Source organism: Mesorhizobium sp. M0659, assembly GCF_040320605.1.
GTDB lineage: Bacteria > Pseudomonadota > Alphaproteobacteria > Rhizobiales > Rhizobiaceae > Mesorhizobium.
The window spans coordinates 57,196-165,172 of record NZ_JAMYPY010000009.1 but is presented as its reverse complement, the minus strand read 5'-3'; the positions used below and the strand labels follow the sequence as shown (position 1 = coordinate 165,172).

General features: G+C 62.3%; 122 protein-coding genes and 5 pseudogenes (2 of these 127 running past the window's edge). 53 read left to right on the top strand and 74 right to left on the bottom strand.

Annotated features, from left to right (window positions below; translation table 11 throughout):
* From NKI31_RS16945 to NKI31_RS16930, 4 genes are all read right to left on the bottom strand, one after another.
* A protein-coding gene (locus tag NKI31_RS16945; RefSeq protein WP_023671527.1) for a DHA2 family efflux MFS transporter permease subunit crosses the window boundary here: on the bottom strand, positions 1-856 show its 5' portion. 680 nt of this gene lie to the left of the window's left edge; the window shows 856 of its 1,536 coding nt (coding positions 1-856); it begins with the start codon at positions 854-856; its stop codon lies beyond the left edge, outside the window.
* A 349-nt stretch (positions 857-1,205) separates the two neighbouring features.
* Positions 1,206-2,399, bottom strand: coding sequence for an HlyD family secretion protein (locus tag NKI31_RS16940; protein WP_023705729.1), 1,194 nt, complete (start codon positions 2,397-2,399; stop codon positions 1,206-1,208).
* Entirely contained in the window at positions 2,396-2,866 is a 471-nt protein-coding gene (locus NKI31_RS16935; RefSeq protein ID WP_023705728.1) for a MarR family winged helix-turn-helix transcriptional regulator, read from the bottom strand. Before NKI31_RS16935 ends, NKI31_RS16940 begins: the two co-directional genes overlap by 4 nt.
* On the bottom strand, positions 2,848-3,276 hold the full coding sequence (locus NKI31_RS16930) for an iron chelate uptake ABC transporter family permease subunit (protein WP_352652135.1): 429 nt from the start codon (positions 3,274-3,276) through the stop codon (positions 2,848-2,850). The genes NKI31_RS16935 and NKI31_RS16930 overlap by 19 nt, the downstream gene beginning before the upstream one ends.
* 51 nt (positions 3,277-3,327) lie before the next feature.
* Between NKI31_RS16930 and NKI31_RS16925 the strand changes: the two genes are divergently transcribed.
* On the top strand, positions 3,328-4,158 hold the full coding sequence (locus NKI31_RS16925; protein WP_023705726.1) for an AraC family transcriptional regulator: 831 nt from the start codon (positions 3,328-3,330) through the stop codon (positions 4,156-4,158).
* Positions 4,159-4,164: 6 nt separating this feature from the next.
* Here the strand turns inward: NKI31_RS16925 and NKI31_RS16920 are convergent, their stop codons facing one another.
* The gene (locus tag NKI31_RS16920) at positions 4,165-5,100 is read right to left on the bottom strand and encodes a bifunctional helix-turn-helix transcriptional regulator/GNAT family N-acetyltransferase (RefSeq protein WP_352652134.1); all 936 of its coding nucleotides are present in this window, start codon (positions 5,098-5,100) and stop codon (positions 4,165-4,167) included.
* A gap of 79 nt (positions 5,101-5,179) precedes the next feature.
* Positions 5,180-6,367 carry an MFS transporter gene (locus tag NKI31_RS16915; RefSeq protein ID WP_023756407.1) on the bottom strand — a complete coding sequence of 396 codons (1,188 nt, stop codon included), beginning with the start codon at positions 6,365-6,367 and terminating at the stop codon, positions 5,180-5,182.
* Positions 6,368-6,537: 170 nt separating this feature from the next.
* On the opposite strand from NKI31_RS16915, the gene NKI31_RS16910 reads away from it, so the two are divergent.
* Entirely contained in the window at positions 6,538-7,164 is a 627-nt protein-coding gene (locus NKI31_RS16910; RefSeq protein ID WP_352652133.1) for a TetR/AcrR family transcriptional regulator, read from the top strand.
* On the opposite strand, the gene NKI31_RS16905 is transcribed toward NKI31_RS16910, so the two are convergent.
* On the bottom strand, positions 7,161-8,030 hold the full coding sequence (locus NKI31_RS16905; protein WP_023715203.1) for a hypothetical protein: 870 nt from the start codon (positions 8,028-8,030) through the stop codon (positions 7,161-7,163). The genes NKI31_RS16910 and NKI31_RS16905 overlap by 4 nt on opposite strands.
* Before the next feature lie 82 nt (positions 8,031-8,112).
* Here NKI31_RS16905 and NKI31_RS16900 point away from each other — a divergent pair, with 82 nt between their 5' ends.
* From NKI31_RS16900 to groL, 3 genes are all read left to right on the top strand, one after another.
* The gene (locus NKI31_RS16900) at positions 8,113-8,910 is read left to right on the top strand and encodes a class I SAM-dependent methyltransferase (protein ID WP_352652132.1); all 798 of its coding nucleotides are present in this window, start codon (positions 8,113-8,115) and stop codon (positions 8,908-8,910) included.
* 185 nt (positions 8,911-9,095) lie between these two features.
* Positions 9,096-9,392, top strand: a complete 297-nt coding sequence (gene groES, locus NKI31_RS16895) for a co-chaperone GroES (RefSeq protein WP_006203049.1) — start codon at positions 9,096-9,098, stop codon at positions 9,390-9,392.
* 63 nt (positions 9,393-9,455) lie between these two features.
* The gene (groL, locus tag NKI31_RS16890) at positions 9,456-11,111 is read left to right on the top strand and encodes a chaperonin GroEL (protein WP_023709705.1); all 1,656 of its coding nucleotides are present in this window, start codon (positions 9,456-9,458) and stop codon (positions 11,109-11,111) included.
* A 146-nt stretch (positions 11,112-11,257) separates the two neighbouring features.
* On the opposite strand, the gene NKI31_RS16885 is transcribed toward groL, so the two are convergent.
* Positions 11,258-11,866 carry a TetR/AcrR family transcriptional regulator gene (locus tag NKI31_RS16885; protein WP_352445839.1) on the bottom strand — a complete coding sequence of 203 codons (609 nt, stop codon included), beginning with the start codon at positions 11,864-11,866 and terminating at the stop codon, positions 11,258-11,260.
* Between the two features lie 104 nt (positions 11,867-11,970).
* Here NKI31_RS16885 and NKI31_RS16880 point away from each other — a divergent pair, with 104 nt between their 5' ends.
* The 5 genes from NKI31_RS16880 to NKI31_RS16860 are packed head-to-tail and all read left to right on the top strand — an operon-like array spanning position 11,971 to position 14,285.
* Positions 11,971-12,981 (top strand): zinc-dependent alcohol dehydrogenase family protein, encoded by a 1,011-nt coding sequence (locus tag NKI31_RS16880; RefSeq protein WP_023808291.1) that lies wholly within the window; start codon positions 11,971-11,973, stop codon positions 12,979-12,981.
* A gap of 41 nt (positions 12,982-13,022) precedes the next feature.
* Entirely contained in the window at positions 13,023-13,469 is a 447-nt protein-coding gene (locus NKI31_RS16875; RefSeq protein ID WP_023689922.1) for an OsmC family peroxiredoxin, read from the top strand.
* A 15-nt stretch (positions 13,470-13,484) separates the two neighbouring features.
* A complete protein-coding gene (locus NKI31_RS16870) occupies positions 13,485-13,871 on the top strand; it encodes a nuclear transport factor 2 family protein (RefSeq protein ID WP_023752084.1) in 387 nt (128 codons plus the stop codon).
* Positions 13,872-13,887: 16 nt separating this feature from the next.
* Positions 13,888-14,046, top strand: coding sequence for a hypothetical protein (locus NKI31_RS16865; protein ID WP_352652130.1), 159 nt, complete (start codon positions 13,888-13,890; stop codon positions 14,044-14,046).
* A complete protein-coding gene (locus tag NKI31_RS16860; protein ID WP_352652129.1) occupies positions 13,998-14,285 on the top strand; it encodes a helix-turn-helix transcriptional regulator in 288 nt (95 codons plus the stop codon). Before NKI31_RS16865 ends, NKI31_RS16860 begins: the two co-directional genes overlap by 49 nt.
* A 57-nt stretch (positions 14,286-14,342) precedes the next feature.
* On the opposite strand, the gene NKI31_RS16855 is transcribed toward NKI31_RS16860, so the two are convergent.
* The 8 genes from NKI31_RS16855 to NKI31_RS16820 all read right to left on the bottom strand — a co-directional run bounded on the left by NKI31_RS16855 (position 14,343) and on the right by NKI31_RS16820 (position 18,187).
* Positions 14,343-14,954 (bottom strand): LysE family translocator, encoded by a 612-nt coding sequence (locus NKI31_RS16855; protein WP_023689918.1) that lies wholly within the window; start codon positions 14,952-14,954, stop codon positions 14,343-14,345.
* A 69-nt stretch (positions 14,955-15,023) separates the two neighbouring features.
* On the bottom strand, positions 15,024-15,404 hold the full coding sequence (locus NKI31_RS16850) for a YkgJ family cysteine cluster protein (RefSeq protein ID WP_023715196.1): 381 nt from the start codon (positions 15,402-15,404) through the stop codon (positions 15,024-15,026).
* Between the two features lie 4 nt (positions 15,405-15,408).
* Complete coding sequence (locus NKI31_RS16845; RefSeq protein WP_352460573.1) at positions 15,409-15,573, bottom strand: hypothetical protein; 165 nt, start codon at positions 15,571-15,573, stop codon at positions 15,409-15,411.
* A 1-nt stretch (position 15,574) separates the two neighbouring features.
* Positions 15,575-15,982, bottom strand: a complete 408-nt coding sequence (locus tag NKI31_RS16840) for a hypothetical protein (RefSeq protein ID WP_023671504.1) — start codon at positions 15,980-15,982, stop codon at positions 15,575-15,577.
* Entirely contained in the window at positions 15,982-16,206 is a 225-nt protein-coding gene (locus NKI31_RS16835; RefSeq protein ID WP_023712741.1) for a hypothetical protein, read from the bottom strand. Before NKI31_RS16835 ends, NKI31_RS16840 begins: the two co-directional genes overlap by 1 nt.
* A 293-nt stretch (positions 16,207-16,499) precedes the next feature.
* On the bottom strand, positions 16,500-16,709 hold the full coding sequence (locus tag NKI31_RS16830) for a cold-shock protein (protein ID WP_023671502.1): 210 nt from the start codon (positions 16,707-16,709) through the stop codon (positions 16,500-16,502).
* 465 nt (positions 16,710-17,174) lie between these two features.
* Positions 17,175-17,504, bottom strand: coding sequence for a YciI family protein (locus NKI31_RS16825; RefSeq protein ID WP_352460572.1), 330 nt, complete (start codon positions 17,502-17,504; stop codon positions 17,175-17,177).
* A gap of 29 nt (positions 17,505-17,533) precedes the next feature.
* Positions 17,534-18,187, bottom strand: a complete 654-nt coding sequence (locus tag NKI31_RS16820; RefSeq protein WP_023689914.1) for a glutathione S-transferase family protein — start codon at positions 18,185-18,187, stop codon at positions 17,534-17,536.
* 172 nt (positions 18,188-18,359) lie between these two features.
* On the opposite strand from NKI31_RS16820, the gene NKI31_RS16815 reads away from it, so the two are divergent.
* Positions 18,360-18,539: a CsbD family protein gene (locus tag NKI31_RS16815; protein WP_352460571.1), complete on the top strand. Its 180-nt coding sequence runs from the start codon at positions 18,360-18,362 to the stop codon at positions 18,537-18,539.
* A 50-nt stretch (positions 18,540-18,589) separates the two neighbouring features.
* Here the strand turns inward: NKI31_RS16815 and NKI31_RS16810 are convergent, their stop codons facing one another.
* The gene (locus tag NKI31_RS16810; protein ID WP_352562287.1) at positions 18,590-19,714 is read right to left on the bottom strand and encodes a metallophosphoesterase; all 1,125 of its coding nucleotides are present in this window, start codon (positions 19,712-19,714) and stop codon (positions 18,590-18,592) included.
* Positions 19,715-19,845: 131 nt separating this feature from the next.
* Here NKI31_RS16810 and NKI31_RS16805 point away from each other — a divergent pair, with 131 nt between their 5' ends.
* Complete coding sequence (locus NKI31_RS16805) at positions 19,846-20,439, top strand: hypothetical protein (protein ID WP_023739202.1); 594 nt, start codon at positions 19,846-19,848, stop codon at positions 20,437-20,439.
* Here NKI31_RS16805 and NKI31_RS16800 read toward each other — a convergent pair.
* Positions 20,436-21,143: a TetR/AcrR family transcriptional regulator gene (locus tag NKI31_RS16800; protein ID WP_352652128.1), complete on the bottom strand. Its 708-nt coding sequence runs from the start codon at positions 21,141-21,143 to the stop codon at positions 20,436-20,438. The genes NKI31_RS16805 and NKI31_RS16800 overlap by 4 nt on opposite strands.
* A gap of 85 nt (positions 21,144-21,228) precedes the next feature.
* Between NKI31_RS16800 and NKI31_RS16795 the strand changes: the two genes are divergently transcribed.
* The 6 genes from NKI31_RS16795 to NKI31_RS16770 all read left to right on the top strand — a co-directional run bounded on the left by NKI31_RS16795 (position 21,229) and on the right by NKI31_RS16770 (position 27,159).
* Positions 21,229-21,990 (top strand): NIPSNAP family protein, encoded by a 762-nt coding sequence (locus tag NKI31_RS16795; protein WP_352652127.1) that lies wholly within the window; start codon positions 21,229-21,231, stop codon positions 21,988-21,990.
* 124 nt (positions 21,991-22,114) lie between these two features.
* Positions 22,115-22,876 (top strand): SDR family NAD(P)-dependent oxidoreductase, encoded by a 762-nt coding sequence (locus NKI31_RS16790; protein WP_023747763.1) that lies wholly within the window; start codon positions 22,115-22,117, stop codon positions 22,874-22,876.
* A 103-nt stretch (positions 22,877-22,979) separates the two neighbouring features.
* Positions 22,980-23,966, top strand: a complete 987-nt coding sequence (locus NKI31_RS16785; RefSeq protein ID WP_352445855.1) for a glycosyltransferase family 10 domain-containing protein — start codon at positions 22,980-22,982, stop codon at positions 23,964-23,966.
* A gap of 578 nt (positions 23,967-24,544) precedes the next feature.
* Positions 24,545-25,942, top strand: a complete 1,398-nt coding sequence (gene fumC, locus NKI31_RS16780) for a class II fumarate hydratase (protein ID WP_023743009.1) — start codon at positions 24,545-24,547, stop codon at positions 25,940-25,942.
* 249 nt (positions 25,943-26,191) lie between these two features.
* Positions 26,192-26,614: a DoxX family protein gene (locus tag NKI31_RS16775; protein WP_023671490.1), complete on the top strand. Its 423-nt coding sequence runs from the start codon at positions 26,192-26,194 to the stop codon at positions 26,612-26,614.
* Positions 26,615-26,751: 137 nt separating this feature from the next.
* Positions 26,752-27,159 carry a DoxX family protein gene (locus NKI31_RS16770; RefSeq protein WP_023712732.1) on the top strand — a complete coding sequence of 136 codons (408 nt, stop codon included), beginning with the start codon at positions 26,752-26,754 and terminating at the stop codon, positions 27,157-27,159.
* Between the two features lie 259 nt (positions 27,160-27,418).
* On the opposite strand, the gene ppx is transcribed toward NKI31_RS16770, so the two are convergent.
* Positions 27,419-28,951 carry an exopolyphosphatase gene (ppx, locus tag NKI31_RS16765; RefSeq protein ID WP_023820015.1) on the bottom strand — a complete coding sequence of 511 codons (1,533 nt, stop codon included), beginning with the start codon at positions 28,949-28,951 and terminating at the stop codon, positions 27,419-27,421.
* Positions 28,948-31,143, bottom strand: a complete 2,196-nt coding sequence (locus NKI31_RS16760) for an RNA degradosome polyphosphate kinase (protein ID WP_352652126.1) — start codon at positions 31,141-31,143, stop codon at positions 28,948-28,950. Before NKI31_RS16760 ends, ppx begins: the two co-directional genes overlap by 4 nt.
* Before the next feature lie 233 nt (positions 31,144-31,376).
* Between NKI31_RS16760 and NKI31_RS16755 the strand changes: the two genes are divergently transcribed.
* On the top strand, positions 31,377-31,622 hold the full coding sequence (locus NKI31_RS16755; RefSeq protein WP_031194066.1) for a zinc-finger domain-containing protein: 246 nt from the start codon (positions 31,377-31,379) through the stop codon (positions 31,620-31,622).
* A gap of 19 nt (positions 31,623-31,641) precedes the next feature.
* Positions 31,642-32,880 (top strand): FAD-dependent monooxygenase, encoded by a 1,239-nt coding sequence (locus NKI31_RS16750; RefSeq protein WP_352652125.1) that lies wholly within the window; start codon positions 31,642-31,644, stop codon positions 32,878-32,880.
* A gap of 193 nt (positions 32,881-33,073) precedes the next feature.
* On the opposite strand, the gene NKI31_RS16745 is transcribed toward NKI31_RS16750, so the two are convergent.
* The 5 genes from NKI31_RS16745 to NKI31_RS16725 form a co-directional block, all read right to left on the bottom strand.
* Positions 33,074-33,739, bottom strand: a complete 666-nt coding sequence (locus NKI31_RS16745) for a TIGR02117 family protein (RefSeq protein WP_352460565.1) — start codon at positions 33,737-33,739, stop codon at positions 33,074-33,076.
* Positions 33,740-33,844: 105 nt separating this feature from the next.
* A complete protein-coding gene (locus NKI31_RS16740) occupies positions 33,845-34,648 on the bottom strand; it encodes an amino acid ABC transporter ATP-binding protein (RefSeq protein ID WP_023671483.1) in 804 nt (267 codons plus the stop codon).
* A gap of 84 nt (positions 34,649-34,732) precedes the next feature.
* Positions 34,733-35,890: an amino acid ABC transporter permease gene (locus NKI31_RS16735; protein WP_023700666.1), complete on the bottom strand. Its 1,158-nt coding sequence runs from the start codon at positions 35,888-35,890 to the stop codon at positions 34,733-34,735.
* A gap of 4 nt (positions 35,891-35,894) precedes the next feature.
* Entirely contained in the window at positions 35,895-37,082 is a 1,188-nt protein-coding gene (locus tag NKI31_RS16730) for an amino acid ABC transporter permease (protein ID WP_023671481.1), read from the bottom strand.
* Positions 37,083-37,144: 62 nt separating this feature from the next.
* On the bottom strand, positions 37,145-38,173 hold the full coding sequence (locus tag NKI31_RS16725) for an amino acid ABC transporter substrate-binding protein (protein WP_023671480.1): 1,029 nt from the start codon (positions 38,171-38,173) through the stop codon (positions 37,145-37,147).
* 458 nt (positions 38,174-38,631) lie between these two features.
* On the opposite strand from NKI31_RS16725, the gene NKI31_RS16720 reads away from it, so the two are divergent.
* The 5 genes from NKI31_RS16720 (at position 38,632) to NKI31_RS16700 (ending at position 42,850) form a co-directional block, all read left to right on the top strand.
* Positions 38,632-39,801 carry a cystathionine beta-lyase gene (locus tag NKI31_RS16720; protein ID WP_023827227.1) on the top strand — a complete coding sequence of 390 codons (1,170 nt, stop codon included), beginning with the start codon at positions 38,632-38,634 and terminating at the stop codon, positions 39,799-39,801.
* 226 nt (positions 39,802-40,027) lie between these two features.
* Positions 40,028-41,116 carry an HPP family protein gene (locus tag NKI31_RS16715; RefSeq protein ID WP_352652123.1) on the top strand — a complete coding sequence of 363 codons (1,089 nt, stop codon included), beginning with the start codon at positions 40,028-40,030 and terminating at the stop codon, positions 41,114-41,116.
* 103 nt (positions 41,117-41,219) lie between these two features.
* A complete protein-coding gene (locus tag NKI31_RS16710) occupies positions 41,220-41,888 on the top strand; it encodes an RNA polymerase sigma factor (RefSeq protein ID WP_023705692.1) in 669 nt (222 codons plus the stop codon).
* 115 nt (positions 41,889-42,003) lie between these two features.
* Positions 42,004-42,528: a DUF4142 domain-containing protein gene (locus NKI31_RS16705; protein WP_023697729.1), complete on the top strand. Its 525-nt coding sequence runs from the start codon at positions 42,004-42,006 to the stop codon at positions 42,526-42,528.
* Between the two features lie 10 nt (positions 42,529-42,538).
* Positions 42,539-42,850: a cupredoxin domain-containing protein gene (locus NKI31_RS16700; protein WP_023814796.1), complete on the top strand. Its 312-nt coding sequence runs from the start codon at positions 42,539-42,541 to the stop codon at positions 42,848-42,850.
* On the opposite strand, the gene NKI31_RS16695 is transcribed toward NKI31_RS16700, so the two are convergent.
* Positions 42,826-43,710 (bottom strand): crotonase/enoyl-CoA hydratase family protein, encoded by an 885-nt coding sequence (locus NKI31_RS16695; RefSeq protein ID WP_352652122.1) that lies wholly within the window; start codon positions 43,708-43,710, stop codon positions 42,826-42,828. The genes NKI31_RS16700 and NKI31_RS16695 overlap by 25 nt on opposite strands.
* 81 nt (positions 43,711-43,791) lie before the next feature.
* Between NKI31_RS16695 and NKI31_RS16690 the strand changes: the two genes are divergently transcribed.
* Positions 43,792-44,382 (top strand): TetR/AcrR family transcriptional regulator, encoded by a 591-nt coding sequence (locus NKI31_RS16690; protein ID WP_027049699.1) that lies wholly within the window; start codon positions 43,792-43,794, stop codon positions 44,380-44,382.
* 93 nt (positions 44,383-44,475) lie between these two features.
* Here NKI31_RS16690 and NKI31_RS16685 read toward each other — a convergent pair whose 3' ends face one another.
* Together NKI31_RS16685 and NKI31_RS16680 are read right to left on the bottom strand one after the other, a co-directional pair.
* Positions 44,476-45,702 carry an anion transporter gene (locus tag NKI31_RS16685; RefSeq protein WP_023709703.1) on the bottom strand — a complete coding sequence of 409 codons (1,227 nt, stop codon included), beginning with the start codon at positions 45,700-45,702 and terminating at the stop codon, positions 44,476-44,478.
* A gap of 762 nt (positions 45,703-46,464) precedes the next feature.
* Positions 46,465-46,701, bottom strand: coding sequence for a hypothetical protein (locus NKI31_RS16680; RefSeq protein ID WP_023671471.1), 237 nt, complete (start codon positions 46,699-46,701; stop codon positions 46,465-46,467).
* 274 nt (positions 46,702-46,975) lie between these two features.
* On the opposite strand from NKI31_RS16680, the gene NKI31_RS16675 reads away from it, so the two are divergent.
* The 5 genes from NKI31_RS16675 (at position 46,976) to NKI31_RS16655 (ending at position 49,945) form a co-directional block, all read left to right on the top strand.
* The gene (locus tag NKI31_RS16675) at positions 46,976-47,302 is read left to right on the top strand and encodes a hypothetical protein (RefSeq protein WP_023727873.1); all 327 of its coding nucleotides are present in this window, start codon (positions 46,976-46,978) and stop codon (positions 47,300-47,302) included.
* A 773-nt stretch (positions 47,303-48,075) separates the two neighbouring features.
* Entirely contained in the window at positions 48,076-48,243 is a 168-nt protein-coding gene (locus NKI31_RS16670; RefSeq protein ID WP_352652121.1) for a Thivi_2564 family membrane protein, read from the top strand.
* Positions 48,244-48,256: 13 nt separating this feature from the next.
* Positions 48,257-48,550 (top strand): hypothetical protein, encoded by a 294-nt coding sequence (locus tag NKI31_RS16665; protein WP_023814798.1) that lies wholly within the window; start codon positions 48,257-48,259, stop codon positions 48,548-48,550.
* Positions 48,551-48,710: 160 nt separating this feature from the next.
* Positions 48,711-49,181 (top strand): GFA family protein, encoded by a 471-nt coding sequence (locus NKI31_RS16660; protein ID WP_352652120.1) that lies wholly within the window; start codon positions 48,711-48,713, stop codon positions 49,179-49,181.
* A gap of 569 nt (positions 49,182-49,750) precedes the next feature.
* On the top strand, positions 49,751-49,945 hold the full coding sequence (locus NKI31_RS16655) for a hypothetical protein (protein WP_023835341.1): 195 nt from the start codon (positions 49,751-49,753) through the stop codon (positions 49,943-49,945).
* A gap of 83 nt (positions 49,946-50,028) precedes the next feature.
* On the opposite strand, the gene waaF is transcribed toward NKI31_RS16655, so the two are convergent.
* On the bottom strand, positions 50,029-51,051 hold the full coding sequence (gene waaF, locus NKI31_RS16650) for a lipopolysaccharide heptosyltransferase II (protein ID WP_023671465.1): 1,023 nt from the start codon (positions 51,049-51,051) through the stop codon (positions 50,029-50,031).
* Complete coding sequence (locus NKI31_RS16645; RefSeq protein WP_352652119.1) at positions 51,048-51,989, bottom strand: glycosyltransferase; 942 nt, start codon at positions 51,987-51,989, stop codon at positions 51,048-51,050. The genes waaF and NKI31_RS16645 overlap by 4 nt, the downstream gene beginning before the upstream one ends.
* 471 nt (positions 51,990-52,460) lie before the next feature.
* Between NKI31_RS16645 and NKI31_RS16640 the strand changes: the two genes are divergently transcribed.
* Entirely contained in the window at positions 52,461-53,318 is an 858-nt protein-coding gene (locus NKI31_RS16640) for a glycosyltransferase family 25 protein (RefSeq protein ID WP_352652117.1), read from the top strand.
* Between the two features lie 19 nt (positions 53,319-53,337).
* Here the strand turns inward: NKI31_RS16640 and msrA are convergent, their stop codons facing one another.
* From msrA to NKI31_RS16590, 10 genes and pseudogenes are all read right to left on the bottom strand, one after another.
* Positions 53,338-53,856 (bottom strand): peptide-methionine (S)-S-oxide reductase MsrA, encoded by a 519-nt coding sequence (gene msrA / locus NKI31_RS16635; protein WP_023671461.1) that lies wholly within the window; start codon positions 53,854-53,856, stop codon positions 53,338-53,340.
* 68 nt (positions 53,857-53,924) lie between these two features.
* Positions 53,925-54,248, bottom strand: coding sequence for a hypothetical protein (locus NKI31_RS16630; RefSeq protein ID WP_023671460.1), 324 nt, complete (start codon positions 54,246-54,248; stop codon positions 53,925-53,927).
* A gap of 3 nt (positions 54,249-54,251) precedes the next feature.
* Positions 54,252-54,443 carry a hypothetical protein gene (locus NKI31_RS16625; RefSeq protein WP_023671459.1) on the bottom strand — a complete coding sequence of 64 codons (192 nt, stop codon included), beginning with the start codon at positions 54,441-54,443 and terminating at the stop codon, positions 54,252-54,254.
* On the bottom strand, positions 54,428-54,667 hold the full coding sequence (locus NKI31_RS16620) for a hypothetical protein (protein ID WP_023684348.1): 240 nt from the start codon (positions 54,665-54,667) through the stop codon (positions 54,428-54,430). The genes NKI31_RS16625 and NKI31_RS16620 overlap by 16 nt, the downstream gene beginning before the upstream one ends.
* A 96-nt stretch (positions 54,668-54,763) precedes the next feature.
* Complete coding sequence (locus NKI31_RS16615; RefSeq protein ID WP_023689878.1) at positions 54,764-54,967, bottom strand: Pam3-gp28 family putative phage holin; 204 nt, start codon at positions 54,965-54,967, stop codon at positions 54,764-54,766.
* Complete coding sequence (locus NKI31_RS16610; RefSeq protein ID WP_352652116.1) at positions 54,964-55,653, bottom strand: glycoside hydrolase family 108 protein; 690 nt, start codon at positions 55,651-55,653, stop codon at positions 54,964-54,966. The genes NKI31_RS16615 and NKI31_RS16610 overlap by 4 nt, the downstream gene beginning before the upstream one ends.
* Before the next feature lie 1,366 nt (positions 55,654-57,019).
* Positions 57,020-57,670, bottom strand: a pseudogene (locus NKI31_RS16605) (phage terminase large subunit family protein); the annotation flags it as partial.
* Between the two features lie 255 nt (positions 57,671-57,925).
* Positions 57,926-58,624: pseudogene (locus NKI31_RS16600) on the bottom strand (terminase large subunit domain-containing protein); the annotation flags it as partial.
* On the bottom strand, positions 58,524-58,913 hold the full coding sequence (locus NKI31_RS16595) for a hypothetical protein (RefSeq protein ID WP_352652115.1): 390 nt from the start codon (positions 58,911-58,913) through the stop codon (positions 58,524-58,526). The pseudogene NKI31_RS16600 and the gene NKI31_RS16595, both read right to left, overlap by 101 nt.
* Entirely contained in the window at positions 58,906-59,331 is a 426-nt protein-coding gene (locus tag NKI31_RS16590; RefSeq protein WP_023730425.1) for a hypothetical protein, read from the bottom strand. Before NKI31_RS16590 ends, NKI31_RS16595 begins: the two co-directional genes overlap by 8 nt.
* A gap of 422 nt (positions 59,332-59,753) precedes the next feature.
* Between NKI31_RS16590 and NKI31_RS16585 the strand changes: the two are divergent.
* Positions 59,754-60,736, top strand: a pseudogene (locus tag NKI31_RS16585) (IS1595 family transposase).
* Between the two features lie 44 nt (positions 60,737-60,780).
* Here the strand turns inward: NKI31_RS16585 and NKI31_RS16580 are convergent.
* Together NKI31_RS16580 and NKI31_RS16575 are read right to left on the bottom strand one after the other, a co-directional pair.
* On the bottom strand, positions 60,781-61,149 hold the full coding sequence (locus tag NKI31_RS16580; RefSeq protein ID WP_023749530.1) for a hypothetical protein: 369 nt from the start codon (positions 61,147-61,149) through the stop codon (positions 60,781-60,783).
* 13 nt (positions 61,150-61,162) lie between these two features.
* Positions 61,163-61,621 carry a Panacea domain-containing protein gene (locus tag NKI31_RS16575; RefSeq protein ID WP_023819037.1) on the bottom strand — a complete coding sequence of 153 codons (459 nt, stop codon included), beginning with the start codon at positions 61,619-61,621 and terminating at the stop codon, positions 61,163-61,165.
* A 155-nt stretch (positions 61,622-61,776) separates the two neighbouring features.
* Between NKI31_RS16575 and NKI31_RS16570 the strand changes: the two genes are divergently transcribed.
* The 6 genes from NKI31_RS16570 to NKI31_RS16545 all read left to right on the top strand — a co-directional run bounded on the left by NKI31_RS16570 (position 61,777) and on the right by NKI31_RS16545 (position 65,073).
* Entirely contained in the window at positions 61,777-62,448 is a 672-nt protein-coding gene (locus tag NKI31_RS16570) for a hypothetical protein (protein WP_352652114.1), read from the top strand.
* A 97-nt stretch (positions 62,449-62,545) separates the two neighbouring features.
* On the top strand, positions 62,546-63,361 hold the full coding sequence (locus tag NKI31_RS16565; RefSeq protein WP_352652113.1) for a class I SAM-dependent methyltransferase: 816 nt from the start codon (positions 62,546-62,548) through the stop codon (positions 63,359-63,361).
* A gap of 247 nt (positions 63,362-63,608) precedes the next feature.
* Positions 63,609-64,052 (top strand): Ros/MucR family transcriptional regulator, encoded by a 444-nt coding sequence (locus NKI31_RS16560; protein WP_023671447.1) that lies wholly within the window; start codon positions 63,609-63,611, stop codon positions 64,050-64,052.
* Positions 64,053-64,094: 42 nt separating this feature from the next.
* Entirely contained in the window at positions 64,095-64,289 is a 195-nt protein-coding gene (locus NKI31_RS16555; RefSeq protein ID WP_023689866.1) for a hypothetical protein, read from the top strand.
* Between the two features lie 114 nt (positions 64,290-64,403).
* Positions 64,404-64,673 carry a hypothetical protein gene (locus NKI31_RS16550; protein ID WP_352652112.1) on the top strand — a complete coding sequence of 90 codons (270 nt, stop codon included), beginning with the start codon at positions 64,404-64,406 and terminating at the stop codon, positions 64,671-64,673.
* A gap of 94 nt (positions 64,674-64,767) precedes the next feature.
* Positions 64,768-65,073 (top strand): hypothetical protein, encoded by a 306-nt coding sequence (locus tag NKI31_RS16545; protein WP_023671444.1) that lies wholly within the window; start codon positions 64,768-64,770, stop codon positions 65,071-65,073.
* A gap of 22 nt (positions 65,074-65,095) precedes the next feature.
* Here NKI31_RS16545 and NKI31_RS16540 read toward each other — a convergent pair whose 3' ends face one another.
* Together NKI31_RS16540 and NKI31_RS16535 are read right to left on the bottom strand one after the other, a co-directional pair.
* Positions 65,096-65,509 carry a DoxX family protein gene (locus NKI31_RS16540; protein WP_352652111.1) on the bottom strand — a complete coding sequence of 138 codons (414 nt, stop codon included), beginning with the start codon at positions 65,507-65,509 and terminating at the stop codon, positions 65,096-65,098.
* 145 nt (positions 65,510-65,654) lie between these two features.
* Positions 65,655-66,128 carry an Lrp/AsnC family transcriptional regulator gene (locus NKI31_RS16535; protein WP_023693744.1) on the bottom strand — a complete coding sequence of 158 codons (474 nt, stop codon included), beginning with the start codon at positions 66,126-66,128 and terminating at the stop codon, positions 65,655-65,657.
* Between the two features lie 114 nt (positions 66,129-66,242).
* On the opposite strand from NKI31_RS16535, the gene NKI31_RS16530 reads away from it, so the two are divergent.
* Together NKI31_RS16530 and NKI31_RS16525 are read left to right on the top strand one after the other, a co-directional pair.
* The gene (locus NKI31_RS16530) at positions 66,243-66,800 is read left to right on the top strand and encodes an RBBP9/YdeN family alpha/beta hydrolase (protein ID WP_352652110.1); all 558 of its coding nucleotides are present in this window, start codon (positions 66,243-66,245) and stop codon (positions 66,798-66,800) included.
* Between the two features lie 83 nt (positions 66,801-66,883).
* Positions 66,884-67,249, top strand: coding sequence for a VOC family protein (locus NKI31_RS16525; protein ID WP_352652109.1), 366 nt, complete (start codon positions 66,884-66,886; stop codon positions 67,247-67,249).
* Here the strand turns inward: NKI31_RS16525 and NKI31_RS16520 are convergent.
* Together NKI31_RS16520 and NKI31_RS16515 are read right to left on the bottom strand one after the other, a co-directional pair.
* Complete coding sequence (locus NKI31_RS16520) at positions 67,246-67,410, bottom strand: hypothetical protein (RefSeq protein WP_023685945.1); 165 nt, start codon at positions 67,408-67,410, stop codon at positions 67,246-67,248. The two genes, NKI31_RS16525 and NKI31_RS16520, sit on opposite strands and share 4 nt — an antisense overlap.
* Before the next feature lie 88 nt (positions 67,411-67,498).
* Positions 67,499-67,654 (bottom strand): annotated as a pseudogene (locus NKI31_RS16515) (SDR family oxidoreductase); the annotation flags it as partial.
* A gap of 142 nt (positions 67,655-67,796) precedes the next feature.
* Between NKI31_RS16515 and NKI31_RS16510 the strand changes: the two are divergent.
* A complete protein-coding gene (locus NKI31_RS16510) occupies positions 67,797-67,973 on the top strand; it encodes a hypothetical protein (protein WP_023671438.1) in 177 nt (58 codons plus the stop codon).
* A gap of 98 nt (positions 67,974-68,071) precedes the next feature.
* Complete coding sequence (locus NKI31_RS16505) at positions 68,072-68,380, top strand: DUF982 domain-containing protein (protein ID WP_352652107.1); 309 nt, start codon at positions 68,072-68,074, stop codon at positions 68,378-68,380.
* A gap of 45 nt (positions 68,381-68,425) precedes the next feature.
* On the opposite strand, the gene NKI31_RS16500 is transcribed toward NKI31_RS16505, so the two are convergent.
* Positions 68,426-69,145, bottom strand: coding sequence for a Crp/Fnr family transcriptional regulator (locus NKI31_RS16500; RefSeq protein WP_023671436.1), 720 nt, complete (start codon positions 69,143-69,145; stop codon positions 68,426-68,428).
* Between the two features lie 281 nt (positions 69,146-69,426).
* On the opposite strand from NKI31_RS16500, the gene NKI31_RS16495 reads away from it, so the two are divergent.
* A complete protein-coding gene (locus tag NKI31_RS16495) occupies positions 69,427-69,657 on the top strand; it encodes a DUF6894 family protein (protein WP_023671435.1) in 231 nt (76 codons plus the stop codon).
* 106 nt (positions 69,658-69,763) lie between these two features.
* Positions 69,764-70,264 carry a hypothetical protein gene (locus NKI31_RS16490; RefSeq protein WP_023685942.1) on the top strand — a complete coding sequence of 167 codons (501 nt, stop codon included), beginning with the start codon at positions 69,764-69,766 and terminating at the stop codon, positions 70,262-70,264.
* Positions 70,265-70,301: 37 nt separating this feature from the next.
* Here the strand turns inward: NKI31_RS16490 and NKI31_RS16485 are convergent, their stop codons facing one another.
* The 3 genes from NKI31_RS16485 to NKI31_RS16475 all read right to left on the bottom strand — a co-directional run bounded on the left by NKI31_RS16485 (position 70,302) and on the right by NKI31_RS16475 (position 73,660).
* Complete coding sequence (locus NKI31_RS16485; protein ID WP_352652105.1) at positions 70,302-72,416, bottom strand: EAL domain-containing protein; 2,115 nt, start codon at positions 72,414-72,416, stop codon at positions 70,302-70,304.
* Between the two features lie 145 nt (positions 72,417-72,561).
* The gene (locus NKI31_RS16480; RefSeq protein ID WP_352652104.1) at positions 72,562-73,119 is read right to left on the bottom strand and encodes an RNA polymerase sigma factor; all 558 of its coding nucleotides are present in this window, start codon (positions 73,117-73,119) and stop codon (positions 72,562-72,564) included.
* 151 nt (positions 73,120-73,270) lie between these two features.
* Positions 73,271-73,660, bottom strand: a complete 390-nt coding sequence (locus NKI31_RS16475) for a DUF427 domain-containing protein (RefSeq protein ID WP_023697761.1) — start codon at positions 73,658-73,660, stop codon at positions 73,271-73,273.
* An 819-nt stretch (positions 73,661-74,479) separates the two neighbouring features.
* On the opposite strand from NKI31_RS16475, the gene NKI31_RS16470 reads away from it, so the two are divergent.
* Genes NKI31_RS16470 through NKI31_RS16455 form a run of 4 tightly spaced genes read left to right on the top strand, consistent with a single transcriptional unit; the run spans position 74,480 to position 79,062 of the window.
* Positions 74,480-74,971: a Csu type fimbrial protein gene (locus NKI31_RS16470; protein ID WP_023685937.1), complete on the top strand. Its 492-nt coding sequence runs from the start codon at positions 74,480-74,482 to the stop codon at positions 74,969-74,971.
* 26 nt (positions 74,972-74,997) lie between these two features.
* Positions 74,998-75,720 (top strand): fimbrial biogenesis chaperone, encoded by a 723-nt coding sequence (locus tag NKI31_RS16465; protein WP_023819045.1) that lies wholly within the window; start codon positions 74,998-75,000, stop codon positions 75,718-75,720.
* Entirely contained in the window at positions 75,692-78,103 is a 2,412-nt protein-coding gene (locus NKI31_RS16460; RefSeq protein ID WP_352652103.1) for a fimbria/pilus outer membrane usher protein, read from the top strand. Before NKI31_RS16465 ends, NKI31_RS16460 begins: the two co-directional genes overlap by 29 nt.
* 14 nt (positions 78,104-78,117) lie before the next feature.
* The gene (locus NKI31_RS16455; protein WP_352652102.1) at positions 78,118-79,062 is read left to right on the top strand and encodes a Csu type fimbrial protein; all 945 of its coding nucleotides are present in this window, start codon (positions 78,118-78,120) and stop codon (positions 79,060-79,062) included.
* Here the strand turns inward: NKI31_RS16455 and NKI31_RS16450 are convergent.
* From NKI31_RS16450 to NKI31_RS16420, 7 genes and pseudogenes are all read right to left on the bottom strand, one after another.
* Positions 79,056-80,042 (bottom strand): branched-chain amino acid ABC transporter permease, encoded by a 987-nt coding sequence (locus tag NKI31_RS16450; RefSeq protein WP_023671424.1) that lies wholly within the window; start codon positions 80,040-80,042, stop codon positions 79,056-79,058. The two genes, NKI31_RS16455 and NKI31_RS16450, sit on opposite strands and share 7 nt — an antisense overlap.
* 1 nt (position 80,043) lies before the next feature.
* Entirely contained in the window at positions 80,044-80,931 is an 888-nt protein-coding gene (locus tag NKI31_RS16445) for a branched-chain amino acid ABC transporter permease (protein WP_023671423.1), read from the bottom strand.
* A 178-nt stretch (positions 80,932-81,109) separates the two neighbouring features.
* Positions 81,110-81,814 carry an ABC transporter ATP-binding protein gene (locus tag NKI31_RS16440; protein ID WP_352652101.1) on the bottom strand — a complete coding sequence of 235 codons (705 nt, stop codon included), beginning with the start codon at positions 81,812-81,814 and terminating at the stop codon, positions 81,110-81,112.
* Complete coding sequence (locus NKI31_RS16435; protein ID WP_352652100.1) at positions 81,811-82,614, bottom strand: ABC transporter ATP-binding protein; 804 nt, start codon at positions 82,612-82,614, stop codon at positions 81,811-81,813. Before NKI31_RS16435 ends, NKI31_RS16440 begins: the two co-directional genes overlap by 4 nt.
* A gap of 2 nt (positions 82,615-82,616) precedes the next feature.
* A pseudogene (locus NKI31_RS16430) lies at positions 82,617-83,773 on the bottom strand (ABC transporter substrate-binding protein).
* 256 nt (positions 83,774-84,029) lie between these two features.
* On the bottom strand, positions 84,030-85,088 hold the full coding sequence (locus NKI31_RS16425) for a GSU2403 family nucleotidyltransferase fold protein (protein ID WP_352652099.1): 1,059 nt from the start codon (positions 85,086-85,088) through the stop codon (positions 84,030-84,032).
* A gap of 210 nt (positions 85,089-85,298) precedes the next feature.
* On the bottom strand, positions 85,299-85,895 hold the full coding sequence (locus tag NKI31_RS16420; RefSeq protein WP_352652098.1) for a YdeI/OmpD-associated family protein: 597 nt from the start codon (positions 85,893-85,895) through the stop codon (positions 85,299-85,301).
* A 171-nt stretch (positions 85,896-86,066) separates the two neighbouring features.
* Between NKI31_RS16420 and NKI31_RS16415 the strand changes: the two genes are divergently transcribed.
* Positions 86,067-86,681 (top strand): hypothetical protein, encoded by a 615-nt coding sequence (locus tag NKI31_RS16415; protein ID WP_023715162.1) that lies wholly within the window; start codon positions 86,067-86,069, stop codon positions 86,679-86,681.
* Positions 86,682-86,868: 187 nt separating this feature from the next.
* Here the strand turns inward: NKI31_RS16415 and NKI31_RS16410 are convergent, their stop codons facing one another.
* Positions 86,869-87,780, bottom strand: coding sequence for a S1C family serine protease (locus NKI31_RS16410; protein ID WP_023740033.1), 912 nt, complete (start codon positions 87,778-87,780; stop codon positions 86,869-86,871).
* 429 nt (positions 87,781-88,209) lie between these two features.
* Between NKI31_RS16410 and yghU the strand changes: the two genes are divergently transcribed.
* Positions 88,210-89,079 (top strand): glutathione-dependent disulfide-bond oxidoreductase, encoded by an 870-nt coding sequence (gene yghU / locus NKI31_RS16405; protein WP_352652096.1) that lies wholly within the window; start codon positions 88,210-88,212, stop codon positions 89,077-89,079.
* 152 nt (positions 89,080-89,231) lie between these two features.
* Here the strand turns inward: yghU and NKI31_RS16400 are convergent, their stop codons facing one another.
* Positions 89,232-90,446 (bottom strand): aminotransferase-like domain-containing protein, encoded by a 1,215-nt coding sequence (locus NKI31_RS16400; RefSeq protein ID WP_352652170.1) that lies wholly within the window; start codon positions 90,444-90,446, stop codon positions 89,232-89,234.
* A gap of 270 nt (positions 90,447-90,716) precedes the next feature.
* Between NKI31_RS16400 and NKI31_RS16395 the strand changes: the two genes are divergently transcribed.
* On the top strand, positions 90,717-91,457 hold the full coding sequence (locus NKI31_RS16395; protein ID WP_352652095.1) for a sulfotransferase family protein: 741 nt from the start codon (positions 90,717-90,719) through the stop codon (positions 91,455-91,457).
* A 22-nt stretch (positions 91,458-91,479) separates the two neighbouring features.
* On the opposite strand, the gene NKI31_RS16390 is transcribed toward NKI31_RS16395, so the two are convergent.
* The 5 genes from NKI31_RS16390 to NKI31_RS16370 form a co-directional block, all read right to left on the bottom strand.
* Positions 91,480-91,668, bottom strand: coding sequence for a hypothetical protein (locus tag NKI31_RS16390; protein ID WP_023671412.1), 189 nt, complete (start codon positions 91,666-91,668; stop codon positions 91,480-91,482).
* Positions 91,669-91,952: 284 nt separating this feature from the next.
* A complete protein-coding gene (locus NKI31_RS16385; protein ID WP_023740037.1) occupies positions 91,953-92,657 on the bottom strand; it encodes a Crp/Fnr family transcriptional regulator in 705 nt (234 codons plus the stop codon).
* Between the two features lie 173 nt (positions 92,658-92,830).
* Positions 92,831-93,004, bottom strand: a complete 174-nt coding sequence (locus tag NKI31_RS16380) for a hypothetical protein (RefSeq protein ID WP_023671410.1) — start codon at positions 93,002-93,004, stop codon at positions 92,831-92,833.
* Between the two features lie 140 nt (positions 93,005-93,144).
* Positions 93,145-93,300 carry a DUF1127 domain-containing protein gene (locus NKI31_RS16375; protein ID WP_023671409.1) on the bottom strand — a complete coding sequence of 52 codons (156 nt, stop codon included), beginning with the start codon at positions 93,298-93,300 and terminating at the stop codon, positions 93,145-93,147.
* A gap of 154 nt (positions 93,301-93,454) precedes the next feature.
* Entirely contained in the window at positions 93,455-93,631 is a 177-nt protein-coding gene (locus tag NKI31_RS16370) for a hypothetical protein (protein ID WP_352652094.1), read from the bottom strand.
* Positions 93,632-93,934: 303 nt separating this feature from the next.
* On the opposite strand from NKI31_RS16370, the gene NKI31_RS16365 reads away from it, so the two are divergent.
* Entirely contained in the window at positions 93,935-94,771 is an 837-nt protein-coding gene (locus NKI31_RS16365) for an SLC5/6 family protein (protein WP_352652093.1), read from the top strand.
* Between the two features lie 294 nt (positions 94,772-95,065).
* Here NKI31_RS16365 and NKI31_RS16360 read toward each other — a convergent pair whose 3' ends face one another.
* The 10 genes from NKI31_RS16360 to NKI31_RS16315 form a co-directional block, all read right to left on the bottom strand.
* On the bottom strand, positions 95,066-96,289 hold the full coding sequence (locus NKI31_RS16360; protein WP_352652092.1) for a phosphorylase family protein: 1,224 nt from the start codon (positions 96,287-96,289) through the stop codon (positions 95,066-95,068).
* Positions 96,286-96,762 (bottom strand): DNA-binding transcriptional response regulator, encoded by a 477-nt coding sequence (locus NKI31_RS16355; protein ID WP_352652091.1) that lies wholly within the window; start codon positions 96,760-96,762, stop codon positions 96,286-96,288. Before NKI31_RS16355 ends, NKI31_RS16360 begins: the two co-directional genes overlap by 4 nt.
* Positions 96,759-99,923, bottom strand: coding sequence for an ATP-binding protein (locus NKI31_RS16350; RefSeq protein WP_352652090.1), 3,165 nt, complete (start codon positions 99,921-99,923; stop codon positions 96,759-96,761). Before NKI31_RS16350 ends, NKI31_RS16355 begins: the two co-directional genes overlap by 4 nt.
* A 366-nt stretch (positions 99,924-100,289) precedes the next feature.
* Positions 100,290-101,273, bottom strand: coding sequence for a substrate-binding domain-containing protein (locus NKI31_RS16345; protein WP_023689831.1), 984 nt, complete (start codon positions 101,271-101,273; stop codon positions 100,290-100,292).
* A 128-nt stretch (positions 101,274-101,401) separates the two neighbouring features.
* Positions 101,402-102,415: an ABC transporter permease gene (locus tag NKI31_RS16340; protein WP_352652088.1), complete on the bottom strand. Its 1,014-nt coding sequence runs from the start codon at positions 102,413-102,415 to the stop codon at positions 101,402-101,404.
* Positions 102,416-102,453: 38 nt separating this feature from the next.
* Positions 102,454-103,971, bottom strand: coding sequence for a sugar ABC transporter ATP-binding protein (locus NKI31_RS16335; protein WP_352652086.1), 1,518 nt, complete (start codon positions 103,969-103,971; stop codon positions 102,454-102,456).
* Positions 103,968-104,981: a LacI family DNA-binding transcriptional regulator gene (locus tag NKI31_RS16330; RefSeq protein WP_023814831.1), complete on the bottom strand. Its 1,014-nt coding sequence runs from the start codon at positions 104,979-104,981 to the stop codon at positions 103,968-103,970. Before NKI31_RS16330 ends, NKI31_RS16335 begins: the two co-directional genes overlap by 4 nt.
* 269 nt (positions 104,982-105,250) lie before the next feature.
* Positions 105,251-105,715 carry a GFA family protein gene (locus NKI31_RS16325; RefSeq protein WP_023834497.1) on the bottom strand — a complete coding sequence of 155 codons (465 nt, stop codon included), beginning with the start codon at positions 105,713-105,715 and terminating at the stop codon, positions 105,251-105,253.
* Positions 105,716-105,746: 31 nt separating this feature from the next.
* On the bottom strand, positions 105,747-106,283 hold the full coding sequence (locus NKI31_RS16320; protein ID WP_352595791.1) for an isochorismatase family protein: 537 nt from the start codon (positions 106,281-106,283) through the stop codon (positions 105,747-105,749).
* Positions 106,284-106,362: 79 nt separating this feature from the next.
* Positions 106,363-107,977, bottom strand: the 3' portion of a protein-coding gene (locus NKI31_RS16315) for an amidase (RefSeq protein WP_352652084.1). 392 nt of this gene lie beyond the right edge of the window; 1,615 of the gene's 2,007 nt are visible here — the last part of the coding sequence; its start codon lies beyond the right edge, outside the window — the gene reads right to left on this strand; the stop codon is at positions 106,363-106,365.

Genomic DNA, 107,977 nt, shown 5'->3' with positions numbered 1-107,977 from the left:
AGGCCAGGATCAGCACGCCCATAACGAAGATGAAGGCCAGACCGGTGACGAAATTGCGGTCGAGGAAGATCTTGGGGTCGATGAAAGGCCGTTCCGCCGTCAGTGTGTGGATGATGAACACCCAGAAGCCGGTGATCGAAAGAGCAAGCTCGATCCAGATTTCGACCGAGGAAAACCAGTCGACCTCGCCGCCGCGGTCGAGCAGCAGCTGCAGTGCGCCGACGCCGAGCGAAATCATGGCGAAACCGAAGAAATCGAAGCTGCGGATCCGCCGGGCAACGACCGGCAAATAGGCTGCCATGCCGAGGAAGGCGATGATGCCGACCGGCAAATTGATGAAGAACACCCAGCGCCAGTTGAAATTCTCGGTCAGCCAACCGCCCAGCGTCGGACCCAGGATCGGCCCCAGCATGATGCCGGCGCCCCAGATGGCCATCGCCTGGCCGTGGCGTTCCCTGGGGTTGATGTCGAGCAGGAAGGTCTGCGACAGCGGCACGATGGCTGCGCCGAACACGCCCTGCATCAGCCGGAAGAACACAATGCTCTCCAGGCTCCAGGCAATGCCGCACAGCATCGAGAACACGGTGAAGCCGACAACCGCCGCCAGGAACAGTTCCTTGCGGCCGAAGCGGTCGGCCAGCCAGCCGGTCACCGGCGTCATGATCGCGGCGGCAACGATGTAGGAGGTCAACACCCAGTTGATGTTGTCGGGCGACGCGCCGAGGTCGCCGGTCATGGTCGGCAGCGCGACATTGGCGATCGTGGTGTCGAGCGCCTGCATGACCGTCGCCAGCATCAGCGCCACGGTGATCAGGCCGCGATGCGGCACTTCCTTGAAAGGTTCTGGTGTGGTCATGATGCGGAACTTCCGACAGGTAACAAAAACGTATACACTAGGTTTCCGGGCGGCGAGGCCTTCTCTGGTGAAGAGACCCTCATCGCGGTGGGACGCGATCTATCGATGTGGGGGTTACATCGATCGAAGGTCTCGACACATCAGGCGCTTGCCGCCCGGAAATCCAAGGTCCGAAGGATGGGCGCCGAGATGGTCCAGGTTCTGGGCAGGCCGCGATGCGGCCCGGTCCAATCCACCCCTCGTTCAACCTGCCGTCGGACCGATCCTGTCATCTCAACTTCACCTCGCCTGCGGCGGGCGTTCTGCCGGGCCGTGATCCTGCTTTTCGAGATCACGGTCCATTCACAGTCTATTGTGCTTCGCCTGCGGTGGCGTGGCCGAAGATAGCGGGGAAGCCGCGGGCAACGCCGGTATCCACCGTAACCGAGGCGCTCATACCGGTGCGCAGCGCCATTTTGGCGTCGGCATCGGTCAGCTCCAGGCGCACCGGAATGCGCTGCGTGACCTTGACCCAGTTGCCGGTGGCGTTTTGAGCTGGCAGCAGCGAAAACTCCGCGCCGGTGCCGGCGCCGATCGCCTTGACGGTGGCTTCGAAAGTTCTGCCCGGATAGGTGTCGACGACGATCTCGGCCTTCTGGCCAGGCTTCATGTGGGTAAGCTGGGTTTCCTTGAAATTGGCATCGATCCAGATGTCGCCGGTCTCGACCAGCGCAAACAGCGGCGTGCCGGAACCGACATACTGGCCGACCTTGAACGAGGAGGCCTGGCTGATGACGCCGTCGGCCGGCGCCTTGACCGTGGTCTGCGCCAGATCGTAGGCGGCCTTGTCGCGCGCGGCGAGTGCGGCCATCACGGTCGGATGCTTGTCGGTCTCGATATCGGGATTGCCGGCGAGAGCCGCCTTGGCGCTGATGATGCCTTGCTCGGCAACGGCCAGTTGCTGCCTGGCCTTGTCGAGATCGTTCTTGGCCTCGTCCAGCGACGATTTGGCGTTGATGCCCTTCTGGGCAAGGTCGGCGGCGCGGTCATATTGCGACTGCGCGTAGTCGACCTGGCTGGCATCGGACTTTTCCTGCGCCAGTGCCTGGCTGTAGGCGGCGCGCAGCTGTTCGATTCCGACGCGTGCGACTGCGACCGCCGCGTCGGCCTGCGCCAACGCGATCCGGTAGGGCTCGGGGTCGACGGCAAACAGCACATCGCCCTGCTTGACCTGCTGATTGTCTGAGATGCCGACCTGAACGATGCGGCCGGCCGTGTCCGAGGCGATCGACACCTTGGCCTGCTGCAAATTGGCGTTTTCGGTCTCCTGATAGCGGCCGCCAGTCACCCAGACGTAGCCCCCGCCAATGGCCAGTGCCGCCGGCAGGGCGACCATCAGCAGCAGGCGGCCGAGGCGGCGCTTCTTGACCGGAGCCGGAGCGGGCTGCACCGGGGGAGCCACAGCGACAGGTGCTGCGGCCGGCTGTGCAGGCGCTTCGGCGGCAGGCTGTGCCGGCGTCTCGATCTTGGTTACATTCTCGTCTAGCTTGGCTGCCGCGTTCATGCTGCTGCCCCTTCCGTACTCTTCAAGGACGACGTCTCGCCGTCCGCCAGGTTTTGCACGATGGTGTCCAGCGCCCGGATCAGGACGCGGCGGTCGTCCGGCGAAACGCCGACCAGCGATTCCTCATAAACTTCGCCAGCAAGGCTTTTGACCTCGGCATAGGCCGCGTTCGCCTTGGCTGTCGGGAAGATCATGCGCACGCGCCGGTCAGTTGCATCGGAGCGCCGTTCGATCCAGCCGCCCTCCTCCATCCGGTCGACGAGGCGTGAAACGCTGATCGGCTCGATTTCGAGAAGTTCGGCGAGGCGAGCCTGGGCGACGCCGGCCTCCTTGGCGACGCGAACCAGAAGCCGCCATTGTGCCGAGGAAAGGCCAAGACCGCTGGCGCGCGCCTCGAAGCGCTTGCGCATGAGGCGCTGCACGTCGTGGATCAAAAAGCCCAATCTATCTATGCCGTCGGAAACCATGAGCGGTATATATTATAAGCGTGCTTACCATTCAAGGTGCCGCATTGCGCCAGAGCCGAAAAAGAGGGATGGAGCCATGCAGATGCGGTCATGGCGCTGTCAATGACGGTTGCGGATGACCTCCCGACCGAGACGTGAATTGCCGTCGAGAACGCCGCGAGAAGAAAGGTCGTCTTGCGCGTCCTCTCCACCGGCACACCTAGGCTTTCGGCGGCATTTTCGCCGGCGGGGAAGGCATCGAGCCGGCGGTGGTTCCACAGGGCATAGGCAGGATGGTGCCCGCACCCAGCGCGCCCGGATATTGTCCCAGCGAGCCAGGCCGAGGCCGCCCAGCAGCGGCTTTCCACGATGGTGACCTGCCACAGTCGACCAGCGCCCTTCGATTTTACGACAGGCGCAATTTCGATCAAACTGGCCTCGCAAAAAGCCGACAAAATGTGCCGCCAAATGCGAGGAGACCTATGAACCCGACCGAGAAAGCGCTGTGGTTTGTCGAGAGCCATCTGCCGGAAGCGATCTCGCTTGAAGATGTCGCGCAAAGCAGCGGCGTCTCGCGCTTTCATGTGACGCGCGCCTTTGGCGCCGCCACCGGCCGTTCGGTGATGGGCTATATGCGCGCGCGCCGGCTGACCGAAGCGGCGCGCAAGCTGGCTTCCGGCGCGCCCGACATCCTCGCGGTCGCGCTCGATGCCGGCTACGCCTCGCACGAAGCCTTCACCCGCGCCTTCCGCGACCAGTTCGGCACGACGCCGGAACTGGTGCGCGCGCAGGGCAGCCTCAGCAATCTCGATCTCGTGGAGCCGATCCTGATGGACCAGTCCTTTCTCGCCTCACTGCCGCCGCCGCGCTTCGAGACCGGCCGTCCCTTCCTCATTGCCGGCCTCGGCGAGCGCTACAGCTGCGAAACCAGCGCGGCCATTCCGATGCAGTGGCAACGCTTTGGGCCCTATATCGGCAACATCCCGGGCGAGACCGGCGACGTCGCCTATGGCGTCTGCGTCAATGGCGACGATGCCGGCAATTTCGACTATATCGCCGGGGTCGAAGTTTCGGATTTCTCGGACCTGCCGAAGGAGCTTTCGCGGGTGCGGGTGCCGGCGCAGAAATACGCCGTGTTCACCCATGCCGAGCACATCTCCACCATCCGCCGCACCGTCAACACGATCTGGAACAAATGGCTGCCGGCCTCGGGGCACGATATAGCCGACGGCCCCGAATTCGAGCGCTACGGCCCGGAGTTCGATCCGCGCAGCGGCAATGGCGGACTGGAGATATGGGTCCCGGTGGCCTGAACGCCGCTACAGCTCCAGGTTCCAGTTCTGGCCGACCAGATCCTTGCCGAAGGCGTGATGGCGCTCTTCGTCCACCAGCCTGAAGCCGGCACTCTCGTAGATGTGGCGGGCGGCGGTCAGGATGTCGTTGGTCCATAGGGTCAGCGTCGTGTAGCCCTTGGCACGAGCAAAGCCGATGCACTCCTGAACCAGCCGCTTGCCGATGCCGAGGCCGCGCGCCGATGGTTCGACATAGAGCAGGCGCAGCTTCGCCACCGCGTCGGATTTGCGCACGCCGAAGACCGAGCCGACCACCTCCCCTTGCCGTTCGGCAATCCAGCTGCGTTCCCATTCTGGATCGAAGGATTTTACGAAGGCGCCGAGGATTTCGGCGACCAGCGCCTCGTAGGTTTCGTCCCAGCCATAGTCCTGTGCGTAGATCTGTCCTTGGCGGCGCACCACCCAGCCGATGTCGCCGACCTGCAAGGGGCGCAGCATATACGGCACTTTGGACTCCGGGCTGTCGCCCAGGAGTTGCTGCACCGTCTGCATGGCCTTGACCAGCCGGTCCTGTTCGGCAGCAGGAAGCCGCTCCAGCAAGGCCGCGACCTGGTCGTGCGAAGCCCGGTTCAGCGGCGCGAAGGCCTGCCGCCCCACCGGCGTCAGCGTGATCGACGACTGCCGCGCATCCGACGCCAGCGGCGCGCGCGCAATCAGCTGCAGGTGCTCGAACTTCTTCAGGAGCCGGCTGACATAACCGGCGTCGAGGCCGAGATCGCGGATGAGATCGCTGGCGGTCAGGCCATCGCGATGCGCCAGTTCGTAGAGCACCCGCGCCTCGGTCAGCGAGAAGTCGCTTTTCAGCAGGCCTTCGTCGAGCAGACCTATCTGGCGGGTGTAGAAGCGGTTGAAAGCCCGCACCGCGTCGATGCGTTCCTTGCCGGGTTGATGATGGATCGTCATGGGAAGCCTCCTGCCCCATCAACGATCGGTCATTTATTTGACTTAGTCAAGTATCGAGGAGATGCTCCCCGGTCGTGTCTCAGGCGATCGCGCGGCGGCGCCGCGCGATCAGGACGAACAGGCCGAGCAGCACGACGCTGGCCGCAGCACTGGCGGCGGCAAATTCCGGCACCGGCCGAAAATCCTTGCCGTCGATCAGCAGCGATGCCGCGACCGGGCCGATCGCCAGACCGAAAAGCTGGGCCGCCGGCACCAGAAGCACGGCCGTGCGCGTCTCGTCGGCGGTGATCGCCAGCCGGATCTGATAGGGCACGATGAACAGAAGGATGAAGCCCATGATCAAGGCCGCGACCCAGAAAACCGTCAGGCCGGGGCTGCCGGCGAGCACCACGGAACTGGCGACGGCGACCACGCCGATCGCCACGATGGCGAAGCGGTAGTCGATACGCGCCTCGAAGACGGTAGCCGTCATTGCGCCCAGCACCTGCAATGCCAGGCTGGCCGAGACGATCAGGCCGACGCTGCGGCCATCGATGCCGTATTGTGCGCCAAGCGGCTCGAGAAACGCCCAGACGGAGCCGAAGAACATAAAGTAGCAGAAGACGCACAGCAAAGCGGCAAGCGAAGGAACGGTCAGCACATTGCTGAACTGTTCCTCCTTGGGCAGGTCGGCATAGCTATCGGGAACGATGAAGGCGACCGCCACCGAAGCGATGCAGACGACGGCAAGGACGATGAAGCCGCCTGCCGATCCGGCGGCCGGGATGACGTAAAGCGCCAGCAGCAGGGCAAGGGCGCATTGCGCCAGGGTCTGAAGGGTGACGAAGAAGCCGCCGATGCGCTCGGCCCGGCGCGAACGGGCGATCAGTTCCGTGGCGACCGCCACCAGCCCACCCTCGGCGAGGCCCGCCACCGCGCGGGCGGCAATCAGCGAGGTCGAGGTCAGCGCATAGGCGGTCGCCCCGTTCGCCAGCGCCAGCAAGAGCAGAAGGACGGCACTTTTCAAGCGCATATTGTGGGCGGACAGCATCATGGCGATGGCCGCCGATCCGATGCCGATGGCGATCATCTCCGCCGTGGCGACCAGCGCGAGTTCGTCACCGCTGACATGCCCTTCGGTGTAGAGCGCGCCGAGAAGCACCGGCTGCAGCCCGAGAACGAGCAGGCCGACCGAGCCGATCCACAATGCCGAGGCGAGTTGCGCCCCAGTGGGGTTGCCGACCAGCCAGTCGCCGTTCCCGGCATCCGCGTTACCAGCAGAAGTCACGGTCGCCTCCCAACGTCCTTGCCTGACGGCAAAAAAACTGACAGTCTGTCAGCATTTAGAAACTGATACTCGATCATATTCGTTTGTCAATCAGTAGCGGGACTTGGCACCAACAAGGCTGGGGATGGTCTTGGCGATCGAATGGTCTGGGCGATCGAGAGGATGGCGGCATGAACGAAGCAGTGCAGATGACGACCGAACCGAGGCGCAGGCCCAAACAGGAGCGCAGCCGCGAGCGCATCGACGCCATCCTGTCGACGACCATGCGGCTGATCGGCGAGAAAGGCATCGACGCCGTCACCATGAAGGAAGTCGGCGCACAGGCCGGCGGGCCGATCGCCACCGTCTATCATTACTTCCCCAACAAGTCGGCGATCCTGGCGATGCTCTACGAGCGATTCTCCGAAGTGAGCCGCGCCCGGCTTGCCGCCATCGTTGCCGACATTGGCGGGCTGGACGACGTTATCGCTGCGGCCGACCGGCTGCTCGACGACTACTATGAGCGCGTCGCCGGCGACCCCGCCATTCAGGACCTGCAAAACGCCATCCAGGCTGACAAGGCGCTGAAGAATCTCGACATCGCCGAAACCCGGCGCCAGGCGACGATGTTCTGCGACCATGTCGGCCCCTTTCTCGCGCCAGAGCGACGCAATGAGTTCGGCCGTATGGTTTTCCTGATCTTCCAGATGGCCGGCGGCGTCGTGCGCATGGCGCTGACCCAGAACCAGGAGGAAAGCCGCCACACGATCGAGGACTACCGGTCGATCATCCATACGCAGTTGGGACTGTTTCTCTAGCGCCCGATTCGACCCCGTCCGGTCTGGTGGATGAGGTTTTCGAAGCCGTCGGCCAGGTTGGCTGTGCCGGCGGCAACAATCTTCGACAGGTTCCTGGCGCGACCTGGGGTCTTGTTGGCATCGAGCAGCACGGCCCTGCCCTCATGCACGACAAAGTCGAATTTGCCATAGTCGAAGCCCAGCTTCCGACGCAAGGCGCGCAGTTCGTCGGGAACCGCAACCGGCTGCCGGCGGACGGTGTCGTCGCCCTTGACCAGGCGCTGCGGCGAGACATAGCGGGTGCAGCGCTCCCGATCGCCGCAGAATATCCAGAACCGCGCCGCAAACCCGTCGGGCTCGATTTCGGGAATGAATTTTTCCACGATCAGGTCGGCACGCCTGAAAATCTCCGGCGCCACATCGGCCAGCGAGGCATGCACCTGATAACGGTCGAAGGTCTGCGCGCCCGGGAAAGGCACTGCCTTGCCGGCGCGAACGGATTTTCGGTTGAGCTGCTCCTCGGGCGTCCCCCAATGATTGAGGTTGCTCTTGACGATGACCTGGCCGCTCCAGTTGGCACCCTCCTCGAGGATCGCACCACTGATGCGGCGCTTGGAAATGTCGGTTGCACCAAGATTGAGACAAATCGGAAATCCGCGCGCGTAGTCGACATAGTCCGATGGCGTCACTGTCGCGTCGACATGCAGGACGGCAATATCGGCGTTATGACTTGCCGAGGGTCCACGCATGATCTGCACGGAGTGACCGCGCCGTTTCAGCTCCGCCAGGACGTCGAACAGCATGTAGGGGCTGTCCTGGCGCAGCAGGAGGCCCCGCCGGCTCTGGAAGCGGTCAAATTCATGCGTTATGACGGCAATGCGGGCCATGGCCTTTCCTGCATGAGGTAACTCGCAAGGCAACCAACAGCCTGGAAGGAAATATGTCCAGCCTTTCCCCAAACCGTTCCGCATGACTGAGCATTGGGACGCAATTCGCCGTCATTGGCGGCTTCTCGGGTCGCCGCTGTGTCCGCCCCCGGAAGCTGTCGCCGCCTATGAGCGCGAACTTAGCCTGCAATCAGTCGATGTGGTGCTGCTCGGGGTCACGCCGGAGCTTGCCGGCCTCGGAAGGACCATGCTCGCGATCGACGAGTCCACTGCCATGATATCGGGCATCTGGCCGGGCGATACCGCCTCACGCAAGGCGGTGATCGGCAACTGGCTGGAGTTGCCGCTGGGCGACGAAAGCGCCGGGGCGGTGATCGGCGACGGCTGCCTGTCGGCGCTGGACTCCTCGGTTGCACGGCAGGCGCTGCTTGCCGAGATCGCGCGTGTGCTGAAGTCCGGTGGGCGGGCTGCATTGCGCGCCTATGCAAGTCCTCAGGTACAGGATGATCTGCAGGAGGTCCGGGCGCTGACGCTTTCCGGTGGTGTCGCGACCTTCCACGAACTCAAATGGCGCATTGCCATGGCTTGTGCTGGCAGCGATCCCGACCGCGCCATTCCGGTGCGGGCGATCCTCGATGCCTTCGATGCGCTGTTTGCCGACCGGGAGGCCCTTGCCGCGACGACCGGATGGGAGATGCCGATCATCGGCACCATCGATGCCTATGCGAATTCGAAGACTGTCTACAGTTTCGCCCCGGCGGCGACGCTGGTCGAAGAGGCGAGCCGGTTTTTTGACAGTGTCCGCCTCGCGCCGACAGGGACCTATGGGCTGGCTGAACGCTGTCCGCTTCTGGTGCTTGAATCGCCGCGGCGCCGATAGGGTCTGCCGTCGGATCGCGGCACGGCTCCAATTGGCACAATTGTGCTCACCGTTCGCCTTGACTCTCGAAAGCCACGCGCTTATTTCAGCGCGACGTTAGCACTCTCCCCAGGTGAGTGCTAACGCACATCCGGCACCGCCGGATCGAGGAACAGCTCTCACCGTTCTCATTCGAGGAAGAAAAAATGGCAAAGTCGAAGTTCCGCCCGCTTCATGACCGCGTGGTCGTACGCCGGGTCGAATCCGAATCCAAGACCGCCGGCGGGATCATCATCCCGGATACGGCAAAGGAAAAGCCGCAGGAAGGCGAGATCATCGCCGTCGGCTCCGGCGCTCGCGACGAAGCCGGCAAGCTGGTCCCGCTGGACGTCAAGGCCGGCGACCGCATCCTGTTCGGCAAGTGGTCGGGCACCGAAGTCAAGCTCAATGGCGAAGACCTTCTGATCATGAAGGAATCCGACATTATGGGCATCATCGGCTGATTATCGGCCTCACCGTCAACTAATTTCGGGCTTGATCGCAAGCCCCCTGCCAGGAGCTAAAAAATGGCTGCTAAAGACGTAAAATTCTCCCGCGACGCCCGCGAGCGCATGCTGCGCGGCGTCAACATCCTCGCCGACGCAGTGAAGGTCACGCTCGGCCCCAAGGGCCGCAACGTCGTCATCGACAAGTCGTTCGGCGCACCGCGCATCACCAAGGACGGCGTCACCGTCGCCAAGGAAATCGAGCTTGAAGACAAGTTCGAAAACATGGGCGCGCAGATGGTCCGCGAAGTTGCTTCGAAGACCAACGACATCGCCGGCGACGGCACCACGACCGCGACCGTTCTGGCGCAGTCGATCGTCCAGGAAGGCCACAAGGCCGTTGCCGCCGGCATGAACCCGATGGATCTGAAGCGCGGCATCGACCTGGCCGTGACCGAAGTCGTCGCGGCTCTCGGCAAGGCTGCCAAGAAGATCAAGACCTCCGAGGAAGTTGCCCAGGTCGGCACGATCTCGGCCAATGGCGACGAGTCGGTCGGCGCCATGATCGCCGAAGCGATGCAGAAGGTCGGCAATGAAGGCGTCATCACGGTTGAAGAAGCCAAGACCGCCGAGACCGAGCTGGAAGTCGTCGAAGGCATGCAGTTCGACCGCGGCTATCTCTCGCCCTACTTCGTCACCAACGCCGACAAGATGGTTGCCGAGCTCGAGGACGTCTACATCCTCCTGCACGAGAAGAAGCTGTCCAACCTCCAGGCCATGCTGCCGGTTCTCGAAGCCGTCGTGCAGACCTCCAAGCCGCTGCTCATCATCTCGGAAGACGTCGAAGGCGAGGCTCTGGCCACGCTGGTCGTCAACAAGCTGCGTGGCGGCCTGAAGATCGCCGCCGTCAAGGCGCCGGGCTTCGGTGATCGCCGCAAGGCCATGCTGGAAGACATCGCCATCCTGACCGGTGGCCAGGTCATCTCGGAAGACCTCGGCATCAAGCTCGAGAATGTCGGCCTCAACATGCTCGGCCGCGCCAAGAAGGTGTCGATCTCCAAGGAGAACACCACCATCGTCGACGGCGCCGGCAAGAAGGCCGAGATCCAGGGCCGCGTTGCCCAGATCAAGCAGCAGATCGAAGAGACCACGTCGGACTACGACAAGGAGAAGCTGCAGGAACGTCTGGCGAAGCTCGCCGGCGGCGTTGCGGTGATCCGTGTCGGCGGCGCGACGGAAGTCGAAGTCAAGGAAAAGAAGGACCGCGTCGATGACGCCCTCAACGCGACCCGTGCGGCCGTGGAAGAAGGCATCGTTGCAGGCGGCGGCGTCGCTCTCCTGCGCGCTTCGGCCAACATCAAGGTCACCGGCGTCAATGCCGACCAGGCTGCCGGCATCAACATCGTTCGTCGTGCACTGCAGGCTCCGGCCCGTCAGATCGCTTCAAACGCAGGTGCTGAAGCTTCGATCGTCGCCGGCAAGATCCTCGACAACAAGGGCGCGACCTACGGCTACAACGCCCAGACCGGCGAGTATGGCGACATGATCGCCATGGGCATCGTCGACCCGGTCAAGGTCGTTCGCACCGCTCTCCAGGACGCGGCTTCGGTCGCCGGCCTGCTCGTCACCACCGAAGCCATGATCGCGGAGGCTCCCAAGAAGGAGTCGGCTGGCGGCGGCATGCCTGGCGGCATGGGCGGCGGCGGCATGGGCGGCATGGGCGGCATGGATTTCTAAGAATCCATAAAGCCGCCCATGAGCTAAAGTTGCTCAAGCCCGCAAGCGGGCTTGAGTGGCGGCATGGATTTCTAATCCAGCCAACCTGGCTTATGGATAAGGAAAGGGCGCCGAGAGGCGCCCTTTTTGTTTTAGAGACCAGTTAGTTAGGCCGCGCTCTCCGCCTGCCGCGCAACCTTGCCCGCAAGCACCGCCTGCTCGACGAATGCAGCCACCTCATCGGCCACCACCAGCACCGGTGCACGGTCGCGGGTGGCCCGCGCAATCACCATCAGCCCTTCCAGCGAGGATTCGATCAGCAGCGCCAAAGCGTGCGCGCGGCGTTCGGGCACCCCTGCCCTGACGAAGGCCTGTCGCAGCAAGCCGATCCATTGCTCGAAAGCCGATCGGCAGAGTTCCGCCAGTTCCGGCACATCGGTGGGTGAATCCAGCACCACCGGCGCGATGGGGCAACCCAGCGAAAAATCATTGTCCTCCAGCATGCGCCCGACCGACTGGTAGATGTGATGGACGGCCACTGCAGGATCGCTCTCGGCTGCCAGTGCTTCGCCCAGCCTTTTCGTGACATCGGCAACGCTGTTGCGCGTCACCTCGATGACCAGTTGGTCCTTGCCGCCTGGGAAATGAAAATAGAGCGAGCCGCGCGGCGCCCCGCTGGCGCCCAGAATGTCGTTGAGCGAGGTGCCGTGATAGCCACGCTGCCTGAGCAACAGGCCTGTGGTCTCGAGTATGCGGGTGCGGGTGTCGTTGGCCATGTCAACCTCTGTCAGCAGTGACGCATTATAGGCCTTGCCAAGAATATGACAATCGGTCTATATAGTATGTAGATCAGTCTATATATATTGTTAAGGAGAGTGACATGCGCAGCTACCGTCTCGAAGGGTTTGGTGGAACCGAATCCCTGGCGATGCGCGACGAGGCGCGGACGGAACCGAAACCGCATGAGATCGTGGTGCGAGTCCGCGCCGCCTCGCTCAATCGGCGCGACACGATGATCCTTGGCGGCACCTATCCGTTGCCGCCGCGGCAAGGCATCGTGCCGCTGAGCGACGGCGCCGGTGACGTCGTCGCAATCGGCGATGCCGTTACCCGTTTTGCCGTCGGCGACCGCGTCACCGGCAGCTACTTCGCCCGCTGGATCGATGGCCGCATCAATGCCGGTCTGATCGACCAGCTCGGCTGTACGCTGGACGGCATGCTGACTGAGTTTGCCGTGCTCGACGAACAATGGGCGGCGCGACTGCCCGATCATCTGAGCTGGCACGAAGCGGCGACGCTGACCTGCGCCGGCGTGACGGCCTGGAACGCGGTGACCGGGACCCGGATTCCGAAGCCTGGTCAATGGGTTCTCACCATCGGTTCGGGTGGCGTTTCGCTGTTTGCTCTGCAGTTCGCCAAGTTGCTCGGCTGCCGGGTTGTCGCCATCACATCGCGCGCGGAGAAGGCCGACAGGCTGCGGGCGCTGGGCGCCGACCTCGTTGTCTCCAGCACCGACATACCGGAATGGGGCGGCTGGGCGCGCGAGCAGACAGGCGGCATCGACCTCGTCGTCGAAACCGGCGGCCCGGCCACCTTCGCGCAGTCGCTGATTGCCAGCACGCTTTATGGACACATCGTGCTGCTGACGCTGCAGGACGCCAGTGGCAGATCGATCGAGATGCCGGCAGCGCTTTATCAGCGCAGCCTCGCCACCATCAGCCGCCTGTTCGTCGGCAGCCGCAGCAATCTCGAGGCCATGCTGCGCGCCGTGTCGCAGCATCGCCTCAAGCCCGTTATCGACAGGGTCTTCCCCTTTGCCGAAGCCCCCGAAGCGTACCGCCACTTCCAGCAGGGCGACGTGTTCGGGAAGGTTGTCATCGACTGCGCCTGACCCAATTGCCCGCTTTTCAACCCCGAATCAGGAGAACGACCATGACCATCCGTGAAGCTTCCGCAGAATGGCAAGGCACGCTGAAGGAAGGCGGCGGCCGTCTGCGGCTTGGCAGCGGCGTCTTCGAAGGCGCCTATTCCTTTCCGTCGCGGTTCGAGAATGGTCCGGGCACCAATCCCGAAGAGCTGATCGGGGCAGCACATGCCGGCTGCTTCTCGATGGCGCTGACCTTCATCCTCGGCCAGGAAGGCCACGTCGCCCGCACCATCCGCACCGTCGCCAAGGTGCATCTCGGCGCGACCGCCGCCGGGCCGACGATCACCCGCATCGAGCTCGAAACGGAGGCGGAGGTCACGGATCTCGCCGAAGACGAGTTCGAACGCCTGGCGCAGTCGGCCAAGGCGACTTGCCTCGTCTCGCGCGCCTTGGCCGGCGTGCCTCAGATCACCCTAAAGGCCGTGCTGGTCAAAGCCGTCAAAGATCAATGAAACCGGGAGAATATGATGAAACAGGAGCTTATCATGGACGCAGCCGGGAATGATTTGTCCCGGCAGACGGCCGAGATCATGCATCGCTTCAACGATGTGTTCCAGCTGCACGATCCGTCCGCGCTTGCCGAGTTGGTGGCGCAGGATTGCGTTATCGAAAACACCGTGCCGGCACCGGACGGCGCCCGCCATGCCGGCAAAGAGGCATGCATTGACCTATGGTCGGCGATCGCCACCCAGCCTGGCACGCGCTTCGACCTTGAGGAGACATTCGTCGCCGGCGAACGGGCGACGATCCGCTGGCGCTACTTCATGGCCGACGGCAACTCCATCCGCGGCGTCAACCTGATGCGTGTCGCGGACGGGCTGATCGTCGAGGCGATGGGTTACGTCAAGGGATAGAAGCGTTGTCACGGAGGTGGCGCAAAAGCGCGCAGGCAGTGAAACGGTGCTCACCAAACTGAGCGAACTGATGTTTGTCGACGTGTTGCGCCGTTACTTGGAATCGCTGCCGCCACAAACCACGGGATGGCTGGCTGGCTGCGCGATCCGCACCTGGCGAGGGCACTGGCGCTGATCCACGACCGGCCGGCGCATAACTGGACGGTGGAGGCGCTGGCGGAGGACTCCGCGCTGTCGCGCAGCGTGCTCGCCGAACGCTTCACCATGCTGGTCGGCATGCCGCCAATGCATTATCTCGCCAAATGGCGCATGCAGATCGCCTCGGAGCTGCTCAGCGCCGGCTACGAATCCGAGGCAGCGTTCAGCCGCGCCTTCAAGAAGATGATCGGCCTTCCGCCCTCGGCCTGCGTCTAGGCATCCGGACCGGATCCGGAACGACGAAGAGTAGGCCGAGGCCTGGCAGCTCCTGTTCTATCGATCAGCCAGCGCCAGCTTGGCGCCGAGCATGACAAAGGCGCCGGCGAAGGTGCGGCGCATCCAGGTCAGCACCATCGGCCGCGACACGACATGGCTCCGGATCGAGGCGGCAAAGATGCCGTAAGCGACGAAGACGACGAAGGTCAGCAGCATGAAGACGCTCGAGAGCTCCAGCATCTTGGCAAATGCGTTCGGTTCGGTCGTGCTGACGAATTGCGGCAGGAAGGCAAAGAAGAAGATCGACAGCTTCGGGTTAAGGATGTTGATCAGGATGCCGGAGGTGATGACCTTGGCTGCCGAGCGGGGTGCCGCGTTTTCATCGACGCTCAGGCCGCCCTTCTCCTTCAGCGTGTTCCAGGCCATGTAGAGGAGATAGGCGACGCCGAGATATTTCAGCGTCTCGAAGGCGACAGCACTGGTGTGCAGCAGCGCCGCCAGGCCGGTAATGGCGGCGGCCATATGCGGGATGATGCCAAGCGTGCAGCCGAATGCAGCAGTGATCGAGGCGCGCGCCCCGCGCGAAAGGCCGGCGCTCAGCGTGTAGAGAACGCCGGTGCCGGGCGAAGCCACGACGATCAGCGACGTCAACAGGAATTCGATGCTCATGGTTCCTCCAACGCCCTGCCCGTGGTCGAAGCTATCGGGGGATGTGGGATGAGGCAAGGTGGGCGTCGGCTAGATCGTTGGCATCCCGTGCGCCTTGCGCGCCATCAGGCAATCGTCGCCGCCAGGCATGCAGGCGTGGCAGACGTCCGGGCGGATCTCGTAGATGCCGCAGGCCGTGTGCTTGCCGATCTCGCCCGTAAGCGCCGAACAGCGCACGCCCTCGCAGCGCATGCCGGACAGGTCGGCGGACACGAACTTTTCCGGAATCCGGTCAAGTTGCGCATCGTCCTCGGTCGAGAAGCGCGGCCATTCGGCCGAGTAGGAGCAGCAGGCGCCGCAGCTCTGGCAATCGAAAACCGGCTGGTCGTCCTGTTTTGACGACCGGATATCCCTGGCGGCCAACGCGACCAGCCCAGGCGCTGCGAGATTGCGATCGGCTTGGTGCGGCAAGGCGCTATTTCTTCTTGCCTGCCTTGCCCTTGGGCGTGGCGGCTGGCGCCTCGAACAGATCGGTCGCCGACGGTTCGGCGGCCTTCGGCGCGGCAGCGGGATTGGCCTGCTTTGCAGTGGCAGCAGCCGGCGCTGCCGGCTGGTCCTTGGTGGAAAACTTTATGGCCATGTCAGTCCTCGTCGGAAAAGCGGGATGATGGTGCGCGCGGATTGCGCAAGCGGCCGATCAGCGCCGAGACCGCTGTGATGTTCATTTCCTCGGGCGACCAGTTCCTCGCCTCGGCAATGTGGTGCGCCGCCAATTCGCGATGCGTGCTGCCGCTATAGGCGGCATCCTGGTAGGTCACGCGCTCCTGGGTCTTTTTGTCCTCGCGGACATATTCGACCAGATAGTTCGGGGCTTCGGCACGGCCGCGCACGCCGACGCGCACCTGGGCATCGCCATGCGCGCGCTTGCAGCGCTCGAGCTTTTCCAGCACACGGCGGACATATTCGACCGGCTTGTCCAGGCCCGGGACCATGGACGCTATGGTCGCATCGGCATCGATCGGCGTCGGCGGTACGCGCTTGGTGGCCATCAGCGTTTGCCTGCCCGCTTCGGCAGCGCCGCAAGGGCTGCGGCCGCTGCCATGTCGTCGGCTTCCTTTTCCTTGCGCAGTTCGCGCAAGCGCGCGGTCTTGGCTTCGCGCGCCTCGCTGACGGCATCACGCTCGGACAGGATGCGGTTGAGTGACATCGACTGGGTTTGCGTCTTGCTGAACAGCGAGCCGGCCTGTTCGGCGGTCTTGGATTGAGTGGTCAAAACTTTCTCCTGTCGGGAGCCTGGTGCCGATAGAGCGAGACCGGGCTTCGGTCACGACCAATGCGATACGGCATCGGGGCAATATGGGCGGTTCAGATTGCTGGATCGTCCCTTAGCACGTTCCGGCCGGCGTGCGGCGCACTTTTAGCGGCATGACGCATAAAATGAAAAAGGCCAGGCACCGCCTGACCTTCCATGAAAGCGCCGCGCATCCAGTTGGATGCGCAAGGCGCTCCTTTCAGCCTTTCATCGGTGCCAGTACATCCGTGGTCACCGGAAGGCCGAATTCCTTATCAGGCCGCCTTCAACTGGTCGGCGGACATCTTGCCCGACTTGTTGTCGCGGGTCATCTCGTAGCCGAGCTTCTGGCCCTCGACGATGTCACGCATGCCGGCGCGCTCTACGGCCGAGATGTGGACAAAAACGTCGGCGGAGCCGTCGTCAGGCTGAATAAAACCAAAACCTTTGGTGGCGTTGAACCATTTCACTGTGCCGGTGGCCATGAAGAACCCTTTCCCTGGCAAATATTCGTTCACCATCGTGCGACTGCACAACAGCGTTTTGTCTCGATTTTTGATGGGGAAGTTCGTCAAAGGCGCGCATCATGCGCGGATAACAAAAGTCGGTCAAACAAATATCGACATGTTTCTTATAGACTTCTTTTAGCGCCGAGTCAATTTCTGGTTTGGCCGGAGCCAAAATTCAACCTGAGGATGCCTGAGGCATAAGCCTCAACTGACGAGGTGGCGGAGCTCAAGGCGTTCCAAAATATTCAACGCCCCGGAACCAATCGCAAGCCGGCGCATTTCCGTGGTGTCAGCAATTCAGAGAACAATCTCGGTAATGCTGGCAAAAGAACGCCTCCCGCACATTAAACGGTGCGAGAGGCGTTCTTGTATGTGCCCTTGTCTGACGCAATTCCCAAGGGAAAACCGTTTCACACTTTTCCTTAAACTCACGCCGGCGGCCTACAGGATCGCGCTGATCAGCGGCAGGATCTCGTAGCGGAAACCGCGGCCGGAGCTCGACACCGGATCGCCGTCGGTGACCGCTCTTGCCTCGGCTTCGCTGCTGACACGCAGGATCAGCAGACCCCAAGGGCCGGCCGGGTCGGCGACCGGCCCGGCCAGGATCATGGTGCCCTCGGCAAGCTTGCCGCGCAGATAGTCGGCATGCCGGCCCATCAACTCCCTCTCCTCCTCCGTCAGGGTGAAGGCGAAGTCCGGCCGAGGCGGGATCAGCCGGCAGTGGAAGATTGTTGGCGCGGTAGTCTCACGCGGTCCATCATTGCTGGCCATCGGTCACTCACCGTATGTCATTAGTGGTCCTATTCGTCCGGGCCGGGTTCCGGCCAAGTCTCCTTCGCTGCTTCCGCATACCAGTGCCGCATCGCCGGCGTTGCCAACACGGCGTCGACGTAGGCGCGCGTGTCGGGCGCGAGCTTGCCGCCATAGGTGTCGAAGCGGGTGACGACAGGTGCATACATGGCATCGGCCGCGGTGAAATGACCGAACAGGAAGGGGCCGCCCTTGCCGTATTGTTCCCGGCACTGGCGCCAGATCGTTTCGATGCGCGCGCGCTGCATTTCGCCTTCGGCGTCGAGCGGCTTGTGGCCCTTCGGCCGGCGCAAATTCATCGGCCAGCCATAGCGCACCTCGCGAAAGCCGGAATGCATCTCGGTCGCCACCGAGCGGGCCAGCGCTCGGGCGCCGATATCCTGAGGCCAAAGCTTTTTCTCCGGAAACAGGTCGGCGAGATATTCAAGGATGGCAAGGGTTTCCCAGACAATCCTGCCATTGTGATTCAACACTGGCACAAGGCCGGTGGGCGAGACTTTCGCCAGAGCGGCAAAGGTTTCGGGCGTGCGCAGGCGCACGAAACCTTCCTCGAACGGGATATCCAGATGCTTCATCGCCACCCATGGCCTCAGCGACCAGGACGAAAAGCACTTGTTGGCGATGATGAGCGTAAATTCAGCCAAGGCGGTCTCCCCAAAATTTCGTCACACTAGTCACACGATACGACGCGGCAAAGCGTTTCGGCGACCTATAAGCGACCAGATGCGACGATGATCGGCCGCCCAGGGAACCTAAGCCAAGCCGGCCCGTTTGCCTCCTGCGAAGGAATCCCCAGAAATCCTAGGAGATGTAAAGATGGTGAACAAGGATCAGGTTGCCGGCGTGGCCAAGCAGGCCAAGGGCTCGGTCAAGGAGGCCGGCGGCAAGGCGACCGGCAACAGGCAGACCCAGGCCGAAGGCACTGCAGACAAGACCGCCGGCAAGGTGCAGAAGGTCTATGGCGACGTGAAGGACAAGATCAAAAAGGCGCTCTGACCCGATCTCGCAGGCAATGAGGAAGGCGGCTCAAGGCCGCCTTTTTCTTGTCAGAGGCTGACGCTCTTGCTGAAGGCGCTGGTGAACTTGACCTCGCCGTGGTCGCCGGCCGCCTCGCCCAGCACTACGTCCATGCTGTCCCCGGTTACCCTCACCAGCGCGAAGCCGCCCATATAGGCGGCCTTCGGCTTGAACAGGTCGAGGCCATCGCTTTTGTAGATCATCGGCACTTCGTGCTGATGGCCATGGAAGATGGCGATGACATTGTAGCCCTTCAGCGCCGCCAGCAGCGCCTGGCGGTCGGCCTCGCTCCACCAATGCGGCGCGCCTGCGCCGTCATCGTCATAGGTGCGCTTGGCCGGGTCCCAGCGCTCGACCGAGAAAGTGTCCCAGCCATAGTGCTGGAACAGGATGACGGGACGGCCATCCGCCGCGTAGGTCGCCAGATCCTGCTTCAGCCACGGCAGGCTGCTCACCGCGCCGTGGCCGGTGTCGCCGGCAAACCGGTGGGTCTGGACGAGATGCAGGCCGCCCCAGTCCCAGGAATAGCAGTCGGTGTCGACATCGTATTCGGTGGCCGGCACCGGGGGCTTGAAGAACACGCCGGGGCGGTGGTTGACCTCGACATAGTCGCGCAATTCGCGCCGGTACCAGTCGACGTGCGGCGGCGAGCCGTTCTGGTCGAGATCGTGATTGCCGAGGCCGACATAGACCGGCATGTGCACGCGATCGGGACCGACGCCCTGTTGATAGCGCTGGCTGAACTGCAACAGTTGCGTGCCTTCGCTGGGCTCGGTGATCTGGCCGCCGCCATCGTCGGTGATGTCGCCGCCGACAACGAGGCCGAGCGGCGCATCGATGCGGCTGCCGGCCGAACGCAGGCGGGTTGCAACGCCATCGATCTCGACTGGCCATTGCCGGCCGGCCAAGCCATTGAGGACAGCGACATTGCGCAACAGCGCGGCATCGGTCTTGCCTTCCTCCAGGCAGTTGGGGCTGAGGCCGCTCGACATGCGGCAGGCATGGACATCGGCGATGAACAGAAAGGTGGCGTCGATGGGCTGGATGCGCTTGCCGGTCTGGCCAAGCGCGGCGCGCGGCAGCATGCCAGCCATGGCAAGGCCGGCTGCCTGTGCGAGGAAATTGCGACGGGAGAGGACGAGCTTGCGATTCATGACCTGAAATTCAGCACAGCCGGCGCCCCACCGTCCAGTTGCCAGGAATGGCAGGTCGACACGGCACTGAGGCTCTGGCATTTCTTGGGTCATGCTGGCGCGCAGCAAATACAAGCAGAGGGGAGGATTTCATGAGAGCCGTTTCGATAGGCGTGGTGCTGGCTGGGTTGCTGCCGGCGGCTGCGGTGCATGCCGCCGATTGTGTCGACGCAAAATCGGCCAAGGCCGGCTTCGTTCTGGAAATGCCTGGCGTCCGCAGCGAGTTTCGGCCGGTGGCCGGCGGCATGGTGTCCGTCGCCAACAACTACGAATCGCAATCGCCGCAGACACAGTTCCTGTTTGCCGGCCTGGTCGAAGTGTTTCGCGACAGCGATACCGGACGGGTGGCGACGATTCCGTTTTCCGATCTGCGAAAACTGTTTCCGCTGAAGACGGGAGCCAAGAGCACGATCGAATTCGTCGAGTTGTCACCGAACAAGCAGCCGAAGAGCACCAAGACACTGAGCCTGGTCGTCAAGGGCAAGGAGACGTTTAACGTCGGCGGCTGCAAATACAACGTGCTGGCGGTCACGGAGACCTTCAAGAACGGCGCCGGCGAGACGCTGGACACATTTACCGCGCTTTATGCGCCCGATCTGCAAGCGTCTCTCGCCCGGCGCTACGACGAAGGGACCAGCGCGGAATCGGTGAACGGTTACGACACGATCAAGCCGCTTTCCAACTAGAACAGCGCAGTTCCGGCCTCAAGGTTCTCCCGGCCGCAGCAGGATCCTGCGACGCCGCTTCGCTCTGCTCGGATTGGCGGCTTTGAGCTGCCCTGAAGTTCGGCCAGGCAATCGCGCAGCACGCTGGCATCCTGTGCCGCCTTGGCCATCGACATGGCGCCGGAATAGGCGGCGATGGCGAGTGCCGCAAAGCGCTCGGGGTCGGTGCCCTGCTCCCTCCCCGACTGCTGGTCGGCTCGCACCTTGTCGGCAACCGCCTGACGCCATCCGGCAAAGATATCGTCCAGAGCGGCGCGGAAATCCGGGTCAGCGAGCGACAGTTCATGCGCCAGATTGTTAAGCGGACAGCCGCGCACGAAGCCTTGCTGCTCAAGCTCGGTCGCCACCGCCTCGAACACCGCGCGCACGCCTTCGCGCGCCGAGCCTGCCGCCCGTACAGGGTTAATCCAGGTTTCATCGAGGGCCGCTGCCACGCGCTCCTCGATCACCGCCAGAGCGAGCGCCTTCTTGGTCGGGAAATGATGATGCAGCGCGCCGCCGCTGACGCCTGCGGTCGTCATCAACTCGCCAAGAGCGGATGCATGATAGCCACGCGCCTGGAACGACGCTTCGGCGACATCGAGCACCTTGTTGCGCAGCCCTTCGGGATCGTTGGTGCGTTTTCGCGGCGGCCCTTTCGGAGCCCGAGCAATCTCTGCTGACATTTGCCAACGATAGCAGATTGACAAAACAGGACAACCGGTCTGTTTTATAAACCGGATGATCATCCTGTTTTTTGGAGACGACACAATGACCGTACCCCTGAGTGCGCCTGCGACGGCAAGCCTGCTCGCTTCGCCTGTGGTCGAGTTGCGGCAGTACACGCTGAAGCCGGGCCGGCGCGAGACGCTGATCGACATCTTCGACAGTCGGTTCATCGAAGGCCAGGAACACGCCGGCATGACCATCATCGGACAGTTCCGCGACCTCGACCGCCCCGACATATTCGTCTGGCTGCGCGGCTTCGATGGCATGGAAGCGCGGAAGCAGGCGCTCACCGCCTTCTATGACGGGCCGGTGTGGACGGCGCACCGCGACGCCGCCAATGCGACGATGATCGATTCCGACGATGTGCTGCTCTTGAAGCCGGCATGGCCAGGCGCCGGCTTCGATCTGTCAGGCGCGCAGCGAGGCGCCATGCCGGCGGATGGCAAGCCAAGCGCAGACAATGGCTTGACCGGTGTTGTTGTCATCCAGATTCATCATCTGCGGTCTGGCGCCGAAGCCGATTTCGCCGGCAATTTCGAAACGGATGCCGTTCCGGTCCTTATCGGCGCCGGCGGACGGTTGCTTGGCGCCTTCATCACCGAGCACGCCGAAAACAGCTTTCCCCGCCTGCCGGTGCGCTTGAGCGAAAACGTCTTTATCGCGGTGACGGGTTTCAACAGTCCCGAGGCGCATGCCAGTTACGAAGCCGCAGTTGCCGCTTCGCCCCAATGGCAAGCGGCCGATGTGACCTGGCGGACCGAAACCTTGCGCCTGACGCCGACGTCGCAGTCGCTGCTGCGGTAACCGGATCGGCACGCGACCAACCGAAGTTCATACTGAGCGATAGGCCGGCGGCTTGACCGTCCTCGCCGATCGGCATTGCTTTCGTGACCCAACAGCGAGAGCATTCGATGCGACTTGGCCTTCAATGAGACTTTCTGGAAAACGGGCACTGGTGACCGGCGGCTCGGACGGCATCGGCCTGGCGATATCGGAAGCCTTCTTGCGCGAGGGCGCCGACGTGCTGATCGTCGGCCGCGACACCAGCAAGCTCGAGACCGCCCGCGAGACACTTGCGGCGGAGGGCAACGTCGGCACCCAGTCGGCCGATCTCTCGACCTCTTCCGGCATCGATGCCGTGGTCGATCGCGCGAAAGCAACCGGCCCACTCGACATCCTCGTCAACAATGCCGGCGTCGCTTATCTGGTGCCTTTCGAGACCGTCACCGAGCACCAATTCCAGCAATCCTTCGCGCTCAATGTGACGGCGGCGTTCTTCCTTACCCAGCGCCTGCTGCCGCATTTCGGCGCCGGCGCTTCGGTCATCAACATCTCGTCCTACTTCGCCAACAAGATGATCCCGAAGCGGCCATCGAGCCTGTATTCCTTGTCCAAGGGCGCGCTGAATTCGCTGACCAAGTCGCTGGCCTTCGAGCTTGGTCCGCGCGGCATCAGGGTCAATGCGATTGCGCCCGGCACGGTCGAGACCGCCATGCGGCGCAAGTCGATCGAAAACCTGCCGGCGGCAGCGCAGGCCGAGCTGAAAGCCTATGTCGAGCGCAGCTACCCGCTCGGCCGCATCGGCCAGACCAGCGATCTTGCCGGCATCGCCGTCTATCTCGCCAGCGATGAGGCGGCGTGGACCAGCGGCGGCATTTTCGCGATTGATGGCGGGTATACGGCGGGGTGACCGTTTGGACGGCCCTCTGCCTCGAACAAGCGGAGCACTTGACCAAACTTCCGATACCGCGTCTGTCTGCAGATTGAGCAATGCTTCAGACATTCGTGGTGCCATGCCGTCTATCGATCCACTGATCCTCTTCTACACAACGTTCTTCAGCAAACCCGTCGATATCGCGTCGATACAGTGCGAAATTCCCGGGCGGTGGACACTGGACAAACGACGGATTTCCGAGGCCGCGGCAGTCGTCTTCCATATTCCGAACTTTCGTGAAGTTGGCGATGCCTACAAATACCCTGGTCAATATTGGGTCGCCTGGTCGATGGAATGCGGCCAAAACTACAAGCGACTTGCCGACCCCAAAATCATGCGGCACTTCGATATCATCATGACGCATGAATCCCGGTCTGATGTCTGGGTACCCTACCTTCCGCGTGCGGTGTGGTGGAAAGATGCGCTGGCCAGACCAATCGTGCCGAAAACGGAAGAAGCGCCGGTCGCACTCTTCCAGTCGGCAGGCCTGAATTATAGCGGCCGAGTCGATTTGGCGAACGAACTGGCGCGCCACATCAAGATCGATTCTTATGGCCGATATCGCAACAACCGATCGGTCTCTGGCCCCGATCTGGGCTCGAAGACCAAGATCGAAACCATTGCGCGGCACAAATTCTGCCTGGCCATGGAGAACTCGATCGAGGCCGACTATGTCACCGAGAAAATCTATGACGCGTTCATGGCGGGCACGGTGCCGATCTACCTTGGCGCTCCCAATGTGGACGAGTTCGTTCCGGAGCACTCCTTTATTGACGCCAGTGCCTTCGCCAGCGCCAGCGATCTTGCAGCCTATCTCCAGCACCTGATCGCAACGCCGCAAGACTACGAGGCTTATTTCGACTGGCGCTCAAAGCCATTGCCCGACAATCTCGTCAAACGGGTGCAATCATTGGAAACACCCGCGTTCTGCAGACTGATGAGCGTCGTGCGCCAGCGTCTGGAGGCGCGGACAAGCACGCCTTCCGGACGGCGAACACTTCCGTTCGGCTATAGATCCTATCTCAGGACAAAGCTGCGCCGTTGGAGGAAAAAGGTTCCGAGCTGACGGTCCGCGATCAGGCGCGCTTTCAGCAAAATACGGAGGACAAAGAGCGTCTCTTGCGACGTCGAGACGGCTTTGACCTTGCCGCCATGCATCTTGGAAATCTCCGAGGCTATGTGGAGGCGCTCCCAGGGTGGACTTGAAATTCTCGGCTTCGCGATCCGAAGCTCGATCCGGATGCGATGCCGGATTTTGGTCGGGAAACTGAACAGAAGGACAAGTGCATAAGCTACCTCATCGCTGCTGTTGCCAGTGAGACGCCGGCACGGATGGTAGTTTGTGTGGCAGCGTCGCTCGTAGGTAGACGTGAATTGCGCATTGCTGATCCTGGGGGAAGTTTGCGTAGAGCAATCCGCCAGCTCGACATGATCTTATCGAGCTAAATCCGCAAGTTTCCGTCCACTTTATGGGATCAAGCCGCACTGAGGAGCAATTTCCTTCACACGAAAGTGGAGGGTGCAGGATCCCGAAGGGCGGCGCTACTGCTTCAACCGATTTACTGCCTGCCGGCCGCAATCTCTGCTTGAAGGCCATTGTGCAACGCGATACGCCGTTGCCGAATTCGATCGTCGGAGAGACAAGTGACCGCTGCCAGGACCAGAACCGAAACCGACACGTTCGGCCCCATCGAGGTTGCCGCCGACCGTTACTGGGGCGCGCAGGCGCAGCGTTCCCTCGGCAATTTCAGGATAGGCTGGGAAAAACAGCCGGCCTCGATCGTGCGTGCGCTCGGCATCGTCAAGCGAGCGGCGGCGGAAGCCAATATGGAGTTGAAGCGGCTCGATCCGGCAGTCGGCAAGGCGATCATCGAGGCGGCGCAAGAGGTGATCGACGGCAAGCTGAACGATCATTTCCCGCTGGTCGTCTGGCAGACCGGCTCGGGCACGCAGTCCAACATGAACGCCAACGAGGTGATCTCCAACCGGGCGATCGAACTTCTGGGCGGCGTCATGGGCTCGAAGAAGCCGGTGCACCCTAACGACCACGTCAATATGAGCCAGTCGTCGAACGACACCTACCCGACAGCCATGCACATCGCGTGCGCCGAGCGCATCGTGCACGATCTGCTGCCGGCGCTGAAGCATCTCCACGCTGCGCTCGAGGTCAAGACGAAGGCCTTCGCCCACATCATCAAGATCGGCCGCACCCATACGCAGGACGCGACACCCCTCACGCTGGGCCAGGAATTTTCCGGCTACGCCGCGCAGGTGGCCTCTTCGATCAAGCGCATCGAGATGACGCTGCCCGGCCTGCAGGAACTGGCGCAGGGCGGCACCGCCGTCGGCACCGGCCTCAACGCGCCGGTCGGCTTTGCGGAAAAGGTGGCGGCGCGCATCGCCGAAATCACCGGCATCACCTTCGTCACCGCGCCGAACAAGTTCGAGGCGCTCGCCGCGCATGATTCCATGGTGTTCTCGCATGGCGCCATCAACGCGGCGGCCGCCGCCCTCTTCAAGATCGCCAACGACATCCGCTTCCTCGGCTCCGGCCCGCGCTCGGGCCTCGGCGAACTGTCGCTGCCGGAAAACGAGCCGGGTTCCTCGATCATGCCGGGCAAGGTCAACCCGACCCAATGCGAGGCTCTGACGCAGGTCTGCGTGCAGGTGTTCGGCAACAACGCCTCGCTGACCTTCGCCGGCAGCCAGGGCCATTTCGAGCTCAACGTCTATAACCCGCTGATGGCCTACAACTTCCTGCAGTCGGTGCAGCTGTTGGCCGACGCTTCGATCTCCTTCACCGACAATTGCGTCGTCGGCATCGAGGCGCGCGAAGACAACATCAAGGCCGCGCTCGACCGCTCGCTGATGCTGGTGACAGCGCTGGCGCCGACGATCGGGTACGACAATGCCGCCAAGATCGCCAAGACCGCGCACAAGAAGGGCACCACCTTGCGCGAGGAAGCACTGGCCACCGGGCTGGTCAGCGAGGCAGACTACGACCGGCTGGTGCGGCCGGAGGACATGACGCATCCGGGTTAAGCGATTCCAGGGGAAGTGCCTTCCTCGAAGCGCGCAGCCCTTCCTCTTTGGAATTGCGTCAACTAGAAATCCGAATTGTGTGGCGGGACAATTTGCTCCCGCCGCTGCTGGCCGCGACAAGAATTTTGCGTCGGTCGAACGATCCCGAAATGTACATCCTGTGAACAATGTGTCGCCGGACTGGCGGCTTTGGTGAACAGTCGGCTTGGTCTATCTGACCGGGACATCAACCCTTTTCGGAGAGCCACCATGTCCATCAACACTTCCGCTGCCGGCGCCGGCATCGCGTCCAACAGCTCCACCACCATCCTGCTCGGCCGCATCCTGCTCGCCGCCATCTTCCTGCTTTCCGGCTTCGGCAAGCTCACCGCCATTTCCGGCACCGCCGGCTATTTCGGCGCCATGGGCCTGCCGGTGCCGACCATAACGGCCATTGTCGTCGGCCTGATCGAATTGCTCGGCGGCCTTGCCGTGCTCGTTGGCTTTCAGACCCGCATCGCCGCCTGGGTGCTCGCGGTCTTCACCATCGCCTCGGCCTTTGTCGCCCATACCGGCTGGGCCGACCAGAACCAGATGATCCATTTCCTGAAGAACGTCGCCATCACCGGCGGTTTCCTGCTGCTGGCTTCCTCGGGCCCTGGCGCCTACTCGATCGACGCCAAGCGCGGCTGAGCTTTCCCTCCCAAGCCTGAAAAAAGCGGCGTGGAATTTTCCACGCCGCTTTTTCGTTGTCTGCCCAAGCGCGCGCCCGTCCCATCCCTGCTAGGATCGGTCTCGAAACAGCCGGCGGACAGACAACGGAGATGACCATGCCCCGCGATGCATTGCTTCTGATTTCCCGGCTGCTGCTCGCCGCCCTGCTCGTTCCCTCCGGCTACCACGCGCTCGCCGACATTGCCGGGACGACCGGCTATTTCGCCGGCCTCGGCATGCCATTGCCGACGCTTGCTGCCTGGGGCACCGGGCTGTTCGAGTTGATTGCCGGTCTCTTGATACTGGTCGGCTTTCAGACGCCGGTCGTTGCGATACTTCTTGCCGCTTTCTGCATCGTTGCAGGCTCCATCGGCCACTACGGCCAGGGCGGCGATGACCCGATGCTCACCTTCCTGCACCAGCAGATGCTGATGAAGGATATTGCCATCGCCGGTGGATTCCTGGCGCTAGCCATGGCCGGCGCCGGGGCCTGGTCGATCGACGGGCGCCGCGCCGCGGTCTGATATCGTCAAATATCGTCCCAGGTTGATCCCTCGCCGAGGCAGGTCGACCCCCACTCCGTCTCGGCTCCGCCGAGCCACCTCTCCCCCGATCGACGGAGTAGAGGAAGGGCTCGAGCCTATTGCCGCCAACGCTTTCCAACGAGGCTCCCTTCCTTTCCCTCCGGAGGGGGAAGGTGGCGGTGCGAAGCAGCGACGGATTGAGGAAGCCGGTCCTCGAACGCGAGGCCGACGACGACATGGTTTTGCTGTCAGGCCGCGCCTACTTCACCGACACGCTCTGCCCACCCTCGACCGCCAGCACCAGCCGGCGGTTGGTGATCCGCGCCAGTTGCGCCAGCCGTCCGGCCGGGCGTTCGCCGTAAAGATCGGAAAGTGAGGCCGGCAGCACCAGCGCCAACGTGCCATTGCCGCGGTTTTCCCATTTCAGCCGCGGCATGACGCCGGGCATGGCCGCCGTCAGCAGATAGACGACGCGCAGCACCGCCGCCAGGATGCGGGCGCGCTCGAGATAGCGCGGCGTCGCCAGGCCGCGGATTTCCGGCGCCGCATCGTTGAACACGCCTTCGTGGCGGAACAGGCCGACCAGCGCCAGGAACGCACGGCCGGGGTGATCGACGCCAATGAAGGAGGCGTGGGCAATGATGTTGAGCGACTGCTTGCCGCGATATTCCGGGTGTGCGCGCCAGCCTATATCGGCCAGCAGACAGGCAGCGTGGCGATAGCGCGCCTCATCCTCCGTCTCGTCGATGCCGAAGGCGGCAAAGGTCTTGTCCGTCCATTCGACAAGCTCATGCGCATGGGTGACCGAGCGCGACCGCAGCCGCGCCAGTTCCTCCGAAGCGGAGACCAGCGGATCGGCCTTCTGCTCGGCAGGGTCGAGCAGCGAATAGAGAAACCCTTCGCGCACGCCCAATGCCGAGACGATGATCTTCGACGGCTGCATCGCCGCCATGATCTCCTGCAGCACGACCGCGCCATAGGGCAGCAGCGAACGGCGGTTCTTCGACACGCCTTCGATGCCCTTGACCTTCTCGATCTCGCCTTTCGCCACCTGCTTCAGGAAATTGGCGGCGCTGTCGACACCGATCTCATAGTGGTGCATGACGCCAAGCGGGTAGTTGGTCATTTCCATGTGCAGCCGGGCAAGGTTTCGCCAGGTGCCGCCAACGGCGTAGAAGGGCCGTCCCTGCCCGCCCTTCAACAATTTGGCGCGCGCCAGTTCGTCGCGGGTGATCTTTGTCGCCTGGGCGAGCGAATTCCTGGCCATGTCCTGCAGCCGCAGGCCACCCAGCGGCAGCGTGATGCCGTCGCCGATCGCCTCGCCATTGATGTCGATAAGCTCCAGGCTGCCGCCGCCAAGATCGCCGGCAATGCCATTGGCGGGGTGGAAGCCCGAAATGACGCCAAGCGCCGAATAATGCGCCTCCTGCCGGCCAGTGAGCACGCGGATCTCGGTCTTGAGCACATCCTGGGCGCGGTGGATGAAATCGGGGCCGTTGATCGCTTCGCGGGCCGCGGCCGTTGCCAGCACAAACATGTGCTCCGCACCCGCCTGGTCGGAGAGCGCGCGGAAACGGCGGAACTCCTCCATCGAGCGCGTCACCGCCTCGGGGTCGAGCTTGCCGGTCGAAACGATGCCGCGGCCGAGGCCGGCCAGCATCTTTTCGTTGAACAGCAAGGTCGGCGAGCGCGCCAACCCTTCATAGACGACAAGGCGGATCGAGTTCGAGCCGATGTCGATGATGGACAGCGGCCGGCGATCCTGCAGCCGGCCTTGGGACGTTGAAATCATGAGCCGCTGTTCTTCTTGCGACGCTTGAACTGCGCGATGCGCTTGGGCGCATGCGACTTCAGCGCGTCACCCCGTCCCGACAGGCTCGGATTGGTCATGAAATATTCCTGCGCGTTGAACGGTTCCTCACCCTCATCCAGCACGACGCGCCGGGAGGTTCCGTCAGCCAATACGTCGAAACTTTGCTGGTTGTCCATGATGTTGCCCAGCATGATCTGGCCAAGGATCTGTTCATGCACCGTCGGATTGGTGATCGGCACCATGGTCTCGACGCGGCGGTCGAGATTGCGTGGCATCAAGTCGGCCGAGGCGATGTAGACGATCGCCTCGTCCGACGGCAGGCCATGGCCGTTGCCGAAGCAGTAGATGCGGCTGTGTTCGAGGAAGCGGCCGACGATCGACTTGACCCTGATGTTTTCCGACAGGCCGGGCACCTGCGGCCGCAGGCAGCAGATGCCGCGCACGACGAGATCGATCTCGACGCCGGCATGGCTGGCGTCATAGAGCGCGTCGATGATGTTGGGATCGACGAGCGCGTTCATCTTCATCCAGATGCGCGCCGTACGGCCAGCCAGCGCGTAGGCGACCTCGTCGGCAATGTGCTTGAGGATACGGCTGCGCAGCGTAAACGGCGAGATGGCGATCCGCATCTCATCGGTCGGCTCGGCATAGCCGGTGATGAAGTTGAACAGCTGGGCGACATCGCGCGCGATCGTCGGATCGGTGGTGAAGAAGGACAGGTCGGTGTAGATGCGCGCGGTCACCGGATGGTAGTTGCCGGTGCCGAGATGCACATAGTTGCGCAGCTTGCCGTCCTCGCGCCGCACTACTAGCGACATTTTCGCATGGGTTTTGAGTTCGAGGAAGCCGAACACGACCTGAACGCCGGCGCGTTCGAGGTCGCGCGCCCAGCGGATGTTGGCTTCCTCGTCGAAGCGCGCCTTGAGCTCGACCAGGGCGGTTACCGACTTGCCGGCCTCGGCCGCGTCGACCAAGGCGCGCACGATCGGGCTGTCGTTGGAGGTGCGGTAGAGCGTCTGCTTGATCGCCACCACCTCGGGGTCGGCCATCGCCTGGCGCAGGAATTGGACCACCACGTCGAAGGATTCATAGGGGTGGTGGACGACGATGTCCTTCTCGCGGATGGCCGCGAAACAGTCGCCGCCATGCTCGCGGATGCGCTCGGGAAAGCGTGGATTGTAGGGGGTGAACTTCAGGTCGTCGCGTGGCACGGCGACGATCTCGGAAATCTGGCTGAGCGCCAGCGGGCCGGTCAGAACGCTGATGCGGCTCGAAGAGACGCCAAGCTCGCCGGCGACGAACTCGCGCAATTCGCCGGGCATCGACTTGTCGAATTCGATGCGGATGACCGAACCGCGGCGGCGCCGCTTCAGCGCCGTCTCGAACAGGCGCACGAGATCTTCCGACTCTTCCTCGACCTCGATATCGCTGTCCCGGATGATGCGGAAGGTGCCGGAACCCTTGACCTCATAGCCGGGGAACAGCTTGCCGATATAGAGGCCGACAGCCTCCTCCAACGGAATGAAGCGAACGTGCTGCTTGCGGTCGGGCAGACGGATGAAGCGCTTCAGCGCCACCGGCAGGCGCAGAAGCGCGCTCATCTCCTCGCCATTCTTGCGATGGCGCAATTGCAGCGCCATCGAGAAGCCGAGATTGGGAATGAACGGAAACGGATGCGCCGGGTCGATCGACAGTGGAGTCAGCACCGGGAAAACCTGGTCCTGGAAATGGTCTTCCAGCCAGACTTTTTCATCCTTGGTCAGTGCATCGCGGGTGATGCTCTCAATGCCTTCCTTGTTGAGCAGCAACATCAGCGCCGAAAGGCTATTCTGCTGGTCCTCCTGCAGCCGCTCGACCTCGCGCAGCAATTGTTCCAGCTGCTGCTCCGGAGTCCGGCCGTCGGGGCTCTTGAGCGCAATGCCTTCGCGCACCTGGCCCGCAAGGCCGGCGACGCGGACCATGAAGAATTCATCGAGATTGGCGGCCGAAATCGACAGGAAACGGACGCGTTCGAGCAGCGGATGGTGCTCGTTCTGCGATTCCTCGAGCACACGCCGGTTGAACTGCAGCCAGGAGAACTCACGGTTGACGAACCTATCGGGGTTGCCGCCCTCGGGGCTCGCCACCTCGACATTGATGAATTCGCTCTGCACCGGCTTCAGTTCGTTCATGGTTCCTGCTCTTCCCCGCCAACCGTCCCTTGGAGCGCCGCTGGACGTGCCATGCCTCTAACACGCTTTTGTGACGCATGACCCTTCGGCGAAAACCATTCCGATTTCAGGGACATGCACTTAACCGGCTCACCGTATCCTCTGACAGGCTTTTGCGACAGTTTCATTTCATCGATCTTGCAAACAGGCCTGTTATGTTCCAGATGCTTTTCGACGAGATCAAGGAGACGACGATGGCAGGCGGTTCCATTCCCCACTTCCAGAACGATGCGGGCCATCCGGCAATCGACATCGGCGTCAAGGAATTTATGTGCACCGGCGCCAACCCGCCCTTCGACCACCCACATGTGTTTCTCGACATGGGCGACGACGATGAAAAGGTCTGCCCCTATTGCTCGACGCTCTACCGCTATTCGGCGAAGCTGAGGGCGACTGAAACGCTGCCGGGTGGTTGCCTTTATATCGACCAGGCCGCCTGATCCTTCCGCGACAAGCCCGATGGAGGACATCAGGTCCCGGCAGGTCATAATCGCCGGGGCCGGCATCGCCGGGCTGACCGCTGCCCTTGCCTTCGCCGGACGGGGTTATCCGGTAAAGCTTATCGAACAGGCACAGCACCTAGAAGCGGCCGGCGCCGGCATCCAGCTTTCGCCCAACGCAACACGCATTCTTGGAAAACTCGGCGTGCTCGACCGGCTGCTGCCCGCAGCGTTGCGGCCGGAAGCGGTCGTGCTCAAGGACGCCGGGACGCTGCGCGGACTGGCGCGGGTACCGCTTGGGCAAGCCGCCGAAGCGCGCTGGCAGGCGCCTTATCTCGTCGCTCACCGCGCCGATCTGCAGGCAGCGCTGCTGGCGCAAATGGCCGAACGGCCGGAGATTGAGCTCATCACCGGCGCCCGCGTGACCGGCATCGTCAAAGACGCGCAATATGTCGCCGTGACCGCCGAAGTGGACGGCCGCGAGATCGAGGCACGCGGCAAACTGCTGGTCGGCGCCGACGGCGTCTGGTCGGCAGTCAGGGCGCAACTCGCAGGCGAGGACTTCGTCAAAAGCCGTTTTTCGGGCGAACTCGCCTGGCGGGCTACAATCGCGGCCGACGGTGCGGCCGGAGAGGCCTTTGCCGCGATCGGCGCCGCCGACTGCGTCACCACGTTCCTGCATCCAGGCTTCCACATGGTCGCATATCCCGTCAGCAAAGGCCGGGCCTTCAATCTCGCCGCCTTCACCAAGGGTGAGCGCATGGCCGAAGGTTGGTCGGGCCATGCCGATCCCGCGATCCTCACGGCTGCCCTGCGCGGCACCGCGCCGGGCCTGACGAAGCTTGTGGCACTGGCTGGCCCATGGACGGCCTTTCCGATCCACACCGTCGAACAACAGCGGTGGACGAGCCCGCGGGGCATCGCGCTGATCGGCGACGCCGCGCATGCGATGACGCCGTTTGCCGCACAGGGCGCGGCAATGGCGATCGAAGATGCCATCACGCTTGCCGACGCTATCGCCGATTTCCCTGGCGATCTGCCCAGAAGTTTTCAAATCTGGGAAAATCTTCGGCGGCCGCGTGTCGCCAAGGCCGCGCGTCGTGGGGCCGTAAACCGCCTCGCCTGGCATGCTGCCGGCCCGGTGGCGATCGCCCGCAATCTGTTCCTGGTCATGCGCTCGCCCGACAAGCTCGCCGCCGACCTCGACTGGCTCTATGGATGGCGAGCGGTCACTCGGCAGTCTAGATCGTCGACGTAGCGATCCTTCCCACTCCCCCCTGTCCTGCCGGACATCTCCCACGCAAGGGGGGAGATTGGATGTCGCCGTCGCCTTCGCCAAAATCGCCGGCGTTGCAGCAGGAGCGCGGGCAAAACGGCTGATCTCCCTCTTGCGGGGGAGATGGCCGGCAGGCCAGAGGGGAGTGCTGTCCCCGCGGTGCGATGAAGGACTGCTAGTTATAAAACCGCATCGACAAGCCCAGCGAGGCCGGCAGCGGGTTCCACCAGCCGGTGCGCAGGCCGGCGGTGCGCAGGCCGGCGGCTGTCCAGGTGTTACAGCCGACAAGCGCGTTGAAATGGCCGTTCGCCTCGAAGAAGCGGTCGAAGCTGGAATAGGCGGCGTTCTCGATGACGATCGGACCATTCGGCCCTTGCTGGAAACTCGCGTCGATATAGTCGAGCAGCGCTGCAAAACGTTCCTCATCGATGTCGAAACCGGTGACAGCAGGGTGCGGCTCGGCGATGGCCCCGGCGATATCGACATGCATGACCGAGGCGTCCAGTGTCAGCGCCTTGAGGACGGGCACTGTCTTCAGCTGCGACCAGCTCGGCGTCTCCAGATAGAAGGCCCGGCCGCCCCAGCCAAAGACGATGTAGCGCACTTCCGGGGCGTCGACAGGGATGCCGGCAGCGACCAGGAAATGGAAGCGCCGGCGCACCTCGTCATCGACGGGAATGGCGATGTCGGTGTGGATCGGATTCTCCAGCACCAGAATATGGCGCGTGCCCTCACCCGCCGCTGACGCCGGCCACAGCGGACGCGGCACCAGCGTGCCGAGCGTGGCAGCGAGCGCGACCACGATAATCAGCATGGCCACGAAACGCAGGGCTTTTCTCATGCGGCGGCGGCTTTGTGTTTCAATGGAGAAGATCAACCCCGACCCCAGATAGCAAAAGAGCCCGGCCGCATTACGGCAGGGCTCTTTTGCTTCGCATGAAAATGCTCAGTGCAGGATCTGCGACAGAAACAGCTTCGTGCGCTCGTGGCGCGGATGGTCGAAGAACTCGGCCGGCGTGTTCTGTTCGACGATCTGGCCCTGATCCATGAAGATCACCCGGTTGGCGACTTTGCGGGCAAAGCCCATTTCGTGAGTGACGCACAGCATGGTCATGCCTTCCTCGGCCAGGCCCACCATCGTCTCCAGCACTTCCTTGATCATTTCGGGATCGAGCGCCGAGGTCGGCTCATCGAACAGCATGATGCGCGGGTTCATGCACAGCGAACGCGCTATCGCCACGCGCTGCTGCTGGCCGCCCGACAGCTGGCCCGGATATTTGTTGGCCTGTTCGGGGATCTTGACGCGCTTGAGGAAGTGCATGGCGATTTCCTCGGCCTGCTTCTTCGGCGTCTTGCGCACCCAGATCGGCGCCAGCGTGCAGTTCTCCAGGATGGTCAGATGCGGGAACAGGTTGAAGTGCTGGAACACCATGCCGACCTCGCGGCGCACCTCGTCGATCTTCTTGAGATCGTTGGTGAGTTCCTTGCCGTCGACGATGATCTTGCCCTTCTGGTGCTCTTCCAGCCGGTTGATGCAGCGGATCATGGTCGATTTGCCCGAGCCCGAAGGACCGCAGATGACGATGCGCTCGCCGCGCATCACTTTGAGGTTGATGTCCTTCAGCACATGGAACTCGCCATACCATTTGTGCATGCCGATGATGTCGATTGCGACATCGGTGGTCGAGATGTGCATCTTCTTGGCATCGACCTTGATCTCTTCGGCGCTGACGGCGTTTTCTATGACCATGGCAGGTTCCCCTTTTTGTTCTGTCTTTTAGCTATGATGCATGTCGTTGTCCCAAAACCGCTAAACACTTTTGGGCGACATGCATCAACGTTTGTGGCCGGTGTCGAGCCGGCGTTCCGTGTACATCGAATACCGCGACATGCCGAAGCAGAACAGCCAGAAGACGAAGGCTGCAAAGATGAGACCGGATCTCGCGGTCTGTGGGGTCGCCCAATTGGCGTCCGAGAAGTTCTGCTTGACGACGCCAAGCAGGTCAAACATCGAGATGATGATGACGAGGCTTGTGTCCTTGAACATACCGATGAAGGTATTGACGATGCCGGGGATGACCAGCTTCAGTGCCTGCGGCAGCACGATCAGCACCATCTTCTGCCAGTAGCCCAGGCCAAGCGAATCCGCACCCTCATACTGGCCCTTGGGGATCGCCTGCAGGCCGCCGCGCACCACTTCGGCCATATAGGCGGCGGCAAACAGCGAGACGCCGATCAGCGCCCTGAGATATTTGTCGAACGAAACCCCGGCGGGCAGAAACAGCGGCAGCATGACGCTGGCAAAGAACAGAACGGTGATCAGCGGGATGCCGCGAACGAACTCGATGAAGACCACGCACAGTGTCTTGACGATCGGCATCTTGGAGCGCCGGCCGAGCGCCAGCACGATGCCCATCGGCAGCGACACGGCAATGCCGACAAAGGACAGGCTCAGCGTCACCAGCAGCCCGCCCCATAGCTGGGTCTCCACATGCGGCAGGCCGAAGATGCCGCCGACCAGGAGCACGAACGCGATGATCGGCAGTGCCAGGAATAGAAGAATGGCGTTCAACCCCTTCCGCGGCACACGTGGCATCAGCAACGGCACCAGCAGCGCCACGAACAGGACGGCGACCAGGATCGGCCGCCAGCGCTCTTCCAGGGGATAGCGGCCAAGCATCAACTGGCCGAACTTCGCGTTGACGAAGGCCCAGCAGGCGCCTGACCAGCCGTCCGGCTGGATGCCGCCTTGCGCCACCGTGGCGCATACAGTCCGGTCCGGCCCCGTCCACTGGGCGTTGATGAAGGCCCAGTTGACGACGGGCGGCACGATCATCACCACCAGCGCAATAGCCACTACAGTCAGGATGACGTCGCCCACCGAACCGATCAGGTTCTTGCGAACCCAGGCCAAAGGCCCCCGCACGCCGGCCGGGGCTTGTTGAGCGAGTGCCATTTCGGTCCGCACCCAGGAGGTATCATGTTCCTGCATGGTCTTACCTCTCCACCAGCGCCATCCTGGCGTTGACCACATTCATCACCGCCGACGTCACCAGGCTGATGATGAGATAGACGACCATCATGATCAGCACACCCTCGACCGCTTGACCGGTCTGATTCAGCACTGTGCCGGCGATCGCCGTCAGGTCGGGGTAACCGATGGCAATGGCCAGCGACGAGTTCTTTGTCAGGTTGAGATACTGGCTGGTCAGCGGCGGGATGACGATCCGCATGGCTTGGGGAACGACGACAAGCCGCAGGATAGATCCCGGCCGCAGCCCCAGGGCGCCAGCCGCTTCGGTCTGACCCTTGCTGACGCCGAGAATGCCGGCGCGCACGATCTCGGCGATGAAGGAGGCCGTGTAACAGGACAGCGCCAAATAGAGAGACAGGAACTCCGGCCCGATCTGAAAGCCTCCGGTCAGGTTGAAGGTCGATTGCTTTGGAAAGTCGAAGCTCAAGGGAAAGCCGCTCAGCGCATAGGCCAGGAGCGGAAGGCCGACGATCAGCGCCGCCGAAGTCCAGAATACGGGAAACTGCTGGCCGGTTGCCATTTGCCGCTGGCGTGCCGTGCGCGCGACAAAAAAAGCCATGGCGATGCCGACAAGCAAGGCGACAAACATCAGCCAGGAGCCGTCGCCCCAGATAGCGCGCGGAAAATAGAATCCGCGTTGGTTGAGGAAAGAGCCGAACGGCAAATTGAAACTGTCGCGAGGCGCCGGCAGTACCGCGAGCACGCCTGAATACCAGAAGAAGATCACCAGCAGGGGCGGAATGTTGCGGAACACCTCGACATAGACCGTGCAAATCTTGCGAACCAGCCAGTTGCGCGATAACCGGCCGACGCCGACAATGAAGCCAATGATGGTCGCGGTGATAATGCCGGCAACGGCGACGATAATGGTGTTGATAAGCCCGACTACAATGGCCTGGCCATAGGTCGAATCAGAATCATAAGCGATGGGCCTGACTGGAATGTCAAAGCCTGCTCGGTTGTTCAGGAAGCCAAAACCGGAAGTAATATGCAGGCGCTGCAGGTTGACGATGACGTTGTGGACGATCCACCAGACGCCCGCCACCAGCAAGATGACAACCACCGCCTGGAAGAAAAACCCGCGGACTTTCGGATCGTTGATGAAGGAACCGCGGCTCGGCTCCTCGCGAAGAACTTCCTGCGATGCCATTGCTCATCCCCTGGAAAGAGAAACCGGAAGGCAGATGATCTGCCTTCCGGATCACATTTCGATCAGCGGATCGGCGGTGCGTATTGCAGGCCGCCCTTGGTCCACAGCGCATTGATGCCGCGCGCGATCTTCAGCGGGCTGCCGGTGCCGACATTGCGCTCGAACATCTCACCGTAATTGCCGACTGCCTTGACGATGTTGACGACCCAGTCATTGCTCACGCCAAGGTCGGTTCCGATCTTGGTTTCGGCTTCCTGACCGAGCACGCGCTTGATCTCCGGATTATCCGAGGTCTTCATCTCTTCGACATTGGCCTGGGTGATGCCCAGTTCCTCTGCCTGCAACAGGGCGAAGTAGGTCCACTTGACGATGTGGTACCACTGGTCGTCCCCCTGGCGTACGGCGGGGCCGAGCGGCTCTTTGGAGATGATCTCGGGCAGCACGACATGGTCGGCCGGCGCACTCAGCGTCAGGCGGATGCCATAGAGGCCGGATTGGTCGGTGGTGTAGACGTCGCAGCGGCCGGCGTCATAGGCAGCGTTGACCTCTTCCAGCTTTTCGAAGACGACCGGGTTGTACTCCATCTTGTTCGCCTTGAAGTAATCGGCGAGGTTGAGCTCGGTGGTGGTGCCGCTCTGCACGCAGACTGCCGCACCTGAAAGCTGCAGCGCCGAATTGACGCCAGGCAGTTTCTTGGCGTTGATCATGAAACCCTGGCCGTCATAATAGGTGACGCCGATGAAGTTCAGGCCAAGCGCGGTATCGCGATTGATGGTCCATGTGGTGTTGCGCGACAGGAGATCGATCTCGCCCGACTGCAACGCGGTGAAGCGCTCCTTGGCGCTGAGCGGCGTGAACTTGACCTTGGAGGCATCGCCGAAGACTGCGCCAGCGACAGCGCGGCAGAAATCCGCGTCGATGCCTTTCCAATCGCCTTTGTCGTCAGGCGCCGAGAAGCCGGCCAGGCCCGTCGAGACACCGCACTGGATGAAGCCCTTCGCCTTGACGGTATCGAGCGTTGTCGCCGACGCGGCCGAAGCCATCCATCCAAGCGCAGCGGCACCGAGAATGCCAATTGCAATATGTTTCATAACCCACAGACCCTTTTCTGTTTTCAGGTAAACCCTGATCCTCAGGCAAATCCTGATCTTTTCCCGCGTGAACCCGGCTCCCATCCGGCTCATTCCGGAACCTCGCGTCGTAACCGACGCCCGGCCCCTCCCATTCACGAACTGCATCGAAGGCGATTATCTCTGTGAGGTCAAGGGAAATGACCGTTTCACGACAGCTTTGAAAACCAATTGCCGCAAATGCCTGAATTGCGGACAACACCCTCAGGAAAGCAGCAAGCCCCGCAAACAAAAACGGCAAAGTCCGTCGACGCTAATCCAAATCCACTCATGAAATCCGCGGCTCTGGATCGCCAGGCTTTCCAGACTATTCATGGGGGAATTGGCCTATGCAAAGGGCACCGCCTGGCGGGCGCCCGCTGTTGCACGGCCAATGCCGCCGCTCTATGGCTAGCGCTTTCACCACAAGGCGAAGAGCAATGGCGACTGACGGCAACGAAATGGGTATCAACACGCGGCTTGCCCATTCGGGCAACAATCCGCACGACTATTTCGGCTTCGTCAATCCGCCGATCGTGCATGCCTCGACCGTGCTCTATCCCAATGCGTCGGCGATGGCGGCGCGCAGCCAGAAATACACCTACGGCACACGCGGCACGCCGACCACCGATGCGTTGGCGCATGCGATCGACGCGCTGGAAGGCTCCGCCGGCACCATAATCGTGCCGTCGGGCCTGGCGGCGGTGACCGTCCCGTTGCTGGCGTTTCTCTCGGCAGGCGATCACATCCTGATTGTCGATTCCGTCTACCACCCGACCCGCAATTTCGCCGACACGATGCTGAAGCGGCTGGGTGTCGAGGTCGAGTATTACGATCCGCATGCCGGCGCCGGCATCGCCAGCTTGATCAAGCCGAACACCAAAGTCGTGTTTACGGAATCACCGGCCTCCAACACCTTCGAGGTGCAGGACGTTCCGGCGATCGCCAAGGCGGCGCATGAAACGGGCGCCATCGTCATGATGGACAACACCTGGGCAACGCCGCTCTATTTCCGTCCGCTCGACCACGGCGTCGATATCTCGATCCATGCGGCGACGAAATATCCGGCCGGGCATTCGGATGTGCTGCTGGGCACAGTGTCTGCCAATGCCAACTGCTGGAAGCAGCTTTGCGAGACGTTCTACACGATGGGCTGCTGCGCCGGCCCCGACGACGTCTATCAGGTGCTGCGCGGCCTGCGCACGATGGGCGTACGGCTGGATCATCATCAAAAGAGCGCGCTTGCCATTGCCGTCTGGCTTGAAGGCCAGCCCGGCGTGGCCCGCGTGCTGCACCCGGCGCTCCCCAGCCACCCCGACCACGCGGTGTGGAAGCGTGATTTTTCCGGCTCGAGCGGCATCTTTTCCATCGTGCTCAAAGGCGGCGGCCAGAGACAGCAGCATGCCTTCCTCGATGCCTTGAAAATCTTCGGTCTCGGCTATTCCTGGGGCGGCTATGAGAGCCTTGCCGTGCCGGTCTTCCTCGGCGACCGTACCGTCGCCAAGGGCCCCTATGACGGCCCGCTGATCCGGCTGCAGATCGGGCTCGAGGATGTCGAGGACCTCAAGGCCGATATCCTGCGCGGGCTGGAAGCGGCCGCTGCGGCATGACACCAGCAAACTTGCGAAGCTGATTCCGCTAGCCCGCTTAACCCGTTGAAAGGATTGGCGAGCGACTTTCGTAGGACGATCGACGTCGCAAAGCCGCTCATGGGTAGACCAAGCGCAATGTTATTTCCCCAACGCGCGCTTTTTCGGATCGGTTTGACTTTCAAAATCGTCGGCCCAACGCCATTGCAGGCGCTGCGCCCACAATTCCAGTCGGACTGAGCTTACCATGGCCTTTCGTCTCTTTGTCCCCATTCTCGCCGGCGCGACGCTGCGCGAGCGCCTCATCGCCTGCATCGGGGCGATGATCGGCATTGCGCTGACCGGCGCGATCGGCGCGCTGGTGCTTGGCAATGGCCCGCATATGCCGCTGCTGGTGGCGCCGATGGGGGCGTCGGCGGTGCTGCTGTTCGCGGTGCCTGCAAGCCCGCTGGCGCAGCCATGGTCGATCATCGGCGGCAATACAATATCGGCGCTGGTCGGCGTGATCGTGGCCCATTTCGTCCATCAGCCCGTTCTCGCCACGGGCATTGCCGTGGCGATGGCGATCGCCGCCATGTCGTTCTCGCGCTGCCTGCATCCGCCGGGCGGAGCCGCCGCACTGACCGCCGTGCTCGGCGGGCCGGCCGTGATCGGTGCCGGCTTCCTGTTTCCGTTCGTGCCGGTGGCGCTGAACTCCATGATGCTGGTCGCGCTCGGCTATGCTTTCCACAGGCTGTCGCGACGCAGCTACCCGCATGTGCCGGCCCCTGCCCCGAAAAGCACGCACGGAACCAGCGATCCGCCGGCTCAGGAGCGCATCGGCTTCCGGGCCGAGGACATCGATGCCGCGCTGGCTGCGCTCGACGAGACCTTCGACATCGACCGCAACGATCTCGAACAACTGCTGCGACAGGTCGAACTGCAAGCGACGATGCGCGCACACCGAACCATGTTGTGCGAGGACATCATGTCGTGCGACGTGATTTCGGTCGATGAACACGCGTCCGCCGATCGGGCGCGTCATCTGCTGCTCGACCACAATATCCGCACGCTGCCGGTTGTAGACAAGGACGCCAGGCTGGTCGGCACCGTTGGATTGAGGGAATTGGCGCGAGCCGACGAAGCCGTCGGAAGCGTTACGTCGACAGCGTCGACCGCCGCCGCCGGTACGCCCGCCATGGCCCTGCTACCGGTGCTCACCGACGGCCGCACCCATGCAGTCATCATCGTGGACGGGGACAGCCGCATCCTTGGCCTGATCACGCAGACCGATCTGCTTGCGGCAACGGCACGAGCGCAGGCTGCTGACAAGCCGCTGGCGGAAGCAGTATTCTAGGCGCCGTCGGAGCCGGGCGAAAATGGCCGGGAACCTTTTGCCGGCGATGTCATCCAATGTCTTGATCGAGGTTTCGAACGGGGATTGGATCGAGGAACTGGCCATGCCTGCTATGTCTCTACCAATGCCCACTGCTGCCTCAAGCGAGATGCTTCTCGTGCGCCGCGCGCTGGCACGCGAAGGCAACGCCTTCCGCATCATCATGAAGACCCATAATCAGCGGCTCTATCGCATCGCTCGCGGGGTGGTGCGCAACGATGCTGAAGCCGAGGACATCGTCCAGGAGGCCTATGTCAGAGCCTTTGCCCATCTCGATGCCTTTCGCGGGGAGTCCTCATTGGCCACCTGGCTGTCGCGCATCGTCATCAACGAGGCGCTCGGCCGTCTGCGCAAAAGGCGGCGGACGGTGGCGAAAAACCCGCAAGCCGAAATCATCCAGTTCCCCCTCAATCCCAGCGACGATCCGGAGCGGACGATGGCGCAGCGGCAGATCCTCGAGTTGGTGGAACGGGCGACCGACAGCCTACCCGATGTTTATCGGACGGTGTTCGTGGCGCGGGTTATCGAGGGGCTCAGTATCGAGGAGACCGCCGAGCTGCTTGGCGTGCGGCCGGAAACCGTCAAGACAAGGCTACACCGCGCCCGCGCCCTGGTACGCAAGGCACTCGACGACCAGATCGGGCCGGTGCTGCTCGACGCCTTCCCGTTTGCCGGCCGGCGCTGCGACAGGCTGACCAGCGCCGTCATGCAGCGGCTCGGCCTGGAGAGCTGATCATCGGCTGATTTGGCCGATTTCCCCGGGAACGTTTGCCGCCGCTGCGCATCCAATGACCGTCAACTGAAAAACATGGCCCGGCGCGATCCCGCGTCCGGGCGAAGGAGATGCCATGCTTACCCGACACACCGCCGCCCTCGCTGCCTTGCTGCTGCTTGGCGCTGCCCCGCTCGCACAAGCCGCCGACAAGCCGACGGACCCGCAGATCGCCCACATCGCCTACACGGCAGGCGTCATCGATGTGGAAGCCGCCAAGCAGGCGATCAAGAAATCGAAGACCAAGGAGGTCGTGGATTTCGCCAACGACATGGTGCGCGACCACGAAGCGGTCAACGCGCAGGCACTGGAACTGGTAAAGAAGCTGAAGGTGACGCCGGAAGACAACGCAACCAGCCAGGCGCTGACCAAGGCTGCGGCCGAGGAGCGGGCGAAGCTCGCCAAACTCGACGGCGCAGCCTTTGACAAAGCCTATGTCGACAACGAGATCGCCTACCACAAACAGGTCGACGGCGCGCTTGAAACCCTTTTGATCCCATCGGCCAGCAATGCCGAGTTGAAGAGCCTGCTGCAGACCGGCCTGAAGATTTTCCAGGGCCATGAACAGCACGCCGAGCATGTTGCAGGTATGCTGAAGTAAGGACCAGGCCATGTCGAAACGGCTGCTGTGGATTGCACTGGCGCTGGTCTTCGGGACCTCACCCGTGCAGGCCGAAACCATCCAGGTCACCATCGACAAGCTTGTCTTTTCGCCGGCAACCGTCGAGGCGAAGGTCGGCGACACGATCAAGTGGGTGAACAATGACGTGTTCGCCCACACGGCTACCGTCAAGGGCGGCTGGGAAGTGATGATCCCGCCGAAGTCAACAGCGAGCCTGACCCTGCAGAAGGCGGAAGCGGTCGACTATTTCTGCCGCTTCCACCCCAACATGAAAGGTCATCTGGCCGTGACGGCGCCTTGATCGCGGTCCGCAAGCCCGTCCTGCTGCGTTGAGGCTCGCCTGGCTTCATCCGGCCGGGTGATGTGCGTCCACGAGCCGTGACAGCCCGGCTGGCGGCGTGCGATCCAGGCATCCAGCCCTTCGCGCAGATCAGCGGTCGGAGCCATGCGGGCGAACTGCTCGGCCTCGACAGCCAAGCCATCCGCGATGCTCTGGTTCAGGCCGCGCGCCACTGCTGTGAGGATCGAGGCAATTGCTGCAGGAGAATGCCTGGTCATGCGACGGGCGAGATCAATTGCGGCGGGCATCAGCTCCTCATGCGGCACCACCTGATTGACGAGGCCGAGTTCGAGGGCGCGCGGCGGCGGGAACCAATCGCCGGTCAACAGCAGCTCGAGCGCCCGCTTGCGCCCTGCCAGCCTCGGAAGCCGCTGCGTGCCGCCGAAAGCAGGCGGCATTGCAAGGTTGATCTCAGGCTTGGCGAACAAGGCGCGGTCGCTGGCGATAGCGAGCGGCACGGCTTCGGTGATCTCGCAGCCGCCGCCGAAGGCGATGCCGTTGACGGCGGCGATGACGGGCTTGCGGAACGCCTCCAGCCTTGCGGTCAGGCGCTGTCCGCGCATGACGAAGTCGCGCAGGGCAACGTCGACGCCGATGTCCACGCTGCCTGAGAATTCATGGATGTCGCCGCCGGCGGAGAAGGCGCGCTCTCCTGCTCCAGTGAGGATGACGGCGCGGATGGCATCGTCGGTCTCGGCGGCATCGAGGAGCGCAAGCAGGCGATCAATCAGCGCATAGTTCAAGGCGTTGAGCTTTTCCGGCCGATTAAGTGTGAGGATGGCGATCCCGTTGCGGGCCTCGGTGAGCACAAGCTCGGTCATGTCTTTTCCTTCCCTGTGTTTGTCGACGGAGAGGATCAGGCTTTCGGTTGTATGTATATTCACTAGTCGGTATACTTGCGTATGAGCGAAGCACCAAGCCCTACCCGCAAACGCATTGTCGATGCCGCAACGAAGCTGTTCTATGCCGAGGGGATCGGCCGCGTCAGCGTCGATGCAGTGGCGGAAAAAGCCGGGCTGACCAAGCGCACGCTCTACTATCATTTCAAGAGCAAGGACGATTTGATCGCGGCCTATCTCGACGGTCGCGACCAGCCGAACCTCAAGCAGATGGCCGGCTGGTTCGAGACGGCCGAAGGCGATGTCGAGCGCAAGGTCGAGGCGATTTTCACCAATCTGGCGCGCGTGGCGAAGCACCCGAAATGGAGAGGCTGCGGCTTTCTGCGCACGGCAGCCGAACTCGCTTCCATGCCCGGACACCCGGCCGTTAAAGCGGGGGCGCGGCATAAGCAGAATTTCGAGACCTGGCTGGCCGGCGAACTCACAGGCCACGGCGTCGACGAGCCGCAGACCCTGGCGCGCGAAATCGTGCTTTTGATGGACGGCGCGTTCTCGATCATGCTGATCCACCGCAACCCCGACTATGTCGAGGCGGCCGGACATGCCGCTGCAACGCTGGTTCGGGCAAGGTCAGGATCGGCGACTATCCGCTAGAGCGTTCACCGTTTAATGAAGACGGCGAAACACGCTATTTCTTTGACGCAATTCCGGACGGAGAACCGCTTCACACTTTTTCCTGGAATTGCTCTAGAATCCAGCCGCCAGCCATGCCGTCCCGACGGCAAGGGTCAGCAGCGTCAGTGGCAGGCCGACCTTGAAGAAGGCTGAGAAGGACAGCTGCGTGCCGGCCGCCCGCGCCTGTTCGGCGACGATCAGGTTGGCGACTGAGCCGAGCAAGGTGAAGTTGCCCGCCAGCGTCGAGCTCATCGCCACCACCAGCCAGGCACGCCCGGGGTTTTCAAGGCCGGGTATGAATGGCCGCAGCGCCAGCACGGCCGGAACATTGCTCATGATGTTGGAGAGCACCGCGGTGAAGCCCGATAGACGCCAGACGTCGTCCAGCCCGAGGTTCTTGGCCGAGGCGATGATGTCGGGCGTCAGCAGCGTCTTTTCGGCGCCGGCGACAACGATGAACAGGCCGGCGAACATGAACAGCAGCGGGCCGTCGATCTCGCGGTAAATGCGTGCCGGCTTGATGGCGCGGGTGAGCAGCAGGATGGCGCCGCCGATGAGCGCTGCCTTGGCAACCGGAACGCCGGCGAAGAAGGCGATGGCCAGGCCAATGCAGACAACCACCGCCTTCAGCACCTGTCCCGGCAGCATGCGGCCGCGATAGACTTCCGGGTTGAGATCGGCGGTGCGGGCGAATTCGGCGCGGTAGACGATGCGCACGATGACGACGACCGCGACGAGGCCGAAGAGGGCAACCGGCGCCAGGGCGGCCGAAAAGGCTGGATAGGAAATTCCCGACAGCGCGCCGATGACCATGTTCTGCGGGTTGCCGGTGATGGTGGCGACGCTGCCGCAGTTGGACGCGGTGGCGGTGGCGATCAGATAGGGAATGGGATTGCGATTGATGACACGGGTGACGTGGACGACGATCGGCGCCATGACCAGGCAGATGGCGTCGTTGACCAGGAACGCCGACAACACGCCGGTCAACAGCGTCACCATCACCAGCAGCACGAAAGGCGCGTGCGCATGCTCGATAGCGTAGGCGCCAAGCGCCCGGAAGGCGCCGGACACCTTCAGATGCGCCACCACGATCATCATGCCGAGCAGCAGCGTAATGGTGTCGAAATTGATGGCGCGATAGGCATCTTCCATACTGAGTGCGCCGATGGCGATCATCGCCGCCCCCCCCAGCAAGGCGATCCCTGCCCGGTCGAGACGGAGGCCTGGAATACGCCCGATTGCGACGCCGGCATAAGTCAGGACAAGGATCAAAAGTGCCGCTGCGCCCATCAATGTCATTGGCTGACATCCTTGTCCAAACGAACCGACGCAGAAACGGACTGTTCCCGCTCGGGCATTTGCCGGGCAGCTTTAACGCCGCTCCAGCAAAGCGAAAGCCTATAACGATCCGAATGCGAAAATCGGTGGGCAAAATCGCGGGTTGACCGATGCCGGGAGCAACCGGAGCTTGATCTTGAGACGGCCGAGATTGGGAATGAGACACGCGCGGCGGACTGCCGGTGGCCTGAGATTGCCATCCGCGAACTTCCCCTCGGAAGGCTCTCGTGGCGTATGTAATTAAATTCTAATTTAGGCTTTCCGGGTATGGATAGCTTAGCCATGTTTCGGCCTTGGGGTTTCAGATGGTCCAGGTTCTTGAGAGGGAATGCCGTGTCTCGGAGAACGAGGCTCTGCTGGCGCGTCCGATGGAATGTCCACAATGTCACGGAACCCGCAAGGTGTTTGTCTGTGCCCGGTGGGCCAGCTCGAACGGCCATTGCTGCCCCGGAGGAACACACCGGCTCAGTTGCCCCGGTCACAGCGTCGCGTGCATGGAGTGCGAAGAGAACCTTGAGCGTGTCTGAAGCGATCGCGACTATTGCCTGTCGGGAAAACGCAAAAAGCCCGCTCCGGCGAACCGGAGCGGGCTTTGCAACCATACGCCAAGAGTACCCTGCTGAGACCAGTACCCTGCCGAGAGCCGACCCGCTTTGCGTTTCCGCCACCGCAATAAATTAGCGGCACTTCCAGGAAAGCGATTGTTGGCTAACCGCCGTCGAATTACTCGCCCGACTGGCCGTCGCCAGTCACACTGCTGCCCAGAATTCCAAAGTCCTGAGACTTAGTTCCTTGTCCCGCAGTCAGGAATCCATCCGCATCCAGGCCGCGCCGCAGCAGTTCCCGCACCGCCGCGGACCGGCTTGGCATGCGCTTTTCGAAGCGCCAGTTTTCCAAGGCAGCCAATTCCTCGGCTGTCAGCATGATCTGCAGTCGCTCGGGTCGTTCCAGCTCGGCCATTCGCGCCTCCAACCGTCAAGACCAAAAAATATGGTGAGTTAGTATGTGTCTCAATTGCAGTATAGCTAGGGGTCCCCGTGCAGCGCGTCAAGAGAGGCTGATGGGTGACTCACATACAAGACCAACGATGAGGAAGACACGCCGATAGCACAACCCTCGCAGTCTGCTAACTACTTGATTTACTTGAGAATATTTTATATTCTTCTTGCCATCTGAAGGTCGTTGGCGCATCTTGATCACGACGGGACAACCGGCTCCTGAAAGGAAGGTTTCCATGCGCTACGGATATTCGGCTCGGCTACGGGAGGATCTCAATTCACGGGTCCTGGGCGCGCTGCGCTCGCGCGGAATGGTCAATATTGCGGTGGTTGCCGAGGACATACGATTGCGTAACCTGGACGAGAACGTCGCCCTTGAAGACGTCGAGCGGCTTGTGATGCAGACGGCCCAACTCTACGGCGCGGTGATGGAATTGGACGGACTGACCTCCGTCGAGGCGGGGAGATTGACTTCGCTTGCCGACGATAAGCACGAACTGTCTGGCATCGGCAATTCCGACACCACAGGCGGCCAAACCGCTCCCCTGCTGGGATTGTCCTAAGGCGCGACCCGCTCTTTCAATCGACAAAATCCGCGAGAGAGATTTGGACCGAGCGCAGCGGCGCCTGGAGCGTCCAGACGACGCCTTGTTCCCCAAATTCCAGTTGTCCGGTGCCGCTAAGCGCTTGTGGTGCAACCCGCTTGAGCACGACGGAGCCAAAACCGCGGCGCGTCGTCCCACTCAGGTTCGGCGGCCTCGTTGTAGAAGGTGATGCGGCCCTGTGTGTCGATGGTGTAGGCTGCAACGGGCAACGCTTCCAACAAACTGGCGGGCCCGACACCTGGGATTCCAATCCCCGCATGTTGGATGACGTATTCCCCTACCCCAAATTCCCCACCTGCTCGATTTGCCCGTTCCGCGGTAGCTGAGATGCACGTGCGAGGTTTCGGTTCCCGTCGTCCCCTTGGGACGGCAATTGTTCTCCTCAGAAAAGGCGATCACCCGCCGGGCGGCGCCGGATCTCAGGGCTCGCGCAAATGTCGACAACGAAGCGCAACTCAGGCCGTCTTTGTCGGAAGCTCGTCAACCCGAGGCGGTTCTCCCGTTAGCCCCGCCTGACGCCAGCAACAAGTTGCCTGGAACTGTGTCGCCGATGGCAAACGACAACATTGCGGCAAACAGGCCCTGATCGGCATCCAGCTTCAAAGGCCGCGGAACGTTGTTTCGCAGCCTTTACGCTGCGCCGATGGCTTCGCATCGACAGGAACCAATCAAGGGCCAGAGCGTTTGCCGCTGCGTACTCTTCTCAGACGTAGCCAGACGGAGTGAGGGACATGGCTTCATCGGTACTTATCGGCATTCTGATCACTTTCCTGATGATCATCCTGGTGCTCTATCTCATCCAGCGTCTGCCGCTCGATGGCCGCACGAGGCAGATCGCGCAGATCGTTGTCATCATTATCGGCATCATTTCGCTGTTGAAATACCTGGCCGTATTTTAGGATAAGGATCGCCATGACATCCCAAACAATCGCATGGATCATTGGAACGGCGTTGTTTGCAGCAACAAGCACGGCCTACGCCCGACCCGACACGCGTTCGATGAGCTGCGAGGAGACGCAGCACCTGATCCAGAGCCATCACTCGGCGGTGTTGACGACCGGCCGGAATACTTACGATCGCTATGTCCGCCAATACGGCAACGAGTGCGACTGGCCGGAGGTGCCGGTCGCTGCCTCCGTTCCGACACGTGATGGCCAGTGCCGTGTCTATTGGTGCCGGGAACCGGTGTTCGATTTCCCGAACTGACATATCCAGCAGCCTTGCGGCGGTCGTCGCCATGGCGCTCCCGGTTCAGACGATGCATTGCGCGAGGCGACATGGAACCCTTGCGCCGCGCGTGAATTGATTGTGCGCATGGCGCTGCAAGATGTAGCGGTGTGATGCCCAACCAGATGGAGGAGCGGTCATGCCCAATGATACAAGGCGGAGCGGCAGCTGCCTGTGCGGCGGCATCCAGTTTTCGGTGACGGGAGATCCCTTTCGGATTGGCCTTTGCCATTGCAAGGACTGCCGCAAGGCTAGCGGGTCGGCTTTTTCGACGTTTGGAGTGTGGCCGCTCGAGGCGTTCGAAACGACGGGTATCGTCAACAGCTACGGCGACAGAAGTTTTTGTCCCACCTGCGGCGGCCGGGTGCCTTTGGTTCGGGAGAATGAGGTGGAAGTGACAATTGGCAGCCTCGATGAGGTGCCCACCGAAGGGCTGGAGCCCAGCTATGAACTCTGGGTCAATCGCCGTGAGCACTGGTTGCAACCCTTGCCTGCTGCCCGGCAATTCGAGCACGACCGGGTCGATGACGAGCCGACAAACCGGACAGCCGAACCGATTTCTGACGGTGTCGAAACGCCGTCTAGCTTGCCGCAACGCAAGTCGGCCTAGCGCGAGCGGCGCAGACAGCCGGCAGGCAGGAAATCATTCTCGACACCGCCCGATGCCGACAGGACCGGGTCCGACAACATTTCACCCGGTAGAAGCCAAACGCAAAAAGCCCGCCTTGGCGTCAAGCCAAGGCGGGCGGTAGATCATCCGGCCTGCGCTGCCGTGGAACGATGGGTTGGCCAAAGCCCTGGGCTGAGACACGGTGCCGTTTGTAACCGGCGATTGACTACGGAGCGGCCCCGGTTAGCTGGAATTCGTCTTGTGGTTGCAACGATGCTAGATTTTGTTTGGAAACGAGAGCTTAAGACCACGCAATATCGTTACGTCAACTATGCTGTCCAAGTATCTCGTGGTGTGAACTGAAGGAATCTTGCTGTCTTGTACAAAAGAACGCTTTGTTTATTTTCTTTCCGTCACATAGTGTAGCGAATCTTGAAGCCGGATGGGGCGATTTTCGTGCAGCCAGCGCCTTCGCAGGATCGCGGTCCGCACGTGCAATATCCACTTCACGGCAATCTTCATGCAGCATAGCCAGCGCAAAGTTCATACGCAGACGTTGGGGGGCACCAATGGACCAGCCGAGCAAAATGGAGAACCTGCAGTTCGCGCAAGGGATACTGCGGGAGCTTCGGCAGAAAGCCGAAGCCGACGGCCAGAAGCTTCTGACCTACCTCATCGACATGGCCTACCTTGAAGCCAGCGACCGCATCCGTGCACATTGGGTCGGCAATCACGAGCCCGAAAACCGCAGGGCCAAGGGGTAGTGTCAAGGGGTAAACCCGAAACGGGGCTATGGTTGCCCCCACGGAGCGTTTGATCAGACGCTTGGGGCCGGCGAGGCCACCGGTCAGTTGGCAATACCGGCTGAGAGGTCAGCCAGAACCTCCCTCACCCGAGTTTCGCTGACGCCGCGCGTGTCCTTGACCCAGCTGGGCGTCGAAAGCGGCGGTTCGATAAAGCGAACATGGTTGTTTACAGGCCCATGCACATAGGGGCGATTCAGCCCGTAGATGAGCGCGCATGGGACGTTCAGGGCAGCGGCGGCGTGGGAAATCCCGCCATCAACCCCGAGGAACATGGTCGACGCAGCGATTTGGCACATCGCGTCAGCAATCGACGGGGTCGAGGTGAAGTCGATTGCCTCAGGAATGGCGGCGCGGATTTTTGCGGCACCGGCGTGCTCGCGCGGTCCGCCTACAATCCAGATTGCCCAGCCGCGATCATGATGGTCTCTGGCGATCGAAATGAAGCGCTCGACGGGCCATGAGCGGAAATTCTCAATGTCGGCAGTATAGAGCGCCAGTGCCGGTCGGTCGGCATCGATCTTCTTGTGCTGGCGCCATTCGTCCAGTTCGGCCGGATCGACCACAAGCCGGGGCGCCGGCCACTCTGCGCCCGCAGCCGGCTTTTCGCCAAGCGAGGCAATCGAGCAGACCTCCTCGAACAGCCGCGTCTTGCGGGGTCCGAAGGCCCATAGATGGGCCAACCAGCCGGCGGGGAAGCGATTGAGGAGGCCGAATTGCAACTCCTGCGGATAGCCGATGCGCTCCTCTATTCCGGCCATGAACGCCATCAGCGCCGCCTTGGTGCTGCTGGTCATCAGATAGGCCGTACGGTAATTTTCCTTGCGCAACTCGCCAACCAGGCGGCTGCGCTCGCCAAAACCGGGGCGCTGATGACGCTTGGCAAGCGCCCAGCCCTTCCTGACATGCGGCATCAGGCGCGCCAGCGGCGCTGCAACGGGCGAGGTGACGACATCTATGGGGCGATCAGGAAATCGCGCGGCAATGATCTGGATGGCGGAATGGCAACGGACGAAGTCGCCGACCGCGGGGAAGCCGACGAAGAGGATTGGATCGCCGGTCGTCAAGGAAGCGCTTCGCCGTCAAGGATGCGGGCATAGAGATCCAGATAGCCGCGCGCCGCTTTTTGGATGGGAAATCTCGTCGCGGCCGATTCGCGGCATTGCTGAGGCGTAAGGTCGGCGACGGCCTCGAAAGCGGCCGCAAATTCTTCATCGGTCTCAAAGAAGCGCCCGCTGTCGGCATCGACCGTCTCGGGCAATGCGCCTCGCGTCGTCGTCAGCACCGGAGTGCCGCACAACATGGCTTCGACCGGTGCGTTGCCGAACGGCTCCTCCCAGGCGATGGGGTTGAGGAAGGCTCGCGCTTCGCCGAGAAGGCGAAGCTTCGGCTCGCCGTCAACGATTCCGTGGAAACGGTATCGCCTGCCAAGGCTCTTGAAAAACAACCCTTCGCGGCGGGTCTGACTTCGGCCCAGCAGTTTCCAACGCGAGCCACCGGCGATATCGAGACCGAAATCGAATTTTTTGGCGAGATCGACGGCGCGGTTGAGGCCTTTGCTTGATCGTGCAATGCCGGCGAGAAATAGCAGGCGGTCGCCCTTTGCAGCCGACAAACGATAGGCGTCCACCGGAAAGCCATTGTGGACGAATGTCTCGCGCCCATGCTGGCGGGCATGATTGGCGCTGATAAAGCTCCAGTTCGCAACTGGCATGGGCTGGTCCGGCATAAAGCCGCGCTGCGTATTCAGCGTTGGAAATGGCACCTCGACGGGCCAACTATGGGTGTGGACGATTTGCGTGTCGCGCGGAATGGCTGCCCGGCATTCGGCATCGGTCGAAGCGTGCCGGACTTCGAAGAGCGGGTGGCTGGAGCCAGGGCCAGCGATCACCACGACTTCGTGTCCGAGACGAACCATCTCCGTGGCCAGCCATTCGACCTGACGCTGAATCCCACCGTAACCTCGGCAGGGTATTACGCCCTTCAAAACGAGCGTCACCCGCATTGACCTTGCCTCACAATGCTCTCAAAGACGGCCCAGTTGCGTCACGGGCTGGGCATTGTCAAGGTCGCGCCAGAAACGCAAAAAGCCGCGGCGGCCTCGATCGGGTTACGGAATCGTTAATCAGCGCTTGCTACTATACCGGATGACCAAGAATCTCGGCAATGCACCCAGGACCATCTCCAGGCAACAGCCAAAGACCTCCGCTCTTGGTGGGCTGACGCCCGCCCTGTTTCCCCTTGTGGTCGTCGCGCTCGGATACATGATCGGTCGGCAATTCTTCGGCTTCTAGGGCGACTCGTCTAGGCGCGCACGGTAAAGGCTCGCGCCACGCGGGGGACGCCGTCAATGTCCACCCAACCTCCAAAACCAACCGGCGGCACCGTACGCCGCTACCCACTGCCCCGCACGTAAGCAAATTTTGTGCAATCACGGGAACGTGATATTCACTGATCACCGGACAAGGGGGCGCTGATGAGGTGTCTGGTGATCAATCTTGATCGTTCTCGCGATCGGCTGGCGCATGTCGCGTCCGAGTTCGGCCGGATCGGAGTACCATTTGAGCGTGTCTCCGCCATCGATTGCCCCGATTTCTGCTCTGTCGCCAAAAGCCCGCTAAGCGCTGCTGAGGTTTGCTGTTTCCTGAGCCACCGCTCGTGTTGGGAGATCGTTGCGAACGGCGCGGATCAATATGGCGCGGTTTTCGAGGACGACGTCGTTTTCGGCGCGGGCGCCGGCTCGCTGCTTGCTTCCGATCGATGGGTGCCGCGCGATGCCGATGTGATCAAGCTGGAAACGCATTTTGCCAAAGTGAGGGTCGGACGCAAGGAAGTCGCTCTCGATGATGGGTTTTCGCTTGCCAGACTTTATGGCCTGCACGCGGGCGCCGCAGGCTATGTCATCTCCAGATCGGCAGCGCAAAGATTGCTGCGCAGGACCATGCATCTGAGAGGAGAGGTCGACTTCGTTCTTTTTCACCCAGGATTCATGACCTGCTCGGTCAACCGAATCTATCAGATCATGCCGGCGCTTTGCGCACAGCACCATTTTGTTTCGGGACGAGAGCGCCTTCCAAGCCTCGTGCGACGGCCCGGGAGGCGGCCAAAACCGTTTCTCGATCGAATTGTCGGAGAAGCGGTGCGAACCTTCGCCTATCTTCGAAACCAGAGCCTGACCGGAACAAAGAAGATCGAGGCCGTCGCGTTCTCAGGCTCTGAGGTCGACGGCAAACCCGTCCACGGCGCGTTCATCTATGGGCAGCCCGAGCACGGCCACTTCAACAAGGCGGCCGGCATACCGATCGCGCGGAAGAATAGTTCGACCGCCAAATAAGCAGACGATAGCGGCTGCGTTACGAAACAGCCTTTTCGCGGACCGGAAGCTTCCAGCCCGGCCTGACAAAGTGGCAGGTATAGCCGTTGGGGTATTTCTCGAGATAGTCCTGATGCTCTGGCTCCGCCTCCCAGAAATCGCCCACCGGCGCAAGCTCGGTGACGACCTTGCCCGGCCACAGTCCAGAGGCATCGACATCGGCGATGGTGTCTTCGGCGACGCGCTTCTGCTCGTCGCTGGTGTAGAAGATCGCCGAGCGATAGCTCATTCCGACATCGTTGCCCTGGCGGTTCCTGGTGGTCGGATCGTGGATCTGGAAAAAGGATTCGAGCAATGTGCGAAAGCTGATCCTGGCCGGATCGAAAACGATCTCGATGGCTTCGGCATGGCTGCCGTGGTTGCGATACGTGGCGTTGGGCACATCGCCACCGCTATAGCCGACGCGGGTAGAGATCACGCCGGGATAGCGCCGGATCAAATCCTGCATGCCCCAGAAACAGCCGCCGGCAAGGACTGCACGTTCGGTGGACGTCGCCATATCATACCTCCATTGGATTGCTCCTTAGGTAGGCATTGTCGCTGGCTTCTTCCAGCATCTCAAGTGCATCACTCGTTGCCGGCCGAGCCGAACCGCCGCACGATGACCTCGAAGACGATGTCGGAAATCCACATTGCCGAGACGCCGATCAAAAAGGCGGCGGCGAGCGTCGTGGTATCGTCGGCCGGATCGGGGATAGGCATGCCGGTTGCCCTGACCCAGGCGACGGCAGGCAGCGTCAGATACGCAGCCGCCAGCGCCCCGCAGATCGGCGAGGCAATCATCTCGCGCAGCTTGTAGCGATGGCGCGACAGTGCTCGCAGCACGCCGCCGGCTAGCCCGGCGGCGACGACCGGCCCCTTGATGCCGAGCATGTCGAAGAGGTCGTGCATCGGCTAAGGCCTCCATCCGCAGAGCTTTTGTCCCTTGCGGTTGTGCGCCAGGAGCGCTCTCGCCTCGGCGTCCGACAGGACGTCGACGGCTTCGGCCGACAGGCGCAGCGGGCTCGAAATCGCGCAGAAGCCGCCCGAAGCAGTCGTGCACCCGGCAAGCGCCACAAGCAGCGCAAGCATCAGTCCCTTGCCCATGATTTCAGCTCCTTTCGAACAGCGTCCGCCGGCAATGCGCCGACGTCGTTCTGCACCTGCTCAGCGACCGCGCGCGCCGCGGCCTCAGCGGCCGCCAGTTTGCCGCGCTCGGCCCTGGCGCCGGCCAGCCGCTGGTGAGCGCCCCAGCAAAGGGCGGCGATGACCGATGCCAGGAAGCCCAGCAGCGCTTTGTTGCCAAGCAGGACGGCGAGGAGCGCGCTCACAGCAGCCACCCGGCGACAAGCCCGGCGGCAAAGCCGATAGCATAGGGTTTCGCGGCTTCGAGATAGGCGATGAGCAGTTGTTGAAACCCTTCCATGTCAGTGCTCCCAGCCGGATTTGCGGGCCAGCCAGTGCCAGGTCTCGGTGACCGAGGCGATGGCGAGACCGGCGGCGATCTCCAGACCAGCTTGAATGTCGGGGTCGGAAGAAAATGCCGCCGCGTCGTCGGCGCCGAGCAGGCCACGCGCGACCAGAACACCGGCGCCGTAACGCAAGCCGATGCGGATGAAGACGGCGATCATGTCGAACTCCTTGCGAAAATCGATTTCAGGATTTGAAGCAGCGCACGCCAGAACGGCAGGCGTTCGACGGGGCTGACGCGCCCGCCGGTAGACACCGGCGGCATCGCACTGCCGGGCTTCGGCGAGAGCGCTGATGGCTGGGGCGGGGTGCCCGGCAAAGGTGCCGCGGGCTGTAGTGCCGACATCAACAGCGCCTGGGAACGGACCGACCGGATGCGATCGCTCCAACCCTTGCCGAAAACCGGCCAGGTCGGCAGCCGCCGCAGGAATGCCAGGCGGGCATCGCAAAGATCGTCGATGACTGCGCCCGGTGGCCTGGCGCCGACAGCTTTGAGCGTGGCCGGGCCGATCCTGCCGTCCTGTGCGGTGCCAACTGCCGCCTGCAGATATTTAGCCGCCCTGCCCGGCCCACTGTTCACGGCGAAGTCGAAGACGGCATAGTCGACACCGCCGGGAAGCTCGGCGCCCGCAGCGGCATCCCAATAGAAGCGGCGATAGACCGTGGCCACCTGAGCATCCGTGATATGGCGAAGGTCGTCCTTCGTCGCATCCGCCTTCACGTAGCGGCGGAAATTGGCCAGCGTCACGCCCTTCATGGTTGCGCCGCCGGGATCGGCCGGATTGTCGGACCAGCCGCCTTCCGATTTGAGGACGAGCGCAAGCGCCCGCGCGAAGTTGCGGTCCATTGGGGTTTTCCTTTCTGCCCGCGAAAGGCAGGTTGTCGATTTGCGAAGCTGCTTGCGGTTAGGCGTCGATCATCGAGACAACGTCGCTGGAGACCTTGGCGGGGCGGTATTTGGTGGCGTCGGCCGGAAAGGAGATCGGAACGGCGAATCGAGCGACGGCACCATTGCCGTCGTCGCCGCTGCGATGGTGATCGAAGATGCACCTCCGTATGCAGTGTTAGGAAGAATTCCGGCAAAGGTGATCAAGAAGCGCTTCGACGACGAAAATAGCCGAGGCTTATTGAGATTCGGTGGTGGATTGGGCAGACGCCATATCTCGGAAAGAGAGAGCGGCCTTTTGATCTTTCTTTTGAAGAATTCACTGGAATTTATGCTAGGCCCATGCCCTAATGACAAGCCGCCAGCTTGCATTGGTAATATTTAGAAATCCACCAGTGTCTTTGCGTGTAATCTGAACGGCACTAGAAGCCTGCGACCCAAATCTAACGACCATATTTGTAGCATCGGGAACGACACTTAGGCCTCGATTGGTGCTTGCTTCGTGCGATCCAATCGAGACAGGTTCTTCGTCTCCAATAGAATAGCCACCCTCAGCAGTGGTGCACTGTAAGAATGCAAGGTAATTTTTCGGCTTCACCCCAAGCCCATGAGCCAACGTCAGCGACCCGCCGGATGTGATGGTCTGCTGCGCGCTTTCATAAAACTTCTGAAGCAACGCCGTGGACGACTGGACATAGCGTGCATCCTGTTCGGCCTGCGACCATTGCAGCTTGATCCATCCTCCCCAGGCACCGCCAGCCTGCCTGCGCCGCCATAGCTTTTGGTCTGCCGCCGTAGTGTCGTTGACGAAATCATGCACCGTCTGCGTCCGGTAGCCAGTGCTTCCGTGCGCTTCCACAAACCCCAGGAACCAATTTACGCCGTCTGGCGCATTAGCCGCCGCCGAGGCCATATACCAGCCGTTGTCCAAGGCGTTGTTCCAATCGGTGATCGTCTGCGCGACGACACCAAGGTTGGGTCGGCTATCAAGTTTCAGATCAAACCCAGCCTTGACGAACCCCGTTGTAGCCAATTGCGTGGTATTCGTTCCAGGCGCTGCGGTCGGCCCCGTTGGCGTCCCGGTAAATGTCGGGCTGGCCTTCGGCGCCAGGCTGGACACCGCGATCCCACTATCCTTCCCCACCTTGCCCGTGGTGCCCGCGAAAGTGACAATATTGTCGGTTGCCGAAGACGCAGGCCCCAAAAAATCTCCTACTCCCGTCCCGTCGGCGCCTCTGTCGCCGGCCCGGTCGAACATCAGCCAGATGCCGTTGGCCGCCGTCGGCAAAGTGCCGGCGCCGCTGACATAGGCGAGCGTCAGCTTGCGATATCGCGTCGCAGCCATCAAATCGTCGCGCAGTTTCACCACCTTGCCGTCCTTTCGGTGAAAAAGCCTGAATTCTTCGAACCAGGGCAGCAGCGTCGAAAACACCTTGAAGCGGCCGGACTGCATGCGGTCGAGCATTTCCATCAGCCCGGCCTCGACCGAGACCGAGCCGTCGGCAAAGCGGGCGTGGCCGGTGAGCATGTTCAAGCCGTGGGCGGCATATTGCCTGGCGAGCGCCGTGCCCGCCCCTTCCAGCGTCTCGCGGCGGCCGTCGCGCGGCCAGGCCCAGGGCAGCCATTCGCCCCATGGCTTCAGGGCCAGCACCTGCATCGCCGGCGTCTGCTGCGAGGCCCGGGCTGCTTTGGTGACGTAAACGATATCAGCCTCCGTATCCCAGGCGAGTTCGACGGCGGCCGAGGGATGGTCCCATCCGAAATCGAGCGCGCCGATCCGCGGCCAGTAGCGCGGCAGCCGGAACGGCTCGCAGGCGATCAGCTCCTCGGCAATCGGAAAGATGCGGCCGGAGCCCAGCACCGGAACGCCGCGCGCCCGCGCCTCGCGCTCATGCTCGGGATAGGCGGCGACGATCGCGGCGCGCTCGTCAGGCGAATAGTGTTCGGCGTCGTCTATGGTCATGAAGGTGACGTGACGGGTCATGGGGCCTGCCGGATTGATTCGGGATGCCGTGATATGGCTTTGTTCGCACACGATATTTTTGGGCCGGAGCGCGGCGGGTCTTCCCTTCTCCCCTTGTGGGAGAAGGTGTCGCCGAAGGCGACGGATGAGGGGTGTTCCAGGGAACGCCGACGCGTCACTCCGCTGGAACACCCCTCATCCGTCTCGGCGCTATCGCGCCGATCCACCTTCTCCCACAAGGGGGGAAGGAAGAGCGCGCACCTCACCCGTCAAGAACCGCAACACCACGTCGCTCATGCCCAGCAGCGGCGTGAACGTCACGATGGTGATGCCGCCGGTGGCGTTGGTGCGGGTCAGGCCTTCGGAATAGATATCGAGCGGCGGCTCCTCGTCGAACCAGACGCCGTGCAGGGTTTCGCCCTGCCACTTTTCGCGGCCCTTCTCATAGCTCTTGAACGAAAGCACCGATTCATCGGCCTGCACGTCGCCGCCGCCGCCCCAGCGCACCACGATGCTGTCGAGCGCGCCCGGGGCGCCGCGGCCCATGGTCGTGTGCAGGATGGCGTTGGCCGGGATCATGCCGGTGCCCCATGCCGCCTGCTGCTGCGGCGGGCCGACCAGCACGCGCTGCGGGTTGTCGCGCGTGCCCTCGCCCGTCACGCCGGCAGCCCATAGCCTGACGGGGGTGTCGAAGGTCTTGCCCTGCCACCACGCGGGGTAGCGGCCGGTGAGATGCATGGCCCATTCGGCGCCGCCGGCCCTGGTCTTGCCGAGCTGGTTGCCGGCCATGAACAGACGTTCCCGGTTCTGCGCGCCGGCGGCGTGAAACTCCGCCTGCCTGGGATAAGGCCGGTAGGCGGCAAGCTGGTTAGTCCTGCGCCTGCGGTCCAGCTCCTGCAGCAGCGCCAGATAGTGGCGGCGCGCCTTCAGGCTGGTCGCCAAACGGCCCGAGGACGGCTTCGAGGCCACGGATGCGGCGGCGGATCTCGTCATCGCTCAGGGCTTCCAGATTGTCAGATGAAACATGCAAATCCTTGGCCAGATCCTTGGGCAGCACCGATTGCACGATCTTCAGATACTGGTCGGGCTTGTCGGCCCGGACCGCGGCAATGACGCCGGCGCCATGGGCGCGGAAATCGGCGCGCACCGCGTCGAGGAAATCATCGCCAAGCGTCTTCTTCGTCCGCTTCGGCTTGGCAGCGGCGGCGGCAGGCGCCTTGCCGTCAGGGCGCGCACGCGGCGCCGTCCGGTCAGCCATGATCCGAGATCCCGGCGGGCTCGGCGGTCGCTGCCTGTTTCGCCTGCTTTGCCGGCCTTGCCCGCTTGATCTTGCCGGACTTGATCTTGCCGGACTTGCGCCGTGCCGATTTTGGCCCTGACCGTGTTGGGGCGGCCTTGCGGGCTGCATCAGCGGCCGGCGCGTGGCGCTTTCCGGCAGACGCGGCTTTCAGGCTTGCCCTGGCGATCGCCCTTGCGTCGTGCGCGCCGCGTGGAAAGCCGAAGCCGCCGATGGCATCGACAGGACCACCGCGAACCATGCCGATCAGCACGCCCGGCACGACCGGCTCGATACGGCCGATGCGCGCCTGCGGGGCAGCGCCCTCGAACACGCCAATGGCGCTGACGACCTCGCGGCCGTCATCGTCGGTGATGATGGTGGCATAGCGGTTGGACAAGGGAGGCCTCGCGGATAAGGCAGAATGAACCGAGGATAGCGTTCCTTCACGCCCCCCTCTGTCCTGCCGGACATCTCCCCCTCTAGGGGGGAGATTGGCAGCTCCAGGGTCGCGACCAATTTGCAGCGCTGACGATTGGCGAAAGCAAAGCGGCAGTCCGATCTCCCCCTTGAGGGACCCTTGAGGGGGAGATGGCCGGCAGGCCAGAGGGGGGTGCTGTCCCGCCGACATCCGATATCCGCACGTTGTGGGCATCAGGAACACAAAACCCGCCTTGTGGGCGGGTCGCTGGCGCAAATCAGCACCATGGGTAAATAATAGCAAAGCTGCCCTCACCCGTCAATACCAATAAGAAATAATTCCTAACTATATACTCGACGTACCAGACGGATTTGCGATAACGAATCCAAGGAGTTATCGCAATGTTCGATCTGACCAACGCCATTTACCACGACGCCGACAAGCCCGCGAGCATTTGGAGGCTATCCATTGGCCCCACGGCCCGTTCTGCCCTCATTGCGGCAATGCCAATCCTGAGCGCATTGCCAAACTGGCGGGCAAGTCCACGCGCCCCGGTGTCTACAAATGCAACGAATGCCGTGCGCCGTTCTCTGTCACGGTTGGCACTGTATTCGAGCGTTCCAAGATCGGCCTGCACAAGTGGGTGCTGGCTTCGCATCTGTATGCCTCATCCAAGAAAGGCATGTCCGCTCACCAGCTACACCGTATGCTCGGCGTCACCTACAAGACAGCTTGGTTTATGGCGCACCGCATTCGCGAAGCCATGAAGGAAGACGTGAAGTCTTCCGGGCCGCTTGGCGGCGAAGGCAAGACCGTCGAGGCCGACGAGACCTACATCGGCAAGCGTGAGACGCCTCGCGTTTCAGAGCAGCGCAAGGGCCGCCCCTTCACCAAGAAGGGCAAAGGCGGCGGCGCGCATAAGCGCATTGTGGTTGGTCTGGTCGAGCGCGGCGGCAAAGCCCGTATGTTCCATTTGAACGACGCCACGGCCTCTACCGTGCGCGATGTGCTGGTCCGCAACGTGTCTCGCGACACGACGCTCTATACCGACTCGTCGCGCCTCTACACGCGCACTGGCGATGAACATGCATCGCACAAGACGACCAATCACGCCGCTGGCGAATACGTACGCTACGAAGGCGCAGAGACGATCCACTCCAATACGATTGAAGGCGTGTTCTCAGTGTTCAAGCGCGGCATGGTTGGCGTCTACCAGCATTGCGGCGAAGCTCACTTGCACCGCTACCTTGCTGAGTTCGATTTCCGCTACAATCGTCGCACGGCTCTTAAGGTGACTGACACCGAACGCCACGACCAGTTGCTTGCAATGATCGAAGGCAAGCGCCTTACCTATCGGCGGATTGGTGAAGCCGGTCACGCCTAAGCAGAAGGCGCGCCGGTTGATGGCAATTCGAAGTAGTAAGGGCTCTAGCTCGGGGCTTTGAACAGGCCCCGAGCGATCCAGCCCACCAAGCCCACGACAGCCACCGCTGTAGATCCAATAAGAGTGATGACGACCTTATCGTCCAGCTTGAAGGGGCAACTCGGAATTCCCTGTGCGATCAGGATAATCCCTGAGAATGCCGAGAAGACAATTAGGAAGCGGAATGCTTTGTCGGCGTACCCCTGCCTGAGATTTCGGTCGGCCCGCTGGTCAGTCACGCCTTCTTTTAGGCTGTCGATTTGCGTGCGCAGCTTCTCATTTTCCAGCCGCGCCTTCTCAAGCTCGTAAATCGCCTGAGACTCGTCCGTCTCTGCGGGCAACGACTCCACCTCGGCCCTTACCAGGGCCTTCATATCGGCGTCTGGCTTAGCGCTTTTCGGCGAGTCCACTGAAATAGTCCGCAATCACATTGTCTGGAATTACAACGCCGCGACGGCCGGGCTCAAAGACCCTCTCCCAAGGTGTGCCTCGCCGGTGGGTCAGGGATGAGAGCGTTGACGCCGGATAATCCGCATATGCCGCGTAAACTTGCTCCAAAACATCTCGCTCGTTCGGCTCCAAATTCTCGCGTGGGGCGTCAATTGGCTGCGTAACCGGATCAGGCCCCCACGGCGCTAGAGCGCGATACAGAGTGGGGATGACGGGACCAAACTCCCACGCCTGCACCTCGTCGCGGATAAGTGGATGGCGATGAAGAGCCATGTTCCAGCCGTGGGCAAAATAGACCAGCTTTTGAAGCTGCATATTTGAAAGCGCGCGACCGCCATCGCGTCTAGCGCGCTTAATGAACCAATTGGCTATAGCCCGCGAATCAACATATGGCATGGTGCCTCAATATGAGGAGTGCATGCTAAAAGTCCAATTATTCAGGCTTTTCGGCCTTATTTTCGGACTTTTGCGTCTTCTGGTCTGTCTTATGCTTTTCTTCATGGTGCGATCTGGGCGCGTCTTCAGCATCCGCTGTACCGTCTCGTTGGAGCGTGTATCGTTGGTTTTGTCGCTATCACGGTTGGCTGATTCTTTCATTGGACCCTATCCAGCGAGAAGATTTTGAACGCGCCATCGGCAAGTTAGCCATCAATTGGGCTGCTGCCGAACACGGGTTCGACCACTGCATTTCTATCCTATTTTATGAGAAAGGCGCTAGCTCGCTAGTTACTACATTGCCCCTGAATGCGCGGGCAAAAATCCGATTCTTCCAAAAGGCGATCAAAGCAATACCAGAGCTTGCTGGGGCCGTTCCACGGGCTGAGGAGCTTGCGAACGCTGCCTTCAGAATCCTGGATGATAGAAACTGGTGCATCCACGGGACCGCATCCATGATTGGCGGCACGCTCTTCGAGCAACCCTTCAATCTGTCGCGCTTCGAACGACCAGCCATGGAATCCATAGAACACAAGGAGGTCACCATGGGTTTCATCCATGTGACCAGCGAATCATGCGCCAAACTAACGCTGGCTTTGGCTGTGTTCATGTTCAGGAAGTTCGGTCTGTTCACTGAGAACGAGGTCGAGGAATGCGCTTCGCGGTGTCCGCGAAGATATCACCTTCTAGCTCCGCGTCCCTGCCTCTATTTGCGCTTTCAGATCAGTGCCGGCCTGTCGGCTCGAATCATAGGACATTTTCCCATACTTTCTCAAGTATATAATTAGGAACTAATTCCTACTTCGGTCAAAGCCGCGTCTTGGCGCGGCCGCGCATTGCGCAAGGGCAGCATCGATGGGATGCTGCGTCTCGTCGGAGAGCGCAATGAGCAATGTGACCAGTCACTATGGCAGCGGCGGCATCGTCGAGCGCATCCTGTCGGCTGTGCCGGACGCCAGGGCCGACAGCCTCGCGGCCAAACAACTCTATCCGTTCGACCAGCTTCATGGCCGCGAGCTGATCGCCACGCAGGACCATGCCGCGCGTCTTGCGCCCTCCGCTTCTGATCGGGTTCTGGACATCGGCAGCGGCATTGGCGGCCCGGCCCGGTTTCTGGCCGAGACCTATGGATGCAGCGTCGACGGCGTCGACCTGACATCGGCGTTTGTCGAGGCATCCCGCCGATTGACCGAACTCTGCGGCCTCGGTGACAAAGTCCGTTTTCATGAGGCCGATGCGACAAGGCTGCCTTTTGCGGACGACACATTCGACGCGGCGATCTGCTTCTATGTCGGCATGAATATCGCCGACAAGGCCGCGGTCATCGGGCAAGCGTGGCGCGTGCTGAAGCCGAAAGCCAGGCTTGTCTGGACCGAGGCGGTGCTGGCGGGGGGCGAGCCTACCTATCCCTTGCCTTGGGCGGTGTCGCCGGCGGCCAGCCATCTTGTCGACGGCGAGACCCTGAAGGTCTTGTTTGCTTCAGCCGGATTCCGGGTCGACGATGTCATCGACGAAACCGGCGATCACGTCGAGCTGGCGTTGAAACGGGCAAATTCCGGCATCGTGCCCTCGCCCGCCCAGCAGCAGGCCAATGAGATCGTGCTCGGCGCCGAGTTCGTGCGTCGGCGAAAAAACTACATAAGCAGCCTGAGCGAGGGAAAACTCGCGTCACTGGCCGTTATTGTTTCCAAGCCGGCATGAAACAAAAACCCGCCTGGGCGGCGGGTTGCTGGCGCAAATCAGCACCATGAACAAATCATAGCATAGCTGCCATCACCGGTCAAGATATGTCAGGAAAGAATTCCTACATCGACATCGATCGGAGACTCGGCGATGCTAGCGCTACCACATCCGGCGTCAAGTCATATGCATATGTTCTAAAGTGCCATGCCGTCGGCTGATGTTGTCTGATAATTTGCCCTTTGGCATCAAGGGGGCAAAAGAAGCCATGTCTGAGGACAAAATCCGAAATATAAATCTGACCGCCGACATCGTCGCGGCATTCGTGCGCAACAATTCAGTGCCTCCGGATAGCCTGCCGGCGTTGATCGAGAGCGTCAATGCAGCGCTCGCGGCCGTGGACAATCCCGTTGCTCCGCCGCAACCTGCGCCTGAGCCCGCGGTCAACCGCAAGCGCTCGGTAACGCCGAATTTCATTTACTGCCTCGAGGATGGCAAGAAGTTCAGGTCGCTGCGGCGTCATCTCGGCTCCGCCCATGGCATGACGCCGGAAGCCTATCGCGCCAAATGGGACCTGCCCGGCGACTATCCGATGACGGCGCCCAGCTACGCCGCCAAACGATCGGAGCTGGCAAAGGAGTTCGGGCTCGGCATCAGAACACCCGAGGCCCCGGCCGCCAAGGCGCCGGCCAAGAGCAAGACCAAGGCGTAAAGGCACGCCCCCTCCGTGCCGTACGCCTGCTGGAGGACGATCATGGTGGCCGGAGAGCCCAATGACGTTCGCGTGGAACGTGTCGACCGCCGCCAATGGGCGGTGCTGGTTGCCGAGAATGGCACGGTGACCCAGCATCTGTTCATGGCCCAGGAAGCGGCCGAGGAGTTTGCCGACGGCGAGCGGACAAGGCTCGGCCTTCCCGCCAGGCCGCCGGCGGCGGATCCGCTGGCCTGAACAGTCCTTCAACCGGCTGCAGGATACAAGACGCAGCCTTCGACAGGCCGTCTAGCGACTGGTCATTAGCTGGCTCTTATGGAATCATTCCAATCCAACTCGGGGGAGAGCGGGATGGACAAACCAGTCATGGCATCCGTGTTCAGGATGCGGCAAGCGCCAGCCACTGTTTCGGGCGTTCGCAGCGTCGGCCAAGGCCAGGCCGATCCGGTCATCGGCAGAAGGCCGCTCGGCGAGGCGATCCGCTTCGTCATCGACGCCCATCCCCATTACGACATCAGCGGCGTTTCGATCGCCTATGGCGACGGCTCGGCCCCTCGCCTCGGCAGCCGGGAGGTCAAGGCGCTGTGGGCCGAATATGGCCGCCGCTGGATGGAAGAGTAGCGCAGGCCATCAGCCGACGCCTATCGCTTGCATCCCCGTCCGGATCGTAACAGCGGCTCATGCGTTGAGCCTGAGCCAAATGGGAGCAACAGCCATGAACGTCGCCAATCTGCAACTCGAAGGCCTGCTGATGGCCGTCGCTTCGATCAATCAGGTGCTGGTGCGCAAGGGCCTGCTCACGGTCGAGGATATCGACATCGCGCTGCGCAAGGCCGAGGCCATCGAAACCGGCGAGGAGCGGTCCGACGGCATGTCGGAGTCCAACCGCGACGCCGTCAACTTTCCGATCCGACTGCTGGAACTGGCCAATCAATGCCAGCCGGAGGCGGACATGCCGTCCTTCTCGAAACTGGCCCGCATGGTCGGCCAGATGAAGGAACCCTACAACGACCAGATGTGAGGCGGTCTGCCGACGCGGGGCCTCACCCTCGGCCGAGCTTCGAGGCCAGCACGCTGCCCGGTCCATGGACGGCGGCAAACAGCAGGCCGGCGGCGAACGGGAAATGGGACATGAAGGCGCCGAACTCGGCCTGGTTGCCGGCCCAGTGCGACGGACCGTGGAAGGCAAAGCCTAGGAAGACCACGTAGACGGCGGCGACCACGGCGGCCGGCGTGAAGAACGCTCCGGTCAGCAAGGCGATCACCAGCAGCGTTTCGAGGATCGCGGCGCACCAGGCCAGAAACAGCGGGAACGGGAAGCCGGCGGCGGCGATGTAGCCGGCGGTCATGTTCATATCCATGAACTTGAACGCTGCCCCCATCGCGAACATGGCGGCCAGGGTCAGGCGGGCGATGAGAATAGCCGTGGTCTGCCACGGCGATTGAACGGCTTCCATGATGTGCTCCAAAGGTTTGCAACGGGTTTCATCCCAAGGACGGGCGCGACGCCGCCGATCCGACATCGTCCCGCAAAATTCTTTCCCGGCGAAGCAGAACTTCTGAAAAGGCCGCAGCTTGCGGGCAAGCCTGATTGCCGCCCGCTCAGAGCTTCGCCATCAGCTCCCGCCCCAACCGCTTCGGCGGCTCGGCGCGCAGCACCACATTGGTCGTCACCGCGCCGTAGCGGCCGATGGCGTCGACGATGCTTTCGAGGTCGGGCGGCGACGGGACGACGACCTTGACCAGAAAACAATCCTCGCCGGTCACCCGCAGCACCTCGACCACTTCCGGCATGGCCGCGAATTTCTTCAGGCAGGTCTGGATGTGCTCATGCGTGGTGCGCAGGCGGATCATGGCCATGGTGCCGAGACCGAGGGCGGTGGGATCGATCGCGGCCCGGTAGCCGGCGATGATGCCGCGCTCCTCCAGCCGCTTCACCCGCTCCGACGTCGCGGGCTGGGACAGGCCGACGCGGCGGCCGAGTTCGGAAATGCCGATGCGGCCATCCTCCTGCATGATCTCGATGATTGCCATGTCGGTGGGGTCGAGCCGTGGCCGGTAATCGCCGTTTGCCATGAACACCTTCAATCCATCGGAATTCGTCGTCGCTTTCCGATGATCTCTCATTCCGCGAACAAGGAGAAGCCCTAGGATTGGGACCTCATCTGCGGCGAAGAAACAGGATTTTCCATGACCGACTTCATCATTCTGCCGGGCAGCGGCGGATCGGGCGAGGCCCACTGGCAGACACGCTGGCAGCAGGCCGACCCGGCGATGCGCCGCTTCAGCCCGGCAAGCTGGGAGCTGCCGGATTTCGACGACTGGGTGGCGGCGCTGGACGTCGCGGTGTCACAGGCAAAGACCCCGCCGGTGCTCGTCGCCCACAGTCTCAGCTGCCTGCTGGTCGCGCATTGGCAGGCGGTGTCGAGCCGTCGGATCGGCGGGACGTTTCTGGTTGCGGTTCCCGACCCGGCCTCGCCGGTCTATCCCTCTTACGGAATTCCCTTCGCCGCTACGCCGCGCGGGCCGCTTCGCTTCCCCTCGCTGATCGTGGCCAGCACCGACGATCCCTATGATCCGAACGGCTATGCCCGTGAGAAAGCCACACAATGGGGCAGCGAACTGCACATCGCCGGGCCGCTTGGTCACATCAACAGCAATAGCGGGCTGGGCGACTGGCCGGCGGGAATGGAGTTGCTGACGGCCTTCGTGAGAGAGAGACAGGCCGACCACGCAATCGCACCGTAGGCGCCCGAAGCGTGCGCGCGGGCTTGCCCCGACTTGTCCCGCCAGCTATCTCTCGGGAGGGGCCTTTGTGAGGGAGCCTGCGAATGGTGTCCGTCCGATATCTGGTCCGCGATGTCGATCTGTCTATCGCGTTTTATACAAGCCATCTGGGCTTCGCGCTGAAGCAGCAATTCGGTCCGGCGATGGCCATCCTGACGCGCGGCGACCTCTCGCTCTGGCTCGCCGGTCCCTTGGCGTCGGCAGCCAGGCCGATGCCGGACGGCCGGACACCCGAGCCGGGCGGATGGAACCGCTTCGTGCTCGAGGTCGAGCAATTGCCGTCAATCGTGACTAAGATGGGCGAGGCCGGCGTGGGGTTCCGCAACCAGATCGTCGAAGGTCCGGGCGGGCGACAGATTCTTTGTGAAGACCCGTCCGGCAACGTGATCGAGCTGTTCGTGCCAAGCTAGACTTCGGCCGTCGCCTCGGATTCGGCGCCGGGCTTTGCCTGGCCTTCCCACTGCCGCTCCGCCTCTGCTTTGCGCTTCGGACAATCCTCGTAGTCATGCTCTCGCGAACCGCAATAGGAGCAGCATTTTGCCGGCGTGTCGGTTCGAAGCATTGTGGCCATGCACAAGAATGCACGAAAATTCATCCGGTTGCAGCAGCGTCCGCGGCGTCGCTGCTCGGATGCGTGACCGCCAGCCTGGCGACGCCGCTCAATAGCCGCCGAGGATCGGCAGACTCTCGCCGGTGATGTAGCTTGAACATTGCGGCCAGGAACACATAGGCCGGCGCGATCTCCTCCGGCTGGCCGGGCGCTTCACCGGGGTCTTGGCGCCGAACTGCGACACATCCGCCGCCTGCTTGTCGGACTTGAGACCAGCAGAAGGGTTGGCGGCAGACATTGCGCGCCGCGCGTATTCGTCCGGCCTATATCAAAGTTAAATGCGGATGCTGGGCGTGAGGTGGTAGGTGATCGCGATGGGGGGACTCTCAACGCGATCGAGGTGTCCCATGGACGTTCGAAATCTGATTGCCAAACTGTCGGCCGCGGTACTGCATCGCCGCGCCGCGTCTTCGCCGATACTGTTCAGGCCGATCCGCAACTCGCTCGCCGACATCCCGTTGAAGCCGGCGCCGCGCCCGCCTTATCGTCCGCATCGGCCGATCTGGCCGGCAAGCAACATGTAGCTCGCCGGGCTGCAACCAGTTTGTGATTTCCTCGTTTATGGCGATCCTGTTTTCAAGGAGGCAAGTGATGCGATCAATCCGGGCGAGACGCGAATGGTTTGGATGGTGAGCGCATGAGCCGTTTTCTGCCCCTGACGATCAGATTCGTGGACGGAAGCGCGATGACGGTGTCGTCGGTCGCCGACGCCAGGAGGGCGCTCGGCGGAACATGGAAGAACAAGCAGGCGGCGGCTTACAAGGCGGCCGACAGGTTGGTGGATGACGCGTTGAACGGCATTTGCCGCCCGGACATCGCCTTTGCCGCTTTCCAGAATGCCGCCGCCCAACAGGGCTTGCTGAAGCCGACGAAGCCAAGTGCCGCCCTTGCCATGCTCGACGAATTGGCGTCGCTGGATGGGCATCGTTGAAGACCGGCTGACGGGTTGCGGGGTGTCATGCGAACGCCGGATAGCCTATCTCGGCTCGCGGTTCATGCTGAGATAAGTCGGGTCGAACTCGGCGATTTCCACCAGCTGCTGCCAGTCCAGAATGGTCACCATGTAATTCGCCCAGCCGATCACACCGATCTTGCGCAGCGCACCGATGACCCGGTTCATGTGGACGACCGAAAGCCCAAGCACATCGGCCAGTTCCGCCTGCGACAGAGGAAGCCGGAAACTCATGCCGTTGGTCTGCTTGACCACCTGGAGCCGGACGAACAGCTCGCACACAAGATGCGCCAGATGCGACGTCTTGGACCGCCGGCCCATGGCCACGATCCATTCCCGATGGATGGCGCCATCGACGAGCGTGTCCAGCCACAGCAAGCGGCTCAGATGAGGCGCCTGTTCGGTGATCGTCCTTAGCCGACTGTGGTCGGCGGCGATCACCCGGCATGGCGACAAAGCTATAATGCCATGGTCCATTGTCTTGAGCAGGAAGGCGTGCAAATCGACAAAATCGCCTGGCACCTGCAACGAGGTGAACTGGCGCCCGCCATCCTCCAGCACTTTGTAGCGCGCCGCCAGACCCTCGATGATGAGCGTGCTGTAGCCTGGCCTCGATCCCTCGGAAACGATGTCCTGACCGGTGGCAAAATCCATCTCGATGGTCATGGCGGCGGCCAGCAGCCCCTTTTCCTGCTCGGACAAAGCGTCATGCTGGCCAAGGTTGAGATAAAGCGGTTCTAGCATCGAGGATCCAGTTCGAGATTTCGTGGACATTCGTGGCCTAGCCAAACGCCGGAGATCGGGTGCGGTTGCAATCGGCCGGCACGGCGACGGCTCCTGGCAGGAAATCTGCTCAGGACACAGTCGCATGGAACCATGGGTGCGGGTTGGGATTTAATCCATGTCGCTCAAAAATGGCCCCGATTTGAGACAACGACATGCATAAAAACACAGACCTGAAGCGCGTCGCCTGCGCCCTTTCAACCGCGACGCTTTAGCGTTCTCCAGCAGGGATCCTTGCACACATGGAACGGTTCTACTTCGACTTGTACAACGCCGAGACCCAGATTGACGAAGAGGGGCAGCTTTTTCCCAGCCGGGAGCGCGCGGGAGCCGAAGCGCTGCGCATATTGCACGATGTGGCGCGCGACGAGATACCGGAGGGCGACCACCGGCGGATCACCGTCAAGATGCTGAACGAGAACAGGGAGCAGATATTCGAAGCGTCGCTGACAATGGCGTCGCTGTGGAGTTGAACTCGTCGACCCTGTCGAGGACTGTATGGAACCTCTTGCCCTCCCCTCTGTTTCCTAAGGAGGGGCCAGCGGCAGAAGCTGCACGGCTGATTGACTGGAGGCATCTATGTCCTTGCAAAAGCTTCATCCCGAGCAGGTCGACGACACACGCAGGCTTGCCTATTCGACCTTTGCCCCGGCGCTGATCGGTTCGCTCACCAAGCGTCTGGCGCGGTGTCAGGGCGTCAAGGAGCTGGGCGCCCTGGAAAAGTCGCTCATCCGCCTGATCGAAGACTCCGATGTCGATGGGCCGCAAGCCGAGGCGATGAAAGAGTTCGCCATCGAGCTGGTGGTGTCGACGATATCGGAAGCCCGCGCTCACCCCGACACCAAGAGCGATGTCGAAGCCGTTGGCGAGCGCCGCGCCGAAGGCCGCTCCGAGAACCCGCAGACGCTCGAGGAGCAGTTGCAATCAGGCCTCGAAGACAGTTTTCCGGCCAGCGATCCGCCCGCCGTCGTCTCGACCGCCATTTCCGGCGGCTCGAAGGACCTTGTCGGTACAGATGAGGTGTTGCGCCGCAAGAAAGAGGCGGCGCAGCGAAAGCAGGAAAAGGCCGACGCCGGTTAGCCGGACAAGTCGCGCGAGCCCGAGGCGATGAGAGCCGTCAGCCGAAGCGCTTTTCCGGCGACTGTCCGCTGGATGGTGACTGTTCGCCGGCCCGCGCGACGATCGCCTCGAGCGGCTCCGGCCGGTGAAGCAGAAAACCCTGGCCATAGGCCACGCCCATGCCGCGCAGAATGTCGAGCGCTTCCTGCTGCTCGATCTTTTCGGCCACCACCGCGCAGCCGAGACTTTTGGCGATGCCCGCTATGGCCGAGACGATCTCGCGGTCGAAACGGCTTTCCGCGATATTCTCGATGAACGAGCCGTCGATCTTGATCTGATCGACCGGAAAGCGCCGCAAATATTCGAACGAGCTCATGCCGGCGCCGAAATCGTCGAGGCTGACGCGGCATTGCCGCTCGCGCGCCTTGCGCACGAACTGCTCGGCGGCGTCGAAATTGGTGACGGCCGCGGTCTCGGTGATCTCGAAGCCGATGCCGGAATGCGGCGCCCCGGTCTCGGCGATGACGGCGTCGACGAAATCCCATAGCAGCGGATCGCTCAGCGTCTGCGCCGACAGGTTGAAGCCGAGCATGATGGCGCCTGACCGCATCGCCGCGCCATGCTGCGAAAGCGCTGTCCTGATGATCCAGCGGTCCAGCCGCGAGGCAATGCCGAAGCGCTCGGCGACCGGAATGAATTCGTTGGGCGGGATCAGCTTGCCATTGCGCCCGGCAAGCCGCGCCAGCACCTCGACGTGGCGGCTCTCCTGCCAGGGCTGGCCGAGCAGATGGATTTCCTGGCCGAACAGTTTCAGCCGCCCGTCATCCATGGCGTCGACCGTGTCGGCGGCGACACGCGCCGCGTTGAGGCCGCCGGAGCCCGACGCCGCATCGGCCGAAAACACCGCGAAGCGATTGCGCCCGGCCGCCTTGGCGGCATAGCAGGCGTCGTCTGCGCAGGCCAACGCATCGGCAACTGTGGTGGTGGTGTCCTCGACGAAGGCGATGCCGATGCTGGCCGCGAGTTTTCGCGAGGTCGCCGGCAGTCCGAGGTCGGCGTCACGGACCGCCGCAAGAATCGCGCCGGCCAGCGCCTCGGCCTTGGCCGATTGGCAATTGGGCACCAGCAGCGCGAACTCGTCGCCGCCGAGGCGCGCGGCACGCGCCGATGCCGGCAGGCAGCCCAGAATACCGGCGGCGACACCCCTCAGCGCCAGGTCGCCGGCGGCGTGGCCGGCAAAGTCGTTGAGCGCCTTGAAGTAGTCGAGATCGACATAGAACACCGCCAGCGGCAAAGCCCGCTCGGTGGCGATATGCACGGCCAGCAGCCGGTCGAAGGCGGCACGGTTCAACAGGCCGGTCAGCGCATCGTGGTGAGCGGCGTAGGCGAGTTCCCGCTCGCGTTTCTTGTCCTCGGTGATGTCGCGCACGGTGCCGAGAATCTGGCCCGCCGTCTCGGGCGCCGCGATGAAGCGCACCAGCGATTCGACATGGCGGATTTCGCCGTCGCGCCTGACGATGCGGTATTGCGCGGCGACGACGCCGTCGGTCGAAAGCGGCGCCAGATGGGCGCGCTCTGCGGCATCCTTGTCGTCGGGGTGCAGATAGGAATGCCAAAGGTCGGCAGCCACCTCGTCGGTGTCGGCGACCAGGCCGAATATCTCCCTGGTGCGGGCGTCCCAATAGCTCTTGTTGGCGTCGATATCGTGATGCCAGATGCCGGTGCCGCTGGCCGCCAGCGCCAGGCGAAAGCGCACATTGACCCGCTCCAGTTCGGCTTCCGCCTCTTTCTGCCGGCTGATGTCGGTCTGCACGCCCATCAGCCTGACCGGCCTGCCCGTCTCGTCACGCTCGACAATGCCGCCGCGGTCCAGCACCCAGATCCAGTGGCCGTCCTTGTGCTTGAGGCGTAGCTCGGTCTCGATCGAGGCGGTCAGGCCGGAAATGTGCCGCTCTCCGCTGGCCAGCGCCCGCTGGCGGTCGTCGGGATGCGTCAGCTTCAGCCAGAGGTCGTCGCTGTTGGCAAGCTCGCCATCCTCATAACCCAGCATGTGCGACCAGGTCGGCGAATAGAAACAGTCGCCGCTCAAAATATCCCAGTCCCATACGCCGAGATGAGCGCGTTCGAGCGCAAGCGCCCAGAATTCGCCGTTGCGTATTTTCTCTTCAGCCATGCCCTGGTTTCGCTCACTCCGTCGCCGCCACTATGCACGCAAGCAGAGAAGAAAGCGTTACCGGGTGCGCCGCGCCCACAGTGCGGACAAGGCCTGCAATCGTGCCGGACCATGCCGTAAGGCGTCATCATGCGATTGGGGCTCGTCATGCCATTGGCGCCCTGATTGGAACCGCCCTGCCCGGGCCTGGCTCGACGATCCTTATCGCGCGGCGGCGCGCATTGTCCTCAAGCAGGCCGCGCAGTTCCTCGCGGCCGCGCGCGATGCGCGACATCAGCGTGCCGGCCGGCACGCCGAGCATCTCGGCGGCCTCGGCATAGGAGAAGCCTTCGATGGCGACCATGGTCAGCGCGGCACGGCGGTCCGGGCTGATCGCCTGCAGCGCGTCGATGATCTCGCGCGCGGCGACGTTCTCCAGCTGGTCGGCGGGAGAGGCCTGCACCTCGCCGGCCTCCAGCGGCAGCATCGAGGCCTCGCCACGCCGGTTCACCTTGCGCATCTGGTCAATGAACAGATGATGCATGATCGTGAACAGCCATTTTCGCGGGCTCTCTCCCGTCTGCCAGTTGTCCAGCCGCAGCAGCGCCCGCTCCAGGCAGTCCTGGACGAGATCGTCGGCGGAATCGCGGTCGCGCAGCAGCGAGCGCGCATAGAGGCGCAGGCGCGGGATTTCGTCGAGAATTGCTCTCTGCTTTTCGTCCATGACCTTTTGTCTTCGTTTCGGCATGCCGTTGCCGCAAAACCGCTGCGCCCCCGGGTGAGGACAGCTTTGGCTGATCCGAAAAAATTCCTCTGTTCATGCCTGTCGTCGGCTCCAAAAACGCTGGGCACTTTTGGGCGACAGGCATGACGCGCTAGCGCGGCGTGGCGTCGATGGCGACCCGGTCGGGATAGAAGGCGCCGTGGGCGCGAATCTCGGCCATCTCGTCGAAGGGCTGCTCATAGGCCCACATCGCGTCGTTACCGGTTTCGCCCGCCGGCAGCACGTTCCAGTAGCTGGAGTCGCCCTTGTAGGGGCACAGCGTCGACCGCTCCGTCTTCCTGAGCTTGCGGAAGTCGATGTCCTCGAACGGGATGTAGAAGGAGAAGGGATGGGGCGGCTCGGTCACCATTTTGGCTTTTGCCGAGGAAGCGATGATGGTGCCGTTTGCAAACACGACGACACGCCCGTTGAAGGGCTCGACGGTGATCACCTTGCCCGGATTGCGCCTGAAGCCGGGTGACGGGTTCGCATGCTGATCCATGACTGCTCTCCTTGTCCGCTGGTGGCTCGATGCCGGTCGACGGCGTCAGCTCTCACTGGCCACTGATGGGCCGGCGACAGCGGTCACACGCGACAGCTTCTGGCGCTTTTCGAGCTGTGGCTTTTCATAGGTCTTCTTCATCGTTCTTCCTTTTCTGACGTCTGGCAGCCGGTCCGCGCGGCTGCCGGCCGTGGATCATGGCTCCAAGGGACAACAGGCGCATCTCCCGTCCGGCCGATGCGCCGCCGAAGGAAATCCGGGCCAGCGTGGCAAGAACGATTCGCATGTGTTTCGCCGCGATCCGACGGCGGTGGATTTATCTCAGCCGGGACGGCCATGCTTGGGCCGGGCGGAACACGGTTTTGGCGAATGCGGCCCTGTCAGCACGACCGCAAGGCTTGGACAGGCGCGAACAGCTACCCGCGCGGCTATGGCGATGGCTACTTGGCGCCGGTGCACGCCGCGAAATATCGATAATAAAGGACGACAGGTGAGACTCTACAAAATCAAGATGATTTGCCAGATATTTTCGCCTTTTCGGCACGAGAAGCAAAATAAATTTTCGACAGACGAACTTTCACTTCGGAAAAATGTCCATTTCATCTCTGTTAACCAAATATTAACCAAAATTATCCGATACATACCGAAGTTATTCGCTGTCGTAATCCGAATCTAAGTTGTAATAATCATTGCACAGTTCGCCTCTGACATTACTGTATCGTTGATGTCTTGCGAAGCATGCAACGGAGGAGCTGTAGGAGTGAAATCCGGGTCAAGACTGTGTTGCGAGGAACGGTCTGCCCGACGGAGGAAACACGCATGAGATTGCTGAAATATGCGCTGCTGGCGGGAGCGTCGCTGCTTCCCATCCTGCCCGCGATCGCCGCGACCGCGACGGGCAGCATGAATGTCCGCATCACGATTACCGACGAATGCAAGGTGCAGACGGCGAGCGATCTCGATTTCGGCTCGCACGGTGTCATTGATGCGAATGTCGACCAGACCAGCACCATCAACGTGCAATGCACGACCGGCAAGTCCTACAATGTTGGTCTGAGCGCCGGAGCGGGCGCGGGCGCAACGGTTGCTGTTCGCAAGATGACCGGGCCGGCGTCGGCGACGATCGACTACACCATCTACAGGGAAAGCACCCGGACGCAGCTTTGGGGCACCACGATCCCCACCGACACGGTCGGCGGAACCGGCAACGGCGCCATTCAGCCGCTGACCGTCTACGGGCGTGTTCCACCGCAGACGACACCGGCGGCGGGCCTCTACACCGACACCGTTGCGATCACCATAACGTACTGACAATCGATACCAACACGAGGACGATCATGCGATCCATGCTTTCATGCATCGGAGCCACGGCTGTTCTGTTGCTGTGCGCCGGTCTCTCACAAGCCGCTTCGCTCAGGGTGGCGCCGACAGGTCTCGAGCTGATCTCGCCCGACGCCTCGGCGGTTCTCAACCTCAGCAACGATGACCCCAAGCGGCCGATCAATGTGCAGATACGCGTCTTCGCCTGGAGCCAGGCTGGCGGGATCGAGACGCTGACGCCGACTACGGACGTCGTCGCCAGCCCGCCATCGACCAAACTCGGACCCAATGCCCAATACGTGGTTCGCGTCGTGCGCGTCAGCAAGGCGCCGGTGCGGGCCGAGGAAAGCTACCGCGTCATCGTCGACGAGTTGCCCGACCCGTCGCGCAAGAAGGCCGGTACGGTCGCGCTCGCGCTGCGCTATTCGGTGCCGGTGTTTTTCCGCGACGCCGATGCGGCCGCGCCGGCAGTCGCCTGGAGTGTTTCGCGCAAGGGCGGCAGTCTTGTGCTGACAGCCAGCAATACCGGTGAAAGTCGTCTCCGCTTGTCCAACCTATCCCTGACCCAGAACGGCAAAAAGCTCGGCAACCGAAACGGGCTCGTCGGTTATGTCCTGGGCGGCGCGACCATGCAGTGGCCGATCGGCAGCGGCAAATCACTGTCAGCGGGCTCCGTGCTTTTGAAGGCACAGAGCGATCTTGGACCCTTCGATGCCAACGTTGCCGTCAAGGGCAAGTAGGATCGCGCTAGTCGTCGCGCTCGCGATTTTCACACCTTTCTCGGCGGTGAACGCGCAAGAATTGCCGGCCGTGACGAACCCTGAAGACCCTGGCCAGCAAGCCGGCCGCAGCCTTTATCTAGAGGTGTTCATCAACGACGTCTCGACCAAACTGATCGGCAGCTTCACCCAGATGCCGGATGGCGGCCTGGCATCGACTCCGCAAGAGCTGAAGGAGCTCGGGCTGAAGCCGCCGCAGGGCGCTGTCGACACCGACGGCCTGGTCAGGCTCGACCAGCTGGCGGATGTGTCGTTTCAGATCGACGAAGCGGCGCAGCGCCTCTACGTCACCGCCGCCAATGACAGCCGCGAGGCGCGTATGGTCGATCTCGGCTTGCGCTTGCAGGACCGGCCGGCGCCGCAATCGGGCTTGGGCGCGGTTCTCAACTATTCGCTGTTTGCCAGCTCCAACACATTGTTCGACAAGGACGTCGAGCTGTTCCAAGGCGTTTCCGGCGGCTTCGATGCGCGCGTGTTCAGCCCCTATGGCACGCTCAGCCAGTCGTTCATCGCCGGCTATTCCGATGGCAAGCTGGGCGGCTTTACGCGGCTCAACACGACCTGGAGCTATTCCGACCCCGACCGGCTGATGACCTACCGCGCCGGCGACTTCGTCTCCGGCGGCTTGTCGTGGACGCGGCCGGTCTATCTCGGCGGCGTCCAGGCGCAACGCAACTTCCACCTGCGATCGGACCTGGTGACGCTGCCGCTGCCGTCCTTCGGCGGCACGGCGGCGGTGCCGTCGACGCTCGAGGTCTATACGCAAAACGTGCGTACCTATTCCGGCGACATCCAGCCCGGGCCATTCCAGGTCACCAATTTGCCGGTGTTCACCGGCGCCGGACAGGCCCAGGTGGTGCTGCGCGACAGCCTGGGGCGCGAGACCACCGCCACCTTGCCGTTCTATGCCTCCAGCATGATGCTGCGTCAGGGGCTGCTCGATTTTTCCGTCGAGGCGGGCATGGCGCGGCGCAATTTCGGCATCTCTTCCGACGACTATGATGGCCGCGTCATGGGCGTCGCCAGCGCGCGCTACGGCGTGACCGACCGGCTGACATTGGAAGCCCATGCCGAGGGCGGCGCCGAGCTGATCAATGGCGGCATAGGTGCTGCCTTCCCGCTCGGGCCTTATGGCGCGGCTTCGCTGGCAGTCGCCGGCAGCCATCATGACGGGCGCACCGGTTCGCTGGTCGATGCCAGGGCCGAGTTCGGTTATGACGGCTGGGCGATCAACGCTCACATGCAGCGGGCCTTTGGCGGCTATGATGACATCGCCTCGGTGACGGCGCAGCCGGTTCTCGACCCCGACGACTTCACCCGTTTCAGCGCCGGCGTGCCGCGCGCGGTCGACCAGGTGACACTCAGCGTGCCGATGCCGATCGATTTCTCCAGCCTCAACCTGTCCTATACGCATTTGAAGAGCGCCAAGGGCGAAAGCAGCCAGATCGTCGGCCTGTCCTACAGCCAGGCATTTTTCAAGCGCAGCACGCTCTATGCCACGGCCTTCGCCGATCTCGATGACGACAGCAGCTATGGCGTGTTCGCCGGGATTTCGATCCCGTTCAACGACGACATCTCGGCCTCGACAGGCGTCGAGCAAGGCCCTGACGGCCTCAATGTCACTGCCGACCTCGCCAAGGCGGAGCGGGCCGAGGACGGCAGCATCGGCTGGCGGCTGCGCACCTCAGAAGGCGAGGTTCCCAACCGCTCGGCAGCGGTGAGCTACCGGGCGCCGTTTGCGCGCCTCGCGGCCGGCGCCCAGCAGTTCGACAATGATTTTCGCGTGACCGGGCAGATGGACGGCGCCATCGCCGTGGCCGGCGGCGGCGTGTTCGCCACCAATCGCATCGACGACGCCTTTGCCGTCGTCGATGTCGGCACGCCGGACGTGGAGGTGTTGCATCAGAACCGGCCGGTCGGGAAGACCGACAGCAAAGGCCGCATCCTGGTCACCGGGCTGAATTCCTATGAGCCGAACACGGTGTCGATAGACCCGAAGAACCTGCCCGTCGACGCCGATATTCCGACCACCAAGGAGACTGTCGTTCCGGCCGACCGCAACGGCGTCGTGCTGAAGTTCGGCGTGTCCGAGGCGGCACAGGCCGCGCTGGTGACGCTGGTCGACCCGAGCGGCACGCCGCTCGAAGCCGGGCTTGCCGGCCGCGTCGACGGCGGCACGGAAGATTTCGTCGTCGGCTATGATGGGCAGGCCTACATCAAGGGCCTCGGCAAGCAGAATGCGGTGGTGGTCGGTCTGGCGGACGGCAGCTCCTGCCGAGCGGATTTCCCGTTCGAAGCGGTGCGAGGCCGGCAAGTGACGATCAAGGATGTGGTGTGCCAATGAAAATCCCAGGCCAAATGATGCGCGCTGCAGTCGTTATAATCCTCGTACTGCTGCCGTCGCTGGCCCGGGCGCAGAGCTGCACCGGTACCGTCACCGACATGAATTTCGGTCTCATCGACACGCTGTCGGCCACCGCAGCCACCGCGACGGCGACACTCAACATGAATTGCACCGGCGGCGTGGTGCGCATCCTGTTCTGTCCGCATATCGGCGCCGGCAGTGGGGGTGCTACCTCGGCGGCAGCCAGGCAGATGGCGAGCGGCGCCAACAGCCTTAACTACCAGCTCTATTCGGACCCCGGAATGAGCGTCGTGTGGGGTTCCTATGCCTGGGCCTATGCATCGCGCCCGCCGCCGCAGGTGCTGGTGCCCATTCTCATCGGCAATGCATCCGGCAGCGCCACGATCTACGCTCGGGTGACCGGCGGCCAGTCAGCGGTTCCGCCGGGCACCTATCAGTCGATATTTTCGGGCATCCACGTCGAGTTTCGCTACCAGAACGATCTGCTCGGCAACAGCTGCAACACCGGCTTCGGTCTGACGGCGCCCGATCCGACCTTCACCATCAACGCCACGGTCCAGGCAAACTGCCTGGTCGCCACCCAGAACATCGATTTCGGCTCCAAGGGCGTGCTCGACGCCAATGCCGATGCCACCGGCCAGGTCTCGGTCACCTGCACGCCGTCGACCGCCTATACGGTTTCCCTGAATGGCGGCACGACAGGCGGCACGCCGACCAATCGCAAGATGTCGAAGGGCGGCGAGCGGGTCACCTACGGCCTCTACAAGGACGCCGCGCGCTCGCAGCCCTGGGGTGACGCCGGAACGCCGGGAAGCACGGTGGCCGGCACCGGAACCGGCTTGGCGCAACCGCTCATCGTCTACGGCCGCGTGCCGCCGCAGACGACGCCCTCGGCCGGCGTCTACACCGACACGGTGGTGGTGACCATCACCTATTGATCGCGGCCCGCCTCGCCGTTGGCCGGCGCCAGCCAGCGCGCGTAAATCTCGCCGACGATGCCGCGGCGAAAGACCAGCACGCAGATCATGAAGATCAGGCCGGTGGCGATTGTCACCGGGAAGCCTGAGGTGGCGAGGGTGTTTTCCAGGCCGACGACGAGGCCGGCGCCGACGACAGGACCGACCATGGTGCCAATGCCGCCGAGCAGCGTCATCAGGATCACCTCGCCCGACATCTGCCAGGTGACGTCGGTCAGCGTCGCGAACTGGAAGACGATCGCCTTGGTCGCGCCGGCAAGCCCGGCAAGGGCTGCCGACATGACGAAGGCGACGAGCTTGTAGCGGCCGACCGAATAGCCCAGCGAGATGGCGCGGTTCTCGTTCTCGCGGATCGAACGCAGGATCATGCCGAACGGCGAGTTGACGATGCGCCAGACGGCGAAGACGCCGATGAGGAAGACGGCAAGCACGACGAAATACATGTTGAGCGTGACGTTGAGATCGACGATGCCGAACAGATGCCCGCGCGGCACGCCCTGTATGCCGTCCTCGCCTTCGGTGAACGGCGCCTGGACACAGAAGAAATAAAACATCTGCGCCAGCGCCAGCGTGATCATCGAGAAATAGATGCCTTGCCGGCGGATGGCGAGGAAGCCCATGACCAGGCCGAGCACGGCCGCTCCGGCGGTGCCGAGCAGGATGCCGGCCTCGGGCGGCCAGCCCCATGCCTTGACGGCGTAGGCGCAGAAATAGGCGGCGGCGCCGTAGAAGGTGGCGTGGCCGAACGACAACAGCCCGGTGTAGCCGAGCAGCAGGTTGAAGGCGCAGGCAAACAGCGCGAAGCACAGCATCTTCATCAGGAAGATCGGATAGACGAAGAAGGGCGCGGCTATCAGCGCCAGTATGGCCAATGCCAGCAATACCCGCTCCAGCCGCACGGAGGCGGCGGTGCGCTGTTGGTGAAGGGTTGCCTCGCTCATCTCAGGCGTCCCTTCCGAACAGGCCGGCGGGGCGCAGGAGCAGCACGACCGCCATGATGACGAAGACGACGAGGTTCGACGCCTCGGGATAGAACACCTTGGTCAGGCCCTCGGCGAGGCCGAGCATATAGCCGGTGACGATGGCCCCGAGGATCGAACCCATGCCGCCGACCACGACGACGGCAAAGACGACGATGATGATATCGGAGCCCATCAGCGGACTGACCTGGTAGACGGGCGCGGCGAGAATACCGGCAAGGCCGGCGAGCGCCGCGCCGAGCCCGTAGGTGAGCGTCAGCAGCAGCGGCACGTTGACGCCGAAGGCCTGCACCAGCTCCGGATTCTCGGTCGCGGCGCGCAGATAGGAGCCGAGCCTGGTCTTTTCGATCAGGAGCCAGGTGCCGATGCAGATAATGAGCGAGGCCACCACCACCCAGCCGCGATAGTTGGGCAGGAACATGAAGCCGAGATTGGTGCCGCCGGCAAGCTGCGCCGGAACGGCATAAGGGTTGCCCGACACGCCGTAGTAGAAACGGAACACGCCTTCGATGACCAGCGCCAGGCCGAAGGTGAACAGCAGCCCGTAGAGCGGATCCAGGCGGTAGAGCCGCGACAGCGCCACGCGCTCGACCGCCATGCCGAAGACGCCGACGATGAGCGGAACCAGGAGCAGCGCCGGCCAGTAGCCGATGCCGAGATGGACGAGCAGCAGGTAACCGATGAAGGCGCCGAGCATATAGAGTGCGCCATGGGCGAAATTGATGATGCGCAGCAGGCCGAAGATGACGGCCAGGCCGAGGCTCAGCATGGCGTAGAAGGAGCCGTTGATCAGCCCGACCAGCATCTGGCCGAGCAAGGCCTGGACGGGGATGCCGAAGATCATGGTCATGGCGCCGTCACCGAGGGTGTTGCAAGCGGGATGCGTCTGTGCGGCACGTACCCCCACCCGGACCTTCGGTCCGACCTCCCCACAAGGGGGAGGTAGGGCGGTGGCCCTCCACCCTCCCCCTTGTGGGGAGGGTCGCTGCGCAGCAGCGGGGTGGGGGTACTGCCGTGGGCTGTCGTCATCATACCCCAAGCACATCGTGCAGCTGTTGCGTGTGAGCGGCAAGCTCGCTTACGGCAAAACCCTCCACCACCTTGCCGTGCTCCATCAGGTAGAAGCGGTCGGCGATGCGGGCGGCGAAGCGGAAATTCTGCTCGACGAGCAGGATGGTCATGCCGCGCTTTTTAAAGGTCGCCAGCAGTTCGCCGATGCGCTGGACGATGACCGGCGCCAGGCCCTCGGTCGGCTCGTCGAGCAGCAGCATCTGCACGCCCGTCCGCAGGATGCGGGCGATGGCCAGCATCTGCTGTTCGCCGCCGGAGAGTTTGGTGCCGGGGCTGTTGCGGCGCTCCTTGAGGTTGGGAAAGAGATCGAAGATTTCCTCCACGCTCATGCCGCCCTTGGCCACCACCGGCGGCAGGATCAGGTTTTCGTCGACGGTGAGCGTGGCGAAGATGCCGCGTTCCTCCGGCACGAAGCCCAGGCCCTTATGAGCGACGCGGTGCAGCGGCAAGCGCATCAGGTCGCTGCCGTCGAAGGTGACACTGCCGCTGCGCTTGCGGACCAGCCCCATAATGGCGCGCAGCGTTGTGGTCTTGCCCACGCCGTTGCGGCCGAGCAGCGTCACGGTCTCACCGCGAAAAACGTCGAGGTCGACGCCATGCAGCGCATGGCCCTCGCCATACCAGGCATGGAGATCGCGCACGGCAAGCAGCGGCTCACTCATGCTCGGTCCCCCTGCTCGGTCCCCATGTAGGCGACCCTGACGCGCTCATCGTTGCTCACCGTTGCGTAGTCGCCGGCGGCGAGCACCTGGCCGCGCTGCATGACGGTGATCCAGTCGCAAAGGTCGGCGACGACGGTGAGATTGTGCTCGACCATCAGCACGGCGCGGTCCGTTGCCAGCGAGCGGATGATGCCGGAAATGACGCCGACATCCTCGTGCCCCATGCCGGCCATCGGCTCGTCGAGCAGCAGCACTTTCGGGTCGAGCGCCAGCGTGGTGGCGATCTCGAGCACGCGCTTTCGGCCATAGGAGAGATCGCCGGCCGGACGATGCGCGACATCGTCGAGACCGACGACGGCAAGCAGTTCGCGCGCCCGTGGCGTCAGTTGGTCAAGCGCGGCCAGCGAGCGCCAGAACTGGAAGCCGAGCCCGCTCGGCCGCTGCAAGGCGACGCGGACATTGTCGAGCACGCTCAGATGCGGAAAGATCGCCGATATCTGGAACGAGCGGACGAGACCCATGCGCGCCACCCTGGCCGGCGCGGTGCGGGTGATGTCGTTGCCCAACAGTTCGATCCTGCCGCTGCTCGGCTGCAGGAACTTGGTCAAGAGGTTGAAGATTGTCGTCTTGCCGGCGCCGTTCGGCCCGATCAGCGCATGGATCTGGCCGTGATGGACGTCGAGGTCGACATTGTTGACGGCGACGAAACCGGCAAAATCGCGCCGCAGGCCGCGGGCGGAGAGCACCACCCGCGGCTTGATTTCGGCACCGTCCGGCTGGACGGCCACGGCTTGCGCCATCGTCACTTGGTGACGAGGGGGCAGCCACTGTCTTCAGCCTTGATGAAGGCCTTGTCGCCCGGAATGGTCGCAAGGTAGGTGTAGTAGTCCCAGTCCTTCTTCGACTCCTCGGGCTTCTTGACCTGGTAGAGATACATGTCGTGCACCATCGAGCCGTCGGCCTGTACCTTGCCGTTGGCGTTGATGATGTCGTCGACGGGCATTTCATGGAGTTGCTTGGCGACCGCCTCGGTCTCGTCGGTGCCGGCCTTGTCGATGGCCTTGAGATATTGCAGCACCGCCGAATAGGTGCCGGCCTGGATCATGTTGGGCATGCGGTTGGTGCGCTTGAAGAAGCGCCCGGCGAAGTCGCGGCTCTTGTCGTCGCGGTCCCAGTAAAACCCTTCGGTGAGCACCACGCCCTGCGCCGCCTGCAGGCCGAGGCCGTGCACCTCGGCAAGGGTGAACAGAAGGGCTGCCAGCCGCTGGCCGCCGGCGACAATGCCGAACTCGGCCGCCTGCTTGATGGTATTGGAGGTGTCGAGGCCGGCATTGGCAAGGCCGATAACCTTGGCGCCGGAGGACTGCGCCTGCAGCAGGAAGGAGGAATAATCCGTCGATCCCAAGGGGTAACGCACCTCGCCCAGCACTTTGCCGCCGCTTGCCTCAACAACCTTTGAGGTCTGCTCCTTCAGCGAATAGCCGAAGGCATAGTCGACGGTGATGAAATACCAGCTGTCGCCGCCCTGCTGCACAAGCGCGCCGCCGGTGCCGACCGCCTGCGAGTGGGTATCGTAAGCCCAGTGGAAACCGTAGGGCGAGCATTGCTTGCCGGTCAGGTCGGCCGATGCCGCTCCGGTGACGATGTCGATCTTCTTCTTTTCCTTGGACAACCCCTGGACGGCGAGCGCCACCGAGGATGTCGTCAGTTCCATGATCGCGTCGACCTGTTCGGTGTCGTACCACTGGCGCGCAATGTTGGAGGCAATGTCGGGCTTGTTCTGGTGATCGGCGTTGACGATCTCGATCGGCGCGCCCTGCACCTTGCCGCCAAAATCCTCGACCGCCATGCGGCCTCGACCGACCATTTGCCGCCGAAATCGGCATAGACGCCCGACTGGTCGTTGAGGATGCCGATCTTGACCTTGCCGTCGGAAATTTCGCCGGCCGCCGCCGGCATCGCAGTCGCCGCAAGCAGCGCGGCTGAGACGAGATAGGATGCTTTCACAGGTGGTTCCTCCCTTGTGGCCGACGCCGGGAAACGCGGAGGCCTCACGATGGTTCAACAGTTCCGTCCGGTTCTCGCTGAAATCCGGGCCAGCGCCCGCCACTTCTCCTCTTGGCAACCCTTCCGCCCTGGGTGCGCCGGGAAACGTAGCATCAGATTTCGCAAGGGGAGAATGCTATTTTCGTAGCATGGCGTGCTAGCGCGGCCGCTACCAGTCGGGCTCAATTGGAGAGTCTTCGGAAAAGCCGCTCGGGCCAGGCAGAGAGAGCGTTGCGGCCGCAGCGTCCAGCAGTGCCCCCGGAAGCCCTTTGAGATGCTCGCTGTCCAGCGGAAGCGCAAGATAGCCCGTGGCAATGCGTGCAGCCGCTTCCGCCTGTTCACGATCTCTCATTGCCTTGACCGCAGACCGATCAGGCAGCGTGGCCAGCCAAGCCTTGTGCAGAGCGAACATTCGAGGGTCGACCGTCGGCATGCTTACGGGATAGCCACGCTCATCGATCGCCACAGCCTCCACCTTTGGAGCGTTGATGAGCCATTGCAGCCCCTCCATGGGTGCGCTGTCGAGATCGTCGGCAAGCTGTGTAATCGAGGTAGTGGCGTTGTCCTTGAGGACATGTCTTGCCTGCGGACGGATCAGGTCGACCAGATAGCCATCACGGTTCGCTGCCCTGAAGGCCCGGGGCTGGAGCGGCTTGAAGGACCTGTCCACTTTACGCAACACGCCTATCAGGCCGGACTGGCTTACCCTCTCGCCGGTCACGAAGCTGATGCGGCGTCGGGAATCGAAGAGCAGGTCAATGTCGCCGGTTGCCGTGAGACCGCTGGTGATCTGGACGCCCGCCAGAGCCTCGTAAGCGAACAGCGCATTCGTGCCGACGACCAGCAACTGCTTGCCCAGCAGGTCTGTTTCGGCGCACCGCCGCAATATCCGTGCGGCGATGGCCGGTACCCTGCCCAACCCCATTGCCACATTGACTTTCGCCAGGCCGTTCATGCGATCGGCCAGACCTGCCAGCAGATCCTTGTTCTGCACCCTGCCCTCGGAAAACGCAGCGAACGCCTTCTCCGTCTGGCTGCTTTTCGGCCCGAGTGAATTCTCGACCTGCCGGACCTTCCGCAGCAGGTATTCAGCACCGCTGCGCTCAACCCAGCGCATGCTGCCTGCAAAGCGCCTTTGGCGCTGGTCATCAGCACGCTGCCAGGCCTCGTAGACCTGTTGCGTATCTATGAGTTGGCGCCGCTGCTCGCCGGTCAACTCTCTCAGCATCGTTTTCCACTCTTAAGCCAGGATCAAGTTAACATAGTGGAAAACTCTTAATTAACAATATGTTGCTATGTTTTTCCACTATCGCAGCTATCACCGGCACGCCGAGTGGAAAATACCATAAAAACAATAGGTTATGTCCGAGAAAGGGAGGCCAGAACCTCACACGCGGGTTTTTAGCTGCGCGCACCATGGCAGCCGCTTGCCGTCGCCTCACCGCTTCTGCGGATAGATCGTCTCGCCGCGCTTCAGCATCTCGACAAAAGCCTCGATCTTCTTCCTGCGCCCCGCCTCCGTCTTCATGTTGTGCGTTCGAAACGCCAGCGCGAACCGGTTCTGGGCGGAAAGCTTTGCCAGCATCTCCTTCGCCTTCGGCTCGGCGTCGATGGCGGCCTGCAGATCGTCAGGGATCTTCATGTCCTTGCCTGAGGCAAAGGCGCGGTCCCAGCGGCCGTCGGCCTTGGCCGCCTCGACCTGTTTCAGCCCGTGTTCGGTCATGCGGCCCTCCTCGACCAGGCGGGCGACATTGTCGATGTTGATCTTGCTCCAGATGCTCTTCTTGCCGCGCGGCGTGTAGCGCTGCAGAAAGCTCTTGTCGTCGAGCGGCTTGCGTATGGCGTCGATCCAGCCGAAGCACAGCGCCACGTCGATGGCCTGCTTCGGCGTGATCGAGGCGAGGCCCGAGCCGACCTTGTGGACCTTGATCCAGACCTCGCTCTCGCTGGCATGATTTTCGCGCAGCCAGGCGTAAAAACTGTCGGGATCGGGGAATTCATGAACCTTGTCGGGATCGACCTTGAACGGCGCCATCATCACCTCGTTGTTGCCGGGCCGGCTGTATCGGCTGTCGATGCCAGTTTCCGTCAGCGGCGTCGATACCCCCTAGCCTATTGCGAGCCGGCTTGCGCCCAAGCCGGCGCTCATGGCAGTTTCCCGGCTGGTCGAGCCGGGCAAGGCAGACTGCAATTCGGGGGAAATGCCATGCGATCGATGTTACTCGGCCTCATCCTTCTGCTGCCGGCCTCGGCGCTCGCCGAACCCATCGAAACCCAGAAGATCATCACCGCGCTGACCGGCGACTTCAATGGGGACGGCGCCGCCGATCTGGCGATGATCGTCGAGACCGAGCCCGAAGACGATACCATGGACATGCATTTCTTCCTGAGGGACAAAAAGTACAATTTTCTGAAACCCGCCGGCGTCGTGCATGAGCAGGTCTACGGCGAATGGAACGACTACGACCAGCCGCATTATGAGGGCTCCGGCATCGAACCGGAGTTGACCTTGCTGCCCAACGGCTCGATCAAGATCTATCTGCCGGGGCTGATCGGCCCCGGCGAGCGGACCGACATGACGCTGACCATCGCCTGGCGCAACGAGGCCTTCGTCGTCGCCGGCGTTGCCTATGACCATTACAAATACCAGTCCGTTGTCGTCTACAGCAGCTGCGACTACGACGTGCTGACCGGCAAGGGCAAAAGTATGCAGACGCAGGATGATGACAGCAAGGTGAACAGTATCGTGTCTGTCGAAGGCCAGGTCGTGCCCTTCGCGGAGTGGGACACGGGGACGCCTTTTAGGGTATGCGGGGATTGAGGGGGCAGCCAATCTCCCCCCTCGTGGGGGAGATGGCCGGCAGGGGGGCCGCTGTCCCGCCAACGCACCGGCCAGTGTCAGCCACGTTTATCCCGCGATTCTTGTCAGAAAATAGATCGAGAGGTCGCGATCCTTCGCGCCCCCTCTGCCCTGCCGGGCATCTCCCCCACTTGGGGGGAGATTGGCTTCACTGCAGATGCGGTTTCTTCAAAAAGCTGTTTCGGTCGGCGGATTTCACTCGCAGCCAAGTCTCACGACCGTCACGCACGACCCTGAGAGGAATCTCCGAACCCGCCGGATTCTGCCATAGCTTGCGGTAGAAATCGGCGAGACCGTCGACCTCGCCATCGCGCACGTCGGAGATGATGTCGCCCTGGCGCAGGCCGGCCTTGGCGGCGGGGCCGCCTTCGGCGACGCTCATCACCACGACCGCACCGTTGCTCTCGGCCGAGAAGGCGCCGAGCCATGGGCGCGGCGGCTTCGCCACCTGGCCGCGCGTCAGGAGATCGTCGAGGATCGGGGTCAGAAGGTTGATCGGCACGACCATGTTGATGTCGGCGACCTCGCCGTTGCGGCTCATCTGCAAAAGCAGCGAACCGATGCCGAGCAGGCTGCCATCCTGGCCGATGAGCGCCGCGCCGCCCCAGGACGGATGCGCCGGGGCAATGAAGATCGCCTCGTCGAGCAGATATTCCCAATAGCCGGCGAATTCCTGCTTGGTGACGATGTGTGCCTTGACCGAGCGGCCGGTGCCGTCGGCAAACACCACGGGGTCGCCGATCTTGGCCTTCGAGGCGTCACCCAGCGCCACCGCCGGCAGGCCGAGCGGCGCCAGCGCCTGCACCAGGCCGAAGCCTGTCTCCTGGTCATAGGCCAGCGCATGCGCCGGCACGACGCGGCCGTCCTGGTCGGTCAGCCAGACTTCCTCGGCCTCGGTGATGAGATAGCCTATGGTGAGCACCAGCCCGTCGCCGCGGATGACGACGCCGCTGCCTTCCCGGCGCGTGCCCAGGGCATTGGCCGTGAAGGCATCGTCGGGAACCATGGCGCGCACGCCAACGACGGAGCGCAAGAGCGGGGAAACGGGATCGACGGGCATGCTTTCATCCTGGCAGATATGCGTGGGCAGTATCCTGTATAGGTATGCCGCGCTGCACAGGGCGCAAGGGCTTAGGCAACAAGGCAATCATTTCAGAGGCTGGCGCTGCTCCTCATCCGCCTGCCGGCACCTTCTCCCCGTATAGCGACGGGGAGAAGGGAGATGGCCGCAACATCGGCGCTCTTGGCAACGCTGGCAATTGGGGAAATCAGTAGGCGACAGCGTCCTTCTCGCCGTCACTATACGGGGAGAAGTGCCCGGCAGGGCGATGAGGGGCGGCGCCGACATCGATAATAGTTCAACACAAGTTGAACCTTTCTGAATTGCACCTATGTGTTCCCGTATCTAGGTTCCGCCGACTTTTCCGCCATCAGTCTCGCGCCGTCGCGCAAGTCGTTTTCGCCCCGCCAAACCCAAGGAATTTCCCGCATGACCGAATACATCCCGCCGAAAGTCTGGAGCTGGAAGAAAGCCAATGGCGGCACGTTCGCCAGCATCAACCGGCCTATTGCCGGTCCGACGCATGACAAGGTGCTGCCGGTCGGCAAGCATCCGCTGCAGCTCTATTCGCTGGCGACGCCGAATGGGGTCAAAGTGACTGTCATGCTGGAGGAGCTTCTGGCGCTCGGCCACAAGGGCGCCGAATACGACGCCTGGCTGATCCGCATCAACGATGGCGACCAGTTCGGCTCGGGGTTTGTCGAGGTCAACCCCAACTCCAAGATCCCGGCGCTGCTCGACCGCAGCGGCAAGACGCCTGTCCGCGTCTTCGAGTCCGGTTCGATCCTGCTTTATCTCGCGGAAAAGTTCGGCGAGTTCCTGCCGACCGAACAGCCGGCGCGCGCGGAAACCTTGTCCTGGCTGTTCTGGCAGATGGGTTCGGCGCCCTATCTCGGCGGCGGCTTCGGCCATTTCTACGCCTATGCGCCCGAAAAAATCGAATACGCCATCGACCGCTTCGCCATGGAGACCAAGCGCCAGCTCGACGTGCTCGACCGGCGGCTGGCGGAGACCGAATATCTCGGCGGCGCCTTCTATTCGATCGCCGACATGGCGGTATGGCCCTGGTATGGCGGCCTTGCGCTCGGCCGCATGTACAATGATTCCGCCGAGTTCCTGTCGGTGCAGGACTACGAGCACGTACAACGCTGGGCCAGGGCGATCGACGCCCGCCCGACCGTGCAACGCGGCCGCATGGTCAACCGCGCCTTCGGCGACCCGGCCATGCAACTGCACGAGCGCCACGACGCCAGCGATTTCGAGACGAAGACGCAGGATAAATTCGTGGTGGCGGAGTGAGCTAATCTCCCCCCTTGAGGGGGAGATGGCCGGCAGGCCAGAGGGGGTCGGCTCGACTGGGCGCGACCTCCTGCGACTGATGAAGGTTAGCGCTCCACGCGCGGCGACCCCCTCTGTCGCCTTCGGCGACATCTCCCCCTCGAGGGGGGAGATTAGCCCATCAATTTCGCCAGCCTCGGCACGCCTTCACCCACGGCGCGTTCATCTGCGAGCGTAAAGCTCATCCGCATCGTGTTGCGTCCCGAACCGTCGGCGTAGAATGCGTTGCCCGGCACGAAGGCCACGCGGGCTTCCTTGACCGAGCGGGCGAGCAGTGCCGTGGCGTCCGCACCTTCGGGCAGCGTCAGCCAAACGAACATGCCGCCTTCCGGCCGGCTCCAGCTGACGCCATCCGGCATTTCCGCTTCGAGTGCTGCAAGCAAGCCGTCGCGGCGCTGGCGGTAGGCGCCGATCAGCTTTTCCACCTGGCCGTCATACACGGCCTCGGAGACGCGGTGCATGACCAGCTGGTTGATCGACGGGCTGTGCAGGTCCGACGCCTGCTTCATCAGCACCAGCCGCTCGACGACACGGCGCGGCGCGCAGACCCAGCCGACGCGCATGCCCGGCGACAGGATTTTGGAGAACGAGCCGCAATAGAGCGTGCGGGCGTTTTCGATGCCGCCTGAGCGTTCGCAGTCGAGCGCCAGCATCGGCGGCTGGCCCTCGCCGTCATAGCGCAGCGCGCGATAGGCGGCGTCCTCGATGACGGCAATGTCGAGCTCGCCGGAGAGGTCAAGCACCGCCTCGCGCTGCTGGCGGTTCAGCGTCTCGCCGGTCGGGTTGGCGAAATCGGGCACGAGATAGGCGAATTTCACTTTGCCGCCCTCTTTTGCAAAAGTAGAGGGGGCAGCAGCCGCCGCCTGGTAGGCGGCGGGCGTCATGTTGCCGCCATCCGGCGTCAGCCGGTCGTAGCGCGGCTCATAGGCGTTGAAGGCCTGGAGCGCGCCGAGATAGGTCGGCCACGTCACGAGCGCTGTGTCGCCGGGCGACAGGAACAGCTTGCCCAGATAATCCAGCGCCTGCTGCGAGCCGGAGGTGATGAAGATGTTGTGCTCGTCGCAGGCGATGCCAAGCTTGCCCATCTGGCCGGCCAGCCATTTTCTGAGCGGCAGATAGCCTTCGGAGACCTGATACTGAAGTGCTGCGCTCGCCTCCGCGCCGCCCAGCACCGAGGCATAGGCATCGGCGATGGCTTGCGCCGGAAACAAGGCCGGATCGGGGATGCCGCCGGCAAAGGAGATGATATCGGGCTGGTCGAGCAGTTTGAGCAGCTCGCGGATTTCCGACGCCTTCATGCGCGAGGCGCGCGACGCCAACAGGTCCATCAAACTCACGAGCCAACCTCCCGGGATACGGCATCTGGTCCAGCATGACCGTCCCGGCCATGCGAATTTAGGTCAATCTGGCTGACCTATTATCAGGCTCCCTCACCCGCTGGAATAGCCAGACCCTCATTCCGCGTGGCCCAGACGAAAAAGCAAACACATTTTGGCCGCCGCACAGGGAAAATTGTTGCGCGCCGAGGGGCGCGGATGCAACGTCATTCCGAGCGGACCGGCATAAAAAGAAAAGCGGTCTCAACAAGGGGGGTTAAAATGACGCTTGAGCTCATCGGGGCCGGATTCGGCCGCACCGGCACATGGTCGACCTTTGCCGCGCTGAACAGGCTGGGCCTTCCCAGCTATCACATGCAGGAAGTCATCCTCAACAAGGCCAACAAGGGCCATCTCGACTTCTGGCGCAAGGTGGCCAACAGCCCGCCCGGCAGCCAGCACGACTGGACCAGAGTGTTTGCCAACTACAAGGCGACGGTCGACAATCCGGGATGCTGCGTGTGGCGCGAATTGATGGCCGCCTATCCCGACGCCAAGGTGCTGCTCACCCTGCATCCGCGCGCCGCCGAGGCCTGGTACGACAGCACCATCGACACCATCCACTTCACCGAGACATTGTGGCAGTTCAAGGTGCTGGAATGGCTGACGCCGTTCGGCCGCAAATTCGGCGGCATGTCGCACAGACTGATCTGGGGCCGCACGCTTGCCGGCGTGATGGACGACCGCGCCAAGGCGGTGGCGCGCTACAACGCCTACACCGAGGAGGTGATAGCGGCCGTGCCGCCGGAGAAGCTTCTGGTGTTCAAGGTCAGCGATGGCTGGGCGCCGCTTTGCGGCTTCCTCGGCGTGGCGCTGCCCAACGAGCCTTTCCCCAACCTCAACGACCGCGAAAGCGTCAAGAAGATCATCCGCGACATCATCAAGGGCAGCTACATCATGCTGGGGCTGTCGGTAGTGGCGGTGCTTGCGGCGATCGCGGCGCTGTGGTGGTGGCTGGGGTAGCCGCCGGACCGTCAGGGTACCGCTACTTGCGCGTGATCCAGCCGAGGAGATCCGGCTCGACGTCTTCGTGGTCGGTCAGGTCGCGAACCAGGGAAGCGGCGAGCGCGCGCCACCGCTTTTCCGGGACATTGTCTTCCATTACCGATTTGATGAAGGCGGCGCGCAGGATGGCGCAATCGAAGGCGGATACATCGAAAAGCAGTTCTGCCATTTCGGTTTTCCCCGTTCACATCGGGCGGGCGGGCCTGTCGAAGCCTCAGGCGCCAGCGCCCCATATACATGGTCGACGACAGCGGATTCATACTCTTGCCGAACCAAGGTTCAACACAATTCGATTGTACGGTTTTTACCAAGCGATTGCGGTTCGTTGCCCGCTTTTGCGCCGATGCTAGATTTGCCGGGCGGCCTCTCCCCAGATGGCCGCAAATGGCCGGCGCGGCTCTGGCAACATGCTTTCACCGGCATTCGCGTCGGCCATTTCCAGCGGTGCCAGGCTCAGCCCAGCAGGCGTTCGTAATCGGCCTCGGCCTGGCCGTAGAAACCGTCGGCGACGGCGATCAGGCCATCGCGGTCGCGAATGACGATCTCGCCGCGCCTCGACCGGATCAGGCCGCGCCCTTCCAGGATCTGCAGGCCGATGGTGACGCCCGGACGCCTGACGCCGAGCATGACGGACAGGAACTCATGCGTGATCTGGATCTGGTGGCCGACCACCCTGTCGTCACACATCAGGAGCCATCGGGCCAGCCGATCCTCGAGCTTGGCGCGGGCATTGCTCAGCGCCGTGGATTTGGTCTGGCCGTGCAGATAATGGGCATAGCGCAGCAGGAAGGCGCGAAGCGTCGGGCTTTTCTGCAGCGCTGCCTTGAACGGCTCGGAACCGATGCACACCGCCTCGCCCGGCATCTGCATGTAGCAGTCATGGGGCGCCCAGTCGGTGCCCATCACCAAAGCGGAACCCGACATGCCTTCATGGCCGATAATGCCGACCTCGGTGTCGAGGCCCGGCCGGTTCCTCGCCACCACCGAGGCCAGGCCGCTTTCCAGGAAGCAGACCGAGGCGACCGGCTCGCCCGCCATTTCGAGCGGGGCTTTGAGATCGAGCACACGATGGTGCAAATGCGGCGCAAGCAGTGCGAAGTCGGCCGGGTTCATGCGGCGCAAAAGGCCGCTTTTCTCCTTGCTGACCGACTGGTCCATCGCTCTCTCCCGTCAAGGGCAAGAGCACATGTCATCTCCCAGCCGTCGGCGCCCTGCCCAAATGCAAACGGTCATTGGACGATAGCTGACTCGGATTCAGCCATTGTACTTCGTACAAAACCGACAAATCAGGGGCGACGCCCCATCAATCAATCCAGCAGCTTTTTCCTGGATCAGCGCTTCGGGCGGTCAGCCGCAACCATGCGCGCTTCGCGCACGATGGACGAGCGATCGTTGCCGATTAGCGATGCGATCTCTTGTATCTGCTGCTCGGAGGCCCCGGTTTCCCGCGCCAAGGCCGCGAGCGTCTCGGCGCTCAGACCGGACTGTCTCGGTTGCTCCGCCATGGCTCCAATGCCTCCTCTCGGGGCAGGAGTGCGATGGTCGCTCCCAAGCGTCAGCGCCCATTGATGTGGCTGACGATGCTATACTGTACGCTTCCGAACAATCGATGGCGAGCGATATATTAGCGACGCTGGATGCGGCCCTAGAACGGCAGCCTTATCTCATCGATCGACCTCGACTCCGTCCAGCCAATGTCCTTCTGGATCTCCGTCGGCAGCGCATTCAGTGCGCGCACGGTCTTCCTGTGCTTGCTGGCGCGCGCCAGGGCAGCACGAATTCTGCTGAGACTTTCAAACATCGGTTACCTCCATGCAGCAGCAAAGCGCTGCCTCAGGCCCGCTCTTGCACGGCCTCTGTAACCGATCGATTGCGCGGCAACGGTGAAGCGCTTCACAAACCGATGTCGCCCAGAAACATTTGTATACAAATCAATTCAGGGAACGGGAGAGTCGCTAAGGAGGCCGCGCCAGACTGCCCGCGTCCAAAAGGCCGATATCCGCGTCGAGCTTGCGGGACGCTGGACCAAGGGCATCTGCAATTTCGAGAAAATGGGCGCGATGCACCATTTCGGCGGCACGGCGAGCGAGCAGACCGACTTCCGCCATAGCGTGGCGGTGAAGCTCGACCATGCGAAGTTTTGCGATCTGATCGTCGATGCGTGGGCCGGTTCGTGTAGGCCAACGGGTGACTCCCTCTTCCCGGGCAATCGCATGGGATTGCGCCAGCCCCTTATGCGATTGCCCTGCCCTCCTCCGCACCATCGCCCGCATCCTCGTCCCCCCGCTCGGCTATGGACGAATCCCATCATGCGCAATAAGGATGGGGTCTGCCGTGGCGCTTTCGCGCCGGGGCAGGCGACGTTCGATCAATGACGCTGCGCCGGGCGCCTTTGACGCCGCCCCGCAAAAGTGTCGACACCGGGGGATCTGGTCATGACCGACAACAAGCCGACCGTAGACGTTACCAAGGACTGGCAGGCAACGCAGGGCCAGAAGTCCGGGGCCACGCGGCTGCGCCTGTTCGCCGTGCTGTCGTGGGTCATCGCCATTGGCGGCGAGATCGCCGGGATCGTACTGCTCTACAAGCACAAGTTCGACCAGGGCAACCTGCCGCTGCTGATCGGCATCCTGGTCGGGATCGCGATCTTCGCCATCGCCGGCAGCCTGCTCTGGAAGGCCGCCAACCGGAAGGACCCGGCCCGCGAATCCGACACGTTCCGGTTCTTCGTCCAGAACCAGCTCGGCGCGATCATCACGCTGATTGCCTTCCTGCCGCTGGTTCTCTTGATCCTCAACGACAAGAACATGGACCCGAAGAGCAAGAAGGTGGCCGGCGGCATCGGCGCCGTGCTGGCCGTGCTGGCGACCCTGATCGGGGTCAGCTACCAGCCGCCATCGGTCGAGCAGTACACGCAGGACATGAACACCTGCGCGGAACAGATCAAGGCGGGGCAGCCGACCACGGCCTGCTCGCCCGAAGTCGCCGCCCAGGCGCAGGCGATCGCCACCGACTCCACCACGGTGGCCGCGGCGACGAAGGACGCGGCACACCCCAATGGCCAGGATATCGTCTACTGGATCGCGCCGGAAAACGGCGCCGCCAAGTCCGACACCGAGCACGTCTTCCACCTCTGCGCAGCCGTCAGCCCGCTGAAGGACAAGACCGTCAACAGCGGCTCGGTGACGGAGGCCTACGCCCAGAACGCCATCCGCATCACCAAGCAGATCGAGATGGAACAGAAGCAGTGCGGGTTCACGGCTGCGCCGTGAATCGGCCCCGCGTTCTGGCGCGCGCGGTGGGTGCGCCAAAAGGGTCCGGCTCGTGGTCGTCTAGCATTTGCGTCCGGCCCGGGGATTTCCATCCTACGGCGGAGCAAAACGCAACGTAGTTGGTTAGGGTGCTGCGGCTCCTGACGGGATGTGTGCAATTAAACAGCAGGACGCGATAACCCTGTGCCAGTCACACGAGGCCAATTTCGGAGCTGGCCGAGAGGGAACCGAATTAGCGTCCTACGAAGATAGGAACGACGGCTACTAGCTATTCACTGAAAAAGAAGGAACGAATCACGCGAAATCCCATTCCCGCGTTACAATGTGACGCGCCAATTCGGCACTCGCATGGCAACAGGCCTCATGCAGGCGATCATCTTTGTCCGGCTTGCAGTGATCCGCGACAGATTTTATACATATAAATTCCGCCTTGGCCGCCCTAGAGTACCTACTTGCATAATAAAACCCGTAAGACTCCATGTCGACGCCACCAATATCTTCATTGAGACCTCGAAGGGTTTCTAGTACGTTGGCATCCGCCACAACAGCAGAGCCAGAGGCGAATGGCGTGAGCTTGATGCTGGGTGAAGTAATTTCTCTTGCGCTCCGCATGAGCAAGCCTTCTTGCAACCCGTCTATCCTGCCAATCCCTCCGTCGACCAGCCGGCGAGCGATCCGATGGGTTGCGGAACCCCGAATAGTTATTGGATCAGGTCTCGAATAGAGTTTTGCGGCAGAAGCGTTGGGTTTCCACTTTCCAAAGTCCCAATCGATCGCAGTTTCAGCGACCAAGATATCTCCAAGTTTCACCTTGCCCTCGACGCCGCCGCAAAACCCGACCATGATTGCGAGCTTCGGACGCAACTGGCAGATCAGGCCTTCTGCTTCCGCGGCCGCTGACGCTTGGCCGGCCCGCCCGATCGCTGCGCATGCTGCGCGACGAACTTTTCCTTCCCTATCGTTAAACACAAAGTCGAAGACGCCCGGCAATCCTCGCTGCTCCGACAATTCAAACATTGACTGAAGCGGCCTAAGCTCCTTATCAAGTGCAGATAATATGAAAAGATCATAGTCGTGCTTCGTCAACCAAGCAGATGAACGCGCCCGTTGACTGAGCTGAACATATGATATCCTGTCGGCCAACTCGGTTTGCCACCCCCCTTCATCGTCCTCCCGGACTATCGACATGAGATGGGAGCCTATCTTAGTTGATACGCGCCTCAAGGCATCGGGATCCCTTGTGATCCCAACAATGTTCCCAGGCGCGAATATTCGGCTTGGCGTAAAAATCTCCTCCAACAGTCCTTCTACGGCTTGGTAGCTTACCTCTCCTTTGCCGGACACATTTGCGATAGTCAGATCAAGAATCATAAGATCGAAGTAATCTTCGGTCAGCTTATCGCGCGCCCCGACGGCATCTTCAACGGTATCGATAGATGCAGCAGCGCTTACGCGGATTACTACATCCCGAATTTGAGATGCAATCTCGCCCCGATCATGAACCACAAGAATCTTCATGTTACACCCCACACCGATAGGATATTGATGAGTTCTTCTCGCCAATCATCCCGACCATACCTAATTATCCCTAGATGGTAATTGCCGAGCAGTCCTCCAATCAATTTATCGACGTCGTCAATGTACATAATATCATTATCAAACCGATCCGGATCTTGGAAACTGTCGAACCCAGTAACTATTAATACAGGAACGTTCATCTTAAGTAACGATATCCGTTCAACGACATCAATACCCGCGAGTGTCGCATGACCCGATCCAAGGTCCATTGACCCCGACGCGCTTATGTCCATCGATAAGTCCAATATCAGAAGGCTCCAAACCTCATTCATCAATAAATCTTCAGCATCATTCAAATTCCTGGCCCTAACGCACTCATCGGGTGAAATCGTATCCGAAATCACATTGATCAGATCGGCAAATTTGCCATCCACATCTTCGGCGACGAGAACTCTTCTGATTTGGGAGCTCATGCGGCATCCAATGGAATTACTACGTGAAACGACCTCCCTCGCCTCCGCACTCTGGTTGTCAAAGGACGTCGCATAATTGAGGCTGTCAGATATGCAATCTTTTTACATCCAGTATTCCCTTCACCGAACAAACTCTCGTGGAGAGTTTGGTAGGGATGACCCGTTATTTCAGTGTGCTCAGGAGCGCCCTTAGGGCAACCGTTACTTGCAATCAGTACAGACTGTTTTTCTTTTTTGCCTGCCGAAAACCGGATCCGAACTTGGTCACGCCCACCGTGTTTTATTGCGTTTTGAACGATCTCACTTAGGAGATCATACATATGCCGAATATGCGCCGGCGGCAGAATTTTGCCGACGTATGCCTGCGGCAATGATCCAAACACGATATTGGTGAGTTTCCCTGTTGTTACGAAACGCGCCTGAACGGCGAGGTAGATTTCCTGCAACGTAAGAGTTTGATCTCTTGCGGCTTCAGGGATGCGAAACCACTCAATAAGCGACATCAACCGTCGCTCCACAACTGCTGTCGCGTTTGCCGCAATCTTGTCGACGTCGGCCTGTCGATCAGGGTTTTGTGCAACTAGTGCCTTAGCCTGGTGCAGCTTGGCCTTTAGTCGAGCGGCTAGATCAGCGGTCACCGCCACTCGTACCCTCTCGAGTTGGGCCTCAAGCCGTGGCTTAACCCAATCCAAGACGATACGCACAACTTCCTCGAGCGTCGTCGCTGGCATCGACGCTGCCACAAGCTCTGCCATCTCGGCCCTCGTGGGCACGAAATCGAAGAGAGCCTCTTCCTTGTTCTTCCTTAGAGTGTGCATCCGCGCATCCAGCCACGCATTTATTTCTCGCGAGAGCGTCGCTGTAGCTGCATCCACGAACTGAGTTTTTGTGCTGCGACGAACCCCTATTATTGGTGCCGTCTGAACTTCTTGGATCGCATTCACCAGTTCTCGTCGGAATGCGTCGTGGCGGATTCTTACCGACAAAATTGCTTCGATGCCACCGGTCGGATGGCTAAGAAAAGTGTCAACAACTCCCGCAATAGTTAGTATCAGCGGCCATTCTCGATTGCGACCTTCGTACTCGCCAATAGCACCGTTTGAGAATGGATAGGTTGATGCTCTCTTGGCGTTGGTGACAGCTGAAGCGTCCCCCATAGCTGACAGCATCGTAGAGTATGCGTCATACGAGGCCTGGTTACGCAGCACCGCGTCCGTTTGAAGTGTATCCCATGGCAGTTCGAACTGACGCGCTCCAAGGCTCATTCGTGAGAGCGACGCGGTCAGCGCGAGCGCCTCACGATTTAGGTCATCCTCTGAAAGTACTCCGTCAATAAAATTGAAACGCCTTACCCCAGCCTCAAGGAGAGATAGCCGAGCTGTCAGTGCGGCAGTGTAATTATCGGCTAGGCGAAGTTTGAGAATCGTTTCGGGGATGAGGATGATTCTCACCATGGCCAGCCCATCTCGGCCAAACTCCTTGGCCAACCACTCGAACAACTTCTCAGGCTCACCGCGAACCACCAGCGGCTCAAGCGCTAAACGGAGAGCCGTATACTCGTATAGGCGTTCTTCCAATAGCCGGAGGAAGAGCACGTAGATTCCGCTCGGTTCCCCGCGAAATGGCATGATGCCGACCTGATCAACGACGTTGGTAAGCCAACGCCAATCCAGCCCGGAGAGGTAGCGAGGCTCAAGCCATACTGGGAAGGTATTTCGTGCTTCTGCCGCCCACTCTTGCAACTTCCCTTGGCGCTGCAAGTGTGCGATCGACCAATTAGATACTGATATCCATAGCCGATCTGTCCGCTCCCTTCCTGCGCCGAAAGTCGCCTCTACGAAGGGTCGTAGAGTGGACGCTCCTGGGGCGATCGAGTTTGACCAGGAATCGATCGCTGGTGGACCATGTGGCCCCATCATAAGAAGCGGTAGCAGTCCATCACACATTAAGCAGCCACGGAGTAACCAGAGCGCTTCAAGTTGGTAAGAGTCGCGCTCGAATAGGAACAAACTCCTCGCAAGCCAATTAACAAATGTGCCGGCCGATAGCATTGCAAAGCGATAACGATAAACACTGATGACGTCGTAGTCGGCAGCTACGGGATAGAGGTTCCAGCGGAGGGAGCGCAATGCATCTAGTAATGGATAGTTAGACTTGACGTCTGGTTCCATCCGCCGTGCGTCGAGCAGCTGGGCGATCTCTTCCGATGCTGTGTCACCTTCAAGATGAAAAAGCTGTGGAGCGATTTCAGTCACAGAGAAACGTTCCCCGGAAAGCAAACCCAGCACCCTTGCGATCCTGTGGTCCGGGAAAGCTTCTGCGAGTTGACCAACGAGCTTTAAGATGTCTTCCCCCACGTCCCTATTCCGCGCCAGAAGCGATTCCAGGTACTGAGTGACATACTCCAAGGCATCGTAAGGATGACCCATCAGGCCAACATAGCATCTGTAAGAAAGCGATGCGTCAAAGTCATCTTGAGGGGAAAGCAAAAAGCGTATCAGCGTGCGCTCAGAACTGCTGTCCTCCCCGGCTGGCATCAAATGCTCTAGCATTTGCGTAAGTGCGATCGGCGTCGGCTGATTTATCGCATAGAAAATAAGTGGATAAAGCAATCTGCCTTTCACCCAGTTCGAAGTCAGATTGGTGTTGAGATAGCTTTTTATCACATCATCTGAATATGCGTGCAGCGAAGCGTAGAGCCGCATTGAATAAGCAGACTGCTGGTCGATTGGAGCTAGACTGAGGAGCTTTTCAGCCACCTTGGTTGGCTCTCCGATAATGACCAGCGAAGATGCCTGCCGATCGAAGTCAATCCATTGCCTGATACGCTCGGCGTTCACCGTTGTGTATGCCACAACGAGTTGCAGCCAATTAAGCTCCACACACTCGGATGATCGCTTTCGGAGATGCCAAATTTGCTTGAGATGTCGAGAAGAAAATCTCAGAGCAACGCCATAGTCCTTACTGTTTAAGTGAAAGCACGATCTGATCAAAAACGGATTAAGCTCACCCATTTTTTCGTCGGCATGACGATTTACCAAGGGGCTAAACCCAAGTAAGATATCGGGAGTATTTTCGCCTCCGCGAAAAACCGCTGCTACCAGCGACGAAAGCGATCGTGGTAGATTTGGCTCGCGTACTCCTCTCTTCTTAGATGTCACTGGCCATCGCCTTTACCTTCCGCCGCTCTAGACGTCCCCGAACTCATCCTAGCCGATTCTTCACGGGAGCATATGAACCTTACACCCCAACAAATAATTGATGCTCAGACGACTGAAGAACACCGCCTCAGGATGGCTAGCGGATGACCGTGATGCGCGGACCACAACCTTAACATGCCCACGCGCGTGTCTGCTTTCAGGTAGGCAAAAGTAACTCGACGACCGACTGAACACGAAGCGGCCATTCACCGGGTGCGGGATAAAGGTGTTCTTTAAAGCAGTATTCTTGCAGAACCAGCATTGCTTCAACAAACAAGGCCCCTTCCGGGGCCTTGCGCATCAACCTCAGTGCCGGGCTCCGCCCCCTTACTTCCCCATCAGCTGCTTGGCATTCTCGGCCGTGATCGCGGTGGTCTCCACCGTCACCGTCTTGTCCACCTCGGTCGCGCAGTCGAGCAGGATCTTCTTCGACATCTCGATCGCTTCTTTGGCGCCTGTCGGGTAGGTGAAGGTTGCGACCCAATCGCCCTTGGCGACCGCCTCGATGCCGCCTGCCGGGCCCGGCAGGCCGTCGGTGCCGATGATCTTGACGTCCTTGCCCGCACCCTTGGCGGCGAGCAGCGCGCCGGCGGCCATCATGTCGTTGGAGGCGTAGAGCACCTTGATGTCGGGGTGTGCCTGCAGCATGGCGGCGAAGGCGACCTGCGCTTTGTCCGGCACCCAGTCGGCGGCCTGCTCGGCGACGATCTGGACCTTCGGGTTGCCTTTCACGCCTTCCTTGAAGCCGTTGAGGCGCTCCACCGCCGGCGTCGAGCTCGGCAGACCTTGCAGCACCGCCGCCTCGCCGCCATCGGGCAGCAGCGTCTTGGCGGTGTACTTGCCGGCTTCCTCGGCGATCTTGAAATTGTCGCCGCCGATGAAGGCGGTGTAGTCCTTGCCGGGGTCGCCGACCGTCTTGCGGTCGAGCTCGATGACCGGGATGCCGGCATCCATGGCGCGCTTCACCGCCGGCGTCAGCGGTGCGGCCTCGAAGGGCGAGATCAGCAGGATGTCGACCTTCTGCGTAATGAAATTGTCGACCTGCGAGGTCTGCGTGTTGACGTTGCCGGCGCCGTCGGCGATCTGCAGCGTGAAACCAGGCACTTCCTTGGCGGCCGCCTCCAGCTCGTCATTGACGTGCTGGCGGTAGGGCTCGGCATTGTTGGCCTGCGAAAAACCGATGACGAACTGGCCGTCCTTGGCGCAGGCTTTCACCAGCGGCTCGGCGGCGTAAGCGGAGCCTGCAATGCACAGGCCGGCGCCGGCCAGCAGCACGGCCTTGAGGGTCGATCCTCTTAGTGTCGTTTTCATAACTCACTCTCCTCCTCGTCCGGCCGGGGGGCCAGACCTTGGTTTGACGTTCACGTGTTGCCGTCTCCTCCTTGTTTGTTTGTGCATGTCGTCATCGCAAAACCGATGTCACTTTTGCGCGACATGCACTAACGACCCAACCCCTCGCGGCGGCGAACGAGGGATTGAAGCACTGCCGCCAAAACGATGATCGCGGCGGTCGCGAGCAGCTGCATGGCGGGCGTGATATTGTTGAGCTGCAGGATGTTGGCGAGCGCACCCAGCATGATGGTGCCGGCAACGGTGCCGACCATCGAGCCGGCGCCGCCGAACAGGCTGGTGCCGCCGATGACCACGGCGGCGATGGCCGTCAGCTCATAGCCCATGCCGTCATTGGCGCTGCCAAAATTGAACTGGCCGGCATGGACGATGCCGGCAAGGGCGGCGGCAAAGCCGGTGATGGCGTAGACCGATATCTTCACCATCGACACCGGCACGCCGGATATGCGCGCGGCGCGCTCATTGCCGCCGACGGCAAAGACATAGCGGCCGAAACGCGTGGTGTTGAGCACGATGGTGGCGATCGCGGCAAAGACGACGAACACAAGCGTCGCCACCGGCACGGTGTTGTTGAACAGCCGCTCGCCCAGCACGGCGAACACCGGCGGCGCCAGGCCCGGCCCTTCGCCATAGGAAATGTTGATGTACTGGTTGCCGGAGACGACCAGCGCCAGGCCACGCGCGGCCTGCAGGCCGGCCAGCGTGACGATGAACGGCTCCAGCCTGAAACGCGTCGAGATGGTGCCCTGGATGGCGCCGAAGACGATGCCCAAAGCGAGCACGGCGAGGATGGTGGGGATCAGGCCGAAGCCGCCGGAGATCATCATCGATGCGGTGACGACGCTGGACAGGCCAAGCACCGCGCCGACCGACAGGTCGATGCCGGCGGTGATGATGACGAAGGTCATGCCGATGGCGATGATGCCGGTCTCCGACACGGCGCGCACGATGTTGGCGATGTTGTCGGGGTTGAGGAACAGGATCTCGCCATGGCGGCGCGGCGAGAAGATGATGCCGCCAATCGCCACCAGCACCAGGCCGATCAGGCTCTGAAAGCGCACGATGAGCGCCAGCGGGTCGCAATGCTTTTGAGGCGCCGCCATTATTGGGCTCGCTGCCACTGGATTGTTGTCCTGAGACATCAGGCCTCCCTGCCGTTAGCCGCGGCCAGCACCGTGTGCTCGTCGACGCCGCCCAAAAATTCCGCCACATTGCGCCCCTGGCGCAGCACCACGATGCGGTCGCACAGACCGATCAGTTCCGGCATCTCGCTGGACGCCACCAGAATTCCGAGCCCTTGCGCGGCGAGTGCCCTGAGCCGCTGGTAGATCTCGCCCTTGGCGCCGACATCGACGCCGCGTGTCGGCTCGTCGAGAAGCAACAGGCGCGGGTTGCCGAGGATTTCCTTGGCCAGCACCACCTTCTGCTGGTTGCCGCCCGAGAGCGCGCCGACGGCGATGTCGGGGTTCTTCGGGCGGATATCGAACTGACCGAAGGATTCCTTCACCGCCTCGGCCTGGCGGCGCGGCGAGACCAGCCAGTTCGGCGAGATCCTTGAGATGACCGACATCACCAGGTTGAGGCCAACCGCCATGCGCAACATCAGGCCCGAGCCCCGGCGGTCGTCGGTGACGAAGGCGATGCCGGCGTGGCGGGCGGCGCTGATCGAATCGAGTTTCACCGGGCGGCCTGATATGGCGACCTCGCCCTCCCAGCGGCCGGACAGGCCGGTGCCGTAGAGCGCGGACAACAGTTCGGTGCGCCCTGCCCCCATGATGCCGGCAAGGCCGACGATCTCGCCTTCATGGACATCGAGCGAAACGCCTTGCGGCGCCTGCCAGCCGGCGCTGTCGCGGGCGAGTTTGAAGCTGGCGTTCCTCAGGCTGAGCAGCGGCTTGCCCGCGGCCTTGGCGCGTCGCGGATAGAGTTCGTCCAGCGGACGTCCGACCAGCAGCCGCACCAGCTCGGCTTGCGGCGCGTGCGGCTCGGTGATGCCGGCGACGCGACCGTCGCGCATCACCGTCACCCGGTCGGCAATCCCTGGCACTTCCTCCAGCCGATGCGAGATATAGACGATGCCGACGCCGGTGGCTGCGAGTTTTCTCATGATGTCGAACAGCCGCTCGACTTCGCCCACGGTAAGTGCGGCCGTCGGCTCGTCCATGATCAGCACGCGCGAGGCGTAAGACAGCGCCTTGACGATCGCGACCACCTGGCGCTGGCCGATCGACAGGTCGGCGACCATGGCAGCCGGATCGATGGCGATCTCGATCGCCTCCAGCCGCTTCTTCGCCTCACGGCGCATTGCCGGCACGTCGAGGAAGCCGCCCGGACGCATCAATTCGCGGCCGAGGAACAGATTGGCGGCGACATCGAGCGACGGCACCAGGTCGAGCTCCTGGAAGATGGTGGCGATGCCGGCCGCTTGCGCCTCACGCGGGTTGTTGAAACGCACGGGTTTGCCGTCGATCTCGATCGTGCCTTCGTCCGGCGTGTAGACGCCCGACAACAGGTTCATCAGCGTCGACTTGCCGGCGCCGTTCTCGCCGAGCAGCGCGTGGATCTCGCCCGCCTTGAGGTCGAAGTCGACACCGCGCAGCGCCTGCACGCCGCCGAAGCGTTTGACGGCGCCGGTCATTACCAGCAGCGGCGCGCTCATGTTAGCCTCGTGTGGGTCGGCCTCCCGCAGGAGGCGCGCGCCCGCAGCGTCGCCTGCAGCCGCACCGAACGTGGCTCTGAACCGGTCGCCGCGATGCGGGCGCTGAGCAGGGCTGCCGCCTGCCTGCCTATCTCGGTGCAGGGCTGGGCAACCAGCGTCAGGCGCGGTTCGAAACAATCGGCCCATTCGAAATCGTCGAAGCCGGCCAGCGACAGATCGCCCGGAATGGTGAGGCCCTTTTCGCGGATGGCGCGGACGGCTCCGATCGTCGTCATGTTGTTGCCGGTGACCAATGCGGTTGGTGGCGACGGCAGCGACAGGATGGCGTGGGTGGATGCGGTCGCCGCCGCCGTGTCGACATTCTCGGCCGAGAGATAGCGCGGCACGCACTCAAGTCCATTGGCGGCGAGCGAAGCCTGGAACGCCTCGATGCGCTCGCGCGTCGTCGTCAGGCCGGGCTGTCCGGCGATATAGCCGATGCGCTTGTGGCCGAAGGAGGCGACATGGTCGATCAGCGCGCGCATCGACGTTTCGTTCTCGACGCCGATCTGGTCGAAGCGCTGGTCGGCGAAACGGTCGATCAGAACGCATGGCATCTTCTTGTCGGCGAGGTAATCGATGGCGCGCTGCGGCGAGCCCGACGGGGCCAGGATGACGCCGTCGACGCGGCGCTGATGGAAAGCGCGCACCACCTGCAGTTCGCGGTCGGGATCCTCCTGGGTATCCGACAGGAAGACCATCAGCCCGAGCCGTGCGCATTCGGCCTCGACCGCGCAGATGATGTCGGTGAAATAAGGGTTGGAGATCGCCGAGATCGCCAGGCCGACGCTGTTGGTGGTTGAGGCCTTCAGCGAGCGCGCCAGCTCGTTGGGCTGGTAGCCCATGGCGGCAATGGCGTCGTTGATCAGCCTCGCCTTTTCCAGCGAAACGAAGCGCGTGTTGTTGACGACATGCGAGACGGTCGACACCGACACGCCGGCGCGCCGCGCCACTTCAGCCATTGTCGGCAAGACATATCAGCGCCTGCAAGCGCTCCTCCCTAGTATGCGTTTCCCGTCCGCTCTGATGGCGGATTTTAAGGGAGCTTAGGGCGATCGAAACGTTTGCGCAATCGATTCGATGCAAATTTTTAGCGGGGCTTATCTCCCCCCTCGAGGGGGAGGATGTCGCCGAAGGCGACAGAGGGGGTCGCCGCGCGTGAGGCGCCAACCTTCCATCTGCAGCAAGGACGTCGAGCCCAGTCGCACCGACCCCCTCTGGCCTGCTGGCCATCTCCCCCTCAAGGGGGGAGATTCGCAGTTTCAGCAAACTCGGCCACCAGCCCCTCATACGCCTCGAAGGCCGGCAGCGCCTCGTAACTATGCACCGCCGGCGTCGTCGCCCAGGGCAGTTTCTCGCTGGTCCATGTCTCGATGAACGGCGTGAACCAGCCGGGCTCGTCAAGCATGGTGGGGCGCAGATTGACGAACCAGTCGAGCCCTTCGGGGCGCGTGAACATCCAGCTCATGCAATAAGGGCAGAAGTAATGACGCGAGGCGCCGTGCAGCCCGCCGATCACCGGCTCGCCTTGCATGATTTCGAAGCCGTCCGAGGGAATGGCGGCGCTCAGTGAATAGGCGCTGGCCGACATGCGCTGGCAGCCGATGCAATGGCAAGCCATGGTCAAAAGCGGTTTTGCGGAAATCTTTAGCCGCACACGTCCGCAGCGGCATCCGCCTTCGGCCGGCAATTTCAGGGTTGGCACGGCAGTCTCCCACTCTTCGAAGCGCGGTGCTTCAGTCGCCGGTCAGCGCCTTCGTCGTCACCAGCGTGACGCCGGCATCGGTGAAGTCCGCATTGTACCGGGCGATGATCTCGGTCGCGGTTTCGCCTTGAGTGTCCAGCGTCGAGTGCGCATCGGAAACGACAGTGACGCCGAAGCCTTCGGCCAGGGCGCCCTCAACGGTGCCGGCGATGCAGAAATCGGTTTGCGCTCCGGCAAGCACGACTTCGCCGACCCCTTGCCCGGCCACCCAGGCGCCAAGCTCGGCATTCGAGAAGGCGTTGCGGACGGTCTTGGAGAATGTCGGCTCGTCCTTGGCCTGGCCGAGTTCCGGCCATACCGGCCAACCCGGCTCGCCGGGCGCCAGCGGATCGCCGGCCGGCCCGTCATGCCTGACGAAAGCAACCTTGCGCCCCTCGCGCCGCGCCCAGTCGATCAGCGAGCAGGTACGCTCGGCTATGCCAGGCGCATCGTGGATCGGCGGCTCGACGCGGCCGTCGAACATGTTGGTCTGGAGGTCGATGACGATGAGGGGAGCGAGGTTTGGCATGGCGCGAAGATAACGCGGGCGATGGGAGGGTCAAGACGGCGAAGCTGCTGATCTCCCCCTTGGGGAGATTACATGTACCTCACCCGATTCCACCCGCGACCACGTAAGCACCAGCCGTGCGTCCATCCTCCAGCCGGATGACGGCCGTAACGATCGAGCCGTAAGCGCCTCGCCACACACTGTGCATTCTTTCGTGCTCGCCGGCGGGCACCAGGATGCGACCGTGAAAGCTTGTGCCGCTGCGCCGCAGAGCGACCGGTTCGCCATTGACGTGAACCTTGACGCCAGCGGTCTCCGCATCGAGTTCAACCGTCACGGCGATCTCGGCCTGGTCTCCTCGCCGCGTCGTCTCGGCAACAAGCGTAAGCCTCGGCGCCGGCGCATCGCTGGCCCGCAATCCACCAGGCCGCCCCGCAAACGCATCGTCCGGCAATTCCGGCGTGCGCGGCGGGCTGGTGCGGCGTTGGGTGGCGCGCTCGTAATCGCCGGCGAGCCGCAGCAACTCCGCATCATCATAGGCCTTGCCCGCAAAGGTCAGCCCGACCGGCATGCCGATATCGGCCATCGTTCCCATAGGCACGGTGACGGTCGGAATGCCGAGATGACGCCACACCAGATTGCCATTGGCGACCCAGGTGCCGTTGCGCCAGGCGATTTCTGCAGAGGTCTGGTTGACGTCGGCGCTGGCCGGCCCGACATCGGCGACCGCCGGCAGCACGACGGCGTCGAGCCTGTGCTCGTCCAGCCAGTCCTCGAAGTCGATGCGCCGCGTCGCCTCCAATCCCTTCAGACCTTCCGCCAGCGTTGGGATATCCAGCAATGGCATCACGCCCTGCTTGACGCTCGTGACGTAGTCGGCCAGATCGAAACCGTCGTCGCCATAGCGGTCCGGCAGCGCGCCCGGCGGCTGCGGGAAAATCGTTGGGCCGTCGACCGCAGCCAGGTCGGGGACCACCGGATCGGCATTTGCGCGCAGGAAATCGTCCCAGCCCCAGATGCAGAGATCCCAGATTTCGCGCTCTGCAAAGGCTTCCGGCACCAGCCCGCGTTCGACCATGGTTTTTGTGCCCGGACGGTCGCGCTCATAGTTCGAGACGACGGCGAAATCGACCTCGACCACCTCCGCGCCGAGCTTTTCCAGGTCACGCGCCGCCTGCCGCCAGAGGTCGAGCACCGGGGCGCGGGTCTCGATGGGTTTGGGCGCGCCGCCGTCGCGGCCGATATACATTTTCGGCACGCCGAGGCGTTTGCCTTTTAACGAGCCCTCCAAGGCGAGTGTAGTGTAGCTTGGCGGCCTGAGATCAGCGCTTTTCGCGATCGACACCCAGGGCTGCGCGCGCCAGAAATCGCCGCGCGTCTCGGTATCGTCGGCGACGATCACGTCGAGCAGCTCCAGCATGTCGGCAATGCCGCGCGTGTGCGGCACCACCACATCCATGGTCGGCACCAGCGGCCAGTTGCCCCTGACCGAAATGACGCCGCGCGACGGCGTGTAGGCGACAAGTGCATTGTTGGACGCCGGCGCGCGGCCGGAAGACCATGTTTCCTCGCCCAGCCCGAAGGCGGCGAAGCTGGCGGCGGTGGCCGTGCCCGAGCCGTTGGACGAGCCGGAAGCGAAGGCGGCGGTCAAATAGTCGGCATTGTAGGGGCTCTCGGCGCGGCCATAGACGCCACGCTGCATGCCGCCATTGGCC

What these genes read in the sequence shown, in the direction of transcription:
- NKI31_RS16520 (WP_023685945.1), bottom strand. Translation starts at nt 67,410, where the DNA reads ATGGCCACAATGCTTCGAACCGACACGCCGGCAAAATGCTGCTCCTAT.
- NKI31_RS16560 (WP_023671447.1), top strand. Translation starts at nt 63,609, where the DNA reads ATGTCTGAGGACAAAATCCGAAATATAAATCTGACCGCCGACATCGTC.
- NKI31_RS16700 (WP_023814796.1), top strand. Translation starts at nt 42,539, where the DNA reads ATGTCGAAACGGCTGCTGTGGATTGCACTGGCGCTGGTCTTCGGGACC.
- NKI31_RS16760 (WP_352652126.1), bottom strand. Translation starts at nt 31,143, where the DNA reads ATGAACGAACTGAAGCCGGTGCAGAGCGAATTCATCAATGTCGAGGTG.
- NKI31_RS16660 (WP_352652120.1), top strand. Translation starts at nt 48,711, where the DNA reads ATGCCCAATGATACAAGGCGGAGCGGCAGCTGCCTGTGCGGCGGCATC.
- NKI31_RS16885 (WP_352445839.1), bottom strand. Translation starts at nt 11,866, where the DNA reads ATGGCCAACGACACCCGCACCCGCATACTCGAGACCACAGGCCTGTTG.
- NKI31_RS16545 (WP_023671444.1), top strand. Translation starts at nt 64,768, where the DNA reads ATGAACGTCGCCAATCTGCAACTCGAAGGCCTGCTGATGGCCGTCGCT.
- NKI31_RS16940 (WP_023705729.1), bottom strand. Translation starts at nt 2,399, where the DNA reads ATGAACGCGGCAGCCAAGCTAGACGAGAATGTAACCAAGATCGAGACG.
- NKI31_RS16935 (WP_023705728.1), bottom strand. Translation starts at nt 2,866, where the DNA reads ATGGTTTCCGACGGCATAGATAGATTGGGCTTTTTGATCCACGACGTG.
- NKI31_RS16630 (WP_023671460.1), bottom strand. Translation starts at nt 54,248, where the DNA reads ATGCACGACCTCTTCGACATGCTCGGCATCAAGGGGCCGGTCGTCGCC.
- NKI31_RS16740 (WP_023671483.1), bottom strand. Translation starts at nt 34,648, where the DNA reads ATGGTCATAGAAAACGCCGTCAGCGCCGAAGAGATCAAGGTCGATGCC.
- NKI31_RS16565 (WP_352652113.1), top strand. Translation starts at nt 62,546, where the DNA reads ATGAGCAATGTGACCAGTCACTATGGCAGCGGCGGCATCGTCGAGCGC.
- NKI31_RS16695 (WP_352652122.1), bottom strand. Translation starts at nt 43,710, where the DNA reads ATGACCGAGCTTGTGCTCACCGAGGCCCGCAACGGGATCGCCATCCTC.
- NKI31_RS16550 (WP_352652112.1), top strand. Translation starts at nt 64,404, where the DNA reads ATGGACAAACCAGTCATGGCATCCGTGTTCAGGATGCGGCAAGCGCCA.
- NKI31_RS16905 (WP_023715203.1), bottom strand. Translation starts at nt 8,030, where the DNA reads ATGGCCCGCATTGCCGTCATAACGCATGAATTTGACCGCTTCCAGAGC.
- NKI31_RS16815 (WP_352460571.1), top strand. Translation starts at nt 18,360, where the DNA reads ATGGTGAACAAGGATCAGGTTGCCGGCGTGGCCAAGCAGGCCAAGGGC.
- NKI31_RS16615 (WP_023689878.1), bottom strand. Translation starts at nt 54,967, where the DNA reads ATGATCGCCGTCTTCATCCGCATCGGCTTGCGTTACGGCGCCGGTGTT.
- NKI31_RS16755 (WP_031194066.1), top strand. Translation starts at nt 31,377, where the DNA reads ATGGCAGGCGGTTCCATTCCCCACTTCCAGAACGATGCGGGCCATCCG.
- NKI31_RS16475 (WP_023697761.1), bottom strand. Translation starts at nt 73,660, where the DNA reads ATGGATCAGCATGCGAACCCGTCACCCGGCTTCAGGCGCAATCCGGGC.
- NKI31_RS16595 (WP_352652115.1), bottom strand. Translation starts at nt 58,913, where the DNA reads ATGGCTGACCGGACGGCGCCGCGTGCGCGCCCTGACGGCAAGGCGCCT.
- NKI31_RS16625 (WP_023671459.1), bottom strand. Translation starts at nt 54,443, where the DNA reads ATGGGCAAGGGACTGATGCTTGCGCTGCTTGTGGCGCTTGCCGGGTGC.
- NKI31_RS16680 (WP_023671471.1), bottom strand. Translation starts at nt 46,701, where the DNA reads ATGGCCGAGCTGGAACGACCCGAGCGACTGCAGATCATGCTGACAGCC.
- NKI31_RS16440 (WP_352652101.1), bottom strand. Translation starts at nt 81,814, where the DNA reads ATGAGTGAGCCGCTGCTTGCCGTGCGCGATCTCCATGCCTGGTATGGC.
- NKI31_RS16335 (WP_352652086.1), bottom strand. Translation starts at nt 103,971, where the DNA reads ATGAGCGCGCCGCTGCTGGTAATGACCGGCGCCGTCAAACGCTTCGGC.
- NKI31_RS16610 (WP_352652116.1), bottom strand. Translation starts at nt 55,653, where the DNA reads ATGGACCGCAACTTCGCGCGGGCGCTTGCGCTCGTCCTCAAATCGGAA.
- NKI31_RS16770 (WP_023712732.1), top strand. Translation starts at nt 26,752, where the DNA reads ATGCCCCGCGATGCATTGCTTCTGATTTCCCGGCTGCTGCTCGCCGCC.
- NKI31_RS16805 (WP_023739202.1), top strand. Translation starts at nt 19,846, where the DNA reads ATGAGAGCCGTTTCGATAGGCGTGGTGCTGGCTGGGTTGCTGCCGGCG.
- NKI31_RS16720 (WP_023827227.1), top strand. Translation starts at nt 38,632, where the DNA reads ATGGCGACTGACGGCAACGAAATGGGTATCAACACGCGGCTTGCCCAT.
- NKI31_RS16410 (WP_023740033.1), bottom strand. Translation starts at nt 87,780, where the DNA reads ATGCCCGTCGATCCCGTTTCCCCGCTCTTGCGCTCCGTCGTTGGCGTG.
- NKI31_RS16880 (WP_023808291.1), top strand. Translation starts at nt 11,971, where the DNA reads ATGCGCAGCTACCGTCTCGAAGGGTTTGGTGGAACCGAATCCCTGGCG.
- NKI31_RS16340 (WP_352652088.1), bottom strand. Translation starts at nt 102,415, where the DNA reads ATGGCGGCGCCTCAAAAGCATTGCGACCCGCTGGCGCTCATCGTGCGC.
- NKI31_RS16385 (WP_023740037.1), bottom strand. Translation starts at nt 92,657, where the DNA reads ATGGACCAGTCGGTCAGCAAGGAGAAAAGCGGCCTTTTGCGCCGCATG.
- NKI31_RS16445 (WP_023671423.1), bottom strand. Translation starts at nt 80,931, where the DNA reads ATGACCATGATCTTCGGCATCCCCGTCCAGGCCTTGCTCGGCCAGATG.
- NKI31_RS16530 (WP_352652110.1), top strand. Translation starts at nt 66,243, where the DNA reads ATGACCGACTTCATCATTCTGCCGGGCAGCGGCGGATCGGGCGAGGCC.
- NKI31_RS16535 (WP_023693744.1), bottom strand. Translation starts at nt 66,128, where the DNA reads ATGGCAAACGGCGATTACCGGCCACGGCTCGACCCCACCGACATGGCA.
- NKI31_RS16500 (WP_023671436.1), bottom strand. Translation starts at nt 69,145, where the DNA reads ATGCTAGAACCGCTTTATCTCAACCTTGGCCAGCATGACGCTTTGTCC.
- NKI31_RS16730 (WP_023671481.1), bottom strand. Translation starts at nt 37,082, where the DNA reads ATGGCATCGCAGGAAGTTCTTCGCGAGGAGCCGAGCCGCGGTTCCTTC.
- NKI31_RS16390 (WP_023671412.1), bottom strand. Translation starts at nt 91,668, where the DNA reads ATGGCAGAACTGCTTTTCGATGTATCCGCCTTCGATTGCGCCATCCTG.
- NKI31_RS16455 (WP_352652102.1), top strand. Translation starts at nt 78,118, where the DNA reads ATGATGCGCGCTGCAGTCGTTATAATCCTCGTACTGCTGCCGTCGCTG.
- NKI31_RS16710 (WP_023705692.1), top strand. Translation starts at nt 41,220, where the DNA reads ATGCCTGCTATGTCTCTACCAATGCCCACTGCTGCCTCAAGCGAGATG.
- NKI31_RS16675 (WP_023727873.1), top strand. Translation starts at nt 46,976, where the DNA reads ATGCGCTACGGATATTCGGCTCGGCTACGGGAGGATCTCAATTCACGG.
- NKI31_RS16860 (WP_352652129.1), top strand. Translation starts at nt 13,998, where the DNA reads ATGGCTGGCTGGCTGCGCGATCCGCACCTGGCGAGGGCACTGGCGCTG.
- groES (WP_006203049.1), top strand. Translation starts at nt 9,096, where the DNA reads ATGGCAAAGTCGAAGTTCCGCCCGCTTCATGACCGCGTGGTCGTACGC.
- NKI31_RS16470 (WP_023685937.1), top strand. Translation starts at nt 74,480, where the DNA reads ATGAGATTGCTGAAATATGCGCTGCTGGCGGGAGCGTCGCTGCTTCCC.
- NKI31_RS16345 (WP_023689831.1), bottom strand. Translation starts at nt 101,273, where the DNA reads ATGAAAACGACACTAAGAGGATCGACCCTCAAGGCCGTGCTGCTGGCC.
- NKI31_RS16645 (WP_352652119.1), bottom strand. Translation starts at nt 51,989, where the DNA reads ATGCGGGTGACGCTCGTTTTGAAGGGCGTAATACCCTGCCGAGGTTAC.
- NKI31_RS16875 (WP_023689922.1), top strand. Translation starts at nt 13,023, where the DNA reads ATGACCATCCGTGAAGCTTCCGCAGAATGGCAAGGCACGCTGAAGGAA.
- NKI31_RS16580 (WP_023749530.1), bottom strand. Translation starts at nt 61,149, where the DNA reads ATGAAGGCCCTGGTAAGGGCCGAGGTGGAGTCGTTGCCCGCAGAGACG.
- NKI31_RS16495 (WP_023671435.1), top strand. Translation starts at nt 69,427, where the DNA reads ATGGAACGGTTCTACTTCGACTTGTACAACGCCGAGACCCAGATTGAC.
- NKI31_RS16705 (WP_023697729.1), top strand. Translation starts at nt 42,004, where the DNA reads ATGCTTACCCGACACACCGCCGCCCTCGCTGCCTTGCTGCTGCTTGGC.
- NKI31_RS16685 (WP_023709703.1), bottom strand. Translation starts at nt 45,702, where the DNA reads ATGACATTGATGGGCGCAGCGGCACTTTTGATCCTTGTCCTGACTTAT.
- NKI31_RS16395 (WP_352652095.1), top strand. Translation starts at nt 90,717, where the DNA reads ATGACGCTTGAGCTCATCGGGGCCGGATTCGGCCGCACCGGCACATGG.
- NKI31_RS16870 (WP_023752084.1), top strand. Translation starts at nt 13,485, where the DNA reads ATGAAACAGGAGCTTATCATGGACGCAGCCGGGAATGATTTGTCCCGG.
- NKI31_RS16795 (WP_352652127.1), top strand. Translation starts at nt 21,229, where the DNA reads ATGACCGTACCCCTGAGTGCGCCTGCGACGGCAAGCCTGCTCGCTTCG.
- NKI31_RS16525 (WP_352652109.1), top strand. Translation starts at nt 66,884, where the DNA reads ATGGTGTCCGTCCGATATCTGGTCCGCGATGTCGATCTGTCTATCGCG.
- NKI31_RS16840 (WP_023671504.1), bottom strand. Translation starts at nt 15,982, where the DNA reads ATGGCCACCAAGCGCGTACCGCCGACGCCGATCGATGCCGATGCGACC.
- NKI31_RS16360 (WP_352652092.1), bottom strand. Translation starts at nt 96,289, where the DNA reads ATGAAGATTCTTGTGGTTCATGATCGGGGCGAGATTGCATCTCAAATT.
- NKI31_RS16435 (WP_352652100.1), bottom strand. Translation starts at nt 82,614, where the DNA reads ATGGCGCAAGCCGTGGCCGTCCAGCCGGACGGTGCCGAAATCAAGCCG.
- ppx (WP_023820015.1), bottom strand. Translation starts at nt 28,951, where the DNA reads ATGATTTCAACGTCCCAAGGCCGGCTGCAGGATCGCCGGCCGCTGTCC.
- NKI31_RS16485 (WP_352652105.1), bottom strand. Translation starts at nt 72,416, where the DNA reads ATGGCTGAAGAGAAAATACGCAACGGCGAATTCTGGGCGCTTGCGCTC.
- NKI31_RS16510 (WP_023671438.1), top strand. Translation starts at nt 67,797, where the DNA reads ATGGACGTTCGAAATCTGATTGCCAAACTGTCGGCCGCGGTACTGCAT.
- NKI31_RS16355 (WP_352652091.1), bottom strand. Translation starts at nt 96,762, where the DNA reads ATGAGCTCCCAAATCAGAAGAGTTCTCGTCGCCGAAGATGTGGATGGC.
- NKI31_RS16480 (WP_352652104.1), bottom strand. Translation starts at nt 73,119, where the DNA reads ATGGACGAAAAGCAGAGAGCAATTCTCGACGAAATCCCGCGCCTGCGC.
- NKI31_RS16810 (WP_352562287.1), bottom strand. Translation starts at nt 19,714, where the DNA reads ATGAATCGCAAGCTCGTCCTCTCCCGTCGCAATTTCCTCGCACAGGCA.
- NKI31_RS16400 (WP_352652170.1), bottom strand. Translation starts at nt 90,446, where the DNA reads ATGGACCTGTTGGCGTCGCGCGCCTCGCGCATGAAGGCGTCGGAAATC.
- NKI31_RS16655 (WP_023835341.1), top strand. Translation starts at nt 49,751, where the DNA reads ATGGACCAGCCGAGCAAAATGGAGAACCTGCAGTTCGCGCAAGGGATA.
- NKI31_RS16750 (WP_352652125.1), top strand. Translation starts at nt 31,642, where the DNA reads ATGGAGGACATCAGGTCCCGGCAGGTCATAATCGCCGGGGCCGGCATC.
- NKI31_RS16425 (WP_352652099.1), bottom strand. Translation starts at nt 85,088, where the DNA reads ATGCTGAGAGAGTTGACCGGCGAGCAGCGGCGCCAACTCATAGATACG.
- NKI31_RS16450 (WP_023671424.1), bottom strand. Translation starts at nt 80,042, where the DNA reads ATGAGCGAGGCAACCCTTCACCAACAGCGCACCGCCGCCTCCGTGCGG.
- NKI31_RS16375 (WP_023671409.1), bottom strand. Translation starts at nt 93,300, where the DNA reads ATGTTTGAAAGTCTCAGCAGAATTCGTGCTGCCCTGGCGCGCGCCAGC.
- NKI31_RS16420 (WP_352652098.1), bottom strand. Translation starts at nt 85,895, where the DNA reads ATGGCGCCGTTCAAGGTCGATCCCGACAAGGTTCATGAATTCCCCGAT.
- NKI31_RS16465 (WP_023819045.1), top strand. Translation starts at nt 74,998, where the DNA reads ATGCGATCCATGCTTTCATGCATCGGAGCCACGGCTGTTCTGTTGCTG.
- NKI31_RS16460 (WP_352652103.1), top strand. Translation starts at nt 75,692, where the DNA reads ATGCCAACGTTGCCGTCAAGGGCAAGTAGGATCGCGCTAGTCGTCGCG.
- NKI31_RS16540 (WP_352652111.1), bottom strand. Translation starts at nt 65,509, where the DNA reads ATGGAAGCCGTTCAATCGCCGTGGCAGACCACGGCTATTCTCATCGCC.
- NKI31_RS16665 (WP_023814798.1), top strand. Translation starts at nt 48,257, where the DNA reads ATGACATCCCAAACAATCGCATGGATCATTGGAACGGCGTTGTTTGCA.
- NKI31_RS16365 (WP_352652093.1), top strand. Translation starts at nt 93,935, where the DNA reads ATGACCGACAACAAGCCGACCGTAGACGTTACCAAGGACTGGCAGGCA.
- NKI31_RS16925 (WP_023705726.1), top strand. Translation starts at nt 3,328, where the DNA reads ATGAACCCGACCGAGAAAGCGCTGTGGTTTGTCGAGAGCCATCTGCCG.
- NKI31_RS16380 (WP_023671410.1), bottom strand. Translation starts at nt 93,004, where the DNA reads ATGGCGGAGCAACCGAGACAGTCCGGTCTGAGCGCCGAGACGCTCGCG.
- NKI31_RS16575 (WP_023819037.1), bottom strand. Translation starts at nt 61,621, where the DNA reads ATGCCATATGTTGATTCGCGGGCTATAGCCAATTGGTTCATTAAGCGC.
- NKI31_RS16690 (WP_027049699.1), top strand. Translation starts at nt 43,792, where the DNA reads ATGAGCGAAGCACCAAGCCCTACCCGCAAACGCATTGTCGATGCCGCA.
- NKI31_RS16910 (WP_352652133.1), top strand. Translation starts at nt 6,538, where the DNA reads ATGAACGAAGCAGTGCAGATGACGACCGAACCGAGGCGCAGGCCCAAA.
- msrA (WP_023671461.1), bottom strand. Translation starts at nt 53,856, where the DNA reads ATGGCGACGTCCACCGAACGTGCAGTCCTTGCCGGCGGCTGTTTCTGG.
- NKI31_RS16490 (WP_023685942.1), top strand. Translation starts at nt 69,764, where the DNA reads ATGTCCTTGCAAAAGCTTCATCCCGAGCAGGTCGACGACACACGCAGG.
- NKI31_RS16800 (WP_352652128.1), bottom strand. Translation starts at nt 21,143, where the DNA reads ATGTCAGCAGAGATTGCTCGGGCTCCGAAAGGGCCGCCGCGAAAACGC.
- NKI31_RS16920 (WP_352652134.1), bottom strand. Translation starts at nt 5,100, where the DNA reads ATGACGATCCATCATCAACCCGGCAAGGAACGCATCGACGCGGTGCGG.
- NKI31_RS16670 (WP_352652121.1), top strand. Translation starts at nt 48,076, where the DNA reads ATGGCTTCATCGGTACTTATCGGCATTCTGATCACTTTCCTGATGATC.
- groL (WP_023709705.1), top strand. Translation starts at nt 9,456, where the DNA reads ATGGCTGCTAAAGACGTAAAATTCTCCCGCGACGCCCGCGAGCGCATG.
- NKI31_RS16790 (WP_023747763.1), top strand. Translation starts at nt 22,115, where the DNA reads ATGAGACTTTCTGGAAAACGGGCACTGGTGACCGGCGGCTCGGACGGC.
- NKI31_RS16725 (WP_023671480.1), bottom strand. Translation starts at nt 38,173, where the DNA reads ATGAAACATATTGCAATTGGCATTCTCGGTGCCGCTGCGCTTGGATGG.
- NKI31_RS16745 (WP_352460565.1), bottom strand. Translation starts at nt 33,739, where the DNA reads ATGAGAAAAGCCCTGCGTTTCGTGGCCATGCTGATTATCGTGGTCGCG.
- NKI31_RS16845 (WP_352460573.1), bottom strand. Translation starts at nt 15,573, where the DNA reads ATGGCCATAAAGTTTTCCACCAAGGACCAGCCGGCAGCGCCGGCTGCT.
- NKI31_RS16715 (WP_352652123.1), top strand. Translation starts at nt 40,028, where the DNA reads ATGGCCTTTCGTCTCTTTGTCCCCATTCTCGCCGGCGCGACGCTGCGC.
- NKI31_RS16830 (WP_023671502.1), bottom strand. Translation starts at nt 16,709, where the DNA reads ATGGCCACCGGCACAGTGAAATGGTTCAACGCCACCAAAGGTTTTGGT.
- NKI31_RS16785 (WP_352445855.1), top strand. Translation starts at nt 22,980, where the DNA reads ATGCCGTCTATCGATCCACTGATCCTCTTCTACACAACGTTCTTCAGC.
- NKI31_RS16415 (WP_023715162.1), top strand. Translation starts at nt 86,067, where the DNA reads ATGCGATCGATGTTACTCGGCCTCATCCTTCTGCTGCCGGCCTCGGCG.
- NKI31_RS16825 (WP_352460572.1), bottom strand. Translation starts at nt 17,504, where the DNA reads ATGGCCAGCAATGATGGACCGCGTGAGACTACCGCGCCAACAATCTTC.
- NKI31_RS16555 (WP_023689866.1), top strand. Translation starts at nt 64,095, where the DNA reads ATGGTGGCCGGAGAGCCCAATGACGTTCGCGTGGAACGTGTCGACCGC.
- NKI31_RS16735 (WP_023700666.1), bottom strand. Translation starts at nt 35,890, where the DNA reads ATGCAGGAACATGATACCTCCTGGGTGCGGACCGAAATGGCACTCGCT.
- NKI31_RS16640 (WP_352652117.1), top strand. Translation starts at nt 52,461, where the DNA reads ATGAGGTGTCTGGTGATCAATCTTGATCGTTCTCGCGATCGGCTGGCG.
- NKI31_RS16370 (WP_352652094.1), bottom strand. Translation starts at nt 93,631, where the DNA reads ATGGTCGAGCTTCACCGCCACGCTATGGCGGAAGTCGGTCTGCTCGCT.
- yghU (WP_352652096.1), top strand. Translation starts at nt 88,210, where the DNA reads ATGACCGAATACATCCCGCCGAAAGTCTGGAGCTGGAAGAAAGCCAAT.
- NKI31_RS16775 (WP_023671490.1), top strand. Translation starts at nt 26,192, where the DNA reads ATGTCCATCAACACTTCCGCTGCCGGCGCCGGCATCGCGTCCAACAGC.
- NKI31_RS16900 (WP_352652132.1), top strand. Translation starts at nt 8,113, where the DNA reads ATGACTGAGCATTGGGACGCAATTCGCCGTCATTGGCGGCTTCTCGGG.
- NKI31_RS16320 (WP_352595791.1), bottom strand. Translation starts at nt 106,283, where the DNA reads ATGCCAAACCTCGCTCCCCTCATCGTCATCGACCTCCAGACCAACATG.
- NKI31_RS16855 (WP_023689918.1), bottom strand. Translation starts at nt 14,954, where the DNA reads ATGAGCATCGAATTCCTGTTGACGTCGCTGATCGTCGTGGCTTCGCCC.